This window comes from Halomonas campaniensis (genome assembly GCF_014193375.1).
Taxonomy (GTDB): Bacteria; Pseudomonadota; Gammaproteobacteria; order Pseudomonadales; family Halomonadaceae; genus Halomonas; species Halomonas campaniensis.
The window spans coordinates 1-111,224 of record NZ_JACHZF010000016.1 but is presented as its reverse complement, the minus strand read 5'-3'; the positions used below and the strand labels follow the sequence as shown (position 1 = coordinate 111,224).

The window sequence follows — 111,224 nt, the reverse complement described above, 5'->3', positions numbered from 1 at the left end:
AGAGCTACCGGCTGAAGCAGAAGACGCTCAGCTGACGATCACGGGTGGGTCAATTTTGTTGACCGCTGGTGGGTCAGTTCTGATGGCCATTGACAGCGTGATCGAGGCGGCGTTCGCGGTGCCGCCGGACCGGTGCAATATAAGCGTTTCAAGGTGGCGGGAAAACGGGCGGATTCCACGCTTTATCGCGTTCCCAGCCCGCTCACCCGCATCACGCGCCGCTCCACCGCGTCCAGCAGCTGGCCGCGCCCGGTCTCGACCAGGGTGAGCCAGTGGCGGGCGCGGGTGATGCCGGTATAGACCAGCTCCCGGGTGAGGATCGGGTTGGGGGCGTCGGGGAGCAGCAGGGCGGTGTGGGTGAACTCCGAGCCCTGGGACTTGTGCACCGTCATGGCGAAGACCGTCTCCACCGCCTGCAGGCGGCTGGGCAGCACCCACTTGATGCGCCCGCTGCCGTCCCCGGCGGGGAAGGCCACGCGCAGCGCCGGGCCCCGCTGAGCGGCGCCCCCGCCCGAGGGCTGCGGCAGCGCCAGGGTGATGCCGATATCGCCGTTCATCAGCCCCAGGCCGTAGTCGTTGCTCGTCACCAGCACCGGGCGGCCGGGATACCAGAGCCGGCGGCCGTCGCCGCTGTCGATCAGGCCCTCCTTTTCCAGCGCGGCGCGGATGCGCTCGTTCAGCCCCTCCACGCCCCAGGGGCCGCGGCGAAGGGCGCAGAGCAGCTGGAACTGGCCGTGGGCGGCCAGCACCGCCCGGGCCCAGTCGTCCAGGGCCTCGCGGTCGATCTCGCCATCCGGGCTCGCTTCTGGCACTGCGCGTTTCATGACCTCCAGATAGTGGCGATAGCCCACCGGGGGCGGCAGCGTCCTGCCGTTCACCACGCGGTCCTCGCCGGCGCTCTTTCCTCGATCAGGGAAGCCCGCGGCGTGGCCCGAGACCACCAGCCGTTCCAGGCCGCGGTCGCCGTCCGTTTCCAGCTTGAGGTGGGAAAGGTCGGCGTAGCCGTGACCGAGCACGTCGCGGATGGCGGCGCGCTTCTCGCGTCCCACCGCGTCGCGATTGACGGCACCGGCCAGCCGGCCGATGCCGCTGGCCGCATCGAAGCGGTGGCTGACCCGCAGCATGGCGATGGCCTGGTCCAGCGGGGCGCCCACGGGGTCGATCATCTCGGCGGGCAGCGCCTGGCCGGTGGCCTTGCTGAGCCAGTCGGCGGTCTCGGGCGTGTAGTGGCCGCCCTCGGCCCGGGCGCAGAGGTCGCCCAGCACCGAGCCGGCCTCCACCGAGGCGAGCTGGTCCTTGTCGCCCAGCAGCACCAGGCGGGCGCGGGGCGGCAGGGCGTCGAGCAGGGCGGCCATCATCTCCACGTCGACCATGGAGGCCTCGTCCACCACCAGCACGTCCAGCGGCAGCGGGTGGCGGGCGTTATGGCGGAAGTGGCGGGTGTCGGGGCGCGAGCCCAGCAGGCGGTGGAGGGTGTTGACCTCCGTAGGGATAGCGCGGCGGAGGTGGTCTACCGCTTTTTCGCCCAATAAATTGGGCTCCCACAGGTCTGAAAGACCGTCGAGACTTAACCCAGCCACCTGCCCGGCGATGGATTCGTTGAGGCGCGCGGCGGCCTTGCCGGTGGGGGCGGCGAGGCGGATGCGCAGCGCGCGGCGGCCTTCGCCCAGCGCCAGGGTCTGCAGCAGGGCGAGCAGCTTGACCACGGTGGTGGTCTTGCCGGTGCCGGGGCCGCCGGTGATCACCGCGAAGGGCGAGCGGGCGGCCAGGGCGCAGGCGGCCTTCTGCCAGTCCAGGGTGGTGCTGGGGGGGAAGAGAGCAGAGAGGGCGGCGGCCAGGGTGGTGGGGTCAGAGGTGTGGGCAGAGCTGTGGGTGGCTTCCACCGGGCGCCTGTCGGCGCCAGTCGCGCAACAAGTTGCCCTCCTACCAGGCAAACCTTCCAACCTGGTGGCGATATGCTGCTGGATCGAGCGCTCGTGGTGCCAGTAGCGGCGCAGGTAGAGACGGGTGGCGTCGAGCACCAGCGGGGTGCTGCCGGGGCCGTGGCCGACGATCAGCGGGTGAGTGAGTGCTTCCTGCCAGTCGGCGAGGGTGAGCTCACCGAGCAGGGCGCTGGGCAGCGGCGGCGGGTCCTCCAGGCTGTCGCCCTCCGGGGGCAGCGAGAGCGCGAGGTCGGGCTCGGCCAGGGTGCGTTGCAGGTCCAGGCAGACATGGCCGCGGCCGAGCTGGTGGCTGGCCAGGGCCGCGGCCAGCAGCAGCGGGGTGGGGGCGTCGGGCACCTCGCGGCCCAGGAAGGCGGCGAAGGCGCGGTCCAGGGCGCGCAGCCAGCCGCGGGCTACCCAGCGGTCGAGCAGGGCGAAGAGCGCCCGGGTATCCCGCAGGGCCTCGGCGGCGGCGGCCTCGTTGGGGGTGGTCTCGGCGGTGGGTGAGGGGTCACTCATGCTGTTGTCTCCAGCGCTCATGGCTGCTCCTCCGGGGTAGTAGCGGCCTCGGCGTCGCGGAACAGGGCGTCCAGCGCCTCGATCAGTTCGCGGGGCGGGCGCTCGCGGTGCACGCCGCGGGAGGGGGCGTGCTGGCCGCGCAGGAAGACGTAGAGCGCCCCGCCCAGGTGGCGGTCGATGTCGTAGCCGGGCAACCGCGCCTTCAGCAGGCGGTGCAGGGCCAGCAGGTAGAGGCAGTACTGCAGGTCGTAGCGCTTCTCGCGCACCGCCTTCGCCATGGCCGCCTCGCTGTAGGCCTCGTCGTCGCGGCCCAGGTGGTTGGACTTCCAGTCCAGTACGTAGAAGCGTCCCTCGTGCTCCACCACCAGGTCGATGAAGCCCTTGAGCATGCCGTTGAGCCGGTCGCGCTCGAGCGCCGGGCGTGAAGTGCCACCCAGTGTGTGAGCGCTCACGAGGGCGTCCAGGCGGGTGGTGTCGACCCGGTGGGCAGAAAACCAGAACTCCAGCTCCACCTGGTAGTGAGCGCTCTCCAACCGCTCCAGGCGCAGCGGAGACACCGGCCCCTCGGGGGCGTTCGGCACCGGCAGCTCGCAGGCCAGCAGCCCGCGCAGCCAGGCCTGCAGCGCCGGGATGCGCTCACGCCAGCCGCGCAGGTTGGCGCGCCGTGCCAGGGTGTCGTTCAGGCGCTCGGGCTCGGCGGCCAGCCGGGCGAAGCCCTCGGCCCCGGCCCACTCCAGCAGGCCGTGCAGGAAGGTGCCCGCTGCCGGGCCGCGGGGGAAGCGGTGAAGCGAGGCATCACTCACCGGCAGCGGCACGCTGGCCGGGTCGCTGGGCTCGTCGCGCATCTCCCGGGCGGTGGCTTCCAGAGCCGTCTCGGGTTCTTCCTCCCCACCGCCGATTCTCTCGCCACCGATGCTTTCACCCCCCAGCCGCAGCGCCGAGTAGCTGGCGATCCACCAGTGCTCCCGGGCGCGGCGGGCCGGGGTCAGCGCCTCGCGCAGGGCCTCGCCGTTCGCCTCCATGGGCACCATGAGGTCGCTGGGTTCCGGCGCCGGCTCGACCCGGAGCTCCGTCTCCGCCATGCCCTGGGCGAGGGGGAAGAGGGCCTCGAGCAGGCCGTCCGTCGAGGGCGACGAGAGCGGTGCCCCGGCGGTGAGCACCTGGCCGATGGCGCTGCGCTCGAACCCCTTGAGCGGGGCGATGCCCAGCCAGGTGGCGTGGCGGGCGCGGGTCAGGGCCACGTAGAGCTTGCGCAGGTCCTCGCCCAGGCGCTCGTCGTCGGCGCGGGCCAGCACGGTCTCATCGGGCTCCAGCGAGAGGTGGCGGCGGCCCGCCTCGTCGTGCCAGGTGAGCGGCAGGTCGGTGGCCTTCTTCTCGCGGAAGGCGCAGATGAAGGGCAGGAAGACCAGCGGGTACTCCAGCCCCTTGGACTTGTGGATGGTGATCACCTGCACCAGGTCGGCATCGCTCTCCAGGCGCAGGCGGTGCGTATCGGCCTGCTGGGGCGGATGGGCGCTGGCCTCGCTCAGGTGGCGCAGCAGGGCGTGCTCGCCGTCGAGCTCGGCGCTGGCCTCTTGTAGTAATTCGCCGAGATGCAAGAGATCGGTGAGATGTCGCTCGCCACTCGCGCTCCTGAGCAGCCGGGTGGGCACGGCGAAGTCGGCCAGCAGCCGGTGCAGCATGGGCAGCACACCCTGGCGCTGCCACTGCCGGTGGTAGCCGCGGAACTGCAGCACGCGCGCCTCCCAGGCCAGCTCGTCGTGCTGCAGGGCGTCGAGGTCGTGATTGCCCATGCCCAGGCTCGGCATGGCCAGGGCGGCGTGCAGGCGCCGCTCGCTGTCGGGCTCGGCGCAGGCGGCCAGCCACACCTCCAGTTCCAGGGCCGCCGGGGTCTCGAAGACCCCCTCCTTGTCGGAGAGGTAGACGCTCTTGATGCCGCGCTCGAGCAGCGCGCCGCGGATCGCCTTCGCCTCGTTGCCGTTGTTGACCAGCACGGCGAGATCCGACGGCTTGAGGGGCCTGAAGGGCTCGTCCGGTCCGCCGAAGCCGGTGCGCCCGGCCTGGCCCTCGCGCAGGAGAGTGGCCATCTCGGTGGCGCAGCGCGCGGCCATCTCCTTGAAGTAGGCGCCCTTGGTCATTCCGTCGCTGGACCCCTCGACCGCGTCGCTCGTTAAATGCCAGAGCGTCATGGCCGGCAGCGGCGCGCCGTCGCGGGTGAGGGCGTCCTTTCTCCCTTTCGCCGCCACAGGCAAGAAAGGCACCGGATTATCGAGCACTTGGCTCACTGGCTGCGCGAGCGAATCACTGCGTTGCGCGGTGCTCGTAAGCTCGCCTAACCCCGCGTTATGTCTCGCTTCCTGTGCGCCGTGCGCCTTGTGCTTCATCTCGCTCGCCGACTGATCCAAGCGCTCTGTTCCCTCTCGTTTTTGTCGGAACAGGAAGGCGCCGCGGCCGGCGGGGTGGGCCTCGGCGAAGCGGAACACCCGGTTGACCGCCTCCACCATGGCGGTGGAGGAGCGGAAGTTGGTGCCGAGCGTGACGTGGCGCCCGGCGGTGTCGCGCCGCGCCTGCAGGTAGGTGTGGATATCCGCGCCGCGGAAGGCGTAGATCGCCTGCTTGGGGTCGCCGATCAGCAGGACGGCACCGGGGTTGTCGGGGTCGGGGGCCTCGGCCAGGCGGTAGACGTGGTCGAAGAGCCGGTACTGCACCGGGTCGGTGTCCTGGAACTCGTCCACCAGGGCCACCGGGAACTGGCGGCGCACGTGCTCGGCCAGCGCCCCGCCGGCGGGGCCGGCGAAGGCGCGGTCGAGGCGCTCGAGCAGGTCGTCGGGGCCGAGCTCGGCGCGGCGCTGCTGCACGCGCTCGCGCCGTTCGCTCATCCAGCGCACGGCGTGAGCCAGCAGGTCGGCGTGGGCGCTGGGCAGGGCCTCGAGTTGGCTCGGCAGCTCGGCCAGGGCGTGCAGGGCGGGGTGGTCCAGCGGCTCGCCCGTCTTCCAGATCTCTGCCATGCCCTCGGGCGTCAGGCGCTTCCAGGCGGCGTCGGTGAGCGCGGGGGTGGCGAGCTCGGGGTCAAGGGCCCAGTCGCGCAGCTTCGCCAGCCAGTCGATGCGGCTTCTGCTGTTGAGCTTGCGCTGGTCGAAGGCCTTGGCGGCGGCGGCGCTCTCCAGTTGTTCGGTGAGCTCATCCAGCCAGGCGGGCCAGGGCGCCTTGAGCTCGGCGAGCACCCGGGTGCGTTCGGCCTGCAGGGTGGCCAGGGCCCCGGCGGGGGGCGGGGCGTCGGGCAGCAGCTCGGCGTCGCCCTGCAGGCGGCGGACGTCCTCAGCCAGGGCGTCGGGGGTCTCCCAGTAGCGGGTGACCACCGCCAGGGCCTCGGCGTCCAGGGCGTAGTAGAAGCTGCGCCAGTAGTCCCGGGCCACCTCCAGCTCCAGCTCCGACTGGTCGAGGTTCATCTCGAGCGAGAAGAGGCTGCCGCTCTCGAAGGCGTGCTCGCGCAGCATGCGGTGGCACCAGGAGTGGATGGTGGAGACCGCGGCCTCGTCCATCCACTCGGCGGCGAGCTGCAGGCGTCGGGCGCAGGCCGGCCAGCGCTCGCGGGGGTAGCTGTCGCGGAGGGCCAGCAGCGGGTCGCCGCCCGGCGGATCGCCGCCCGACTTGTCCACTGCCTCTGAGTTATCCACTGGTGGTTCGGCGAAGAGGTCTCCCGTGAGTCCATCGCCTGAGCTGGTAGAGTCGGGGGCAGGCCGAAGAGGAGGTCCTACGCCAGGGATGGCGTCGGTAGCGCCCAGGGAAGGGTTCACAGCGCCTCCTCGACGGTCCGGCGCTCCGGGGCCTGCCGCCGACGATCCGTCTCCATTCTTTGATGCCAGAAACGCCTCGGCGGCCTCCACCAGCCGGGCGCGGATGCGGTCGCGCAGCTCCCGGGTGGCGGCGTTGGTGAAGGTCACCACCAGGATCTCCGGCGGGGTGAGGGCGCGGGGGAAGCTCTCGGCGTCGGTCTCGTCCCGGGGGCCCAGCACCAGGCGCACGTAGAGCAGGGCGATGGTGAAGGTCTTGCCGGTGCCGGCGCTGGCCTCGATCAGCCGGCTGCCGGTGAGCGGCAGGCGGATCGGGTCCAGGGTAGGGGGCGTTGTCTGGTCCTGTGCGCTCATGCCTGGCCTCCCTTGCCCTTGCCGTGCTTCTCCTTCGGCTTCTTCACCGCGCGTAGCAGCGGGGCGTAGAGCCGCTCGGCGAGCTCGGCGAAGCCGCCACCCTCCGGCGAGTGGACCAGGTCATCGAGCTCCGGCCACTGGCGCAGCAGGTAGGGGTCGCGGCCGCGCTCGCCGTGGTCGTTGTTGAAGCCGCTGCCGTAGAAGACGGTGCTGGCGGCCTTCCAGGCCTTGTCGTCCTCTTCGCTTGCCGTGCCGGCGAGGCAGCGGGCCATGGCAGCGGGGCTTCCGCCCTTCTCCAGCCAGGCGAAGGCGGTGTCCCGGGCCAGGGGCAGGGGAGTGGCCATGCCGTGCTGCCAGGCCGCGGCGATATCGGCCAGCCGCGCGCGGGCCTCCTCGGCGGGCAGCGGGGCCAGGGTGCCGCCGCCGGCGCGGGAGAGCAGCCGGGTGGTCATGGGGCCCTCCAGCTGGCCGGCCAGGTGGGCCACCCAGGGGCCGAGCCAGTGCTTCCAGTGGTATTTCCCCTTGTTGACCAGGCTGCTGGTGGTCAGCAGCACCCGGCAGCGCTCCATGGCGTCGTTGACGCGCAGCTCGCCCAGCCAGTCCTCCAGGGCCAGGCCGCCGCCAGGTATCTCCTCCCCCCCTTCGCCCAGCGCCTCGCGAAGGTCCAGCGAGACGGTGAGAGGCTCCTCCATGGCGTGGGGCCACTCGTCGAGCACCCGGCGGTAGTCGGCGAAGAGGCTCTCCATGGGCTCGATGAGGGAGTCGCGCATGCGCTCGGCGAAGCCGCCCATGGCCAGGCGACCCTGGCGCTCGAGGCGCTCCAGGGTGGCCAGCATGGCGGGCTCATGGGGCTCGCCGGCCTCCACCGCTTCGCGGCTCGCCTCGATCAGCGCATGCTGCAGCTGCCAATGGTCGAGGCCATCCAGGGTGAAGGGCTCGTGGTCGAGCCGCTCCATGGCCTCCGTTTCCAGATGGACCTTGAGCCGGGTGGTGGTGAAGGCCTGCACCGGGGCCTTGAGGAAGGCGCCCAGCTGGGCCAGGGTCAGCGGGCTCTCCTGCCGGAAGGGGGCCATCGGTGGCTCCGCCGCCGGGTCCGGCGCGGGCTCGGCCTCGGGGCGGTGCAGCTCGCGCCACTCGTGGGCATAGGTGGCCAGGTGGGATCCTTCGCGGAAGTAGTCGACGCTGAACGGCTGCAGCGGGTGCTCGGTGGTCAGCGCCGCGAGCAGCGCCTTGCCGCCGTCGTCTTCCTCGTGATCGGCAAGCCGCCAGCCCCGGGCCAGGTGGTCGCGCAGCTGGCCGAGCAGCACCGAGGGGGGCTGCTCGCTATTGTCGACGATGCTGCGGCCCACCCAGCTGATGCTCAGCCGGTCGCGGGCCGAGAGCAGCGCCTCCAGGAAGAGGTAGCGGTCGTCCTCCCGGCGGGAGCGGTCGCCGGGGCGGTAGTCCTGGGCCATCAGGTCGATGTCCAGGGGGCGCTGGACACGCGGGTAGTCGGCATCGTTCATGCCCAGCAGGCAGACATGGCGGAAGGGGATGGCGCGCATCGGCATCAGGGTGGCGATGTTCACCGCCCCGGCCAGGAAGCGCTGGGAGAGGCTCGCCTCGTCCACCTGGGCGAGCCAGTGCTCGCGCACCACCGAGAGCGGCAGGGGCTCGCTGAGCCCGGCCTCCTCGGCGCTCTCCTGCCAGGCGTCCAGCGCCTGCTCGAGCCGGGTCAGCGCCATCAGGTCCTGGTCGGAGTCGGCCAGGAAGCAGGCCGCCAGCAGCTCGCGCAGGCGCTCCCCCCAGGTGGCCACGTCGCAGGGCTCGGCGAGGGTCTGCCACTGGGCCTCCAGGGTGTCGATCAGGCTGACCAGGGGGCCGGCCAGCGCCGCCTCCAGCCCGCCGATGTCGTCATAGGGCTCCACCCCCTGCCAGGGGCCGTCGGCAGCGTTGCCCACCGCATAGCCCAGCAGCAGCCGGCGCAGGCCGAAGGCCCAGGTGTTGGCGGCCATGCCGCCCGGCAGGTCGAGGCTCTGGCGCTGGCGGGCGTCGAGCCCCCAGCGGATGCCGGCGCCCTCGATCCAGCGGCGCAGGGTGGGCAGGCCGCTCTCCGGGACGGCGAAGCGTGCGCGCACCGCCGGCACCTCCAGCAGGTCGAGCAGGTCGCTCACCGAGAGGCGCAGTTCCGGCAGGCGCAGCAGCGACTCCAGCGCGATCAGCAGCGGCAGGCGGTGGCGGCTGGCCTGGTCGGAGAGGGTGAAGGGGATATGGCGTGGGTCGTCGGCGTCGAGGCGGCCGAACACCGCCTGCACCGCGGCGGCATACTGGTCCACGTCGGGCACCATCACCAGGATGTCCCGGGGCCTCAGGGTCGGGTCCTCGCTGAAGGCGGCCAGCAGCTGGTCGTGGAGGATCTCCACCTCGCGCAGGGCGCTGTGGGCGACCTGGAAGCGCAGCGAGCGGTCGCGGGTCGGGTCCACCGCGGGCCAGGTGGCGCGGCTCTCGGCCAGCGGACGCAGCTCGAGGATATCGTCCTGCAGCTGGCGCAGCAGGCTGGGCGTGGCGTTTTTCTCTTCAGGGCCTTTCTCTTCAGGGCCATCCGCGCCGTCCAGCGGCGAGTCGAAGAGGTCGATGCGCAGCGCCTCGCCTTCGAAGAGGCCGCGGTAGGCCTGCTGCTCGTCGAACTCGTCCAGCAGGCGCAGGTAGTCGCGGCCCTGCTTGCCCCAGGCGGCCAGCAGCGGCTGGGCGTGGAGGTGCAGCTCGGTCTCGGCGAGGTCCGCCGGCATGCCGGGGCGGCGCCGCTGGCGCTTTCTTTCTGCTCGAAGGAGGTCCTTGTGCTCGATGATGTCCGCCCAGTAGTGGCGGCAGGGGTTGTGCACGCAGAGCAGCACCTGGCTGACCCGCGCCATGGCGGCCAGCGCCTCCAGGGTCTGGGCCGGCAGCGAGGAGATGCCGAAGACGATCACCCGGCGCGGCAGCCCGGGCGGGCGGCTCGTGGCATCGAGCTCCCGGCACGCCTCGAGGAACCGCTCGTGCACCGCCGCGCGGCTGGAGGCCAGCCCCGCGTCGCCGTGGGCCCGGGCGATGTCGTCGCGCAGCGCCCGCCACAGCTCGGCTTGCCAGCGCTGCTCCTCGGCCAGCGGCCGGGCCTCGCCCCGGGCGGTGATCAGCACGTCCTCGCCCGCCGCCCAGGCGGTGAGCCAGTCGGCGCGGTAGACCTGGTACTGGTCGAAGAGGTCGGCCAGGCGCTCGGCCAGCTGGTGGCGCTTGCGCAGGTCGTCGTCACCTTCCAGGAAGCGTGCCAGGGGGGCGAACACGGGGGCGTCGAGCAGGGCGGGCAGCAGGCGCATCAGCCGCCACACCAGCCGCGGCTTGTCGAAGGGGGAGACCGGCGGCACCTGCTCCTCCCCCAGCACGCTGCGGTAGGCCTGCCACAGGAACCTCGCCGGCAGGGTGACGTCGAGCGCCGCGGCGATCCCGGCGCCGCCCCGGGATTCGTCGGCGGCCAGGGCCAGCTTCAGCCACTGGCTGATGCCGTTGCTCTGCACCAGGATCGTCTCGTTCTCCAGCGGCCCCAGCGGATGGCGGCGCATCCACTCCACCGCCAGGCCGCGCAGGGCCTCCAGGCGGTTGCCGTGGATTACCATGAAGCCGGGCTGCAGGGCGGAATCGTCGAGGGCGGGCATGGCGCGGTTCCTTCGCATGGTCCATCTGCTGGCCATGGTGCCATAAATGCCCGGGCGGTTATGCAGTTCTAGGCGTGCGGTGAGTTACCCAGCAAAGCGCGTGTCGGTGGCCTATCGCGGGCCGGGGGCATGGAGGCGTCGCCAGTGCTGCGGGGCCATGCCCAGGGAACGGTGGAAATGCCGGGTGAAATGCGACTGGTCGCAGAAGCCGCACTCCTGTGCGATCCGCGACAGCGGCTCGTCGCCTGCGAGCATCCGCTCGCAGGCCCGTGCCAGGCGGCGACGGGTGACATGGGCCAGGGGCGGGATGCCGAAGGTCCGCTTGAAGGCGTGGGCGAAGTGGCCAAGGCTGAGCCGGGTCACGGCCGCCAGGTCGCGGACGTGGATCGTCTCGTCCAGGTGTGCGTCGATGTGGGCCTCGAGGCGTCGAATCTGCCAATCGGCGAGTCGGCCAGGGGGCGCGGGAGTGTTCACCGGGACGGGTGGCGCCGAGTCGGCAAGGCCTGACAGCACCTCCACTGCGGCGTGCAGGGCCTGCTGGACACGCTGATGGTCCCCGCCGGGGGACAGGATCACGACGATGGGGCTGTCGGCCAGATCGCCGAGCAACTTCGCGAACTCGTCGGGCTGGAAGGCCTGGCGGTCAAGCAGGATGACATCCGGCTGCCGAGCAGGGCCGCGAGCCGAGGCCCGTCGAGCATCGCTGGTACCGTCGACGCCAGGCAGTCTCGGCCGGTCTTCGACGATCATGCTGCCTCTCCGCATGGCCTGTCGGCTTCCCGACACTGGATTAACTATAGTGCTGCCGGCACGAGGCGTAGCCATTTCCTGTGGCGTTCCCTTGAAAGAAGGGAGAGGCGGGCGCAAGAAACACCCGCCCCCGTACCTGCTGCCGATGGATCAGATCGACCGGTGCCGATACTCCTGTCTCGTCAGGTAGCCGTCCTGGTTCCGGTCCAGCTCCCAGAAGGGCTCCGGCAGGCTCCGTCTGGTGGCTTCTTCGGCCGAGATCCTGCCATCGCCGTTCGTATCCAGCCGAGCGAAATGGTCGCGACCCTGGGGTGCCATGGATTCGGCGCGAGTCGGTTCCATGCGATGCTGCGGGAAGGGTTCCCCCTCGGCCCAGGCGAGCCCCGGCACCAGCAGCGACCCCAGCAATGCCGCGATGGCCAGTCTGTGAGTGATCATGTTCATCACCCTCCTGTTTGGACCCGATGGACCATCGAGTTCCAGAGACAAGGATGGTCCCGGACCGTGGCGAATGCTTGAGCGTCTCTGCGGGAGTGGGACGTTCCTGCTGTCGGAGCGCCACCCCGGGTTGCAGGGCATCACGCTCGCCTCGTGGGCCAGCCGCCACGGCGTTGCGGCCGAGGCCTCCGGAATCGGCCCCGGTGTTTTCGCGGGCGTCGGCAGCTCGGGCGATAGGGGGTACCATGGAGCCGTGCCCGCTACCCTGAGGAGCGAACTCCCCCATGAGCGACTACTTGCTAGAAGAACACGCCCTGAGCCCGGGCAAGATCTACCGCCTGCTGTCGGGCAGCATCTGCCCGCGGCCCATCGCCTGGGTCTCGACCCTGGACGCGGCGGGCAACGCCAACCTGGCGCCCTTCTCCTTCTTCAACGTGGTGAGCGTCAACCCGCCGGTGCTGGGCTTCTCGCCGCTGCTCGACGGTGACGCCAACCCCAAGGACACCATCCGCAACCTCGGCGAGGTGGGCGAGTGCGTGGTGCATATCAGCGGCGAGGGGCTGGTAAAGGAGATGAACGCCACCAGCGCGGGGCTGGAGCACGGCGACGACGAGTTCGTGCACGCCGGGCTGGAGAAAGTGGCCATGGCCGGGGTCTCGGTGCCGCGGGTGGCCGGCGCCCCGGTGGCCTTCGGCTGCCGCCTGCGCGAGATCATCCGCTTCGGCGATCAGCCCCTGGCCGGCAACCTGGTGCTGGCCGAGGTGGTGTCGATCCATGTCGACGACGCCCTGTGGGACGGCCGCCACGTCGATGCCGAGGGGCTCAAGCCCATCGGGCGCATGGCCGGCAACGACTACGCCCGCTGCACCGACCTCTTCGAGGTGGAGCGCCCGGCCTCGGGCAGCGCCATGAGCGCACAGCAGCGCGGCGGCCGATAGGGCCGCCGCGGTTCAAGGTGAGGGCGTTTTGGCTTACTCGGCTTCCGGCGGGACCAGCGCCTCCGGCACCTCGATGCCGATCTCGCGGTAGTAGCGCACCGCCCCGGCGTGCAGCGGGGTGGTGGTGTTCTCCACCGAGATCTCGGCCGTCATGCCGCGGGCCGGGGCGAAGGTCTCGCCGAGGCGCCCGATATTCTCCCAGTAGGCCCGGGTGAATTCGTAGCCGGCCTCCTCGGAGAGCTCGCTGGTGGCGGCGATGCCGATGTAGGTGCCCAGGGTGGTGGCCGCCGGCATGTCGCGGTAGGTGCCCTCGGGGATCTCGGTGCGCGACAGGAAGGGCAGCGCCTCGGTGGCGGTGGCCACCTGCTCGTCGGTCATCGACAGCACCCGCAGCGGGCGCGAGGAGTGCACCTCGGTGAAGGCCGGGATCGGCGGGATGCCGTTGTAGCTGAAGCCGACGATACGGCCGTCCACCACGGCGTCGGCGGCGTCCGACATGCTCATGCGCTGGAAGTCCGGCGCGATGCCCAGGGCGGTGAAGACCAGGTCGGTGATGTACTCGCCGCCGCCGCCGATGCTGCTGGGGTTGAAGCGGGCGCCCTCCAGGTCCTCGAAGGTCTCGATGCCGCTGTCCTGGCGGACCGCCCAGTGCATGGTGGAGGGGGCGACCCACAGCACCATGCGCATCTGCTCGATGGCGTCGTTCTCGTAGCGCCCTTCGCCGTTGTAGGCCTCGAAGGCGCCGGGGGCGTCGATCAGCCCCATGTCGATCTCGCCGCGGCCCAGGCGGATGGCGTTCTCCCGGGAGCCGCCGGTCTCGCGGACCGAGACCTCCAGCGGGGAATCGCCGCTGACCAGCCGCGAGAGCTCCGAGAAGCCGAAGTACCAGCCGGAGGCGGCCGGGGCGACCCCGATGCTGACGGCCTCGTCGGCCATGACCGGGGCGGCGAGGCCCGCGGCGAACACGGCGGCGGCCAGCGGGGTGAGCAGGCGATGGGTCATCGATCTCATGGCAGTTCTCCTTGCACGGTTGTTGTTGTCGGCAGCTGTTGTTGTCGGCAGCAGGCCGGCCTCAGCGGCCGGCCTGCTCCTCGCGCCAGGCGGCGATCACCTCGCGGGCGACCCGCAACCCGTCGATGGCGGCCGGGAAGCCGCAGTAGGGCACGCACTGCAGCAGCACCTCGCGGATCTCCTCCTCGCTGCAGCCGTTGTTCAGGGCACCGCGCAGGTGCACCTTGAGCTCATGGGGGCGGTTCAGCGCCACCAGCATGCCGATGTTGATCAGGCTGCGGGTGGGGCGCGCCAGGCCCGGGCGGTTCCAGATGTCGTTCCAGCAGTTGCGGGTCACCAGCTCCTGCATCGGCCAGCTGAAGTCATCCACCTGGGAGAGGGCGGCGTCCACGTAGACATCGCCCAGCACCTCGCGGCGGGTGGCGAGCCCCCTGGGGTCCAGCTCATCCTGTCGATCGCTCATGTCGCGGCTCCTTGTCTGCGGGCGGCTACCGTTATCGGCGGCTACGGTTATCGGCGGCTACTGGGCCAGGTCAGTGACGGGGTCGCCGGCGGCGAAGGCCAGCAGGTTGTCGAAGGCGTCGCCGAAGTAGAGCTCGTAGCTGTCCTTCTCCACGTAGCCCAGGTGGGGCACGCCGAGGAAGTTGGGCAGCGCCAGCAGCGGGTGGCTGACCACCGGCTCGTCGTCGAAGACGTCCGCGGCGGCCATGCCCGGCCGGCCGGCGCGCAGCGCGGCCTCCAGGGCCCCCGGGGCGATCAGCGGTGCCCGGGCGGTGTTGACCAGCAGCGCCGTGGGCTTCATGCGCGCCAGGTCCTCGGCGGTGACGATGCCGCGGGTATCGTCGTTGAGGCGCAGGTGCAGGCTCAGCACGTCGCTGCGCTCGAACAGCTCCGCCTGGCTGGCGGCCACCTCGAGGCCCGCCTCGATGGCCCGCTGGCGGGTGCCCTCGCGGCCCCACACCAGCACCTCCATCTCGAAGGCCCGGGCGTAGCGGGCCATCAGCTGGCCGATCTTGCCGTAGCCGAAGATGCCCAGGGTGCGGCCCTTGAGGCCGGTGCCCAGGGTGCGCTGCCAGCGGCCGGCCTTGAGGTTGGCGGCCTCCTCGGGGATGTGGCGCATGGCGGCCAGTACCAGGCCCCAGGTGAGTTCGGCGGCGGCGTAGGGTGAACCGGTGCCGGCCATCACCGTGACGCCCCGGGCCTTGCAGGCGCCCAGGTCCACGTGGGCGGCCCCGCCGCCGGTCTGGCTGATCGCCCTGAGGCGCGGCAGGCGGTCGAGCAGCTCGGCGGTGATCGGCGTGCGCTCGCGGATCAGCACCAGCGCCTCGGCGTCCTGGAAGCGCGTCACCAGGGTGTCGAGGTCGGTGACGGTGTCGTTGAACACCGTGACCTCGTGGCCCTCCAGCTTGGCGAAGGCGTCCAGGGTGCGCACGCAGTCCTGGTAGTCGTCGGGTATCACGATCCTCATCGTGCAGGCTCCTTGTCGGGGGTGGGACGCGCCGGGGCGCCCACGGCGTCGCGGTGTCTCAGCAGCTGCCAGGCGAACAGGCCGCCGATCAGGGCGATGCCGGCCACGTCGGTGATCGCCTGGCCGCTGATCAGCATCAGGGCCGCGGCCAGCAGCAGGCCGCGCTCCAGCCAGGAGCAGGGCCGCAGGAAGTAGCCGATGGTGGAGGCGGCCAGGGCGATGATGCCGAGTACCCCGGAGCCCACCGCCATGGCGATCTGCAGGGCGGTGCCGTCGCCGAGCAGCGGCGGGTGGTAGATGAACATGAAGGGGATCAGGAAGCCGCCCAGGGAGATCTTGGTGGCGGTCAGCGCGGTGCGGAACCAGTGGGAGCCGGCGATGGCGCCGCCGATGTAGGCGGCCAGCGCCACCGGCGGGGTGACCCCGGAGAGGATCGCGAAGTAGAGGATGAACAGGTGGGCCGAGAGGTTCGGCAGGCCGGCCTCGATGAAGGCCCCCGCCACCACCGAGGCGGCCAGCATGTAGGCGGCCACGGTGGGCAGCCCCATGCCGAGGATGATCGCCACCACCATGGCCAGCAGCAGGGTGATCAGCACGTCGCCGCCGCTGACCACGAGGATCACCGAGGAGACCTTGAGACCCAGGCCGGTGAGGCTGATCACCGAAGCGATGATCGCCACGCTGCCGATGATCACCGCGATCATGGCGGCGGTCATGGCGCCGGCCTCGAGCGCCGCGGGCAGCGACTTGAGGCGGTCGACGAAGCTCCCCGGGCTGCGCCAGGAGAAGAGGTAGAGCGCCATGGCGGTGAAGTAGGCGGCCACGGCGGCGGTGGTCGGGGTGTAGCGCATCACCAGCAGGGTGATCAGCACCGCCAGCGGGATCACCAGGGTCTCGATGTTGAACAGCCCCTGGCGCAGGGTGGGCCGCTCGGACTTCGGGATCGGGTTGAGGCCCAGGCGCTTGGCTTCGAAGTGCACGCTCATCCAGATGGCCAGGTAGAAGAGCAGGGCCGGGATCAGCGCGGCGCCGATGATCTCCAGGTAGCTCGTCGAGATGACGTCGGCCATGACGAAGGCCGCGGCGCCCATGATCGGCGGCAGGATCTGCCCGCCGGTGGAGGCGGAGGCCTCGGTGGCGGCGGCGAAGCGCGGGCTGTAGCCGTTCTTCTTCATCATCGGGATGGTGAAGACCCCGGTGGTGGCCACGTTGGCGGCGGTGCTGCCGCTGATGCTGCCGAACATGGCGCTGCACAGGGTGGCGGCCTTGGCCGGCCCGCCCGCCATGCCCCCGGTGGCGGCGTTGGAGAGGCGCATGAAGGTGTCGCCGCCGCCGGTGGTGACCAGCAGGGCGCCGAACATGATGAAGATGACGATCACCGTGGAGGAGGTGCGCATCAGGCTGCCGTAGACGCCGGTGGGGCTCAGGTAGAAGGTGGCCACCAGGTCGTCCCAGCGGAAGCCGCCGTGGCCCCAGACGCCGGGCAGGTGCTGGCCGAAGGCGGCGTAGGCGAGGGCGATCAGCACCAGTACCGGGAAGGCCAGGCCGATGGCGCGGCGGCACGATTCGAGCAGCAGCAGGATGGCCGAGATGCCGAAGACGATGTCCAGGGTGGTGGGCATCAGGTAGCCCAGCTGGTAGATGATGCGGTCGAAGTGGATCACGTAGTAGGCACTGACCACCACGCCGAGGACGATCGGCGCCAGGTCATACCAGGGAATGCGGTTGGCGTCGCGGCTGCGACAGCTGTAGGCCAGGAAGATCAGCGGCAGCGCGAACAGCAGGTGGATGGCGTTCTGGGTGTTCACCGGGCCGGTGACGGCCGTGTAGAGGTGGAACAGTGCCATGGAGACGGCGGCCAGGCGCGTCACCAGGAACCAGAAGCCGGTCAGCTGGCGCTTGCCCGAGTCCTCCGAGTACTTCTCTACGACGTTGGATTTTGCAGGGGTATCCATCGGATGACTCCCGCACCGCGGCGTCAGGACAGTAGCGGTGCGTCAGGATAAGGGCATCGGGGAACCCCGCGGGCGCCATGCCCGCGGGGAGGGGGGGTTACTGCGCTTCGGGCGGGACGATCTCCTCGGGAACCTCGAGGCCCAGGTCGTCACGGTAGTAGCGCAGGGCGCCGGCGTGCAGCGGGAAGGTGGCGTTGTCGATCACGTGCTGCGGGGTCACCCCGTCGGCCGGCTTGAAGGAGTTGGCCACCTGCTCGTGGTTCTCCCAGTAGGCCTTGGTGATCGCGTAGACGGTGTCGTCATCCAGGCTGGCGTTGGCCGCCACGCCCATGTAGATCCCCAGCGACTGCGCCTCGCTCATGCCGGTGTAGGTGTCGGCGGGGACCAGGGTCGGGGTGAGGAAGGGCAGCTCCGCGGTGACCGCCTCGACCTGCTCGTCGGAGAGCGACAGCAGCTGCAGGGGGCGCGAGGCATGGACCTCGGTGAAGGCCGGGATGGGCGGCACGCCGTTGTAGCTGAAGCCCACCAGGCGACCGTCGGTCACGCCCTCGGCGGCGTCGTTGATGCGCATGCGCTGGAAGTCGGGCTCGATGCCCAGGATGCCGAACACCAGCTCGGTGATGTACTCGCCGCCGCCGCCGATGCTGCTGGGGTTGAAGCGCGCCCCGTTGAGGTCCTCGAAGGTCTCGATGCCGCTGTCCTGGCGCACCGCCCAGTGCATGGTGGAGGGGGCGATCCAGTAGATCAGGCGGGCATCGGGGTTGGGGGTGTCCTCGAAGCGGCCGATGCCGTTGAACATCTCGTAGCCCACCAGCGCCTCGGTGAAGGCCAGGTCGAGCTCGCCGCGGGAGAGGCGGATGGCGTTCTCGCGGGTCCCGCCGGTCTCGCGCACGGTGATCTCGTAGGGGGTGTTGGCGCTGATCACCCGAGCGCCCTCGGAGATGCCGAAGAACCAGCCGGTACCGGTGGGTACGGCGCCGATGTTCAGCGCGGTCTCGGACTGGGCCTGGACATTGGCGGCGCCGAGGCTGCCGATGGCGATGAGCGAAGCGGGGATGAGCAGGCGTGCCTTGCGGGTCAGCGATGTCATTGTCGTGTTCTCCTGGCTCCGGAAAGCCGGTTGCACTGTTGTTGTCTCGCGGGATGCGGTTGTCGTTCGGGACGCGGCCGCCGGCGGTGGCCGGCAATCGTCCGGTGGCTCGCCGTTGCACTCGGGGCGGGAGGCAGCGAGCCAGGTTTCATTGATACCCTCCTGCTGTCAGCCTGTACATTGGTCATTCATGAACCCGCCTTCTCCAGATACGAAGGCAGGAATCGCCCCGTTTTTTGCCGCATTGCAGCGAAGAAATGCCGGCGGGTTCGGCGCGATGATGGCCGCGGTCACCCGCTCGATGCGGCGGATTCGATCAGGTGGTCGACGAACATTCTGGCGGCCATGGAGAGCCGCTCCGGGTCGTGAACATAGATGCTCAATCTGCGCCTGGCCCAGGCGTCGCGGATCGACAGGACCCTCACATTCAGGCCCCCCACGTACTGGCGGATCGCCCCGCGGGGCACCACGCCGACGCCCAGCCCGGCCTGGACCATCATGCACAGGGCGTCGTAGCTGGTGACCTGGATGCGCAGCCGCAGCGGCCGGTTGGCCAGGCTGGCGGCCCTCAGCAGCTCCAGGTTGATGGCGCTGGAGGTGTGCAGCCCCACGTGGGGATAGTCCAGGCATTCACGGAAGTCGATCGCCTCACGGTCGGCCAGCGGATGGTTCAGGGGCGTGACCAGCACCAGGTCGTCCACATGGTAGGGAAATTCCACCAGGTCATAGCCGTGGGGCAGCCGCGCGCAGACGCCGATATCGGCGTTGTTGCTCATCACCTCGCGGGTGATGATCGGGCTGACCTTCTCCTCCAGCTGGACGCCGATATCGGGATGCTTCTCGAAGAAATCCTGGGTTTCGGTGGGCAGGTACTGGGTGATCGCCGACATGTTGGCGAAGACCCTGACGATGCCCCGGTTGCCGCTGGAGTACTCGCGCATCTGCAGCTCGAGATCCTCCAGGTTGTGCAGCACGCCACGCGACAGGTTGAGCAGGGCGTTGCCGGCCGGCGTCAGCTCCACCCCGCGGTTGTTGCGCTTCAGCAGCGGGGTGCTGAAGTGGGCCTCCAGCTCGCTGAGCCGCTTGCTCACCGCGGAGGTGGCGATGTACTCCGCCTCCGCGGCGCCGGTGATGGTGCCGGTCTCGGCGACCCGGACGAACAGCCTGAGCGAGGTGGGGTCGAGTCTCATGGCGGCGATCCCGGGTCAGGGGGCGAGCAGCTGGTCGGCCAGGTCGTGGAAGTCGTTGGCCACCAGGTCGAAGACCGGATCCACCGTCAGGTCGGGGACGGCGTCCGGCCCGTGCTCCAGCGGGCGCTTGACGAAGGCGGTGCGCAGCCCCTCGCGGTGGGCCGCCTGGAGGTCGTCCTGGTGGGCCGCCACCATCATCACCTGGTGGGGCGCCAGGTCGAGCAGCTCGCAGGCCTTGTGGTAGACCTCCGGGTCGCGCTTGTAGTGCCCGGCCAGTTCCGCCGAGAGCACGCAGTCCCAGGGCAGCCCCGCATGCCTTGCCATGTTGACCAGCAGCGAGACGTTGCCGTTGGAGAGGGGGGCGAGGATGAAGCGCGGCCTGAGGCGTTCCATCCCCGCCACGCTGTCCGGCCAGGGGTCGAGGCGGTGCCAGGCGCGGTTGAGGTGCTGGCGGTCTTCCTCGCCGAGGGCGTCGGCGAGGCCGAACTCGTCGATCAGCCGATCCAGGGTCATGCGGTGCAGGTCGTCGAGCCGCGTCCAGGGCAGCTCGCCGCGGCGCACCCGATCCATGGCCGGAGCGTAGCCGCCCCGCCAGGCGTCGGCGAAGGCCGCCCAGTCCACCTCCAGGCCGCGCGCCTGCCCCAGCGCCTGGCCCTCGCGGATGACGCTGCTGCGCCAGTCCACCACGGTACCGAAGACGTCGAAGGTGAGGGCCCTGACCTCGGCCAGGGAGTCTCGGCCCTGGCCGGGCGGGGGCGTGGAGTGGGACATGGTCGCTTCCTGTGGTTGTTGTTGGTTGTCGTCGCCGATTGGCCGGCTCAACCCACTGACATCCCGGGTCTGGCGTAGCGTTGATAGGGCGTCCACGGGAGAGTTGTATGCAATCCGACTCGATTTTGGCCAAATGTAGGCCTATATTGGCCATCGGCGCAATCAATCGTACACAACATTGCCTCCTACCTTGGTCGAAGGGAGACCGCCATGACCGCCGCCGATCGGGTCTACCAGATCATCAAGAAGCGCATCCTCGACGGCCAGTATCCCGCCGGCAGCTACGTGCGGGAGGCCACCATCGGCCAGGAGCTGGCGCTCAGCCGCACGCCGATTCGCGAGGCGCTGCGGCGGCTGGTCTCCGATGGCTGGGTGGAGGCGATTCCCCACCATGGCGCCCGGGTGGTGGCCTGGACCCAGCGCGACGTGGAGGAGGTGTTCGAGCTGCGCGTGCTGCTCGAGCCCCAGGTGGTCAGGCGCGCCGCGCCGCGGATCGGCGCCGAGCGCCTGGCGACCCTCGACGACCTGGCCGAGCGCATGGAGGCGCTCTGCGAACGCGGTGACGACGCCTCCGTGGACGAGATTGCCCAGCTCAACAACCGCTTCCATGCCGAGCTGGTGGCGGCGGCCGACAGCCCCCGGCTGCAGCGGCTGCTGGAGACCATCGTGCAGATCCCCGTCTCGCGGCGCAGCTTCCACCGCTACACCCGCGACGAGCTGCACGGCAGCATGCAGCATCACCGCGAGCTGATCCGGGCCCTCTCGCTGGGCGACGGCGAATGGGCGGCCTCGGTGATGCGCGCGCACATCCTGGCCGCCCGGGCCGCCCAGCTGCGCCCGGCGGCAAGCGACGAGGAGGCCCGGGAGCCGGCCTTCCGCCGTCGCCTGCATCGCGCCTGACGCCCCGGCCGCCAGCTTCCGACAACCGAGTCCCTACAACAACAGCTTCAGGACCGTCCCATGAACTCCCACGACGCCCGTAGACCCCTCAACCTGGCCCAGCAGCTCATTCGTGATCACCTGGTGGAGGGCGAGATGACCCCCGGCAGCGAGATCGCCCTGCGCATGGACCAGGCCCTGCTGCAGGACGTGCTGGGCACCCTGGTGATGCTCGAGCTCGAGGCCATGGGCCTCGACCGGGTGCACACCGACCCCAGCGTGCAGTACATCGACCACGGCCTGGTGCAGGCCGACCACCTCAATGCCGAGACCTACCTGTTCCTCAAGAGCGCCTGCGAGCGTTTCGGGGTCTGGTACTCCGGCCCCGGCAACGGCATCAGCCATCCCGTGCACATGGAGCAGTTCGGCGTGCCGGGCCAGTCCATCGTCGGCTGCGACAGCCACACCACGGCGGCCGGCTCGCTGGGCATGCTGGCCATCGGCGCCGGCGGCATCGAGGTGGCCACGGCCATGGCCGGCGAGCCGCTCTACCTGACCATGCCGGAGGTGTGGGGCATCCGCCTGGAGGGCCGCCTGCCCGACTGGGTCTCGGCCAAGGACGCGGTGCTCGAGCTGCTGCGGCGCCACGGCGTGGCCGGCGGCAAGGACACCATCATCGAGTACCACGGCCCGGGCCTCGCGCACCTCTCCGCCATGGATCGTCACGTGCTGGCCAACATGGGCACCGAGATGGGCGCCACCGCCACGGTCTTCCCCAGCGACGAGGAGACCCGCCGCTTCCTGGCGGCCCGTGGCCGCGAGGGGGACTGGAAGCCGCTGGCCGCCGAGCCGGGCTGCACCTATGACCGGGAGGAGACCCTGGACCTCTCGGGCCTGGTGCCGCTGATCGCCCTGCCCTCGAGCCCCGACAGGGTGGTGCCGGTGAGCGAGGTGGCCGGCGAACCGCTGCACCAGGCCTATATCGGCTCCTCGGGCAACCCGGGCTACCGGGACTTCGCGGTGGTGGCGGAGATGGTGCGCGGCCGCACCGTGGCCGAGGGCGTCTCGCTGGACATCAACCCCTCGTCGCGCCAGGTGCTGACCACCCTGATCCGCGAGGGGTACCTCGCCGACCTGGTCGCCAGTGGGGCGCGGCTCCACCAGACCGGCTGCAACGGCTGCATCGGCATGGGCCAGGCCCCGGCCGCGGGGCTCAACAGCCTGCGCACCGTGCCGCGCAACTTCCCGGGCCGCTCCGGCACCCGCGAGGACAGCGTCTTCCTGTGCAGCCCCGAGACCGCCGCCGCCTCGGCGCTGGCGGGGGTGATCGCCGATCCGCGCACCCTCGACATGGCCTATCCGCGGATCCTCGAGCCGGAGCGGATGGTGGTCAACCGCGAGCTGTTCACGGCGCCGCTGCCGCCGGCCGAGGCGCGGCTCAGGCCGCTGCAGAAGACCGACAATACCCCGGCGCTGCCGGACCTGCCGCCGCTGCCGGATACCCTGGAGGTGCCGGTGCTGCTGGTCACCGGCGACAACGTCTCCACCGACGACATCATGCCGGCGGGCCAGCGGGTGATGCCCTACTGGAGCAGCGTCTACGCCTCGGCGCCCTTCACCTTCGAGGCCGTCGACCCCGACTACGCCCGGCGCGCCGAGGCGAGCCGCGAGCTGGGCGGCCATGCGATCGTCGGCGGCCGCAACTACGGCCAGGGCTCCAGCCGCGAGAACGCCGCCCTGGTGCCGCGCTACCTGGGGCTGCAGGTGGTCGTGGCGCAAAGCTTCGCGCGCATCCACTGGCAGAACCTGGTGTGCTTCGGCGCCCTGCCGCTCACCTTCGAGTCGGAGCGGGATGCCAGGCGGCTGGAGCAGGGCGACAGCCTGGTGATCCGCGACCTGCATGCCCAGCTGGCCGCCGGCCCCGACTTGACCGCCGAGGTGGTCGGCAAGGGCACCTTCCGCCTGCACCACGGGCTGAGCGGCCGCCAGCGGGAGCTGCTGGCGGCGGGTGGGGTGATCAACCTGCTGCGGGCGCGCCAGGGCGAGGCCTCGGCGGCCCGCTGAGCCTTGCCGCTAACGGGTCTGCCGTCAGCGGGCCAGGGCCTCCTCGACCAGCTCGAGGCGGTCCTGGCCCCAGAAGGGCTCGCCGTCGACGCTGTACCAGGGAGCGCCGAAGCAGCCCTCCACCAGCGCGACACGGCAGGCCTCGTCGAGGCGTGCCTGGGCCTCGGGGCCCTCGGACGCGGCCAGCAGGGCCCGGCCGTCGAGGCCGACCGCGTCGGCGACCTCGCGCAGGGTGCTCGCCTCGGCGATGTCCCGCTCCTCCACCCAGCAGGCCCTCATCAGCGAAAGCGACAGCTCGGCGATGTCGTGCCCCTGTGCCTTGGCCGCCAGGGCCAGCCGGGCGGCGGGGCGGTCGTCGGTGGGGAAGTGCTTCGGCTCCACGTTGAGGGGGAGGCCCAGCCGCTGTGGCCAGCGCCTGAGCTCCACCATCCGGTAGGCCTGGCGGGCGGGAGCGCGCTTGGCCAGCGGCAGGCCCCCGGTGCGCGGGAAGATCGCCCCCAGGGTGATCGGCACATAGTCGATCGTGGCGCCGTGGCGGGCGGCGATCTCGCCGAGCCGCGCATGGCCCAGGTAGCTCCACGGGGAGACATGGGTGTAGTAGTAGGTGATCCGGTGGGCCATGGTCGGGGTTCCTCGTCGGGTCAGCGGTAGGTGTCCTGGAACTGCTTGCGCAGCTCGTTCTTCTGCACCTTGCCCATGGTGTTGCGGGGCAGGGTGTCGACGAAGAACACGCGCTTGGGCTGCTTGTACTTCGCCAGTCGGCCATCCAGGTGGGCGAGCACGCCGGCCTCGTCGAGTGTCGCGCCCGGCCGTCGCACCACCACCGCGGTGACGCCCTCGCCGAAGTCCGGGTGGGGCAGGCCGATCACCGCCGACTCGTGGACCCCCTCGAGCTCGTCGATCAGCTGCTCGACCTCCTTCGGGTAGACGTTGTAGCCCCCCGAGATCACCAGGTCCTTGTCGCGACCGACGATATGCACGTAGCCGCGCTCGTCGACCATGGCCAGGTCGCCGGTGATGAAGAAGCCGTCATCCAGCAGCTCCTCGCGGGTCTTCTCGGGCATCCGCCAGTAGCCGATGAACACGTTGGGGCCGCGGATCTCGAGCATGCCGATCTCGCCGGCGGGCACCGATTCGTGGGTCTCGCGGTCGGTGATGCGGTACTCCACCCCGGGCAGCGGCATGCCCACGGTGCCGGCGCGGCGCTCGCCGTCGTAGGGGTTGGAGATGTTCATGTTGGTCTCGGTCATGCCGTAGCGCTCGAGGATGGCATGGCCGGTCTTCTGCTCGAACTCGCGGTGGGTCTCGGCGGTCAGCGGCGCCGAGCCGGAGACGAACAGGCGAATGTGGGCGGTGACCTCCGGCGTCAGGCGGTCGTCGGCCACCAGCCGGGTGTAGAAGGTGGGCACGCCCATCAGCACGCTGCCGCGGGGCAGCTCCTCGAAGATCACGTCGGCGTCGAACTTCGGCAGGAAGAGCATGCTCGAGCCGGTCATCAGGGTGACGTTGCAGGCCACGAACAGGCCGTGGGTGTGGAAGATCGGCAGGGCGTGGATCAGCCGGTCCTCGGGGGTGAAGTGCCAGGCCTGGCGCAGGGTCTCGGCGTTGGAGCCGAGGTTGCGATGGGTCAGCATGGCGCCCTTGGAGCGCCCGGTGGTGCCCGAGGTGTAGAGGATCGCCGCCAGGTCGCGCTCGCCGAGCTCGACGATGGCCTCCCGCGGCGTGGCCTGTGCGGCCTGCTCCATCAGGCTGCCGTCGGCGGCGGTGCCCAGGGTCGCCACCGCGGGGCAGCCGGTCTCGGCGGCCAGCCCGCGGGCCTCCTCAAGGCTGGCCGGCCGGCAGACGAACAGCGCCGGCTCCGCGTCGGAGAGGAAGTAGCGGATCTCGTCGCCGGTGTAGCCGGTATTGAGCGGCAGGTAGACGCCGCCGATGCGCAGGCAGGCCAGGTAGAGCAGGATCGCCTCGGGGCTCTTGTCGACCTGCACCGCGATCCGGTCCCCCTGCTGCACGCCGAGGGCGGTCAGGGCACCGGCCAGGCGGGCGCTGGCGGCCAGCGCCTCGGCGTAGGTGTAGCCGCGCCCCTCGCGGGTGGTGATGAAGTCGGCGTCACCGCGTTCGCGCATGCGCTCGGCGAAGGTCGCGAAGAGGTTGTGGTTCATTTGCTGTGCTCTCCCTTGGCCAGCTTCCGGGCCTTGCGGGCGAGGTCGCGGACCTCGCTCGAGCAGGCCACGGTAGCGTTGGCGCTGTAGTTCTCGTGGTTGCGCTCGATCTCCTCGAGCACGTAGAGGTAGTTGACCATCAGGCCGGCGGCCTGCTTGAGCCCCTTGGCCGAGGTGTCCCCCAGCCAGTTGACCCGGTGCAGCTCGGCGCCGTTGCCCAGGTGGAAGCGGGCCACCGCATTCTGCGGCAGGCCGCGGGCGTTCTTCTCCTCGGCCAGGTAGCGGGCGGCCAGCGGCCGGACCACCGCCTCGAGCCGCGCCGCCCGCTCGGCGTCCCGGTGCCACTCGGTCGCGTCGAGCTCGCCGAGGGTCTCGCGCAGCGCCTCGGGCAGGGCCTCGTCGCCGCGGCGCTCCTCCAGCCACTGGCGGAAGCCGGGGACCGGCGACAGGGTGACGAAGTGCCTGAGCTGCGGCAATTCCTGCTTGAGCTCCTGGACCACCTGCTTGATCAGGAAGTTGCCGAAGGAGATGCCGCGCAGGCCGGTCTGGCAGTTGCTGATGCCGAAGAAGGCGGCGCTGTCGGCCTCGTCGGGCTCCTCGACCCCGCTCTCGCCGCCGGCGCCCTCGCCGGAGAGGATCGGCTGGATCCGGTTCGGCAGCCCCTTGCAAAGCGCCACCTCCACGAAGATCAGCGGCTCGTCGCCGATGGCCGGGTGGAAGAAGCCGAAGCAGCGGCGGTCGCGGGCGTCCAGGCGGCGGCGCAGGTCGTCCCAGTCCTGGATCTCGTGCACCGCCTCGTAGCGGATGATCTTCTCGAGGATCGAGGCCGGGGTGTTCCAGTCGATGCGCTTGAGCACCAGGAAGCCGCGGTTGAACCAGGAGCCGAACAGGTGGGCGAAGTCGGCGTCGATGGCGTCCAGTTCGGGGTGGTCGCGCAGCAGGGCCAGCAGGTCCTCGCGCATCCGCACCAGCTCGGCGGTACCGCCGCTCGGCAGGTTGAGGCGGCGGATCAGTTCCTGGCGGCGCGGCTCGCAGGCCTCGAACAGCGCCTCCAGGCTGGCATTGTCGCGCCGCTCGGCATAGTGCGCATAGGCCGCGTCGATCTCGCCCGGCTCGGCGGCGAAGTCGCTGGCCAGCCGCTCGAAGAAGCGCTGTCGCTCGGCCGGCTCGAGGCGCTGGTACATGCCCAGCGCCCGGCTGGCCAGGGCGATGCTGGAGGCCTCGCCGTCGCTCTCCAGCAGCGCCTGGCAGGCCGCCACCAGCTGCCCGTGGTCGGGGGTGGTGGACTCCCCGCTGCGCCGCCGCAGCAGGGCGTCGCGCTGGGTGATGCTGTTGAACAGTTCCTGCAGGAAGCTCATGTTCATGACGCGACTCCGTTCAGCCCATGATCAGGTTGGGCAGCCATAGCGCGATGCCCGGGAAGAGGCACAGCAGCAGGATCCCCAGCACCATGCACAGCGCGTAGGGCAGGCTGCCCATCAGGATGTTGCGCAGCGAGATGTCCGGGGCGATGCCCTTGATGATGAACAGGTTCAGCCCCACCGGCGGCGTGATCAGCCCGATCTCGAGGTTGATGGTCAGGATCACCGCGAACCAGTAGGGGTCGAAGTCCGCCGCCAGGATGATCGGCAGCAGGATCGGCGCGGTCATCACGATCACCGCCACCGGCGGCAGGAAGAAGCCGGCCACCAGCAGGAAGACGTTGATGATACCCATCAGCACCCAGCGGTTGACCTCCAGGTCGGCGATGGCGCCGGCCACGGTCTGGGTGATGAACATCGACGACAGGGCGTAGGCGAACACCTCGGCGCAGGCGATCACCAGCATGATCATCACGCTCTCGCGCAGCGAGTCGCGCATGATCAGCTTGATCGGGCCCACCCGCCACATGCGGTAGATGAGGATCGCCAGGGCCAGGCACAGGAAGGCGCCGACGCCGGCGGCCTCGGAGGGGGTGGCCACGCCGCCGTAGAGGGCGAACAGGATGCCCGCCACCACGGCCAGGAAGGGCAGCACCCGCACCAGCGCCTTGAGGTTGGCGTCGACGTTCTCCTTGACCGTCTGCTTCAGGCGCTCGGCGCTCTGCGCCATGGGGTTGTTGTAGCCCCCGGCCAGGCGGCAGGCGATCATCGTCCAGGCCATGAACAGGCCGGCCAGCATCAGTCCCGGCATCACCCCGGCGATGAACAGCCGGCCGATGGAGGTCTCGGTGGAGATCCCGTAGATGATCATGGTCACCGACGGCGGGATGAGGATGCCCAGGGTGCCGCCGGCGGCGATGCAGCCGGCGGCGACGCCGTCGGGATAGCCGCGGGTGCGCATCTCGGGGATGCCCATCTTGCCGATCGCCGCGCAGGTGGCGGGCGAGGAGCCGGAGAGGGCGGAGAAGATGGTGCAGGCGCCGATGTTGGAGACGGCCAGCCCCCCCGGCAGCCGGCCCATCCACAGGTCCAGCGAGCGGTAGAGGTCCCGCCCGGTGGGCGACGACGCCACCGCGGCGCCCATCAGGATGAACATCGGGATGGCCACGAAGCCGAACTCGGCGATGCGGTCGAAGAAGGTCTCGCCGAAGTAGGTCAGCTCCGGCAGGCCGCGATCGTAGATCAGCGCGACCAGCGAGACGCCGCCCAGGGCGAAGGCGATGGGGGTGCCGATGGCCATCAGCACGATCAGGGCGATGGCGACGATGATGCCCAGGGTAATCGGATCCATGCTCAGTGCTCCCCGCGAAGGATTTCGGCGACGTACTGCAGGCTGAGCAGCGTCGCCCCGACGGCCATGGGCATCAGGCCCGGCCAGAGGGGGGGATTCCATACCGTGCCGGTGGTCCAGCCGCCCTCCCAGGCTTCCCAGACGTAGATCCAGGCGGCGTAGGCCAGGGCGGCGCAGAAGGCCAGGCCGACCAGCGAGGCCACCAGGCGCATGGCCTTGCGGGCGATGCCGCCCAAGGCGTCGGGAAGCAGGGTGATGGCGACGTGGCCGCCGGTCATCAGCACGTAGGGGCTGCCCAGCAGCATGGCGCCGGTGACGGAGAAGACGGTGAACTCGGTCTGCCAGCTGGTGCTCATGCCCAGCACGTAGCGGATGAAGACCATCTGGCAGATGACGAGGACGCCGGCGACGAACAGCAGGCCCGCCAGGTAGGCCGTCACCCGCGAGATCCGGTCCATCAGGCGGATGTAGCCGCCGATCGGGCCGCGGCGCGCGGCGATCTGGTGTGAGGAGGAAGTTGCCATGGTTCTCTCGGGAGTGAGGTGAAGGCGGCCACCCCGCGGGGTGGCCGGTCAGTCGGGGTCACTCGATGGCCTACTCGACGGCCAGGGCGGCGTCGATGATGGCCTGTCCGTTGGGAACGTTCTCGGCGAAGTTCCTGTAGGAGGTCTCGCGGGCGATCTCCAGCCAGGCGTTGTAGTCCTCCTCGCTCATGCGCACCACCTCGACGCCGTTCTCCTCGTAGACCTCGACCATCTGCTGGTCGATGGCCGCCGCCTCGGCGGCGAAGAAGTCCTCGGCGGCCTGGCCGGCCTCCATCAGGGCGGCCTGCTGAGACTCGTCGAGGCCCTGCCAGACCTGCTCGGAGATCAGGATCGGCTCGTACATGAACCACAGGGCGAAGTCGCCCGGCTCGGTGAGGCAGTCCACCTGCTCGTAGAGGCGGAAGGAGATGAACGACATCGACGAGGTGTTGGCGGCGTCCAGCACGCCGGTCTGCATGGCGGTGTAGACCTCCGACGACGGCATGGAGGCGATGGAGGCGCCGGCGGCTTCCAGCATCTGCTCGAAGGCCGGGCCGGCGGCACGGAAGTTCTGCCCCTCGACGGTGTCGGGCGAGGTGACGCAGCGCTCGCTGGAAGCGAAGCCGCCGGAGAGCCAGGCATCGGCCAGCACGCGGGCGCCGCCGTCGAGGATCACCGCCTTGATCATCTCCATGTACTCGGAGTCGTTCAGGCGGCGGGCATGGTCATGGTTGCGCACCAGGCCCGGCATCAGGGTGGCGGAGAACTCCGGGTGGCGGCCGCTGGCGTAGTCGAGCGGCAGCGAGGTGATGTCCAGGCGGCCGCGGGTCAGGGCGCCCCACTGCTCTCGGGCCTTGAACAGCGACTGGCCGGGATAGACCTCGATCTTGAGGCCGACGTCGGCCTCCTCGACGTGGCGGGCCATCATCTGGACCATCTCGTCGCGCACGTCGCCCTGGCCGCCGGGGAACTGGTGCGAGGCGCGCAGCACGGTCTCGGCGGAGGCGGCGGTGGTGACGGAAGCGGCGGCGATGGCCAGGCCGAGGGCGGCCACGGCGGGGGTGAGTTGGCGTTTCATGGGATCTCCAGGCGCTTGTTGTTGTGGGACTGCGTTTCCGGAACGGTGAACGGCATTGTTGTGTTGTGATGTCCATCAGCTGCGCTGATGTATACATCAATAGTCCCGTGGTATGCATATGTCAAATTCGTGGCATCTGATGCGAGGATGCATCGCGGCTTGGGGCAGGCAAGCGAGGGAGGGGGCGAGCCGGCTGGCCCGGAAGGTATCCAGGCCAGCCGGGGAGGCGGGACGTAATCAGGGGAAGAATGTCAGTCCGACCAGATAGAACGGAATGGCGATGATCAGCAGCGTCATGCAGTAGCCCATTATGTGGCGCGCCTTGACGCCGGTGATGCCCAGCAGGGCCAGTGCCCAGAAGGGTTGGAACATGTTGGTCCAGGTGTCGCCGGCCCCGAAGGCGGTGATGATGCGCCCGACCGATACCTCGAGTTCCTTGGCGACCTCCATCAGGATCGGGCCTTGAACGGCCCACTGCCCGCCACCGGAGGGCACGACAATATTGAGCAGGCCGGCGGTGAACCAGCTGATGACAGGCAGGGTCTGGGGCGTGGCAATGCTGAGCATCGCATCCACGAAGATCACCGCGAGGCCGGATAGTGTCACCATGCCCATGATGCCGCCGTAGAAGGGGAACTGCAGGATGATGCCGCTGGCGCCCTTGGTGGCGTCGGTCACCGCGTTCATGTAGCGCACTGGTGTCCTGTGCAGGGCCAGGCCCAGGAAGAGAAACAGGAAGTTGACGATATTGAGGTTGAGGTCAAAGCCGTTGCGCGAGAAGTGCATGACCGCATAGCTGCCTGCCAGTACCAGCAGTATCACCGTGAACCAGACCGAATCCATCCGAGCCCCGATGCTCCGGGAGGTGTCGAGATGAGCCTGTGGATCCTCCTCCTTCAGGAGCTGGGGGGCGTAGGCGTCAATGCCTGACATCTCGTCTTCCTTGCGGGGTGACATCAGGTAGAAAGTGACCGGAACCACCAGTGCGATCAGCATCAGGCTGTTGAGAAGGGCATAGCTGGAGAAGGCGGTCTCGGTGATGGGAATGATGCCGATGGCGTCTTCCAGAAAGTGACCGCTGGTGGCCACGGTCAGACCGGAGGAAGAAGACGGCCCCAGGTGCCAGACCATCTGGCCGGAGTAGCCTGCCGCAACGATCAAGGGATAGTGCAGCTTGACGCCCTGGCGATGGGCCGCCTTGCCGATCTCCAGGGCGAAGATGGCACCGACGATCAGGCCGAGGGCCCAGTTGAACCAGGAGAAGACACAGGCGACCAGTGCCGTGAGGGCCGCTGCCTGGGCGCTGCTGCCGGGCTGGGCGGCCAGGCGCTGGATCCAGCGCTTGATGGCAGGGGCCGTCGCCAGGGCGTGGCCGGTCACCAGGATCAGGACCATCTGCATGGTGAAGGAGAGCAGGTTCCAGAAGCCCTCATACCAGTGGTCGACCATGGTCATAGGGCCGCTGTCGGTCAGTGTCAGGCCCAGCATGAAGGTGACGATCGTCAATAGAACGGCAAAGATGATCGGCTCGGGCATGTAGCGTTCCGAGAAACGCGAAAACGTGTCGCCAAGTTGCTTGATCATGGAGTGTCTCGCTGTCGGGGAATGTCGATTGTTGTACGTCCATGGCCAGGCGGCGCGGGGCCGCTCCCTGTGGCTGGCGTGATTCACCTCAAGCGGAGGACGTCTTGTTCTTGTTGTAGGTGGAGGGAGAGCAAGGGATTTATCATGGGGTGTTGATATATACATCATTAGTTTTGTTATGTGCTACTGTCAAGTTAGTGACACAGATCCCAGCCCGGAAGCGTGTGCCGACCCGGGTAAGCCGGCTTGACCAAGGAGGAGCTGTCGAATGACCGGTGCCAAGCGCTCGAGCGCACAACAACTCAGGGACTCGCTGGAAGACGACATCATCAACGGGCGTCGCACCCCGGGGGAGCGCCTTGACCCCGAGGCGCTGGGGCGCGAGTTCAACGTCTCGCGCACGCCGGTGCGCGAGGCGATCCAGCAGCTGGTGGCCAGCGGCCTGGTCACGGTGTCGCCCAAGAAGGGCACCTTCGTGGCCCGGGTGGGGATCGACCAGCTGATCGAGATGTTCGAGGTGATGGCCGAGCTGGAGGGCATGTGCGGGCGCCTGGCGGCGCGGCGCATCAGCGAGGAGGAGCTGGCCGGCCTGCGCGAGGCCCTGGCGCGCTGCGAGGCGGCGGCCGAGGCGGGGGACCCCGACGAGTACTATTACGAGAACGAGGAGTTCCACCACCGGATCTATGCCGCCAGCCACAACACCTTCCTGGCCGGCGAGGCGCGCCAGCTCAAGCAGCGGCTCAAGCCCTACCGGCGCCTGCAGCTGCAGGTGCGCCAGCGGATCGGGGGGTCGCTGGCCGAGCATCGCGAGATCATCGCGGCCATCGAACGGGGCGACGCCGCGGCCGCCGAGGAGGCCCTGCGCCAGCACGTGCTGATCCAGGGCGAGCGCTTCAGCGACTTCGTGGCCAGCGTCAGGGAGTTCGAGAAGCCGCTCAGCGGGGCCGGCTGAGCGGCCTTCGTCGTCGGGCCGTGGCTGCCATCAACGCCCCGTCTGGGGTAATCTCGTCTGCCTATGACAACAAGGCCCCGCCGCCATGCACTTCACCCGAGGGCGGGGGCGCTGGACCGACACGAGGCTCCCATGAATCGACTCAAGACGCTGACCCTGGCCGTGGCCGCCACCGCCCTGGCCGCTTCCTCCCTGAACGCCCAGGCGCGGGACTTCCGCCTGGGGCTGATCACCCCGCCGCAGCATATGTGGAGCACCGAGGCCGAGGCCTTCGCCGAGACCCTCCACGAGCGTTCCGGCGGCGAGCACAGCGTCAGCGTCTTCCCGGCGCAGCAGCTGGGCAACGAGGCGCAGATGGTCCAGCAGCTGCAGACCGGCGCCCTGGACATGGCCTTCCTGACGATCGCCGAGATCTCCAACCGCATCCCCGACTTCGGCGCCCTCTACGCCCCCTACCTGGTGGACGATGTGGACCACGCCGCGCGGCTGCTGCGCTCCGATGCTGCCGGCGAGCTGCTCGACCTGATGCCCGCCGGAGTGGGCCTGGTGGGCATGGGCTACGGCATGGTGGGCATGCGCCAGGTGCTCAGCCGCGACCCGATCGAGAGCATGGACGACATGCGCGGCCAGCGCCTGCGCATCACCCCCTTCGAACCGATCCGCGACTTCTATACTGCCACCGGCGCGGCCCCGGCGCCGCTGCCGCTGCTCGAGGTCTACGATGCGCTGGCCAATGGCCAGGTCGACGCCATCGACATGGATTTCGATTCGATCCTGATCCTCAAGTTCTACGAACAGGCCGACAACCTGCTGATTTCCAACCACATGATGTTCCCGATGGTGGGGGTGGTCTCCGGGCGGGTGTGGCGCGAACTCTCCGCCGAGGACCAGGCGCTGATCGAGTCCACCATGGCCGAGCACCTGGAGAACGTGCTCTCCGGCTTCCAGGCCATGGACGCCGCCCAGGAAGAGGAGATCCGCGGCCTGGACCTCAACATCGTCGAGGCCGACGCCGAGTTCTTCAGCGAGGCCATCGCCGAGTGGGAGGCCACCTGGGCCGAGAAGGCGCCGATGCTCGAGGCGCTGCGCGAGGAAGCCGAGCGGCTGCGCCAGTAAGGGGCCGCGGTGCCGATGCTGTCCCGCCTCTCCGATCGCCTGGCGCGCCTGGAGGAGATCGCCGCCGCCGCCCTGGCGGCGGCGGTTACCCTGCTGATCCTCGTCAACGTGGCCTTCCGCGCCGCGGGCAGCCCGCTCTACTGGATCAGCGAGCTCTCCATCTACGCCATGATCTGGATGACCTTCCTGATCGCCGGCGCGGTGCTCAAGCGCCGCCAGGGCATCGCCGTCACCCTGGTGGCCGATGCCCTGCCGGGCTTCGGCCACCGCCTGCTGATGGCGCTGGTCGACCTGGCGGTAGTGGTGTTCGCGGCGCTGCTGCTGTGGCTCTGCTGGCGCTGGTACCAGCCGCTCACCCTGGCGCGCCTGGGCTTCGACGTCCAGGCCTTCCAGGGCGAGACCTTCAACTTCATCTACGCCGAGAACACCTCCACCCTGGGCATCAGGAAGTTCTGGGTGTGGCTGATCCTGCCCTGGTTCGCGCTGTCGCTGACCTTCCACGGCCTGGTCAACCTGGGCGGCGCCCTGCGCGGGCTGCGTGACCCGGGGCAGGCGCCCCCGCCGCCGGAGGCCAGCCGATGACGGTGGCGATCTTTGCCCTGCTGCTGCTCGGTGCGGTACCCATCGCCCTGGTGCTGGCGCTGACCGCGATGTTCTACATCCAGGTGTCGGGCAACAGCGTGCTGTTCGAGTCCTATCCCCAGCAGCTGTTCGGGGCCATCGAGAGCTACGGGCTGCTGGCGATCCCGCTGTTCATGCTGGCCGGCGAGCTGATGAACGAGGGCGGGGTGACCCGTCGGCTGATCGACCTGGCGCGGCTGCTGGTGGGCGGCTTCCGCGGCGGGCTGGCCTATATCAACCTGGTCGCCAACATGATGATGGCGGCGATCATCGGCTCGGCCGCCTCCCAGATCGCCATCATGTCCCGGGCCATGGTTCCCGCCATGGAGCAGGAGGGCTACGACCGGCCCTACAGCGCGGCGATCACCGCCGCCGGCGGGCTGCTCTCGCCGATCATCCCGCCCTCGATGCTCTTCGTGCTGTTCGGCGTGATGGCCCAGGTGCCCATCGCCGAGATGTTCATCGCCGGCATCCTGCCGGGGCTGCTGCTGGGCTTCAGCTTCTTCCTGGCCATCGCCGTGGTGGGGCTGGTCCAGCAGTACCCCAGGGGGCGGTGGCCGACCCGCGCCGAGGCGCGCCGCGCGCTGGCCATGGGGCTGCCGGCGCTGGCGATCCCGCTGATCATCATCGGCGGCATCCTGCTGGGCCTGGCCACCCCCACGGAGTCGGCGGCCCTGGCGTCGCTGGCCGCGCTGCTGCTGGGGCGCTTCCTCTACGGCGACCTGAAGTTCGCCATGCTGCCGGCGGTGCTGCGTCGCACCGCGGTCAACGCCGGGCTCGTGATCATGCTGATTGCCGCCGCCGGGGTGTTCGGCTGGGTGATCGTCTACGAGCGGCTGCCCCAGATGGCCGCGGCCTGGATCGCCGCGCTGACCACCGACCCCTTCCTGTTCCTGCTGCTGCTGATCGGCGTGCTGCTGCTGGTGGGCATGATCATCGACGGCATCGCCGCGCTGATCCTGGTGGTGCCGATCCTGCTGCCCATCGCCACCCAGCAGTTCGGCATCAGCCCCTACCAGTTCGGGGTGGTGGTCTGCCTGACCCTGGTGCTGGGCCTGCTGACGCCGCCGGTGGGGGCGGGGCTCTATATCGCCTCGTCGATGACCGGGGCGCCGCCGCTGCGCATCTTCCGCTCGCTGCTGCCCTTCCTGCTGGCGAGCCTCGCCACCCTGGTGCTGCTGGCCTGGCAGCCCTGGCTGACCACTGCGCTGATCGGGCGCTGAGGGGCCTTCACCGGCTCGCCACCAGGCTGCCGGCCACCACCAGCAGCGCCGCCAGGGGCAGTCGCCAGTCCGGGGTGGTGACCCCCGCCAGCACCAGGAACAGCGTGGCCAGTACCGGCACGGCGTGGGCCAGGTTGCCCAGCCGCTGGGCCATGGGGTCACGCAGGGCGCGGTCCCAGGCCAGCATGGCCAGGCCGTAGGGCCCCAGACCCAGGGCGGCGGTAGCCAGCAGGGACTCACGGGAGGGCAGGGCGTGCACGCCCTCCAGCACCAGGCTCAGCCCGCCGACCATGACGCTGGCGATCAGCAGCAGGTGGGGCATGCGCTCGCCCAGTCGCCAGGCAGGCACCTGGCAGGCCAGCGAGTAGAGCGCCCAGCACGCGGCACCCAGCAGGGCCAGGCCATGGCCGGCCCAGGCGCCGGACACCCCGCCCGCCAGGGCCTGGGGCGCCACCAGCAGCGCCGCCCCGGAGAAGGCCAGGCCGGCGCCGGTGAGGGTGCTGGCCGGCAGCCGGCCCGTTGCCAACCGCCGGCTGGCGAGCAGGAAAAGCACCGGCCAGGTGTAGAGGAGCAGCGCCGCCTCCTCGGCGGGCGCCAGGCGGAAGGCAACGACGCAGGCTCCCACCGCGCCGGCGACCAGCAGCGGCACCCCCAGGTAGACCAGCCCGCCCGGCAAGCGCGAGAGCGGTGCCTCGCCATGGCGCCGGCGGCGTGCCATGGGCAGGGTGCCCAGGGCCCCGGCCAGCAGCGCCAGGGCCGAGAGGCGCAGCGGCGGCAGCTCGCCGGCCTGGGCGACCAGCAGCGGCACCAGCGCCCAGAGCACCACCGCCAGGGCGGCGGCAGCGGCGCCGAGCCAGGGGGAGCCGATCCGGCGTGAGGTGTCGAGCTGCATGGTCGTGGCCTCCTGCGCATGGGGCTGGTGGGTGACGCCGCCATGCTAGCCACTGCATACTCATCAGGATAACGATCTTTGTTGAAGTCATTCATCAAGGAGCTTGATGGTTTCATGCGCGCCCCGACCCTCGACCTCGCCCTGCTGCGGACCCTGGTGGCCATCGCCGATACCGGCAGCGTCACCGCCGCGGCGCGACGCCTGGCCTATACCCAGTCCACGGTGAGCATGCAGCTCTCGCGCCTGGAGAGTGCGCTGGGCGTGACGCTGCACGAGCGGGAAGGCCGCCGGCTGCGCTTCACCGCCGAGGGGGAGCGGCTGCTGGGGCACGCCCGCCGGCTGCTGGCCCTCAACGACGAGGCGCTGGCCGACATGCGCGCCCGGCGCATCACCGGGGAGCTCAACCTGGGGATCCCCGAGGACTACGCCAGCCTGCTCACCGCGGTGTTCTCCTGGTTTCACCAGCTCTACCCGGACGTGGGCCTGCAGGTGACCTGCGGCACCAGCGCCGACCTGGTGGAGCGGGTGCGTGCCGACGAGCTGGACCTGGCGCTGGTGACGCGCCAGCGCCGTTCGCCCGGCGGCGAGGTGATCCGCCGCGAGCCGCTGGCCTGGGCGGTGGGGCTGGAGCGCCAGCCGCCGCTGACCGACCCGCTGCCGCTGGCGCTCTACTCCCCGGGGGCGGACCTCTTCCGCGAGGTGGCCGAGGAGGCACTGGCCGCGGCGGGGCGCGACTGGCGGGTGGCCTACACCAGCCAGTCCATGGCCGGCCTCTCGCCGGTGGTACAGGCGGGGCTGGCCATCGTGGTGGTCACCCGCAGCATGCTCGGCCCCCGGCTGCGCGCCCTGGACGAGTCCAGCGGCCTGCCGGGGCTTCCCGCCGTGGAGCTGGCCCTGCACCGCGCCGCCCGACGCCCCACCGAGCCCGCCCGGCGCCTGGCCGAGCTGATCCGCGAGGCGCTGGCGCCGGCGGCAAGGGACTGAATCGCCCGCGGGGACGCCCCGCCTCGCGATGGCGGCGATAGGTCGAAAGGATCAATCCCGAGCGTTATACTCGGGTATTGATTCCCCGGCCACCCTGGCCCGCGACTGGAGCCGCCATGTTTCCCGAGTTCACCCTGCGCTATGCCCGCCTGCCCGGGCGTTTCTACGAGCGTTTCGACCCCGTGCCGGTCCCCGCGCCGCGGCTGGTCGCCTTCAACCGGGCGCTGGCCGAGCAGCTGGGGTTCGACCTCGCCGATGTCGACGAGGCCCGGGCCGCCGAATGGTTCGCCGGCAACGTCGTGCCGGCCGGCGCCGAGCCGCTGGCCCAGGCCTATGCCGGCCACCAGTTCGGCCACTTCAACCCGCGCCTCGGCGACGGCCGGGCGGTGCTGCTGGGCGAGGTGACCGACCGCGACGGGCGGCTGCGCGATATCCAGCTCAAGGGCGCCGGGATGACCCCCTTCTCCCGGGGCGCGGACGGCCGGGCACCGCTGGGACCCGTGCTGCGCGAGTACCTGGTCAGCGAGGCGATGTACCGCCTCGGCGTGCCCACCACCCGGGCGCTGGCCGCGGTGACCACCGGCGAGCGGGTGTTCCGCCGGGTGCCGGAGCCCGGCGCGGTGCTGACCCGGGTGGCGTCGAGCCATCTGCGGGTGGGCACCTTCCAGTACTTCGCCGCCCGGGACGACCTTGAGGCGATCAGGACGCTCGCCGACCTGGCCATCGAGCGACACTATCCGGCGCTTCAGGGCCTGGAAGGGGGTGAGCGCTACACGGCCCTGCTGGAGGCGGTGGCCGAGCGTCAGGCGGCGCTGGTGGCGAAGTGGATGGGGCTCGGCTTCATCCACGGCGTGATGAACACCGACAACTGCACCATCTCCGGCGAGACCATCGACTACGGCCCCTGCGCCTTCATGGAGGCCCATGACCCGGCGATGGTGTTCAGCTCCATCGACGAGCAGGGGCGCTACGCCTACCGCAACCAGCCGTGGCTCGCCCAGTGGAACCTGGCGCGGCTGGCCGAGACGCTGATCCCGCTGATCGACGACGACCGGCAGCGGGCGATCGAGCAGGCCACCGAGGTGATCAAGCGCTATGAGCCGCGCTATGAGGCCGAATGGCTGGCGGTGATGCGCGAGAAGCTCGGGCTCGCCAGGGAAGAGGCGGGGGACCGCGAGCTGGTGGAGGCCTTCCTCGAGGCGATGCACGCCGGCCGTGCCGACTTCACCCTGGCCTTCCGCCGCCTGAGTGAAGCGGTTGAAGAGGGTGAGGCGGTGGAGGAGGACGCCTCCGCGCTGCTCGCGCTGTTCGAGAGCGACGGGGCGCTGCGGACGTGGCTGCCGCGCTGGCGCGAGCGCCTGGCCCGGGAGGAGGCGTCGCCGCTGGCGATCGCCGCGCGCATGGAGGCGGTCAATCCGCTCTACATCCCGCGCAACCACCAGGTGGAACGGGCGATCGCCGCGGCGGCGGAGCACGACGACTTCGGCCCCTTCGAGGCCCTGGCGGAGGTGCTGGCCGAGCCCTTCACCGAGCAGCCGGGGCGGGAGGAATACGCCCAGCCGGCACCGCCCACCGAGCGGGTCTTCCGCACCTTCTGCGGGACCTGAGCCGCCACGGAAACCCCTGCACCAAGAAAGACGCCCGGGTTTTCCCGGGCGTCTCTGTATCGGCAGGCGTGGCCGGGTCTCCCCGGCCATCCCATCGGCGTTACGCGACGTCGAAGCGGTCGGCGTTCATCACCTTGGTCCAGGCGGCGACGAAGTCCTTCACGAACTTCTCCTGGTTGTCATCCTGGGCGTAGAGCTCGGCGTAGGCGCGCAGGATGGAGTTGGAGCCGAATACCAGGTCGACGCGGGTCGCGGTGAACTTCGTGCTGCCGCTCTTGCGATCGACGATGTTGTAGGCGTTCTTGCCGGTAGGCTCCCAGCGGTTGCCCATGTCGGTCAGGTTGACGAAGAAGTCGTTGGTCAGCTGACCCACGCGGTCGGTGAACACGCCGTGCTGCGTGCCGCCATGGTTGGTGCCCAGCACCCGCATGCCGCCCAGCAGCACGGCCATCTCGGGCGCGGTCAGGCCCATCAGCTGGGCGCGGTCGAGCAGCATCTCCTCCGGCTTGACCACGTAGTCCTTCTTCTGCCAGTTGCGGAAGCCATCGGCCAGCGGCTCCAGCGGCTCGAAGGACTCGGCGTCGGTCATCTCGTCGGTGGCGTCGCCGCGGCCCTTGAGGAAGGGCACGTGGATGTCATGGCCCGCGGCCCTGGCGGCTTGCTCGATGCCCAGGTTGCCGCCGAGCACGATCACGTCGGCGACGCTGGCACCGGTCTCGGCGGAGATTTGCTCGTAGACCTTCAGCACCCTGGCCAGGCGATCCGGCTCATTGCCTGCCCAGTCCTTCTGCGGGGCCAGGCGGATGCGGGCACCGTTGGCGCCGCCGCGCATGTCGGAGCCACGGTAGGTGCGGGCGCTGTCCCAGGCGGTGCAGACCAGCTCGTTGAGGGAGAGGCCGGCCTCTGCGATCTTCTCCTTGACCACCTCCTCGACGTAGTTGGTCTCGCCCTGGGGCACCGGATCCTGCCAGATCAGGTCCTCGGCCGGCACGTCCGGGCCGATGTAGCGGCTCTTCGGCCCCATGTCGCGGTGGGTCAGCTTGAACCAGGCGCGGGCGAAGCAATCCTTGAAGTACTCCGGGTCCGCCATGAACTTCTCGCAGATCGCCCTATACTTGGGGTCCATCTTCATCGCCATGTCGGCATCGGTCATCATCGGCTTGCGACGGACCGAGGGATCGGTGGGATCCACCGGCATGTGCTCTTCCTTGATGTCCACCGGCTCCCACTGGTTCGCCCCCGCCGGGCTCTTCGTCAGCTGCCACTCGTAGCCGAACAGCAGGTCGAAGTAGCCCATGTCGAACTGGGTCGGGTTGGTGGTCCAGGCGCCCTCGATGCCGGAGGTCACGGCATTGGTCGCCTTGCCGCCCTGGTGCGGGTTCATCCAGCCGAAGCCCTGGGTTTCCACGTCGGCGCCTTCCGGTTCCGGCCCGAGGGCATCGGCATCGCCGTTGCCGTGAGCCTTGCCGACGGTGTGGCCGCCGGCGGTCAGCGCCGCGGTCTCCTCGTCGTTCATCGCCATGCGCGCGAAGGTCTCGCGGACCTGCTCGCCGGTCTTGAGCGGGTCGGGCTGGCCGTTGACGCCCTCCGGGTTCACGTAGATCAGGCCCATCTGGACGGCGGCCAGCGGGTTCTCCATGGTGTCGGGCTTGTCGACGTCCTCGTAGCGGCTGTCGGACGGGGCCAGCCACTCCTTCTCGGCGCCCCAGTAGATGTCCTTCTCCGGGTGCCAGATGTCCTCGCGGCCATAGGAGAAGCCGAAGGTCTTGAAGCCCATGGATTCATAGGCGACGTTGCCGGCCAGGATGAAGAGGTCGGCCCAGCTGACCTTGTTGCCGTACTTCTTCTTGATCGGCCACAGCAGGCGGCGCGCCTTGTCCAGGTTGCCGTTGTCGGGCCAGGAGTTCAGCGGCGCGAAACGCTGGTTGCCGGTGCCGCCGCCGCCGCGGCCGTCGGCGAGGCGGTAGGTGCCCGCCGCGTGCCAGGCCATGCGGATCATCAGGCCGCCATAGTGGCCCCAGTCGGCCGGCCACCATTCCTGGCTGTCGGTCATCAGGGCGTGCATGTCCTGCTTCAGCGCCTCGAAGTCGAGCTTCTTGACCTCCTCGCGATAGTCGAAGTCCTCGCCCATCGGGTTGGTCTTGCGATCATGCTGGTGGAGGATGTCGAGGTTCAGGGATTCCGGCCACCAGGCGACAACATCCGCCTTCTCCTGCGTGTTGGACCCGTGCATCACCGGGCACTTGCCTGTGTTCTGCTGATCACCCATGTCGCACTCCATCTTGGCTGCTTTGAGCTTGGCTGTGTTTCGGGAATAGCCATCCTTGTATAGACGATGGCTTCCCGGGGGGACAATGAGACATATCAACCATCGCCAACCTTGCGGGCGCGACGGCCGCGGCTCCCTGTCCGCATCACCCCTAACCTACTCCTCCGAGATCCATTAGCACAATGCGGCAATGTCGACCGCTGCGATAGCCAATCTCAATCGGCAGGCGGTGGCGGAGCTGCTACGTCTGAGGCGTCTCGTCAGGCCTCGGGAAGTTGCAGCTCGCGGGCCTCGCCCATCAGGAAGGCGCGGTTGGCCTCCAGCGCCTCGCGCAGGAAGTCCCACAGCAGGCGTACCCGGGCCAGCCGGCGCTGCTCCTGGCGGGCGGTGATCCAGAACTGGCGGTCGATCGCTACCTCGTCTGCCAGCACCCGGACCAGTGGCCCGCTGCTTTCCGCCATGAAGCAGGGCAGCACGGCGAGCCCCGCCCCGTGCAGGCAGGCGGCGTGCTGGGTGGTCACGCTGGTGCTGCGCATGGCGAAGTGCGGCCCGGGGTGGCCGACCACCGCGGGGTCGAGCAGCGGCTCCAGGTAGCTGAGCTGCTCGCTGAAGATCAGGTCGTCCACGTAGCCCACCAGACGGTGCTCCCCCAGCTCGGCGAGCCGCCCGGGCCGGCCGTGGCGGGCGAGGTAGCCCTCGCTGCCGTAGAGCCGCAGCCGGTAGTCGCACAGCCGCGAGATCACCAGGCCCGGGCTCACCGGGCGCTCCACGGTGATGGCCAGGTCCGCCTCGTGGCGGCTCAGGTTGACCACCCGGGGCAGGGCGAGCAGGTCCAGGGTGACCCCCGGGTGGCGCTCGCAGAAGGCCGAGAGCAGCGGGGCGATCACCCAGGTGCCGAAGCCCTCGGTCACCCCCAGACGGATCTGGCCGCTGATCTGGTGGTTCTTGTCGGTGAGGCTCTCGCCGGCCTCGAAGGCGTGGCGGGCCATCTCCTCGGCGTGGGCGAGCAGCTGCTGGCCCGCCTCGGTGAGGTGGTAGCCGTGGGTGCTGCGCTCGAAGAGCTGGGTGTTGAGCTTCTGCTCGAAACGCCGCGTGCGCCGGGAGAGGGTGGAGTGGTCCAGCCCCAGCCGGCGGGCGGCATCGGTGAGCCGCTGGCTGCGCGCCACCTCGAGAAAGATCTGGATATCCTGCCAGTCGAGCATGGGGCCCTCCCGCCGTTGCCTGTTCAGGCCGCTTGTTGTGCATGGATGCACAAACAATGTGCCCGACTGCCCGTTGTCACGCCATCCGACGTCTGGATAGACTCGACGTCATCACCTTCCGTGTTTTTATACACACAAAGTCTAATGCCAGGGCGATCCACGGCAACGTCAACAACAAGCCGATCCCCCGGGCAGCGACCGCACAGAGAGGAGCACGCCCATGTCAGTCCGCGAAATCCCCATGTACATCGACGGCCAGCCCGTCCAGTCCCAGAGCCAGGAGTGGCGCGACGTGGTCAACCCGGCCACCCAGGAGGTGGTCGCGCGGGTGCCGTTCTGCTCCGCCGAGGAGGTCGAGCGCGCCGTGGCCAGCGCCAAGGAGGCCTTCAAGACCTGGCGCAAGGTGCCGCTGGCCAAGCGCATGCGCATCATGCTCAAGCTGCAGGCGCTGATCCGCGACAACACCGACGAGCTGGCCGCGCTGATCACCGAGGAGCACGGCAAGACCCTGCCCGATGCCGCCGGCGAGGTGGGCCGCGGCCTGGAGGTGGTGGAGCACGCCTGCTCGATCACCTCCCTGCAGCTGGGCGAGCTGGCCGAGAACGCCGCCAGCGAGGTGGACGTCTACACCCTGAACCAGCCGCTGGGCGTGGGCGCCGGCATCACCGCCTTCAACTTCCCGATCATGCTGCCCTGCTTCATGTTCCCGCTGGCCATCGCCACCGGCAACACCTTCGTGCTCAAGCCCTCCGAGCAGGACCCGAGCTCCACCATGCGCCTGGTCGAGCTGGCCCACGAGGCGGGCATCCCGGCCGGGGTGCTCAACGTGGTCCACGGCGGCCCGGACGTGGCCAACCAGATCGCCGACCACACCGACATCAAGGCGCTCTCCTTCATCGGCTCCACCCACGTGGGCTCACTGCTCTACAACCGCGCCGCCGCCGCCGGCAAGCGCATGCAGTCGATGATGGGCGCCAAGAACCACTGCGTGATCATGCCCGACGCCAACCGTAGCCAGGCCATCAACAACCTGCTCGGTTCCGCCTACGGGGCCGCCGGCCAGCGCTGCATGGCCAACTCCGTGGTGGTGCTGGTGGGCGAGGCCCGCGAGTGGCTGGACGACATCGTCGAGGGCACCCGCACCATGAAGGTGGGCCCCGGCACCCAGCGTGATGCCGACCTCGGCCCGCTGGTCTCCCCCCAGGCCAAGGAGCGCGTCGAGCGGCTGATCACCGCCGGCGAGAAGGAGGGCGCCAAGCTGCTGGTGGACGGCCGCGGCTACCAGGTGGAAGGCTACCCGGACGGCAACTTCGTCGGCCCCACCCTGTTCGCCGACGTCACCGCCGAGATGACCATCTACCGCGAGGAGATCTTTGGCCCGGTGCTCTGCGTGGTGACCGTCGACACCCTGGACGAGGCGATCGAGTTCATCAACGCCAACCCCAACGGCAACGGCACCTCCATCTTCACCAACTCCGGCTGGGTGGCGCGCCGCTTCGAGAGCGACATCGACGTCGGCCAGGTGGGCATCAACGTGCCGATCCCGGTGCCGGTCGCCTACTTCAGCTTCACCGGCTCGCGCGGCTCCAAGCTGGGTGACCTGGGCCCCAACGGCAAGCAGGCCATCGCCTTCTGGACCCAGACCAAGACCGTCACCGCCCGCTGGTTCGAGCCGGAGAACGTCTCCAGCGGCATCAACAGCACCATCTCGCTGAGCTGATCACACCCGCTCGGTGACAACACGGCCCCGCCTCGAGAGAGGCGGGGCCGTGCTTTTGTACGCCCCTGTAGGAGCACAGCTTTGCTGCGCGAATGGAGGCCACAGGCCTCCCGTGGCTGTCCGTTGCTGTTACCCTGGAGGGCATTGACAGGGCAGGGAAGAGACACCATGGAACGGTTACCGGAAGGGCTCTACGAACGACTGCTCGATGACGAGCTCAGCGCGCAACTGGATGCCCACCCTGAACTCAAGCCAGTGATGCGTAAGCTCGACGATGAGACGGCGCCCCACACCTACGCCCAGTTTCTCGGTCAGCTGCTACATCAGGCCTTGCGGATTGTCGATGAGAAGAGCCGGCTGCCGCTTCTTAACCGACTCATCGAGCTGATTTCGGCAACCGATGGTCTCGACTACCTGGCTCGTAAGAAACTGCTGGATGCCGATAAGCCGATACTCAGCGAATTGGGAAAGGGTAGCCATCGGTTACCTCGACCGGCGACGCCTTTGGCGACCAGCGCCCTGCTGACGGGGTTGGGGCATGATCCGCCCCTCGAGCATGAGCTGCGGGCCGAGATGGCCACGGCCGACGGTGTCGATATTTTGGTCTCTTTCATCAAATGGTCAGGGCTTAGGCTGCTGATGCCCGCCTTCGAACGCCTGGCCGACCGAAATATTCCGGTACGCCTGATCTCCACCAGCTATATGGGGGCCAGCGACCCTACCGCATTGGAGTGGCTGACCCAGCAGCCCAATGTCACCGTGCGCGTCTCCTACGACACCGGCGGCACGCGCTTGCATGCCAAGGCCTACCACTTTCGCCGAGAGAGCGGGTACTCCACGGCCTATATCGGCTCGGCGAATATGTCCCACTCGGCGATGACCCAGGGACTGGAGTGGACCGTCAAGGTCACCGCTCAGGATATGGGGCATATCCTCGAACGTTTCGAGGCGGAGTTTGCGGCCTACTGGGAAAGCGATGAGTTCGAGCCCTATACCCCAGAAGATTTCCCGCGCTTTCGTCGGGCCATCGCCGCGCATAAGGATCGCGCTCAAGGTGGGGCGACCTTCTTCGCCGAGATCACGCCTCGGCCTTTCCAGCTTCGAATTCTGGAAGCCCTGGCCGCCGCACGCCAGCGCGGCTCGTGTCGTAATCTGGTGGTGGCGGCCACCGGTACCGGCAAGACCGTGATCTCGGCGCTGGATTATCGACGGGTATGCGAAGGTGAAGGGCGGCAGGTGCCGCTACTGTTCGTCGCGCATCGTAAGGAAATTCTGGAACAGGCTCAGGCCTGCTACCGCACCGTGCTGCGTGATCAGAACTTCGGCGAGCTCTGGGTGGGCGGGCATGTGCCGACAGAACACCGCCACCTATTTGCCTCGGTGCAAACGCTGAACCGTTACCGGCCTTGGGAAACGTCAGGGAGCGAGCATTTCCACTATGTGGTGATCGATGAGGCCCATCATGAGACCGCCAGCAGCTATCGGGCTCTGCTCGAGAAGCTTAAGCCTGCCGTGTTGCTGGGGCTGACGGCCACGCCCGAGCGAATGGACGGCAGCAGTATCCTGCCGGACTTCGATGGTGATTTCGCCGCTGAGATTCGCCTTCCCGAGGCGCTGGAAGAGAAGCTGCTGTGTCCCTTCCACTATTTCGGCGTCAGCGACAGCGTCGATCTCAGTGACGATGCGCTTTGGCGCAATGGCCGCTATGACGCCCGGCAGCTGGAGAATCTGCTAACCGGCGATGACATGCGTGCCAAGCAGCGGGTAGACACCATCCTGCAGGCATTGGAGCGCTATCAGCCCGATCTGCATGGCGTGCGCGCGGTGGGGTTCTGCGCCGGGGTGCGCCATGCCGAGTATATGGCCGAGTGTTTCAACCGGCTGGGCGAAGCGTACCGGGCCGCTGTAATTGTTGGTGACACGCCGACTGAGATACGCGCAGAGCGGCTGCGTGAGTTCCGCGAGGGGGCGCTGCCCTTTCTGTTCACCGTGGACGTGCTCAGCGAAGGTGTCGATGTTCCCGATATCAATCTGGTGATGTTCCTGAGACCTACCGAGAGCCTGACGGTATTCCTCCTGCAGTTAGGGCGTGGATTGCGCCACGCGCCGGGGAAGGAGTGTCTCACCGTGCTGGACTTCGTGGGACAAACCCACCGTCGCTATCGGCTGGACACCAAGTTTACGGCGCTGCTGTCTGGACGGCGCCAGCGGCTGGATCGCGAGGTTGAGGCCGACTTCCCCAGCCTTCCCCCCGGTTGCAGCATTCAACTTGAGCGGGTCGCACGAGAGCGAGTGCTCGGCAAGATCCGTTCGGTGCTGGCCGAGCTGAATCAGTTTATCCCCGAGACACTGCGCACCTGGTCGGAAGAGGTCGGGAAACCGCTCACCTTTGGCCGTTTCCTGGAGGTGACTGGGCTGACGCCGGTGCAGGTGCTCTCGCGCCGCAGCTGGTCCGAGTGGAAAGCCTTGGCTGACCGCCAAGCGTTGCCCGTTGATCCCGATATCGACCAGGCGCGCAAGGCCCTACCGCGTATCGCGCTGCGCAGCGATCCCGAACTGCTCTCCGCCATCGAGACCCTGGGCCAATCGGAAGGCGTCGAAGAGACCCTGGGGCGCTATGACACCTCGCGACAAACGGCGCTGCACTATCTGCTGTGGGGCCAAAAGGGTGGTCTGGTTGGCGTCGATAGTCTCGAGCAGTCGCTGCGGAAGTGGCGCGCCAATTCAAGTATCGCGGCCGATGCCGCCGAGATTGCCGCCTGGCGGAGGGCTCACCAGCAGGTGCCGCTACATCCTCTCAGTGATCTACCGTTCGAAAGCGACCTGCTGCTGCACGGCGCCTATGGGAACGCCGAGATTAAGGCGGCCTTAGGCTTGGCCAATCTGGCGAAGCCGGGCGCCACCGGCGTGGGGGTGATCCATGCTAAGGAGATTCGCGCCTATATCCACCTGGTGACCTTCCAGAAGGATGAAAGTGACTTCTCGCCCACCACGCGCTATCGCGACTACCCCATCAGTCGCACGCTGCTGCACTGGGAAAGTCAGTCAAACACCAGTCAGGCCAGCGCAACGGGACAGAACTATCTGCATTTCGAGGAGCGCGGCTACACCATCCTTTTCTTCGCCCGCCTGACGAAGCGGATCGAAGGGGAAACAGCGCCGTTTATCTTCCTGGGACAGGCCAAGGCCCTCAAGAGCTGCCAGGGGGATCGGCCTATCGCCATGACCTGGGAGCTGGTCCATCCCATGCCCGCCGAACTCTTCGAGGAGGCGCGGCCGGCGTAGTGGCTCTGTCTCCGGGGGATACGACTTTGGCAGGCATGTTGACGTTGACGTAAGCTGCTATTTTGGTTCGGCGCCAACAACCACAACGCCAGGAGCCACCATGACCACCCCGATCAGCCGCTTTCCCATTCCCGAGTCGATCCAGGACCTGCCCGAGGACGTCCGCGACGCCATGCTGACGGTGCAGGAGAAGGCCGGCTTCATCCCTAACGTCTTCCTGATGCTGGCCCACCGCCCGGCCGAGTTCCGCGCCTTCTTCGCCTACCACGACGCCCTGATGGAGCGGGAGTCCGACACCCTGACCAAGGCGGAGAAGGAGATGATCGTGGTGGCCACCAGCGCCCGCAACCGCTGCCTCTACTGCGTGGTGGCCCACGGCGCCCTGGTGCGCATCTACAGCAAGGACCCGCTGCTGGCCGACCAGGTGGCCGTCAACCACCGCGTCGCCGGCCTGAGCGAGCGCCACACCGTGATGCTCGATTTCGCCATGCACTGTGGCCTGGAGGTGGGCGAGCTCACCGATGAGTGGCAGACCCGCCTGCTGGAGGTCGGCTTCACCCAGGACGATATCTGGGACATTGGTTCCATCGCCGCCTTCTTCGGCATGTCCAACCGCCTGGTCACCCTCGCAGGCACCCCGCCCAACGAGGAGTTTTATCTGATGGGGAGGGTGCCGCGAGATAAGTGAGGCGTGTTGGTCTCTGTGACCGCTCGAGCGTAGGCTCGGGTTAGGCGCAAGCAGGAGGCGATATGGCAGCCGAAAGAAAGGTGTGGACCGATCAGGATCGCTTGCAGGCGCTTGCTCTCTATTGCCGCCTGACATTCGGCCAACTGCACAGGCATCGGCCGGAAGTCATCCGTCTTGCCAAGCATATGGGGCGGTCTGCCAATTCGGTGGCCATGAAGCTTTCCAACTATGCAAGCCTCGACCCGGAAGTGTTGGCGCTGGGCAAAAAGGGGCTGTATGGAGCGTCCCGTCGAGATCGGTTGCTTTGGCAGCGCTTCATCGATGAGCCAGAAGTTGTGGCGCAAGAGTGTGAGTCGGCATGGTCGATGCTGGATGAAAGGGGTGAGCAAGACGAAGAAGCCACCGACTTCACCGGTCATGATGCAGTGGTCTGGCAGAAGCGGCGAGTCGGGCAGTCATTATTCCGCAAGGCGGTGATGGTTCGCTACGACACACGCTGCGTCATCACAGGGCTTCGTCATGAAGACTTGCTGATCGCCAGCCACATCGTGCCCTGGCAAGCACGCCCAGAGGCCCGGCTCGACCCTGCCAACGGTCTCTGCCTCAATGCGCTGCATGATCGTGCCTTCGATAAAGGGCTGTTGGCGATCGATGACCGGGATCGGATTCGCATCTCGCATGAGTTGGCCGATGTGGCACCCAATGGCCAGCTAAAGTCGCAGCTTCATGATCTCGACGGCCAGCGCCTAAGCCTAAGCGAACTGAATTTTCCGAATCGCGAGTACCTTGCCTGGCACTACCGCGAATGTTTCCGGCGTTAACCGTCGCCGCTATCTTCCAGCAACTTAAGCACCGGCATCAGCTGGCTCTCGTGCAGCAGCAGCACGCTGTCGCCGCTCTCGCCCTCGGCGGGTGAGGCGACGGCGAACTCGCCTTCCTCCAGGTGGAACTCGTGGATCTCGCGGGCGCCTTCCGGCGTCTGGCAGTGGATGGCGCGGTAGGGGTCGTCCTCGCCGTAGGTGAGGCGGTGGTAGACCTTGAAGAAGGTATAGAGGGTCAGGCCCCGGGTGAAGGCGGGCCAGCGGGCGGGGATGGTGCGGGTCTCGTCGTCCAGCGCCTGGCCTCCTGCCTCGGCGGCGGCGATGGCCCGGGCCAGCGGTTCGGCGAGCAGCGAGGCGCCGTCGCGGGGCAGGGGCTGCTGGTGCTCGAAGGCGTGGCGGTAGGCCTCGGCGACTCGCCGCAGGTCCGAAAGCGAGCCCAGCCGATGGTCGCTGTGCTTGAGGTCCACGGGCTCGAAGCCGCCGTTCTCCCAGCCGTGAATCACCCGCAGCACCAGCCTGCCCTCTGCCAGGGGAGCGCCGATCAGGGCCTGGACGGCCACCCGCAGGTGGAGCAGGCGCTCCGTCACCAGGTTGTCGAAGGCGGTATAGGGCTCGGCGAAGATCGCGTGCAGGCGACCCGGGGCGTGTTCCTTGGCTTCGTTGAACGGCATGGGCTGGTGTCCGGCTCGGGGGTGGTCGACGGGACGGGGCGACGCTATGATGCCCCTCGATCCTCGGATTATCGGCCGCCGAGTCGGCGACTTGAGCCGGGATCCCACAATTCATCCACTTGTCGCCAGGGGAGTCCCGCCGCATCCGCGGGGGCTGAGAGGGCCACGCGCCGACCCTGGAACCTGATCCGGTTCACACCGGCGGAGGAAGTGCGACATGCCCTACCTGACGTCTGCCGTGCTCGGCGCGGCGCTGCTGTGTTTTGCTTTCCTGGGCCTGCGGGCCCGCCGGGCCGACGGCCCCCTCGATGACTACGTGACCGCCCGCAACTCCCAGGGCGCCCAGGCCATCGGCCTGTCGTTCCTGGCCTCCAGCATGGGGGCCTGGATCCTCTTCGCGCCGCCGGAGATCGGCGCCTTCGTGGGGCCGGTGGCGCTGGCCGGTTACGCCATCGGCTCGTCGCTGCCCTTCATCGTGCTGGGGCTGTACGGCCCGGCGATCCGCCGCCACCTGCCGGAGGGGCGCAGCATCGGCGAGTTCGCCGAGGCCTGCTACGGCGCCGGGGTGCGGCGCTGGGTCTCCTTCGTCTCGGTGGCCTACATGGCGATCTTCCTGGCCGCCGAGCTCACCGCCATCGGCGCCATCGCCGCGCTGCTCTCGGACGTGCCGCCGGCGCTGGTGATCCTCGGCGTGGCGGTGGTCACCCTGGTCTACACCACCCTGGGCGGGCTGCGGGCGAGCCTCGCCACCGACCGCTGGCAGGCCTGGCTGCTGCTGGCCCTGCTGATGCTGGTGGGCGGCGTGGCCTGGTGGTGGCTGCCGCCCATGCCGGCCGGGGCGGTGATGCCTTCGATCCCCGCCGGCAGCGCGCTCTCCGTGGCGCTGACCCTGGTGATCGCCGTCACCGCGGCCAACCTCTTCCACCAGGGCTACTGGCAGCGCATCTGGGCCGCCGAGGACGACCGCGCCCTGGGCCGCGGGGCGCTGCTGGGCGCCACCAGCAGCCTGCTGGTGGTGATGGCCATCGGCGGGCTGGGCATGCTGGCGGCCATGCAGGCGCTGCCGCTGGGCGAGCCACCGATTCCCTTCTTCGCGCTGCTCTCCGCCGCGCCGGCCTGGCTGGGCCTGCCGGCCCTGGTGCTGGCGGTCACTCTGGTGGCCTCCAGCGTGGATACCCTGCAGAACGCCATCGCCTCCATGGCGGTGGCGAGCTCCGGCCGACGCGGCCTCTCGGTGCGGGCGGCGCGCCTGGTCACGGTGGCGCTGATGGTGCCGGTGGTGTGGGTGGCCCTGCAGGGCTTCTCGGTGCTGCGGCTGTTCCTGATCGCCGACCTGCTGTGTGCCGCCATCGTGGTGCCGGTGCTGCTGGGCCTGTGGCGGCGCATGTCGCCGCTCGCCGCCGTGGCCGGCGGCGTGGCGGGGCTGCTTGGCGCGGTGCTGCCGGGCTGGGTCACCCTGGGAAGCCTCCCCGCCGGGGTGCTGGCCGCCACCTTCCCGGACAGCATCCCGACGCTGCCGCCCTTCCTGGGGGCGCTGGTTGCCTCCGCGCTTGTCAGCCTGCTGGTCGCCTGGCTGCGTCCGGGGGCGAGGTTCCAACCGATATTCGAAGGAGACGCCCGATGACCACCCGCGCCGACTGGCACGCCTGGGCCGCGCAGCAGGACGCACCGCGCCTCACCGACTGGCTGCGCGAGATCAGCGAGCCCGACTGGTCCGCCACCGTGAACCATCCGCTCTTCGACGCCATGGCCGAGGGGCGCCTCGCCGGTGACGACTTCGCCGTCTACATGGTGCAGGACTATGGCTTCGTGGACCCCTTCACCGCGCTGATCGGCTTCGCCATCGGCCGCGCGCCGGGCATGGCGGACCGGGTGGTGCTGGGGCAGTTCATGGGCATGCTGATCAGCGACGAGAACAGCACCTTCCAGCGCACCTTCGAGGCCTTCGCGGTGCCCGCCGCCCAGCGCGAGGCGCCGGACTACCTGCCCGAGACCCGGGCCTTCCAGGCGCTGCTGCGCGAAACCGGAAGCGCCGGCGGCTACGCCGAGATCCTCGCCGCGCTGGTGGTCACCGAGTGGATCTACCTGGAGTGGGCGCTGAGGATCACTCGCGGCGAGGGGCTGCATCCGCTGGTGGGGGAGTGGATCGACCTGCACGACAACCCCGCCTTCCAGGACTTCGTGGCCTGGCTGCGCCGCCGCCTGGACGAGGAGGCCGAGGCGCTCGATGACGCCGCCTTCACCCGCATGGCCGAGTGTTTCCGCGAGACGGTGGTGAAGGAGCGCGCCTTCCACGACGCCGTGGTGCCGCGCTGAGCGAAGCAGTCGCCATGCCCGCGTTGCTTGCGGTGGGCTTTGCTTTCGGGGAAGAGGGGGGCTCCCTCAGTCGAGAAAGAGGTCGGCGGGTAGCCCGAAGCGCTGGGTCAGGGCCTTGATCTGGCGAACGTTCAGGCGTCGCTTGCCGTTCAGGATCTCCGAGATCACCGATTGGGTGCCGACTTCCGGCAGGCTCGACTGGTCGAGGCCGTGCCACTGCATCAGGTGGCGGAGCATGTCGGCCCCCCTCACCTCAGGCATCGGGCGATGGGCATCGTCATATTCCTCGATGAGGTCACCCATGTGGGAGGCGAGGCTCGCCAGGGGGTGCTCCTCGTCGTCTCCGACCAGCTCCAGCAGCTCATCGAGCCCTGCGACCAGGGCGTCGTAGTCGTGTTCGGATTCTGGTGGGCGAAGAGCAGGTGACATGATGTTTCCCATCTTGCGGTGCTCGATACAGTCTAGCGCAGCGATGAATGAGCTCGCTGGCGATATGGACAGCCACATGAGTTGCGGTCCACCCTCTGAGGGTCTCGCCATCTTCACAGGAGCCCTGCCATGAGCGATACCCCGAAGGATCCCCGCCGCCGTCACTCCGCCACGGTGGTCGATGGCCCCGGCAAGGCGGCCAGCCGCGCCATGCTGCGCGCGGTGGGCTTCACCGACGAGGACTTCGTGAAGCCCCAGGTCGGCATTGCCTCCACCTGGAGCAACCTCACCCCCTGCAACAGCCATATCGACGAGCTCGCGCGCCATGCCAGCGACGGTGCGGACGCCGCCGGCGGCAAGGGGGTGATCTTCAACACCATCACCATCTCCGACGGCATCGCCAACGGCACCGAGGGGATGAAGTACTCGCTGGTCTCGCGGGAGGTGATCGCCGACTCCATCGAGACGGTGGCCGGCTGCGAGGGCTTCGACGGCCTGGTGGCCATCGGCGGCTGCGACAAGAACATGCCGGGCTGCCTGATGGGCCTGGCGCGGCTCGACCGGCCCAGCGTCTTCGTCTACGGCGGCACCATCCTGCCCGGCAAGGGCCACACCGACATCGTCTCGGTGTTCGAGGCGATGGGCGCCCACAGCCGCGGCGACATCGACCTGATCGAGCTCAAGCAGATCGAGGAGACGGCGATCCCCGGGCCGGGCTCCTGCGGCGGCATGTACACCGCCAACACCATGGCCTCGGCCATCGAGGCGCTGGGCATGAGCCTGCCGGGCAGCTCGGCGCAGAACGCCGTCTCCAGGGACAAGCGCGAGGACTGCGAGGCGGCGGGCGCGGCGGTGCTCGACCTGCTCGAACGCGACCTCAAGCCCTCCGACATCATGACCCGGGAGGCCTTCGAGAACGCCATCACCGTGGTGATCGCCCTGGGCGGCTCCACCAACGCGGTGCTGCACCTGATCGGCATGGCCCGCACCATCGGCGTGGACCTGACCCTCGAGGACTTCACCCGCATCGGCCGGAGCGTGCCGGTGGTGGCCGACCTGCGCCCCAGCGGCCACTACATGATGAGCGAGCTGGTGGCCATCGGCGGCATCCAGCCGCTGATGAAGACGCTGCTCGACGCCGGCCTGCTGCACGGCGACTGCCTGACGGTGACCGGGAAGACCCTGGCCGAGAACCTGGCGAGCGTCGCCCCCTATCCCGACGACCAGCAGATCATCGCGGCGCTGGATCGCCCGGTGAAGGCCGAGAGCCACCTGCGCATCCTCCACGGCAACCTGGCCCCCGAGGGGGCGGTGGCCAAGATCACCGGCAAGGAGGGCACGCGCTTCTCCGGCACCGCCCGGGTGTTCGGCTCCGAGGAGGAGGCCCAGGCGCGCATCAACGACGGCACCGTGGTGGCAGGCGACGTGGTGGTGATCCGCTACGAGGGGCCAAGGGGCGGGCCCGGCATGCGCGAGATGCTCACGCCCACCTCGGCGATCATGGGCCGCGGGCTCGGCAGCGAGGTGGCGCTGATAACCGACGGGCGCTTCTCCGGCGGCAGCCACGGCTTCGTGGTGGGCCACGTGACGCCGGAGGCCTTCGACGGCGGCCCCCTGGCGCTGGTGGAGGATGGCGATGTGATCACCATCGACGCCGAGGCCGATACCATCGATGTCGACCTCTCCGACGAGGAGCTGATGCGCCGCCGCGCCGCCTGGCAGCAGCCGGCACCGCGCTACACCCGCGGGGTGCTGGCCAAGTACGCCAGGACGGTGAGTTCCGCATCGACGGGTGCGGTCACCGACGCCTTCGACTGAGCTCCCCGAGGCTGACAGGGTCGCCAACGACAGCGCCCCCGCCGATTTCCCGGCGGGGGTGCTCTGCCTTTCAGTGGTTGGCTCGGGCGCGGCTGGCTCAGGCCTTGCGGACCCTCACCGGAAGCCCCTGGCGCACGCTGGCGCCGCTGATGGGCTCGAGCCAGGTGCCGTCCACGTTGCGGGTCGGGTCCCGGAAGCCCAGGTCGTTGATGTTGATGCCGGCGCGCAGCCAGGGCATGTCCGGCTGGGATTCCCCGTCGATCACATGGGGCGTGGCGCCGAGGTCCCGGTGGCCGTAGCCGTGCTCGATGCCCAGCGAGCCGGGCATCACGCTCTCGCTGACCAGCGCCAGGCCCACCACGCTGCCGCCGGGGCTCTCGATGCGGATGGTGTCGCCATGGGCAATGCCGTAGCGCTCGGAGTCCTGGCGGTGCATCTGCACCGGGTTGTAGGGCTTGATCATGCGCAGCCGCTCGTTGCCGATGGCGTAGGAGTTCATCAGGTTGGACTTGAACGAGAAGGCCAGCAGCGGCCACTCCTCCTCGGGGAACACCTCGCGCATGGTCTGCTTGTTGGCCAGCAGCGGCAGGCTGTGGCCGGGTACGCCGCGGTTGGGCTTGCCGGTCATGGTGTCGATGCTGGTGCCCACCACCTCGTTGTAGACGCACAGCGTGCGCCGCCAGGCGTTGGTCAGCCGCTCGCCGCGGAAGTGGTCGCTGGCGTCCTGGAAGCGCCCGCCGCGGGCGTAGAGGTAGGCCACCCGGCCGCGCTCATCGGCCTTGAGGGTGCGCTCGAGCCGCGGCAGCAGCGGGGCGATGCCGCCGTGGGCGATGTCGCTCTCGTCGGCCTCCGGCAGCGGCTCGTCCTGGAAGGCGATGTTGGCCGCGGCGCGCAGGTAGTAGTCCTCGGCGCGGTTGAGCGGGTGCAGGTGGCCGTCGGCGTCGGGGATCGCCTCGTCGCCGAAGCCGGCGAGGCCCAGGCGCCTGGCCACGGCGATGAAGAAGCTGTCCATGGAGACCGGCTCGCCCTCGGCGGTCTTCTGCTGGCGCGGCTCCACCACCGGCCAGCAGGCGGTGGTCAGCTTGCCCAGCGCGCCCTTCCAGGCGCCGGTGAAGCCCCACACCTCGTACATCACCGAGTCGGGCACAATGTAGTCGGCGTAGCGGTTGGTCTCGTTGATGAAGCCGTCCACGGCAACGAAGAGCCCCAGGCGCTTCGGGTCCTTGAGCTTGTCGGCGATCATCGCCTCGAGCCCGGCCTGGCCGTAGATGGGGTTGGCCATGCAGCCGATCACCGCCTTGATCGGGTAGGGGTAGCCGTCCAGCGCCGAGGGCAGGTGCTCGGTGAGGGTGGGCGGGGCGAAGGAGCGCCACGGCGCCCGGGCCGGGTAGGGGTTCTCGCCGGCCTCCACCTTGCGGCGGTACTCCGAGGACTTCTCGTAGGGGAAGCGCGAGCGGGAGAGGAAGACCCCCTGGGGGCCGCGCTTGCCGGGGAAGTTGGCCAGGTCGTAGCGCGGGCCGGCGCCGGTACCGCTGAAGGTACCACCGCCCACGGCGCTGCCGCCCTTCATGTTGTAGTTGCCGGCCAGCAGGTTGAGCATCTGCACGGCGAAGGCGGAATAGAAGCCGTTGCCGGACATCATGCCGCCGTGGCAGTTGACCACGGCGCGGCGGCCATGGCTGGCGTAGCGGCTGGCCAGCTCGACGATGGTGGCCTCGGGGATGCCGCAGTGCTCCGCGTACTCGGCCAGATCAAACTCGTGGGCCGACTCCCGCAGCAGGGTCATGCTGCTCTTCACCCGCACGGTGGCGCCAGGCCCTTCCGACGTACCGGCGAGTTCGACCTCGCGGTCGACGAAGAGCTCGGCGGCCATCGCCTCCTCGCCGTGGACGAGCTCGCCGTCGACCACCACCAGGGGGGCGTCGTCGTCGCTGTCGGCCTCGGCCAGGCCCAGGTCGCTGGCGCGCAGGAAGTGGCCGCGGCGCGGGTGGTCCTCGGTGTCGATCACCAGGTGGGTGGCGTTGGAGTGGGTGGCCTCGCCGGCGGCGCCCGCGGCGGCCTTGCCCGGCAGCTCCAGGAACTCCCTGGCGTAGCCCTGGTTGTCGAGCAGCCAGCGGATGATGGCCATGGCGAAGGCGCTGTCGGTGCCGGGGCGGATGGGCACCCAGCGGTTGTGCCCGGCGGCGTGGGAGGTGGAGGCGTTCAGTGCCGGGTCCACCACCACGTACTCCAGGGTGCCGGCAGCTCGGGCCTGGGCGATCAGTCGGCCCTGGCGCTTGAAGGGGTTGCCGGCCTGGCTCGGCGCGCAGCCGATGTACATGATGAAGCGGGCGTTCTGGATGTCCGGCTTGACGTGGGCGTTGGCGCCCAGGTCATTCATCACCGCCCCGGAGCCCATGCGGAAGGCCAGGCCGCAGTAGGCGCCGTGGTGGCCGTAATTGCGGGTGGCGAAGGCATTGAGGGTGAAGCGCTTGAGCAGGTCGGAGCGGCCGTAGTCGGTGGCCTCCATCACCATCAGCTGGTTGGCCCTGGGGCCGTACTCCGGGTTCTCCGGGTCGATCGGGGTGTCGTGGTCGTGGATGGCGCGCAGGCCGTCCACGTGGCCCTCGCCGAACAGGTCGCCGCCCTCGCAGATCTCCTCGATCAGCTGCTCGAAGGAGATCTTCTGCCACTGGCGCTCGCCGCGCCCGCCCACCCGCTTGAGGCAGTGGTCGATGCGGAAGGGGCTCTCCAGCTGGCTCATCATGGCGTTGCCGCGGGCGCAGGCGGTGGAGCGGTTGACCTGGCCCTGGCCGCCGAAGGCGCTGACGTGGCGCAGCGCCTCGGCCACCGGGGTGCGCATGGGCAGGTGGTCGTCCGCGGAGAGCGGGTGGTAGGGGTTGCCGGAGACGCGCAGCACCCGGTCGCTCTCGTTGTCGACGCGCACCCGCACGCCGCACTGGGTGGTGCAGCCGTAGCAGATGGTGAAGGCGGTGCGCTGGTCCGGGTTGAGGGTCAGCTCGCCGGTGTCGAGGTCGACCCGGTACTCCGGGGCCAGGGAGTTGCCGTGGATGCGGTCCTTCGGCTTCTCGCCGGCGCTGCCGGTGACGCCCTTGGCCATCTTGGCCAGGGGGTCGGAGTAGCCGGCGACGAAGGTGGCGGCACCGCCGGCGGCGACGGCGCCCTTGAGCAGGCGGCGGCGTAAGGTATCGACGGGGGACTTAGCCATGGCTGGGCGCTCCTTCGACGGACTTGGCGTCGGACTGTGCGTTGCTTTCGGAAGGGGAGACGTCGGCGGCGCTGCCGCCCTGGCGCGCCTGGCGCCACGGGATCAGCAGGTCGATCACCAGGGCCGCGGCGAGCCACAGCCCGAAGGTGCCGACGATGCCGAGGAGGCCGGAGGAGCCGGCGGGAATGCCGTAGTGGTGGAAGCCGGCGCTGTTGCGGGCCACGTGCTGCACGTCCATCAGCACCACCCAGCGGAACATCCAGCCCATGTGGATGGCCACCAGGCCCAGCACCCAGGCCCAGGCGAAGAGGGCCGGCCGGCGGGCGGCGGGGCGGGTGAGCAGGTAGAGCACGGCGCCGAACAGGGCTACCCCGGTCAGGCCGCCCCAGAGGGCGGTGCTGCGCCAGGAGGGGCTCGCGCGCACGGAATCGAGCGCCGCGGCCACCGAGCCGACGTTGGCGTTGATGCCATCCAGGAACCAGCTGCCGGCGACGAGGCCGGCCACCACGCAGGCGCCCAGCAGCACCTTGAGCATCTGGCCGTTGCTGGCCGGGGCGCGCAGGCCGCTCACCCGGTTGAGCACCAGGATCAGGCCGGCCGCGGCGATGAAGCCGGTGGCGACCAGCATCGGCGGCAGCCAGACGGTGTTCCACAGCGGGCGCGCCTTGACGATGGCCAGCTCGGCGCCGGTGTAGAGCATGATGCCGGTGGAGAGGACCAGTGTGCCCAGGCCCACCAGCACCAGCAGGGCGCGCGGGGTGGGGGCGTCACCGAACGACAGCAGGCGGGCGACCAGGCCCGCGAGGCCGGGGGCCTGGCGGTTGGCCTGCAGCGCGGGGCGCCAGGCCAGCCAGGCGAGCAGCAGCACGCCCACCACGTAGAGCGGCAGCAGCAGGCTGCCGATGGACATCCAGGAGCTCGAGGTGGCGTAGGCGTAGAAGTGCCAGAAGCGCAGCGGCTGGTGCAGGTCGGCCAGCAGCGCCACCGGCGCCACCAGGGTGGTGGTCAGGCAGGCCAGCATGGCCAGGCGGGCGGTGGGCAGCCAGCGCTGCTTGCCGAACACCAGTGCCGGGGCCGCCAGCCACAGGGTGGCGTAGGAGAGGGCGATCAGGAAGAAGTACTGCACCGCCCAGGGGTACCAGGCGATGGCGTAGCGGGGCGCGAGCAGCTCAATGGCCATGGAATTCATAACCCATCTCCTTGCCGTGGGGGTCGAGGACTTCCAGGGCCACCGGCTCGGCGAGCGGGCGCGTGATGAAGCGCTCGTCCATGCCGAGGTAGAAGACCTGGGGCAGGGTGTTCTTTTCGGGCTGCAGCACCATCAGCTCGTCCCGGTGCTCGGCGATCATGCGGCTGATCTGGCTCTCGGGGTCGCGCATGTCGCCGATGATCCGCGCGCCGCCCACGCAGCTCTCCACGCAGGCCGGCAGCAGGCCGGCTTCCAGGCGGTGGGCGCAGAAGGTGCACTTGTCCGCGGTCTGGGTCCGGTCGTTGATGAAGCGGGCGTCATAGGGGCAGGCGTTGACGCAGTAAGCGCAGCCCACGCAGCGGTCGCTGTCCACCACCACGATGCCGTCCTGGCGCTGGAAGGTCGCCTCCACCGGGCAGACCGGCACGCAGGGCGGGTTCTCGCAGTGGTTGCAGAGGCGCGGCAGCATGAAGGTGGCCAGCTCGCCGGTCTCCTGGTGCTCCACCTCGTACTGGGAGACGGTGGTGCGGAACTTGCCCAGCGGGGCGGCGTTCTCGATATGGCACGACACGGTGCAGGCCTGGCAGCCGATGCACTGGCGCAGGTCGATGAGCATGCCGTAGCGCTTGGTGGGGTCGCCCTCTCGGCGGGGCGGCTGGCTGTTGATGCCGGCGCTGGCAACGCTCGAGAGCGGAATCAGGGCGGCACCCGCGCTGAGGCGGGCCAGCTGGCCGAGAAGGGAGCGGCGAAGGTGGTCCATGGCGCCTCCGGTGGCCTGGGGGTCGCGGGGGATCGCCCTGCGACAGGAAGAAGGGGTGACACCGGAGAGGTTAGCTGCGACCAAGGTCGAGGGTCTTGATATGCATCAAGGGAATGTTAGCAAGCTCTTAATGCTCCCTTAATGTTGGGATAACCCATTGGGATAAAACAAGAAAGGCAGCCGGGGCGAAGGGAGAAAAAGCAGGGGCCAGGCAAGGCAGGAGCCAGGCAAGAGAAGAGGGAAGAGGGAGGGGGGCAGGAGCATGGCCCGGAAAGCATCACGCCCCGCCGGTGGTCCGGCGGGGCGTGATGCATGGAAGGCGCTTGGCGGCTTGCCGCGGCGTCAGTGCGCCGTGGGGTGCGGATCGATGGTGCGATGCAGAATCTGCAGCTCGTCGACCGAGAGGTGCTCCAGGCGGCCGGCGAGCAGGTCGCTGACCTTCTGTGCCGGCAGGCCGGCGCGGCGGGCGATCTCTCGGCATCCCAGATCCGACACGGCGATCAGCCGGGTCACGATGCGCATGAGGCGTGTACGTTTTTCCAGGTCCCTGACGTCGAGGTCAGGGCTTCTTCGCGGGGGGTCGAGAAGGTCCGCGCTTTGGGTATGACGTGCAGTACTCATGATGCTCCAGTGGGCGATTGCGACAAGCACACTATGGGGGCTCTTCGGCGATTTTGCCAGTGTCGTTTCGATGATCCTTTCGTGGCATCGAGCCCCGTTTCCGGCCCGGGGCATCCGGCATGCCGATGTGCAGAATATCGAACTGCTGCGCTGCGGCAGTCAACGGCGCTTCCCCGTCGCCGGCGGCGGATTCAACGCTGGCGTTTTCCTTGACATGGCAATGATTATATTGTCTTTTCTCTGTTCCCCAGGGCGCGGCAATCCGCCTCGATCGCGTTCCTCGGACGAATGTCTAGTACGGATATCTTGAACATCGGCTTGCTCGTTAGCACCGCGTTAACTATTTTTGTCGACGTTTCCGCGAAAAATATTCATTCCGACAAGACGGCTACAACGAGAGGATGACATGAGCAACGACGATTCGACGCAAGGCCAGCTGACGCGCGTGCTGGCCCGCAAGGATGTGCTGGCCCTGGCCTTCGGTGCGATGATCGGCTGGGGCTGGATCGTGCTGACCGGCAGCTGGATCCAGTCGGCCGGCAGCCTCGGCGCCATCACGGCCTTCCTGCTGGGCGGCCTGGTCATCGTGCTGGTCGGCCTGACCTATGCCGAGCTGGCCTCGGCGATGCCGCAGGTGGGGGGCGAGCATGTCTACAGCTACCGGGCCATGGGCCACTTCGCCTCCTTCCTCTGCACCTGGGCCATCACCCTGGGCTACGTGAGCGTGGTGGCCTTCGAGGCCGTGGCGCTGCCCACCGTGGTGGAGCACCTCTTCCCGAACTACGCGGTGGGCCACCTCTGGACCATCGCCGGCTGGGAGGTCAAGGCGACCTGGGTGGCGGTCGGCGTGGCCGGCTCGGTGGCCATGATGTGGGTCAACTACGTGGGCATCCGCACCGCGGCGCTGCTGCAGAAGGTGGTGACGCTGCTCATCCTGGTGGTCGGCATCATGTTCATCACCGGGGCGCTGTTCGAGGGCGAGCGGGCCACCATGGAGCCGCTGTTCAACGTCCGCGAGGGCGTCATCGGCGGGGTGATGATGGTGATCATCATGGTGCCCTTCATGTTCGTGGGCTTCGACGTGATTCCCCAGGCGGCCGAGGAGATCAACCTGCCGTTCCGCGAGATCGGCCGGGTGCTGATGATCTCGGTGATCCTGGCGGTGTTCTGGTACTCCTTCATCATCCTGGGCACCTCGCTGATGCTGGACCCGGAGGCCCTGGCCGCCAGCTCGCTGGCCGTGCCGGACGCCATGCAGGCGGTCTTCCAGGCCCCCTGGGCGGGCACCCTGATGATCCTGGCCGGGATCGCCGGCATCGTCACCAGCTGGAATGCCTTCTACGTGGGCGGCTCGCGGGCCATCTACGCCCTGGCCCACTCCGGCATGCTGCCGGCCTGGCTGGGCAGGCTGCACCCGAAGCATCGCACGCCCACCAACGCCATCCTGGTGATGGGCCTGCTCTCCTGCATCGCGCCCCTCTTCGGTCGCCCGGCCCTGGTCTGGCTGGTGGTGGCCGGCGGGCTCGGCATCGTGATCGCCTACCTCTTCGTGGCGATTTCCTTCGTGGTGCTGCGTCGACGCGAGCCGGAGATGGCGCGACCCTTCCGGGTTCGCCACGGCAAGCTGGTGGGGGCGCTCTCGGTGATCCTCTCGCTCTGCCTGATCGGCATGTACCTGCCGGGCAGCCCGGCGGCGCTCTCTTTGGTGGAGTGGGGCATGTTCGCCGGCTGGATGCTGATCGGCCTGGCGCTCTACGCCTGGTCGCGGGCGCGTTACGGCACCGCCTACAGCGACACCATGATGAACCGCGAGCTGGCCGGCGCGGATCCCTACCCGGGACGCTGACCCCAGCCCCTCCCTCGAGCTCCAGCCCTCGAACCGCAGCCCCGGCCCCGTGCCGGGGCTGCGTCGTCAAGGATACCCGACAGTCGGGCAGCATTTTTGACAAAGATCATTAATGTAGATATTTTTATATTGTATCTACAATCGTTGCCGGAGACCCTGACATGACCGCACTGACGCAGCTTCCCGCCGTTGCCATGCCCCTGCCTGCCGACATCCGCGGCTTCACCCTGCCCCCCTCGGCCCAGTCGCCGCGGCTGCTGCAGCTGACCGTGGGCCGGGAGGTGGTCGAGGCCTTCCTGGCGGCCGTCGCCGAGTGGCCGGTGCAGGCGCTGGAGTACAAGTCGATGCTGCGCTTCCGCGTGGCGAAGATCCTCGATGACCTGTGCGACAACACCCTTCAGCCGGTGCTGGTGAACACCCTGGTAGACCGCGCCACCGGTGGCCTGCAGGTGACCCCCGAGGGGCTCGACTCCGTGGCGCAGGCCGACGAGATGGTCAAGTTCGCGACCGCCGTGGCCCACCTGATGGGGCGCTCCAACTTCGATGCCATGAGCGGGCAGTACTATGCGCGCTTCGTGGTGAAGAACGTCGACAGCTCGGACAGCTACCTGCGTCAGCCGCACCGGGTCATGGAACTGCACAACGACGGCACCTTCGTCGAGCAGGACACCGACTACGTGCTGATGATGAAGATCGACGAGCAGCACATGGAGGGCGGCAACTCCCTGCTGCTGCACCTGGACGACTGGGAGGACCTCGCGCGTTTCTTCGCCCACCCGCTGGCCCATCGCCCCATGCGCTGGACCGCGCCGCCCAGCAAGAACGTGGCCCGTGACGTCTTCCATCCGGTGTTCGACGTGGATCGCGAGGGGCGGCCGGTGATGGCCTACATCGACCAGTTCGTGCAGCCCAGGGACTTCGAGGAGGGCAACTGGCTGACCGACCTCTCCGAGTCGCTGGAGACCAGCCCGGCCATCGTCTCGCTGCCCAATCCGGTGGGCAGCTTCCTGCTGATCAACAACCACTTCTGGCTGCACGGCCGCGACCGCTTCACCCCGCACCCGGAGCTGCGCCGCGAGCTGATGCGCCAGCGGGGCTACTTCACCCATGCCAAGACCCTGCGCGACCCGCGTCAGGCCTGAGGGCGTCGCCGCGAGCGGCGAGTGACCCCGACGAGGCCACGTCGTGAGCCCGGCGTGGCCCTCTGACTGAAGGAGCGAGGACGGCATGCACGACTTCATCATCATCGGCGGCGGTATCCTGGGGATGTCCACCGCCATGCAGCTCCAGCAGGCCTATCCGGATCGCCGGATGCTGCTGCTGGAGAAGGAGAGGGGGCCGGCGCAGCACCAGACCGGCCACAACAGCGGCGTGATCCACGCCGGGGTCTACTACACCCCGGGCAGCCTCAAGGCGCGCTTCTGCCTGGCGGGCAACCGGGCGACCGTGGCGTTCTGCGAGGCCCACGGCATCCCCTTCGATACCTGCGGCAAGCTGCTGGTCGCCACCAACGACCTGGAGATGCAGCGCATGAAGGCGCTGTGGGAGCGCACCGAGGCCAACGGCCTGGAGCGGGAGTGGCTGGGACCCGAGGCGCTGGCCGAGCGCGAGCCCAACATCACCGGGGTTGGGGGGATCTTCGTGCCCTCCAGCGGCATCGTCGACTATGCCGAGGTGACCCGCGCCATGGCCGCCGAGTTCGAGCGGCTGGGCGGCGAGATCCGCTACGGCGTCGAGGTCACCGGCCTCGAGGAGCGGCGCCGCGAGGTGGTGGTGACGGGCCGTCAGGGCGAGTTCAGCGGCTGCTATCTGGTGACCTGCTCGGGCCTCATGGCCGACCGGGTGATCCGCCTGCTGGGCCGGGACCCGGGCTTCACCATCTGCCCCTTCCGCGGCGAGTACTACCGGCTGCCGGAGACGCACAACCGCATCGTCAACCACCTGATCTACCCGATTCCCGACCCCTCCATGCCGTTCCTCGGCGTGCACCTGACCCGGATGATCGACGGCAGCGTCACCGTGGGCCCCAACGCGGTGCTGGCCTTCAAGCGCGAGGGCTACCGCCGGCGTGACGTCTCGCTCACCGACCTGGCCCAGATGGTCACCGACCCGGGCATCCTCAGGGTGCTGGGCAGGAACCTGCGCCCGGGCCTCGTGGAGATGAAGAACTCGCTGCACCGGCGCGGCTATCTCGAGCTGGTGCGCAAGTACTGCCCGAGCCTGACCCTCGAGGATCTGGAGCCCTGGCCGGCGGGGGTGCGCGCCCAGGCGGTCTCCCGGGACGGCCGGCTGGTGGACGACTTCCTGTTCGTCAACACGCGCCGCACCGTCAACGTGGGCAATGCGCCGTCGCCGGCCGCCACCTCGGCCCTGCCCATCGGTGCCCATATCGTCGAACAGGTGAAAGCGCTGGTGGAGGGCTGAGCGGACGGGGCGACCCTGGTGGAATTGCCGAAAGAAACCAGGAACGTAGAAATATAAGCGTTGGCCTCTCACGCTGGGGCCATGCTAGGTTTCCTTGCAGGCGTTGACCCGCACGCGCCGCTCACAAGCAGACAACAATCGGGTTCCAGCCCGGAGGATTGCCATGAACGCCATGAAGTACGCCGTCGCCGCCTCGCTGATCGCGACGGCCCCGTTGGCTGCCGCTCAGCAGCTCTCCATTGCCACCGGCGGTACCGGCGGCACCTACTATCCCCTCGGCGGCGGCCTCGCCGAGCTGATCAACAACCATATCGAGGGGGCCAGCGCGGTGGCCGAGGTCACCGGCGCCTCGGTGGAGAACATGGGCCTGGTGTGGCGCGGCGATTCCGACCTGGCGCTGGCGCTGGCCGACACCGTCTACCAGGCGCACAACGGCACCGGTGACTTCGAGGGCCGCCAGCTCGACAACATCCGTGCCCTGGCCTCCGTCTATCCCAACGCCGTGCAGCTGGTCACCCTGGCCGATTCCGGCGTGGAGTCCCTCGAGGACCTGCGCGGCAAGCGCGTCTCCGTGGGGGCGCCGGGCAGCGGCACCGAGCTCAACGCCCGGGCCCTGCTGGAGGCCAACGGCATCAGCTACGACGACTTCACCCCCCAGCGCCTGAACTTCAACGAGACCGCCGATGCCATCCGCGACGGCGATATCGACGCCGGCTTCTGGAGCGTGGGGCCGCCCACCAGCTCGATCCTCAACCTGGCCACCACCCGCGACATCCGCCTGATCGGCCTCTCCGACGAGGAGGTCGCCAACGCCCGCGAGGCGGAGCCGGTATTCGCGCCGTACCGCCTGCGTGCCGACCTCTACGAGGGCATGGACGAGGCGGTCCAGACCATCGGCATCCCCAACGTGCTGGCGGTGAGCAGCGAGATGGATGACGACCTGGCCTACGAGATCACCCGCATCCTCTTCGAGTACACCGATGAGCTGATCGCGGTGCACCCGGCGGCCAACGACACCACCGTGGAGTTCAGCATCGACTCCACCCCGATCCCCTTCCATGATGGCGCGCTGCGCTACTACGAGGAGATCGGTGCCGAGGTCCAGGACCACCAGCGCCAGTAACGGGACCGAACCGGGCGCCGCGATGCGTACCGCGATCCTGACCGCAAGCCGCCGTGCCCTCGGGCCGGCGGCTTTGCTGCTGTGCCTGCTGCCCCTGCCGGGGCTGGCCGCGGCCGAGGGCTGGCTGGAGGTGCATGCCGACGATGGCCGCCTGATCGCCGCGCTGCCGGTGCCCGAGGGGGAGGCCTGGTGCCTGGAGTGGAACCACTCCGTGGCCGGCTTCCCGGTGCTCGACTGCTATCGCCACCGGGAGGGGCGCATGGTGCTGGAGCGCAGCCACCTGCCCGACTTCGCCGCCGGCCTCGACCATATCCCCGGCCGCGGCCGCCAGGTCTCCGACGGCGAGGGCGGCTACTGGATCGAGGCCATCGACGAGCCGGTGCCCGGCAACCGCTATCGCCTCCGGGTCGGATCCCCGGAGGTCAACCATCGACTGCTGCACGAGGGGCGTCGGCTGAGCCTGAGCGACCAGGCCGCCGGCGAGCGGGTGACGATCCACCTGCAGACCTCGGCGACCACACCCTGACGAGACGCCCATGAGCGATTCTGCCAAGTCCACCGTCACCACGCCCGAGGTCACCGTGCCCGGTGGCAATGCCATCCAGCCACGGCCCGTCCTCTGGCTGATCACCCTGGTGGCGGTGGGGCTCTCCCTGTTCCAGCTCTACTCCGCCGGCATCCAGCCGCTGGGGCTCTTCTACCAGCGCAGCATCCACCTGATGCTGATCATGCTGCTGGCCTTCCTGATGTTCCCGGTCTTCGGCCCCCACCGGAAGCGCGGCCTGCTGGGCTGGGCCATCGACCTGGTGTTCTTCGCCGGGGCCCTGCTCACCGGGGGCTACCTGGTGCTCTACCTCGACGAGATCATCGGCCGGGCCGGCTTCTGGAGCCAGACCGACATCGTGGTCGGCTGCATCGCCACGCTGACCGTGCTGGAGGCGAGCCGCCGCGCGGTGGGCCTCGGCATGACCATCATCGGGGCCATCGCCATCGCCTACGCCTTCGCCGGCCCCCGCGGCGAGCTGCCCTGGCTGGGGCAGTTCCTGCCCGGCATCCTCGAGCATCGCGGCTACAACATCGACCGCGTGGTGGGCCAGCTCTACCTGGGGCAGGAGGGCATCTTCGGCCTGCCGCTGGGGGTGGCGGCCACCTATATCTTCGTCTTCGTGCTGTTCGGCGCCTTTCTGGAGATCACCGGCGCCGGCAAGTTCTTCATCGACCTGGCCTATGCGGCCACCGGGCGCCAGCGGGGCGGCCCGGCCAAGGCGGCGGTCATCGCCTCGGCGGGCATGGGCTCGATCTCGGGCAGCGCCATCGCCAACGTGGTGACCACCGGCGCCTTCACCATCCCGCTGATGAAGCGGCTGGGGTACAAGCCCAAGCAGGCGGGGGGCATCGAGGCGGCGGCCTCCACCGGCGGGCAGATCATGCCGCCGCTGATGGGCGCCGGGGCCTTCCTGATCGCCGAGTACACCCGGGTGCCCTACCTCGAGGTGGTCAAGGTGAGCATCCTGCCGGCGATCATGTACTTCTCCACCGTCTACCTCTTCGTGCACATCATCGCCCTCAAGCAGGGCATGCAGGGCATGGCCCGCAGCGAGCTGCCCCAGGTGCGCGACGTGATGGCGGCCGGCTGGCACTTCCTGCTGCCCCTGGCGGTGCTGGTGTGGCTGCTGGTGATGAACATGTCGCCGATGCGGGTGGGCTACTACGCCATCGTCACCATGATCGCCGTGGCGGTGCTGCGCTACGCGGTGTGGTTCCTGTTCATCGCCCCGCGGCAGGGCCAGACGGTGACCCTGGCCGGCATCGGCACGGCGCTGTGGGCCGGCTGGACGAAGCTGGTGCAGGGCCTGGAGCTCGGCGCCCGCAATGCCGTGGCGGTCTCCATGGCCTGTGCCGTGGCCGGCATCATCGTCGGGGTGGTGGGCCTGACCGGCCTGGGGCTGAAGTTCTCGGCCATGATGATGGCCTTCTCCGGCGGCAACATCGTGCTGGCGCTGGTGATGGTGCTGCTGGCCAGCCTGGTGCTGGGCATGGGCCTGCCGGTCACCGCGAGCTACATCGTGCTGATCGTGCTGGTGGGGCCGGCGCTGACCGCCGAGTTCGGCATCCCGCTGCTGATCGCCCACCTGGTGGTGTTCTGGTACTCCCAGGACTCCAACGTCACGCCGCCGATCGCCCTGGCCGGCTTCGCCGGGGCGGCCATCGCCGGCAGCAAGCCCATGGAGACCGGCTTTCAGGCCTGGAAGTTCGCCAAGGGGCTCTACCTGATCCCGATGTTCATGGTCTTCAACCCGGAGATCATCATGGGCGGGCCCTGGCCGGTGCTGATCTGGAACGGGCTGATCGCCATCCTGGCGCTGGGGGCCTTCGCCGCGGCGCTGGAGGGCTACCTGTTCACGCGGATGTCGTGGCTGCCGCGCATCGCCATCGCCGGCGCCATCGTGGCGGTGTTCTGGCCCGACCTGCGGATCGAGATCATCGGCGCGGCGGTGATGGCGGTGGCCATCGGCGGCAACTGGCTGGCCAGCCGGCGCGAGGCGGCAGCCGTGCGGTAGTGCGCGAGGCGGTGACGGCGGCAGGCTCTCCGGCCTGCCCGGATGGTCAAGATGACGGGGGAGGGCCGCACGGCTAGAATGTGCGGCTTTCCTTTCCGCACCCATTCCGCACACAGGCAGTTGCCGAGGAGCAGTCCATGCAGTCCGAACAGTCGCCGAAGGTCGGCGTGATCATGGGGTCGAAGTCCGACTGGCCGGTGATGGAACACGCCGTGGCGATGCTCGAGCGCCTGGGCGTGCCCTGCGAGACCCGCGTCGTTTCCGCCCACCGCACCCCGGACCTGCTGTTCGACTACGCCAGGTCCGCCGCCGAGCGGGGGCTTCAGGTGATCGTCGCCGGCGCCGGCGGGGCGGCCCACCTGCCGGGCATGGTGGCCTCCCAGACCGCGCTGCCGGTGCTCGGCGTGCCGGTGGAGTCCAAGGCGCTCAAGGGCCTGGATTCGCTGCTCTCCATCGTGCAGATGCCCGGCGGCATCGCCGTGGGCACCCTGGCCATCGGCAAGGCCGGCGCCACCAACGCGGGCCTGCTGGCCGCCCAGATCGTCGGCCTGCAGGACGAGGAGGTGCGCGCCGCGGTGGAGGCGTTCCGCGCCGAGCAGACGCAGACGGTGCTCGACCATCCTGATCCCCGGCCCGACCCGCGCCCCGACAGTGAGTGAGGAGAAGGTTATGGAAAAAGCCATGAACATCGGCGTCCTGGGTGCCGGCCAGCTCGGCCGCATGCTGGCCCTGGCCGGTTACCCGCTGGCCAACCGCTTCACCTTCCTGGATACCACCGGGCACCCCAGCGCCGGCATCGGCGATGTCATGGTGTACACGGACCAGCACCACCTGCTCGACGACTTCCTCTCCAGGGTCGACCTCGTCACCTATGAGTTCGAGCACCTGCCGGTGTCGCTGGTCCAGGCCATCGAGGAAGTGAAGCCGGTCTACCCCGGAAGCGAAGCGATCCGCGTCTGCCAGAATCGCGCCGAGGAGAAGGCGCTGTTCGACCGCCTGGGCATTCCCACCCCGGCCTATCGCCTGGTGGAGCACGCCGACGAGCTCGAGGCCGCGGCCCGGGAGCTCGGCTGCCCGGTGGTGGCCAAGTCGGTCACCGAGGGCTACGACGGCAAGGGCCAGGCGGTGATCCGCGACCCTGCCGAGGCGGCGGAAGCCTGGCGCGCCATCGGCCATCCGCGGCTGATCGTGGAGTCCTTCGTGGAGTTCGTGCGCGAGGTGTCGATCATCGCCGTGCGCGGCCGCGACGGCGAGGTGGTTTTCTACCCGATGGCCGAGAACCAGCACGTGGACGGCATCCTGCGCTACTCCGTCGCTCCCATGCCGGACCTGGACGATAGCGTGCAGCAGATCGCCGACGGTTATATCCGCGCGCTGCTCGACGAGCTCGACTACGTGGGGGTGCTGACCCTGGAGCTCTTCCAGTGCGCCGACGGCAGCCTGCTGGCCAACGAGATGGCGCCCCGGGTGCACAACTCCGGCCACTGGACCCTGGACGGGGCGGTGACCAGCCAGTTCGAGAACCACCTGCGCGCCATCCAGGGCCTGCCCCTGGGCGACACCGCGGCGCGGATGCCCACCTGCATGGTCAACGTGATCGGCCGCGAGGGCGACCCGGCGGCGATCCTCGCCCTGCCGGATGCCCACCTGCACCGCTACGACAAGAGCGAGCGTCCCGGGCGCAAGCTGGCCCACATCAACCTGGTGGCGCCGACCCACGAGGCGCTGATGGAGCGGGTACGCGCCTGCGCCGCGCTGCTGCCCGAGGCCCCCGAGCCCCGCTTCAGCTTCGAGCCGCCCGCCTGACCGACGCGCCTTCCCGCAACGCAAGCGGCCCCGCCAATCTGGCGGGGCCGCTTGCGTTGCGGGTCGTGGAGTGGCAGGGACGTCAGCCGCTGCGCTTGCTCATGAGGCCGAGCACCCCCGCCGCGAGGCCGATGATCACCATCACGGCAGCGACCCACAGCGGGCTGTAGAAGGTGGTGTAGACCTCCCAGCCGGTCAGGCCCAGCAGCGCCGAGAAGTGGGTGGGCGCCCCCACCAGGTGGCCGCCCAGGGTGCCGGTGGTGGCGAAGAACAGCCCGCCGAGCAGGGCGAGGATCACCAGCGCCCAGCGGCGGGCGCCGTCGAAGGCCGCCTCCCCGGCCTTCCACACCAGCACGGTGAGCATGGTGAAGATGCCCAGTGACCAGAACGCCATCAGGATGTGGTTGCGGGCCAGGGGACTTGCCAGGTTGGCCTCCAGCGGCCAGACCAGGAAGCCGGCGATGATGGCCGCCAGGGCCCCCAGCAGGCCGAGCACCAGCACCGGCAGCAGGGCGGCGCGGCTGAGCTCGGCCAGCCGGCCGGGCAGCAGGGCGCCGACCAGGGTCATCAGGGTGGCGAGTGCCCAGAACCCCAGGGGGAAGTGGACGAGCATATGGTGAAGGCCGGTCATGAGCGGTCTCCTTGGCGAGTCGGGCGGAAGGCGGGCAGCAGGGCGAGGGTGACGCCGAGCATGGCCAGCAGCCCGGCGAAGAGGGTCAGGCCCCACTGGAGGGTGATGGCGTCCTTGAACTCCATCTCCACCCCGTAGAGGGCGAGCTGGCGCTCGCTGTGGCGGGCCCGCACCGGGGTGCCCTCGGCGATATCCTCGGCGCCGGCATGGGCGCGGCTGATCAGCAGCGGCCAGTTGACCTGTCCGGGATAGAAGAGCGTCACCTCCATCCAGTCGTCGGACCAGGCCGGTGAGCCGCCCTGGACCCGGGTGGCGGTGAGGTCGGCGTCGTCGCGCCCCAGGCCCAGGGAGTAGGGGTGGGAGACCTTGTGCCAGCGGCCACCGGTGGCGTCGCGGTGTACCGCGAAGGCCACCGAGTAGAGCCCCTGGTCGCGCAGGATCTTGTCGTCGAGCGGGCTGCCGGTGTCCAGCGCCCGGGCCAGGGTCACGTCCCAGTAGCCGTCGACCCAGCGTCCCGCGCCCTGCACCCGGATGTCCCCCCGGGAGCCGGCCGGCTCGCGCAGCAGGCGGTAGGGGATGGCGTCACCCTCCTGCCAGTCATGGTCCGGGTCGAAGGGCACCGCGAAGGCCTCGGCCAGGTAGTAGTCGCTGTCGAAGTCCAGGGCGCCGGACGCGACGTCGTCCCAGCGCATGGCAACCCGGTCGGTGAGCTCCGGCGAGAACATCCACAGCGGCTCGCCGGCATCGCCGTCCCAGTTGGTGGCGTAGGGGCCTCGGCCCTCGTCGCTGCTGCGTTCCTGGCCGACCCACTGGTCGTCGGAGACCTCCAGCGGGTTGGAGCGGTGGGCGCGCCAGTGCCAGAGGTCGAGGAAGTAGCCCGCCTCGCGCTGGGCGTCGATGACTGCCGGATCCTGGCGGCTGGCCCAGTCGCCCAGGTCCATGCGGGTCGCCGGCAGCGACTTGGTCACCTCCTCGGGGGCCTCGTCGGTGAAGCCGGCGGCGCCGGCACCCACGGTGAGGTAGCCGCCGTAGCGGCCGAACTGGGGCACGCTGCCGTCATCCATCAGCATCGTGACCCGGTCCTCGTGGAGGCCGTCGGGCTCCGAGCCCGGCACGGCGCGACCCTTGCGGACCCACGAGCCCCCCTCGTGGACCAGCACGTCGTGGTGGATGCCGGGGCGTTCTGCCGGCCAGCGGTAGCGGAAGAAGACCTCGTTATCGCTGTAGGCGGCCTGCACCTGCAGCGGCATGGTCAGCTCCTCGGGAATCGAGATGTTGCGTTCGGGATCGTTCTCGACCACCCCGGTGCCCTGGGTGACCCAGGCCAGCCCGAGGGCAATCGGCAGCCCGAGGACCAGCCAGGGCCCCGCGCCCTTGTCGTGACTCGCCATGTGCGAACTCCTGCTTCAGGGAAATTAAGGTTGTTGTCAGGTTCAGTATGGACCCGTTCCTTCGATATTCCCTGATACAGGTCAACAGTAGTGTGACAAGGCGCCGCAGATCTTGAAGGCTGACGCCGATCGACAACACTGTAGTGGCAGTTTTCGACAGGGGGAGGGGCGATGCGACGATGGCCGAGGCCGGGCGATACCGCCCTGGTCGTTCTGCTGCTGCTGCCGCTCGCGGTGGCGCTGCCGAGGCTGGGCGGGCTCGCCGGGCCGCCGGAGCTGTGGCTGACCTGGGTGGGTCGGGTGACCGGCATCCTGGGGCTTGCCCTGATGCTGCTGGCCGGGGCGGTGAGCTGCCGGGTGCCGGGCCTCGATCGTCCCTTCGGCGGCCTGGCGCGGCTCTGGCGGCTCCACCACGGGCTGGGCTTTGCCGCCTTCATCCTGGTGATGCTCCACGCCCTGGCGCTGGGGCTCGCCGCGGTGCCGGCCTCCCTGGATGCCGCGGTGGCGACCCTCTTCCCGCCACTCTCCCATGGAGCCGTGTGGCTCGGCTGGCTGGCCTGGGCGGCGCTGGTGGTGTTCCTGGCGCCCACCTTCGACTTCTTCGGCCAGCCCCACTACCAGCGCTGGAAGCGCCTGCACCTGGTCTCGGCGGCGGCGCTGCTGCTGGGCCTGTGGCACGCCCTGCTGCTGGCCGGCGAGGCCTGGCCCTGGTGGCTGCTCGGCCTCGCCGGGCTCGGCGCCATCGCCTGGCGCAAGGGGGTGGCGCCGCGGCGGCGGCACGCCTATCGCATCGAGGCGGTGGAACCCCTGGCCCGGGGCGTGGTGGAACTGGTGCTTCGCCCCGAGGGCAGCGGCATCCGCCATGAGGCGGGGCAGTTCGTCTACCTCTCGCCGCTGGACGAGTCGCTTGCCAACGGGCGCGGCGAGGAGCACCCCTACACCATCGCCTCGGCGCCCTCGGATGGGCGCCTGCGCATCGGCATCAAGGACCTGGGCGACGCCAGCCATGCCCTGCAGACGGTGGCACCCGAGTCCCGGGTGCTGATCGAGGGACCCCACGGGGAGTTCTTCGGGCGCCGCTTCCCCGAGCGTGACATGCTCTGGCTGGGCGGCGGCATCGGCATCACCCCCTTCGTCGGCGGCGCCCGTGACCTGGCGACGGGGGCGGGGCCCGGGGGGCACGTGCACCTGTTCTATCTCGCCCACGACGAGAGTCGGGCCTACTACGGTCAGGACCTCGAGGCGATCGCCGAGCGGCATGCCGGCTTCACCTTCACCACCCACTTCTACCGGGATCTTGGGCCGCTGACCGAGACCTTCCTGCGCGAGCACTGCCCGGACTTCACCGAGCGGGAGATCTACCTATGCGGCCCGCCGGCCATGAACGCCCACCTGCAGCGGCTGCTGGCCGGGCAGGGGGTGCCCGCCTCACGTATCCACAGCGAGGTCTTCGACTTCCTATGAGCATGAACAAGATCGCCTACTCCATGTTCATCGCCTTCGTGGCGAGCCTGGGCACCCTGGTCTCGATCCAGGCGCTCTCGAGCAGCGAGCGCGACGCGGCCGATGACGATGCCCTGGACCCCATCACCCCTGAGGCGCTTGCCGAGCACGACGGCGCCGAGAGCTGCTGGAAGGCCATCGATGGCCGGGTCTACGACATCACCGACTACCTGCCCCATCACCCGACACCCGAGGCGGTGATCCTGGAGTGGTGCGGCAAGGAGGCCAGCGAGGCCTGGCACAACAAGCGTCCCGGGGTGCCCCACAGCCCGCGGGCCGAGGGAATGCTCGAGAGCTACCTGATCGGACGCCTGGTGGACGAGGCGGGCGAGCCGGTCGAGCCCGAGGCCGCCGCCCGGATCGACGAATCAACCGACGAGGCGGGCAACGGAGAGGCCGCCGACGCGACGGCGCGGCTGTCGCCCGCCGAGGACGAGCGCCTGCATCGGGCGCTGCTGGGGCTGCCGCTGGACGGGCGCTACCGCGGCGTGTTCGGCGACGGCGGCGAGATGCAGGTCAACGTGCAGTTCGACCTGCGCGATGGCGTCCTCTCCAACGTCAGCTACCGCCACCTGGCCTATCGCGGCGTCGACTACCGCGCGCTGGACGAGGAGGACGACCTGTACCCGGTGTGGGTTCAGCACCAGCGGCTCGCCGAGGGCCTCGAGGGCCAGCCGCTGACCGCCATCTTCGCCCTCCACGAGCCCGAGCGGCTGGCGGAAGACATCGACGGCTACAGCGGCGCCACCCTGCGCGGCAACAAGGTCCATTCGGCCTTCCGCGACGCCCTCAACCGCGGGGTCTACAGCTGGCCCTGAAGCCGATTTAGCCAATCCCGCCGAGCCCCCCGGCCCACCACAGCCAGAGGGCCATCAGCGCGAAGTGGCCGGGGTACCAGGTCAGCCACAGCCGGCGCGGCATGGCGGTCGGCACCCGCGGGGTAAGGCGATCGGCCCCGGCGGCCAGCAGCAGCACGGCGAGGCAGGTGGCCACGGTGAATGACTTGGCCATGTCCGAGGCGTTCATCTGGCCGGCCACCAGCAGCAGCGGCACGGCGGCGGCCGTCGCCAGCAGCCGTTCGCCGAGCGTGTCGCCGGCCCGGTTCAGGTGGTGCATGGCGACCATGAACAGCGGGATCAGCAGCAGGCCCTCATGGCCATACTCGACCCACTCACCAAGCAGGGCCCAGATCGCCAGGGACGCCGCGGCCCCCAGGGCCAGCCAGTGGCCCTTCCGTTCCCCCCGGCGATAGCGGTCGGCCTGGGCACGGAGCCAGGCCCCCCAGGCGAGCCCCGCCGCGAGGGTGAAGCAGACGTTGAGGATGAAGGCATCCGAGGCGCGGGGCATCAGCATGTAGGGCAGCTGGGCGACCAGGCCGATCACCAGGATGCGCCGGGCATAGCGCAGTGGGTTGCGGGTATTGAACAGCCCGTGCCAGGCGACCATGGCGGCGAACAGCGGGAAGGCGATTCGCCCCAGCGATGAGCCGGCCCAGCCGAGGTCCCAGGCGTTGGGCAGTATGTAGCGGGTGAGGTGGTCGAGGGTCATGGTAGCCAGCGCCAGCCACTGTCCCCAGCCGGTCCAGGCGGAGGAGGGGTGGCGGGCAGCCGGCATGGCGGCCTGAAGGGTCATCGTGGACTCCCTGTGGTGATGACAGTAGCCATGGACCCGCCCCTGGTCCTCGGGTTCCCTGCCAGCAGGCAGTCCCGAGGCCCAGGGAGCGGCCGGGAATCATCACACCGTCGGACGAGGCGTCGCTGCTGGCGCCGCGCGCAGCAGCCGCAGGCCGTTGGCGACCACCATCAGGCTGGCGCCCATATCGGCGAAGACCGCCATCCACAGGGTGGCATGGCCGGTGAAGGCCAGGACCATGAACACCGCCTTGATGCCCAGGGCCAGCACGATGTTCTGCACCAGCACCGAGCGCGTGGCGCGGGAGAGATCCAGGAAGGTCACCAGGCGTCGCGGGTCGTCGTCCATCAGCGCCACGTCGGCGGTCTCGATGGCGGCGTCGCTGCCCAGGGCGCCCATGGCGAAGCCGATGTCGGCGCGGGCCAGGGCCGGGGCGTCGTTGATGCCGTCGCCGACCATGCCGGTGGGGCCCTCGGCGACGCGGGCCTCGATGATCGCCAGCTTCTCCTCCGGCAGCAGGGCGCCGTGGGCCTCGTCGATGCCGGCCTGGCGGGCCACGGCGGCGACGCTTCGGGGGTGATCGCCGCTCAGCACCAGGGTGCGGATGCCGCGCCGGTGCAGCGCCTCGATGGCCTCGCGGCTCTCCTCCCGGAGCGGATCGGCCACGGCGAACAGCGCCAGGGCGCGCGCCTCCTCGCCGAGGATCACCAGGGTCTCTCCCTGTTCCCGGGCGACCTCCAGCCGGTCCCGCAGGGCCGGGCCGGCGGCGCCGAATTCCTCGGCCAGGCGCAGGTTGCCCAGCCAGGCCCGGCGACTCTCCCGGGTGGCGATGACCCCGCGGCCGGGACGCTCGTCCACCTCGGTGACCGCCAGCGGGGCGATGCCCTCGGCCTCGGCCGCGCGAGCCAGCGCCGCGGAGACCGGGTGGCCGGAGCGTGTTGCCAGCCCGGCGGCCAGGGCGCGCAGCGCGTGGCGTCCGGCAGCGTCCAGCGCCTCGTCGAGGGGTTGCCAGTGGCGCTGGGCCGGCTCGCCCCGGGTCAGGGTGCCGGTCTTGTCGAAGGCCAGGGTGCGCAGGCGGTGGCCCTGCTCGAGGAAGGTGCCGCCCTTGACCAGGATGCCGGCGCGGGCCGCGGCGGAGAGCCCGCTGACGATGGTCACCGGGGTGGAGATCACCAGCGCGCAGGGGCAGGCGATCACCAGCAGCACCAGGGCGCGGTAGATGCCCTCGAGCCAGCCGACCCCGAACCACCAGGGCCAGGCGAGGCCCACCAGCAGGGCGATGGCGAACACCACCGGGGTGTAGATGGCCGCGAAGCGGTCGATGAAGCGCTGGGTAGGGGCACGCTGCCCCTGTGCCGCCTCCACGGCGTGGATGATGCGCGCCAGGGTGGTGTCGGAGGCCGGGCGGGTGGTGCGGCAGGTGAACTCGCGGCCCTGGTTGACGCTGCCGGCGAACACGCTGTCGCCGGGCGCCTTGTCCACCGGCAGGCTCTCGCCGGTGATCGGCGACTCGTCGAGGGTCGGGTGGCCGTCGACCACCTCGGCGTCCAGCGCCAGCCGCTCGCCGGGACGCACCCGCAGCAGGGTGCCCGGGGCGACCTCGCCGGCCGCCTGCACCACGACGCGGCCATCCGCCTGGAGCACGCCGGCGGTCTCCGGGGCCAGGGCGAGCAGTTCGCGGATGGCGTTCCGTGCCCGGCCCAGGGAGCGCGCCTCGATGCGCTCGGCCAGGGTGAACAGCACGATCACCATGGCAGCCTCGGCCCACTGGCCGATCAGCAGGGCCCCGGTCACCGCCACGCTCATCAGGGCGTTGATGTTGAGGGTGCGGTGGCGCAGCGCGATGAAGCCCTTGCGCCAGGTGGGCAGGCCGACCATGGCGATGGCCGCCAGGGCCAGCAGGGCGGGCAGCCAGGGGGTACCCAGGCCGAACCAGTCGCTGCCCTCCGCGACCAGGGCGATCGCCGCGGCGCCGCCAAGCTTCCACCAGTTCTCGCCGCTGCTGGGTGCCTCACGGTGCCGGGCCGTGTCCAACGGCTCCGGGGTCATGCCGGTGGCGGCGATGCGCCGGCGCACCTGCTCCTCGTCGGCATCGCGGTGGTGCACCGTCAGCACGCGTCCCATGAGGTCGAACTCCAGCGCCTCGACCCCGGGGGTGCCCGCCAGGGCGCGGCGCAGCAGGGCCTCCTCGGTGGGGCAGTCCATGGCCGCGATGCGCAGGCGCAGGGCGCGGGTGCCCGGCGGTGGCACCCGGGGGCCGGTGGCGGAGGGCTCGCTGGCGCTGCCGCAGCAGCGGGTGCAGGGCGTCGGTTCGCTCATGTCTGGCCTCGGCGGCGGGGGATGCCCCATCTTACGCCGCCCGGCCGGGCGGGATGAAGCGGCGCCGCGGGCGACGAGGCTCAGCCGCGCCGGTGGAGGCGGCGGCCCAGCGCCCAGACCTCATCGATGGCCCAGCCCTCGTCGGCCAGCACCAGCAGGTCGGCGTCGTGGCCGGTGGCGAGGCGGCCCTTGTGCGGCAGCCCCAGGGCATCGGCGGCATGGGTGCTGGCCATGCCGATGGCGCGCTCCAGGGGGATGCCGTGATCGTTGACGCACTGGCCGAGCACCGCGAACAGGCTCGACAGCCGCCCGGGCTCGAGGCCGACGAAGCGCCCCCCGGCATCGAAGCGGGGCAGCGAGGCGTTGGCGTCCGAGGAGAGCGTGACGCGCCAGGGGTCGACCCGGGCATGCAGGGCACGGGCCACCGCCTCGGCGGCGGCGATCTCGCCGTCGGCCAGCAGCGCCGCGGTAGTGCTGGTGGTCAGGTCGATGCGCCCGCCCTCGCGGGCGAAGCGCACGCCGTCCTCGAACAGCGCCTGGGTGCGGTTCACGTGGGTCGGCAGGAACTGGCTCAGCGGGATGGCCGTGGTGCGGGCCACCTCGCGCAGCGGCTCCAGGTGCGAGGGCGCATCACCGGTATGCACGAAGACGATGCCCGCCTTGCCGGCCAGCATGCCGGCGGTGCGTGCCTCGGCGGCCAGCCGGGCGAGCTCGTGGGTCGAGGGCTGCGAGCCGCGGTGGTCGCTGATCGCCACCTCGCCCACGCCGATGAATTCGGGGATGAAGAGGATGTCGTTGCCCACCGAGCCGGTGAGGGTCACCGGGGGCAGCTGGTAGGAGCCGGTGTAGGCGAGGGTGGTCAGGCCGCCGGCGGCCAGTTCCCGCGCCTTGCCCAGCAGGCCGGCCGGGGTGCGGGTCAGGGCATCGGTGCCCAGGGCCCCGACCAGGGTGGTGACGCCGGAGGCGACGGCCTCTTCCAGGGCCAGCTCCGGGGTGCGGGTGCCGAAGCCGCCCTCGCCGCCGCCGCCGGTGAAGTGCACCAGCGGGTCGACCAGGCCGGGGATCACCCGGCGGCCGGCCAGGTCGATCACCTCGACGGCGGGACCGGTGACGGGCAGCGGCTCGTCGGCCGGCACCACGGCGGCGATGCGCCGATCGGCGATCAGCAGGTGGCAGAGGCCCTGCGGCTCGGGGGCGAAGAGGCGGGCATTCTTCAGCAGGGTGAGCATGGCGGCTCCTGATGGCGAAGGGGCTGAGGCACGCCGGCGCCGGGCCGGCGTGCCGGGAGAGCGGTGGGCGCCGCTCAGAGCTTGATGTCCGCTCAGAGTTTGATGTCGTAGTTGAAGTAGCGCGCCATGATCGCGTCGTAGGTGCCGTCCTCCTTGAGGGCGGCCAGTGCCTCGTTGAAGCGCTCGGCGAGCTCCCGGTCGCGCTGGCGGAAGGCCACGCCCACGCCCTGGCCGAAGATGTGCTCGGGCTCCTTGATGAAGTCGCTGACGCGCTGGAAACGGGTGTCCTCGGCGTCCAGCTCCATGCTCGACTCGGCCACCGGGGCGTCCAGGAAGGTCAGGTCCAGGCGCTCGGCGCGCAGGTCGGCGAGCACGTCGTCGCCGCTGGTGTAGCGGCGGATCTCCACCAGGTCGCCGTAGAGCTCGGAGACGTAGTTGTCCTGCAGGGTGGCGCGCTGCACGCCCACCACCAGCCCCTCGAGGCTGTCGCGGTCCTCGATGTCGATCTCGCGGTCGCGCAGGCTGAACCAGGCGCTGGGGGTGGTGTAGTAGGGGTCGGAGAACAGCACCTGGCGGGCGCGCTCCTCGGTGATCGCCATGGAGGACATGATGCCGTCGTAGTTGCGGGCCAGCAGGCCGGGGATGATGCCGTCCCAGTCCTGCTCCACCCAGACGCAGGTCGCGTCGAGGTAGTCGCAGACGGCCTCGCCGAGCTCGATCTCGAAGCCGGTGAGCTCGCCGTCGGCCTGGCGGTACATGAAGGGCTCGTAGGGCAGGTCGATGCCCAGCCGAATCTCGGCATCGTCGCGGGCCTGGGCGGTGCCGGCGGAGAGGCCGGCCGCGAGGGTGGCGGCCAGCAGCAGATTGACGTGACGCATGTGTCTTCCTCCCGGGAAGGTGGTGTCGTGACGCGGGTGTTCCGGCCGGGGGTGGCGCGGGAACGGGCTTGCCATGGTGGCGAGGGTGCGACCGGAGTCGCGCAGGATCACCGCCGGTCAGGCGGCGTCATGGAGACGGGGCACAGGCGTGCCGTGGCGGCCGGCGCGGCTGCCGGGGAAGGCTATTCGTCGAACCATTCGCTGAGGGTGAAGCTGTCGAAGTAACAGCCGTAGGCCTCGAGCGACTGGCGATGGGTGAGGGTGCTATCGATCATGGACGCTGTCCCGATGCGATGGTGAGCCGTTACGTTCCGTCATCGACGGCGGGGTGTCAACGCCTCTCCCGGGTGGCCGGGAGAGGCGCGGTCACTCACTCCTCGCCGAAATACCGCTCGTGGATCTCGTCGTAGGTGCCGTCTGCCTTCAGCGTGGCGAGGGCCTCGTTGAAGCGCTCGGCCAGGGCCTCGTCGCGCTGGCGGAAGGCGATACCGAAGCCGTCACCGAAGTACTCCTTGGGCTCGGTGATCATCTCGCCGACCACCTGGTAGTCGCGGCGCTCGCTGTCAAGCAGGGTCGCCTTGCCCACCGGGTAGTCCAGGAAGACGATGTCCAGGCGCTCGGCCTGCATGTCGAGGACCATGTCGTCGGCGGTGGAGTAGCGGCTGACGCTGGCCACGTCGCCGAACATGTCGGTGACGTAGTTGTCCTGCAGGGTGCCGCGCTGTACGCCGATGGTCAGCCCCTCGAGGGTCTCCCGGGTGGCCTCCGACAGCTCGCTCTCGGTCGGGGCGAACCAGGCGGAGGGCGGGGTGAAGTAGGGGTCGGAGAAGAGCACGGTCTGGCGACGCTCGTCGTTGATGGTCATCGACGACATGATGGCGTCGTAGTTGCGGGACATCAGGCCGGGAATGATGCCGTCCCACTCCTGCTCGATCCATTCGCAGGTGACGCCGATCTCGGCACACAGGGCGTTGCCCAGGTCGATGTCGAAGCCGGTGAGCTCGCCCTCGGGGGTGCGGTACTCCATGGGCTCGTAGGGCACGTCGACGCCGATGCGCACATGGTCGTAGTCGCGCGCCTGGGCGGTGCCGGCGGCCATGGCCAGGCCCAGGAGCGAGACGGTCAGCAGTTTCTTCATGGGTCGTTTCCTTGTTGTTTCCAGGTCACTGTTCAGGGTGTCTTGTGGACATCATCGTCGATGCTAGCGCAGTCGCCGCCGGTGGTGAACGGGGGCGGCGATGCGCTGGCCAACGCTCGTTTGACGCCTCGCCCTCAGGCCGGTTTCAGGTGGGCCAGCAGACGCTTCTCCAGCCAGCGGAACAGGTAGAGGATCGCGAAGGTCAGGCAGAGGTAGATCGCCGCCACGAAGAGGAAGGCCTCGAAGGGGGCGTAGAAGCGCGCGTAGACGAAGCGCGCCGCCCCGGTGAGGTCCATCAGCGTGACCACGCTGGCGATGGCGCTGGCATGCAGCATGAAGATCACCTCGTTGCCGTAGGCCGGCAGCGCCCGGCGGAAGGCGCTGGGCAGGATGATGCGACGCATCATGAGCCCCTGGGACATGCCGTAGGCCCGTGCCGCCTCGATCTCGCCCTTCGCGGTCGCCTTGATGGCGCCGCGGAAGATCTCGGTGGTGTAGGCGGCGGTGTTGAGGGTGAAGGCGATCAGCGCCGGGTAGAAGGCCTCGCGCAGCATCGGCCAGAGGAAGGTCTCCTGGATGCCGTCGAAGAACACCACGCCGTAGTAGATGATGTAGAGCTGGATCAGCAGCGGCGTGCCGCGGAACACGTAGGTGTAGGCGTAGATCGGCAGGCTGATCCAGCGGCGGCCCGAGCTGCGCCCGATGGCCAGCGGCACGGCCATCACCAGGCCGATCACCAGCGACAGGAAGACCAGCTGGGTGGTGGTCACCAGGCCTTCCCAGTAGTAGCCCAGGGTCTGGGGGGTGAAGATCAGGTTGCCGGCCAGCAGGTCCTGAAACCAGAGGGTGATGTCCTGCATGTCAGTGCCCTCCGAAGCCGACGCTGTAACGTTTCTGGAGCCGCAGGAAGACCCACTCCGACACCGAGGCGATCAGCAGGTAGATCAGCGCCACCGGGATCAGGAAGGTGAAGGGCTCGTGGGTGGCGCGGGAGGCCTCGGCGGCGATGCGCACCATGTCCGACAGGCCGATCACCGAGACCAGGGCGGTGGTCTTGAGCAGCACCATCCAGTTGTTGGAGAGCCCGGGCAGGGCGTGGCGCATCATCAGCGGGAAGCGGATGCGCCGGAACACCAGCCAGGGGCTCATGCCGTAGGCCTTGCCGGCCTCGATCTGGCCGTGGTCCACGGCCATGAAGGCGCCGCGGAAGGTCTCGCCCATGTAGGCGCCGAAGATGAAGCCGATGGTCAGTACCCCGGCGGCGAAGGCGTTGAGGTTGACGTACCAGTCGACGCCGAAGCGGTCGTAGAGGGCGTCGGTGACCAGATTGAGCGCCATCTGGCCGCCGAAGAACAGCAGCATCATCAGCACCAGGTCCGGCACCCCGCGGATCAGCGTGGTGTAGAGGGTGGCGACCCGGTGCAGCAGCCAGCTGCGGGACATCTTGGCGCTGGCGGTGAGCAGCCCCAGCACGATGGCCAGGGCCAGCGAGAGCACCGCCAGCTGGATGGTGACCCCGGCGCCCTCGAGCAGCCGCGGGCCGTAGCCGTGAAGATCGAGCATCTCCGTTCCCTTCCGTGCGTGGACGTCGGTACGCGGGTGGCGTGCCGACGCCTCAGTATTTGGGCGCCAGGAACTGCTTGAGGCGCGGCGACTGCGGGTTGCCCAGCACCTGGTCGGGCGGCCCGGCTTCCTCCACCAGCCCCTGGTGGAGGTAGATCACCTGGCTGGAGACATCCCGGGCGAAGCCCATCTCGTGGGTCACCACCACCATGGTGCGACCCTCGGCGGCCAGGTCGCGCATCACCTTGAGCACGTCGCCGACCAGTTCCGGGTCCAGCGCCGAGGTGGGCTCGTCGAACAGCATCACCTCCGGGTCCATGGCCAGCGCCCGGGCGATGGCGCCGCGCTGCTGCTGTCCGCCGGACATCTGGGCGGGATAGGCATCGGCGCGCTCGGAGAGGCCGACGCGCTCCAGCAGGGCGCGGGCCTGCTCGATGGCTTCCTTCTTCGGCTTGCCGAGTACATGCACCGGGGCCTCGATGATGTTCTCCAGCAGGGTCATGTGCGACCACAGGTTGAAGCCCTGGAAGACCATGGAGAGGCGCGCCCGCATGCGGACCACCTGCTTCCAGTCGGCGGGCTCCCGGCCGTGGCGGGTCTGCTTGAAGCGGATCTCCTCGCCGTGGACGATCAGGTCGCCCTCGTCGGGCTGCTCGAGCAGGTTCATGCAGCGCAGGAAGGTGCTCTTGCCGGAGCCGGAGGCTCCGATCAGGGTGATGACGTCACCCTTGTGGGCCTTCAGGGAGAGGCCCTTGAGGACTTCGGTGTCGCCGAAGCGCTTCTTGATGTTGCGCACTTCCAGCGGTAGCGGCGTTGCGGCCATAACTCGGCTCCAGATCGGGACGGCCATCCGGGGATGGCGAAATCGGCATGGCGGATGCGAAAGGCTGGCGATTCTACCAGCACGAGCACCCGCTGGCAGAGCGGGGCAGGGTCGCAAATGTACGACTTTTGTCTGATTCAGTCTCGGGGGTCATCGGGTGTCATCCTCCAACTTGTTGTTATTGGTCAGGTTGATCGTCTGCCTGGGGGCGTTTGCCTAGCGTGGATTGCCATTTTTCGGCGGCGGGCAGGGGCGCGCCAGCAGGGCGGCGCGGGCGCCGATCTCCACCCCCGCATTGGGGAAGACCACCGCCAGGGGCGCCTCGCCGACGTGGAAGTCCCCGGCCTCGGCATCCCGCGCCAGGTGGGTTCCCGGGGCAAACTCGGTGAAATTGGGGGTGTCGTCGGGGAAGGTCAGCCGGAACGCCTCGGCCTGGCGCATCAGCTCGTGCTCGACCCGGAAGAAGGCCATGGCCTCGGGGGCCTTCCCGGGGGGCTCGCGGCCCTCCGCCAGGGCCTCCAGCAGGGCGCGCATGGGGCGCAGCGGGGCCAGGTCATTGCCGCCGAAGGGGGCCACCCGGCCAAGCTCCAGGGTGAAGCCCTGGGCGCCGTGGTAGTGCCGCGAGTAGTGGGAAAAGGTCCAGCTGTGGCGGTGCTGGTGGAGCACCGCCTGGATCCCCGCGGCCGCCAGCCAGCGCCACTGCTCGGGGGCGACCGGGGTGTCCGCGAAGGGGCTCACCGCGAAGCGCGGGTAGCGGCTCTCGCGGATCGCCGTGTGCAGGTCGTAGTGCAGGGGCGCGAGGCCGGCGTGGCGGACGAAGAAGGCGTCCACCGCGGCCATCAGCTCGCGGGCCCGGTCCGGCTCGTCGCCGGCCAGCTCCTGGCCGCGCTGGAACAGGCGGTTGAGGTTGGTCTCGACGAAGCGCTCGGCGCGGCGGATCGCCGGCAGGTTGCCGAGGATCAGCAGCAGCGGGGCGCCGAGCCGGACCCGGCCGCCGTCGAGGCCGGCCAGCACCTCGCCGAGCAGCTCGATCGGCGCGGTCTCGTTGCCGTGCACGCCCACCGAGAGCACGCAGGCCCGGGCCTGGGCCCGGGGTGCCTCGGGCGCCAGCTCGAGGATGCCCGGCCCGTGCAGGCGCCAGCGGCCGAAGGGCAGGCGGCCCTCGGCGGGGAGGGCCTGGTCCGCCAGGCTGCGGTCGATCCAGTCGCCCAGCATGGCGGACCTCACCCGTGCCGCCGGATGTCGGTAGACTCGAAGATCCGGTCGGCGCTGGTCGCCACGAAGCCCTGGTAGAGGCGGCCCTCGGCGTCGGGGTAGCGCCTGGCGAACTCGTAGTAGCAGGTGGGGATCTCCTCCACGCGTCCGCCGGCGAAGGTGAAGGGCATGCGATCGGCCAGGGTGGAGCCCTGCTCCAGCAGCACCTCGGGGGAGCCCTTGACCCGGCCGCCGGCGGCGTTGATGCCGAGCCCCAGGGCCTCCACCCGGGCCAGGACCTGCTCGACGCCGGGGTAGCGCGTCAGACCGTTGACGCTGATGGTGAAGTGGTTGGCCCGCAGGCCGATGATCGAGAGCCAGGCGGCGTATTCGCTCTCCGCCATCAGGGTGCGGTAGGCCTCGAAGCTGGGCGCCTCCCAGAGCCGGCCGGCCCACATCACCTCCGGGTGGGCCACCCGGGCCGGGTCGACCTGGGCCACCAGGCCGTCGATGATGGCCTGGGCCTCGTCGGAGAGTTCGTCGCACTTCAGCTCGGAGAGGAAGACCCGCGGCTGGTCGCTGGCAGGCGGCAGGTAGCCCCAGGCGCGCAGCTTCTTCTCGCGGAACTCGTAGGGTTCCAGGGGGGTGTAGCCCAGCGCCAGCAGGTGCGGCTCCAGCCGGGCCAGCGAGAGGGGGCCGCGGTCGAAGGTGCGGAAGGCGACATGGTCGTTGACGATGTGCTCGCCCTCGGCCACGAAGGCGTCATGGATGCGGCTGGCCTGGGGCGTCATGGCGATGTAGTCGTCCCAGAGGCGGGAGAAGAATCGGGTGATGTCCATGGTCATGTTGTTGTGGTGCCCGGTGTCGGTGGGGAGAGAGGGCGCATGGCGCGCCCCGTGGTTCGCCCACCATTCCCCAGCCTGCCGCCGGGCGGCAAGAGGGGGCGTCGGCCTGGTGAAAGAGCCGGTGCCATCGTGAAACTCCACGCGGGGAGGGGCGTCGCGACCTCAGCGCCGCCAGGGGGCGCAGGCCTCGCCCTGCTCCACCTCGATCAGCTCCTCCACCGGGAAGGCCATGCGACGGGCGCGCTCGACCAGGTCGCGCCAGGTCGCCTCGTCCAGGGTCGGCGTGCGGGCCAGGATCCAGAGGTAGCGGCGATCCGGCCCGGCCACCAGGGACCACCGGTAATCGTCGTCCAGGGCGAGCACGTTGTAGCCGCCATAGAAGGGGCCGAAGAAGCTCACCTTTAGCCGGCCCACCGCCTCGTCGCCGATGAAGTAGGCACGCCCCTCGGCCTCGTCGGCCTCGCCGTCGGCGAGGTTAACGCCGCGGTTGATCACCCGCACCCCGCCGTCGTCGCGCCGGGAGTAGTCGGCGGTGACGCAGTCCAGGCCGCGCTCGAAGGAGTGGTCGAGCCGGGCGATCTCGTACCACTCGCCAAGGTAGCGCTCGAGCTCGAAGCCGGTGACCGGCTCGGTGCCCTTGGGGATGCCGGTGCAGCCGGCCAGCAGCAGGGTGCCGGCGGCGAGGGAGGCGAGCAGGGGAAGGCGAGGCATGGGGAGCTCCTTTCCGTGGGGTGCTGGGGATAGCCGGCGCCGCGGGGTAACTGCGACCTTTTGCAGGATGGGGGAGGGCGTGCCGGCAGGCTAGACTGACCCCCCGCCGTTCGCCAGGAGGCCACCATGACCGATCACGCCCGCCATCTCAATGCCCACTATGATGCCCTTGTCGCCGGGGGCGGGGGAAGCCTGGTGGCCCGGCTGCAGGCGGCCTTCCGGGCTGCCGGGTGCGACCCGGACCAGCTGACCCTGGACGCAGTGGCCGGCATCGACCAGCTGCACCTGGGCGGGCGTGCCGCCAGCCGCTCCCTGGCCGCGCTGGGCGAGCTCGAGCCCGGTGCGCGGGTGCTGGACGTGGGCTGCGGCACCGGCGGGGCCGCCAGGCTGCTGGCCGACGAGTTCGGCTGCGAGGTGGTCGGTGTCGATATCACCGCCGCCTTCGTCGCGGCGGCGGAGTGGCTGAGCGCGGCCACGGGGCTTGCCGGGCGCACCCGCTTCCTGTGCGCCGATGCCGCGCATACCCCGCTCACCGGTGCCGGCTTCGATCTCGTCTGGTGCCAGCATGCCCTGATGAACATGCCGGACGTGCCCGCTGTGCTGGCCGAGTGGCGGCGCCTGCTGGTGCCCGGTGGCCGGGTGCTGCTCCACGAGGTGGTGGCCGGCGACAATCCCGAGCCGCTGGCGCTGCCGGTGCCCTGGGCGCGCACGGCGGCGACCAGCCATCTGCAGCGGCGCGAGGCGCTGGAGGCGAGCCTCGAGACGGCGGGCTTCATGCCGGTGTGCGTGCGCGACGTGACCGAGGCGGCGCTGGCCTGGCGGCAGAAGCACACTCGCCGGGAGGCGGGGGGCGAGACGCCCCCGCCGTTGCCGGGACCGGCACTGATCTTCGGGCCCGAATTCGCCGAGATGGGTCGCAACCTGCGCGACAACCTGGCTGGCGGCAAGGTCCGGATCCTGGAAGGGACGTGGCGCCTGGCCTGATCTCCTGGTCGCCGGACAGCCGGGTCGCCGGACCGCCACGACGGGGCAGCGCCCCGTCGCCCCGGGGGTCAGTGGGCGTCGCCCAGGCTCACGTAGCGGGGCGCGCGCACCAGGTAGCTGAGCGGATGCAGCACCAGCCAGGCGGCGATGGTCAGGCCGATCACGGCGCCGATCATCGCCACCCAGTCGAAGGCGGTGGCCACATAGCCCAGCTTCGAGTGGGTGAAGGCGGGAATCCACCACAGCCCCGAGAGGCCCACCGCCAAGGAGGCCAGGTTGGTGCCCAGGCAGCGGTAGTGGAGCGCGCGGTAGCCGCGCAGGCGGGCCACCAGCTGGACCAGCACCAGCACCGCCAGGGCGCCCAGGATCCACCACAGGAAGGGGGCCAGGGCATACATCAGGATGGTCAGTGCACCTTGAATCGTCATGATCGTCTCTCCTCAGGCCTGGCCTTCCAGCACGGCATAGTAGGCCGGCTGCAGCATGCGGTCCTTCATCACCCAGGCCGCCCAGGACTCGTCGCGGGGGTCGATGAAGGGAAATGAGGGCAGGAAGTCCATGTCGTTGTCGTAGCCGAACTCCACCAGCATCGCCTTGCCGATATCGGTGATCAGCGGGCAGGAGGTATAGCCGTTGTAACGGGCCGGCAGCGGTTGCTCCTGCATCTGGGCCAGCAGGTTGGCCTCGACGACCGGGGCCTGGGCCTTGACGCTGGCGGCGGTCTTGTTGATCGGCGCGCCGATCACGTCGCCGATGCCGAACACCTCCGGGTAGCGGTTGTGCTGCAGGGTGTGGATATCCACATCCAGCCACTCGCCGCGGAAGGGGCCTTCATGGGCGATCAGGTCGCTCTCGCGCACGAAATCCGGGGCGCTCATGGGCGGCACCACATGGATGAAGTCGTAGTCGACCACCTCGGTCATCTCCCCCTCGCGGCCGAACTCGGCCTGGCGCAGCTCATGGTGGGAGGTGAACTCGCTGGCCGGCCCGACGAAGGTGAACTCGGCCTGCCGGGCGGCAGGGTCGATGGCAGAGAGTCGGTAGTGGTGGCGGCGGTTGATGCCCTCGTCGTCGAAGCGCTGCTTGAGGAAGTCGTTGATCCAGGGCTGGCTGAACATGCCGGCGCCGGGGGTGAGGTAGTCGAGCTGGAAGGCGTCGCGACGGCCGGTGTCGCGGATGCGGGACAGGGTGGTGAAGGTCATCTTGATCGGCGCGCCGGCGCACTTCACCGGGGTGGGAGCCGCGGTGAACAGGCCCTTGCCACCGCCCTTGGCCAGCCAGGCGTCGATGGCATCGCGGGTGCGGGTGGCGCCCTCGATGCTGGCATAGACGCTGCCGATGCCGTGGGTCCCGACCAGGTCCGGCGACATGCCGTCGATCAGGTGGTAGTTGAGCTGCAGGCCGGTGGCCACCACCAGGTAGTCGTACTCCAGCACGCTGGCATCGGCGAGCGAAATCCGGCGCTGCTCGGCATCGATGCCCACGGCGGGCTGTCGCACCCAGTCCACGCCCGCGGGTACGAAGTTGGCATTGGGGCGCATGGTCTTGTCGGGCTGCCACACGCCCGAGGCCACCAGGGTCCATCCCGGCTGGTAGTGGTGGATCTCGCGCGGTTCGACGAGCGAGATGCGGGCGCCGTCCAGACGGCGGGAGAGGCGATTGGCCATGGCCATGCCGGCGGCACCGCCGCCGAGGATGACGATGCGCGCGCGGGTGGAGAGGGTGCTGGCCTGCAGGCTGCCCAGGGGCAGCAGGCCGGCCGCGCCGGCACCCAGCCCCAGCTTGAGGAGCTGGCGCCGGTCCAGGCGGACAGGGGCAAGGGGGGAGCGGGACATGTCGGGACTCCTGCGTGATGGGTCGAGCTGTCATTGTTATATACTTATAACTCACGATATTTATAATCTAGTCTTAATCCTGTCGCCCATCCTCTCTTGGTATGCGGCAGCTTGACGCAAGTCAGGAGTTGCTGCCCTTTCGACGAGGAAAGCCCCCGAATTCCCGCACGCGGTCGTCTCCTCCAACGCGAGCGGCCCCCGCCATGGCGGGGGCCGCGCTGTCTCCGGTGGGGCCTTCGGGCGAGTGTCCGGGAGGGCGTGCCTCAGCCCGCGAGGCGTGCCGCGATGGCCCGGCCCAGACTCTCGGTGGTGCCGGTGCCACCCACGTCGGGAGTGAGTAAGCTCTTGTCGCCCTCGGCCAGCACCGCCTCGAAGGCGGCGACGATGGCGTCGCCGGCTTCCTTGTGGCCCAGGTGCTCGAGCATCATGGCGCCGGACCAGACCTGGCCGATGGGGTTGGCGATGCCCTTGCCCGCGATGTCCGGGGCGCTGCCGTGCACCGGCTCGAAGAGGCTGGGGAAGGTGCCCTCGGGGTTGATGTTGGCCGAGGGGGCCACGCCGATGGTGCCGGTACAGGCCGGGCCCAGGTCGGAGAGGATGTCGCCGAACAGGTTGCTGGCCACCACCACGTCGAACCAGTCCGGGTGCATCACGAAGTTGGCGGTGAGGATGTCGATGTGGAACTGGTCCACGGCGACGTCGGGGTAGTTCGCCCCCATGGCGGCCACGCGCTCGTCCCACCAGGGCATGGTGATGGCGATGCCGTTGGACTTGGTGGCCGAGGTGAGCTTCTTGCGGGGGCGCGAGGCGGCGAGCTCATAGGCGAACTTCAGCACCCGGTCGGTGCCGTGGCGGGTCATCACCGTCTCCTGGATCACCACCTCGCGGTCGGTGCCCTCGAACATCTTGCCGCCGACGCTGGAATACTCCCCCTCGGTGTTCTCGCGCACTACGTAGAAGTCGATGTCGCCGGGCTTGCGGTTCGCCAGGGGGCTCTTGATGCCCGGCAGCAGCCGGCAGGGGCGCAGGTTGATGTACTGGTCGAAGCGGCGGCGGAACTGCAGCAGCGAGCCCCACAGCGAGATGTGATCCGGCACGGTGGCCGGCCAGCCGACCGCGCCATAGAAGATGGCATCGAAGTCCTTGAGGGTCTCGAACCAGTCGTCGGGCAGCATCTGGCCGTGCTCGGCGTAGTAGTCGCAGCTGGCGAAGTCGAAGTGCGCAAGTTCCAGGTCGATGTCGAAGCGGGCGGCGGCGGCCTCGAGGGCGCGCAGCCCCTCGGGCATGACTTCCTTGCCGATGCCGTCACCGGGGATCACGGCGATTCTGTGGGTCATGTCGGGCTTCCTCGCTATCCGGGATGGGGTTGGACTCCCGGCAGTCTAGCCCTCCTCGTTCCGTCGATAATCGGGCTAAAATGCAATGTATTGTTGAGAAGAAGTGGAGAATCCGGTGGCCCAGCTCGATGACCTGGCCTTCTTCCAGCGCCTGGCCCAGGCCGGCAGCCTCACGGCCACCGCCCGGGAGCTCGGCCTGTCGCTGTCGGCGGTAAGCAAGCGGCTCAAGCAGCTCGAGGCCCGCCTGGGCGCGACCCTGGCCAGCCGCACCACCCGCCGCCTGGCCCTGACCCCGGAGGGCGAGCGCTATCTCGTGCGCGGGGCGGCGATCCTCGAGGAGCTGGTCGAGCTGGAGGAGGCGCTGGGGGCGCAGCGCGCCGAGCTCACCGGCCCGCTCAAGATCAACGCCACCTTCGGTTTCGGGCGGCGCCACGTGGCGCCGCTGCTGTCGAGCTTCCGTGCCCGCCACCCGGGGGTGGAGAGCACGCTTGAGCTGACCAACTTCCCGCTGACCCCGGGGGAGCAGGGGGTGGATATCGGCATCCGGGTGGGGGAGCCCCCCGACTCGCGCCTGGTGGCCCGGCGCATCCTCGCCAACCGCCGGGTGCTGTGCGCCTCGCCCGGCTACGTGGCGCGCATGGCACCGCTGGCCACGCCGGCGGACCTGGCGGCCCACCCCTGCCTGGTGCTGCGCGAGAACGACAGCGACTTCGCCCTGTGGCGACTGGAGCGCCGCGACGGGCAGGACGGGGAGCAGGCGATCAAGGTGTCGGGGCCGCTGGCCAGCAACGACGGCGAGGTGATCGTGGGGCTGGCGCTGGACGGCCACGGCATCGCGCTGCGCTCCTGGTGGGACGTCCACGAGCACCTGGCCGCCGGCCGGCTCGTCGAGCTGCTGCCCGGCTGGCGGGGCGTGCGCGCCGACTTCCATGCGGTCTACCCCCAGCGCCGCCATGTGCCGGCGCGCCTGCGTGCCTTCCTCGACCACCTGGCCGAGGGGATGGTCGGCCGGGTGCCGCCGCAGGATGTCTGATCAGAGGTCGAGAGCCGCCTGGACTCGTGGCCAGGCCGGTTCACCGTCGCGGCCATTCACGTCTGTCAGCATCGCCTCGACGCGTTCCGCGTTGTCGTGGATCCACTCGGTGGCCACGTCGGTTGGGTCGCGCTCCTGCTGGCCGTACTCCTGGATCATCCAGCTCTGCTCCTCGGCGCTGAAGGTGAAGGCTTCGAAGAAGCTGACCAGCTCGGGGTTGGCCTCGGCGTAGTCGCTGCGAATCAGCGTCAGCACATCGCTCTCGCCGTTGTTCTCACCGAACAGGTCCTGCGGGTCATCGAGGTAACGCATCGGCAGCTCGAGGTTCATCCAGTGCGGCGTCCAGCCGACCCAGACGATGGCCTCCTCGCGGGAGATGGCATCCTGGGCGGCACTCAGCATGCCCACTTCGCTGGTGTCGACCAGGCGCCAGTCGCCGAGCCCCCAGGTGTCTGCGGCGATCGCCGCTTCGAGGATCTCGCTGGCGGCTGAGCCGGCCCCGAAGCCGTGAATCTGGCCGTTGAACAGTTCACGGTTGGCGTCCAGGTCGGCGAAGCTCCGGATACCCTTCTCATGGAGGTACTCGGGTACCGCAAGGGTCATCTGGGCGCCGTCGACGTTGTTGGTCAGCGCGCGCAGCCGGCCATCGTCTTCGCGGGGTTCGAACATCTCGCGCTGTGCGGGCATCCAGCCGCCCAGGAAGACGTCGATATCACCGCTGTCCATGCCCTGGTAGATCACCTGCAGGCCCAGGTTGTGGGTGCGTGTCTCGTAGCCCAGCGGGGCCAGCAGCTGCTCGGCGATCGCTGTCTTGACGGTGATGCCGGGCCAGGCGGGAACGCCGAAGTCGAGGGTCGTCTCATCGGCATGGGCATGGAGTGCCAGGCCGCCTAGCAGGCCGCCGGTGAGCAGTACGCTTGGCCAGGTCAGGGGGGCAGTCATGGAGTTTCTCCTGTCTTGATGGTGGGTCGACGCCGCCGGCAAATATGCTTGTCGTGGCCGGCGGCATCACGGGTAAGCGGTGCTCAGCGCCGGCGTGCCAGCACCCGCAGCCGCGACTCGAGCAGGTCGCGGTCGAGGTAGGTGCCCTGCAGGTGGCGGGCACCGGTGTTGGGATCGAAGGCACGGCGACCGTGCAGCACCCGACGGTTGTCGAAGGCGACCATTTCGCCAGGGGCCAGGCTGAAGTCGAGCTGGAAGCGCGGCGAGTGGAGCAGCTGCCAGAAGTGGCGATAGGCGCGGTACCAGGCCGCCATGCGCTCGGCGGGCAGGCGCAGGGTGTCGCGGATCCAGTTGTTGAAGCGCAGCTCTACCACGCGGCCCTGGTTGTCGCAGCCGATCACCGGCGCGCGCACGGCAATGTCGTGCGTCTCGTCCTGGAAGCGGAAGTCGATGGCCTCCTCGCTGAGCAACCGAAAGGCCTCGGGGTCTGCCTCGCGAAGCGCTTCGGCGACCTGGATGCCGTCGGCGAACAGCGATTCACCCCCCTCGGCCTCGTTCTGCAGGCAGTAGAGCAGCTGGATATCCGGGGGCTGACGCCAGTTGGGCAGGTCGATGTGCAGCGCCAGGCCGATAGCGGTGTAGGCGGCGTTGTTGGGGTTGGGCTTGGAGCGCACGTCGAAGCGAGCGCCGAAGTTGGTGGCTCGCTGGGGGCCGATGCGCTCCGCCAGGCGGCTGACCTCCTCGTCGACCAGCGGGCCCTGTTCGATCAGCGCCAGGCCGTCGCGCAGCAGCGCCTCGAGCCAGGTCGATTCCCCCTCCGGGGACAGGAAGTCGGCATGGCTGACGCACACCGGCGTGAAGCCCTCGCGCCAGGCCCGGGGAGCGGGGACGGGACTCGCCTGCGGTGCCTCGGGGCGGCGCTGGTGCAGCCAGCCGGCGGCGAAGCGGCTCTCGTGGCCATCCTCCCAGCGCAGCCACAGATGGCCGGCCTCGAGGCGTGTCTCGGGCGGCGTGGTCACCTCGTCCAGGGGTACATGCAGGCGCTCGCGGGTCTGGGGGTGGCGGCACTCCCGACAGGGGCAGTGGTCGCGCAGCCAGATGAAGGGCAGGCGGGTTCGCGCGCCATCCTCCCAGGCCAGCACGATCGCTGCCTCGTCGGCGCGGGCCTCGGCCAACAGCGGCGTGGCGGGGATGGGCGCAAGCTCGGCCATGTCCGGTGCGGTGGCCTGGTGCGGGGTATCGGCGACAAGGGGCATGGCGTCTCCTCGGTCAGGGGAGGGTAGAGGGGCTCAGGATGGGGAGTCGCGCGGGCGGTGACAAACGATTAATCTGGCGCCTATGCCCCAATAAAGCTTATGAGTGATTTGGCCATGACCCCCTTGCCGCCGCTGACATGGCTGCAGGCCTTCGAGGCCGCCGCGCGCACCCTCAGCTTCACCGCCGCCGGCCGTGAGCTGGGGGTGACCCAGGCAGCCATCAGCCAGCGCATCCGCCTGCTGGAGGACCGCCTCGGGCACAAGCTCTTCGTGCGCCACCCGCGCAGCCTCACCCTGACCCCGGCCGGACAGGCCTGGCTGCCCAGCATTCACGACGCTTTCTCGCGCATGGCAGAGGGTACCGCCGAGGTGTTCGGCGGTGCGGCCGACCACAGCGTGACGCTGCGCACCACGCCGGTGATCCAGCAGGATTGGCTGGCGCCACGCCTGCCGCGCCTGCGGCGGGCACACCCGGCGGTGTCGCTGCGCCTGGTCAGCGCCATCTGGCCCGACGACTTCGGCCCGGAGGGGGCTGACATCGAGATTCGCTACGGTCATGGCGACTGGGCCGGGGTGGAGGCGCTGTCGCTGGGTGAGGAGTGGCTGGTACCGGCCTGCGCGCCCGACGTCGCCGAGCGGCTGCTGGCGCCTGCCGACCTGGCGGGCCACACACTGCTGCACGCCCTGGGCTTCGGCGCCGGATGGCCGGCCTGGCTGGAGGCGGCGGGGGTGGGAGGGCTCGAGCGCCGCTGCGACTCGCTCGCCTGCGACAACCAGGTGATGACACTGGCCCTGGCCGCCCGGGGAGTCGGGGTCGCCCTGGCCCATCGACGCCTGCTGGCCGAGCGCCGCGATCTGGTGGTGCCCTTCGACCCCGGGCTGCACTGCCCGGAGCGCTTCTGGCTGGTACGGCCGAGCCGCCGCGAGGTCGCCGACGACGCCGATCAGGTATGGCGCTGGCTGCTCGCCGAACGCGAGCTCAGCGACTGAGGCGGTAGTCGGCGATCGCCTCGATCACCGTCTCGATGTCGGCATGGCTGACGTCGCGATGGGCGACGAAGCGGGTGGAGTAGAGCAGCTCGACCAGGATGCCGCGCGCCTCCAGCCAGGCCCTGAGGGGCTCCCGGTCGGCCTCCGGGAAACGGGCGAAGACCATGTTGGTGGCCCGGGAGACCACCTCGACACCGTCGATGCTGGCCAGCCCCTCGGCGAGGCGCTCGGCCTTGCGGTGATCCTCAGCCAGGTCGGCGACGTGGTGGTCGAGGGCGTGGTGGCAGGCGGCGGCCAGCACGCCGGCCTGGCGCATGCCGCCGCCGAGCACCTTGCGCCAGCGCCGCGCCTCGCCGACCAGCGCCGGCGTGCCCACCAGCACCGAACCCACCGGGGCGCCGAGCCCCTTGGAGAAGCACAGCGAGACGCTGTCGAAGGGGGCGCAGAGCGCGGCCAGCGGGGTGTCGGTGGCCACCGCGGCGTTGAACAGCCGGGCGCCGTCCAGGTGGGTGGCCAGGCCATGCTCGCGGGCCAGGTCGGTGGCCGCCGCCACGTAGCCGGCATCCAGCACCTTGCCGCCGATGGTGTTCTCCAGCGCCAGCAGGCGGGTGCGGGCGAAGTGGAAGTCGTCGGGCTTGATCGCCGCGCGGATGCGCTCCAGGGGCAGCGAGCCGTCGCCGTCATGCTCCACCGGCTGGGGCTGGATGCCACCGAGCACGGCGGCGCCGCCCCCCTCGTACTTGTAGGTGTGGGCCTGCTGGCCGGCGATATATTCGTCGCCGCGCTGGCAGTGGGCCAGCAGGGCGGCCAGGTTGCTCTGGGTGCCGCTGGGGAAGAGCAGGGCGGCGGCCTTGCCGGCGCGCTCGGCCACGGCGGCCTCGAAGCGCGTGACGCTGGGATCGTCGCCCCAGACGTCGTCGCCCACCGGGGCCTCGGCCATGGCGGCGCGCATGGGCGGGGTGGGGCGGGTGACGGTATCGCTGCGCAGGTCGATCATGGGCGCCTCCTCGGGGTAACGGTGACCGGCGGGTCAGTGGCGGTCGTGGTGGGTGGCCTCGATCTCCTCGAGGTCGCGTTCGGGCAGCCGGGCCAGCGGGTCCTGGCGGAAGTAGCGGGCCAGCAGGTCATGGAGCGCCGGATAGGCATCATGCAACAGGTCCGGGGCGGTGAAGAAGGCCTCGCAGCACACCGCGAAGCATTCCCCCGGGTGGGTGGCGGCGTAGTCGTCGATGGGCGTGGGCTCGCCGCGCTCGAGATGCGCCTGGAGGTCCTCCCAGACGGCCATGAAGACCCGATGCCACTCCCGCGGGTCGATCTCCCGCGGCAGCGGCGGGAAGCCGTCCACGTCCAGGGAGTTGCCCATGTCGAGCTTGTGGGCGAACTCGTGGATCAGCACGTTGAAGCCCGAGAAGTCGCCGCTCTCCATCAGGTCGGGGAAGGCCACCACCACCGGGCCCTGGTAGGAGGTCTCGCCGGCGCGCTCGTCGTCGTACTCGTGCATCACCCCGAACTCGTCCATCTCCTCCACCCGGCGCTGGAAGGCGTCGGGCAGCACCAGCACCTCGTGGACGTTGGCGAAGGCCTCGGCGTGGTCGTCGTCGCTCCAGCCCAGGGTCAGCAGGCAGGCCTGGGCGGCCAGCGCCAGCTGGGCGGGCAGGTCGAAGGGGGTAGACTCGGAAAGTTCCGGGTGCAGGCTCAGGCGCTTGGCATGCAGGAACTGCCAGGCGCGCTCCCCCAGCGCCGCCGCCTCGGCGTCACCCAGGGCGGCGAGCAGCGGCAGCCGCCCGCGGGCCTCGGCCCAGGCCGCGTCGGGGAAGGGGTGGCGGGCGGCGAAGCGTTCGGCCCGCCAGCGTTTCAGGCGCCCCAGCATCGGCTCTCCTCCGCGCTCCTCAGCCCTCTTCCAGATCCGCACCTGACTTCCATGACCAGTCACGCCAGCGCAGGTCGAAGAGGTCCTTGCGGCGGTCCTTGAGGTTGGTCACCGAGCCCTCGTTGCGCACCATGGTCAGCCGCGTCAGGTCCAGGTCCGAGAAGAAGATCATCTCGGTGTTGGGGGTCGTCTCGTTGAGCACGGCGTCGTGGGGGAAGGCGAAGTCCGAGGGCGAGAAGACCGACGACTGGGCGTACTGGATGTCGAGGTTCTCGATGGAGGGCACGTTGCCCACGCTGCCGCACAGCACCACGTAGCACTCGTTCTCGATGGCCCGGGCCTGGGCGCAGTGGCGTACCCGCAGGTAGCCGTTCTTGGTGTCGGTCCAGAAGGGCACGAAGAGGATGTCCATGTCCTGCTCGGCCAGCAGCCGCGGCAGCTCCGGGAACTCCACGTCGTAGCAGATCAGGATGCCGACGCGGCCGGCGTCGGTATCGAAGACCTGCAGGTCGTGGCCGCCCTCGATCACCCAGTCGCGCCGCTCCTGGGGGGTGATGTGCAGCTTGGCCTGGCACTCGATCTCGCCGTCCCGGTGGCAGAGGTAGCTGACGTTGTAGAGGCGGTCGTCCTCGCCCACCTCGATCATGGAACCGGCCACGATATTGATGTTGTAGGAGACCGCCATGCGCGACAGCTCGGCCTTGAACTGCTCGGTGAAGCTGGCCAGGAAGCGGATGGCGGCGACCTGGTCCTGCTGGGCGGCGCGGTCCTGGAGGCCCATCAGCGGGGCGTTGAACAGCTCCGGGAAGACCGCGAAGTCGCTCTTGTAGCCCGAGAGCGCATCGACGAAGTACTCCACCTGCTGCAGCACCGCCTCCACCGAGTCGAACTCGCGCATCTGCCACTGCACCGCGCCGATCCGCACCTGGGTCTTGCGGGTGTCGAGCACCAGCTCGGCGGGCTCGAAGAGGAAGTTGTTCCACTCCAGCAGGGTGGCGAAGCCCTGGGACTTCTCGTCCTCGGGCAGGTAGTCGCGCAGCAGGCGCTTGACCTGGAAGTCGTTGGCCAGCTGGAAGGAGAGGATGGGGTCGTGGATCTCCTTGCGGGCCACCCGGTCGATGTACTGGGTGGGGGAGAGCTCCTCGGCGTGCCGGTGGTACTGGGGAATGCGCCCGCCGGCCAGGATCGCCCGCAGGTTCAGCGAGCGGCACAGCTCCTTGCGGGCGTCATACAGGCGCCGCCCCAGGCGGTAGCCGCGGTACTCCGGGTGGATCAGCACGTCGAGGCCATACATGGCATCGCCGTCCGGGTCGTCGAGGATCACCTCGCGCTTGCCGATCAGGTCGTCGTACTTGTGGGGATTGGTGAACTCGTCATAGTCGACCCGCGCGGTCAGCGCCATGCCCACCAGCCGGCCGTCGTCCTCGATGACGATCTGGCCGTCCGGGAAGGAGGCGATCAGCGTATCGATGGTGTGCTGCGACCAGGCGCCGCCGATGTCGTGGTAGACGGCATCCATCAGCGCCTCGAGCTGGGGATAGTCCTCGGGCGTCAGGTTGCGCAGCGTCAGGTGCAGGTCGTCGAGGGACATGGTGCATCCTTGTCGGTCGGGGGCAGAGCGAAAAGTCTAGCACGATGATCGGCCGGCCCGCGGCCATGGGCAGGGCGAAGGGGATTGGGTAACCTCCGACTCTCGCCCCCGCACAGGATGCCCCTGACATGCTGAATGGAATCTGGCTGAGCTTCTTCCTCGCGGCCTTCGCCGCCGGTCTCTGGCAGTGGCTGGGCGTCGGCGATGCGGAAGTCTTCGCCCGCCTGGTCCAGGCACTGTTCGACATGGCCCGGCTCAGCGTGGACATCGTGATCGTGCTGGCCGGCACCATGACCCTCTGGCTGGGCTTCCTGGCCATCGCCGAGCGGGCCGGCCTGATCCGGCTGATGGCCCGGCTGCTCGACCCGCTGTTCCGCCGCCTGATGCCCGAGGTGCCCAGCGGCCACCCGGCCATGGGGCTGATCAGCATGAACTTCGCGGCCAACATCCTCGGCCTGGACAACGCCGCCACGCCGATCGGCATCAAGGCGATGCATGCCCTGCAGGAGCTCAACCCGAGCCGGGAGACCGCCAGCAACGCCCAGATCCTCTTCCTGGTGCTCAACACCTCGTCGCTGACCCTGCTGCCGGTGACCATCTTCATGTATCGCGCCCAGCAGGGGGCGGCGGAGCCCACCGCGGTGTTCCTGCCGATCCTGCTGGCCACCACCGCCTCGAGCCTGGCGGGGCTGCTCAGCGTGGCGCTGATGCAGCGGCTGAAGCTCTGGCAGCCGGTGGTGCTGGCTTACCTGGCCGGGGCGGCGGTGGCCCTAGGGCTGCTGCTGACCACCCTGGCCGGCATGTCGGCCCAGGCGCTGGCCGCCACCTCGACCCTGGTGGGCAACCTGGTGCTGTTCGGCATCGTGGTCGGCTTCCTGCTCGTCGGCGCGCTGCGCCGGGTCAACGTCTACGACGCCTTCATCGAGGGGGCGAAGGAGGGCGTGCGCTTCTCGGTGACCCTGCTGCCCTACCTGATCGCCATGCTGGTGGCCGTGGGGGTGCTGCGGGCCAGCGGCGTGCTGGATGCCGGCCTGGAGGGGATCCGCTGGCTGGCCGCCGGCCTGGGCTGGGACACCCGCTTCGTCGAGGCGCTGCCCACCGCCTTCATCAAGCCGCTCTCCGGCAGCGGCGCCCGGGCGATGATGATCGAGACCATGGACACCTTCGGCGTCGACAGCTTCCCGGGCCTGCTGGCGGCCACCATGCAGGGCAGCACCGAGACCACCTTCTACGTGCTGGCGGTCTACTTCGGTGCGGTGGGCATCCGGCGGATCCGCCACGGGCTGGGCTGCGCCCTGGTGGCGGACCTGGCCGGGATCGTCACGGCGATCGGCGTCTGCTACTGGTTCTTCGGCTGATCGACGGCCCCGGGGGCCGGCTGCACCAGCGGCCGGGTCAGCGTCTGGGCCATGATCACCCCGGCCAGCACCAGGGCGCCGCCGAGGAAGTGGAAGAGGGCGATCCGCTCGCCCAGCAGGGCCATGGCGATCAGCGCGCTGAACAGCGGCATCAGGTTGATGAAGATGCTCGCCTGGCTGGCGCCGATCTGGCGAATGGCCCGCATCCACAGGAAGGTGGTGATGATCGAGGCGGGGATGCCGGCATAGAGGATCAGGCCGATGTTGCTCCCATCCACCGGGGTCATGGGGCCCATCAGGTACGGCGGCAGCAGGAAGAGCACGGCGAAGATCACCTGGGCGTAGAGCAGGATCCAGGGCGGCAGGTCCATGGGCCAGCGCTTGAGCATCACCCCGTAGAGCGCGTAGCAGGTGGCCGCCACCAACATCAGCAGGTCGCCCTTGGCCACGGAGAGCTCCAGCAGTGACAGCGGGTTGCCGCGCCCCAGCAGCACCAGCACCCCCAGCAGCGCCACGACGCCCCCCAGGGTGCCGCCCAGGCTGGGCGGCTCGCGCAGGATCAGCGCGCTGAGCAGCACGGTGAGCAGCGGCACCATGGCGGCCAGGATGCCCATGTTGGTGGCCGAGGTGGTCTCGGCGGCCACGTAGGCGAGCCCCTGCCACAGGCCCATGCCCAGCAGGCCCAGCACGGCGAGCTTCGGCCATTCGCGGCGAATCGTGGCGCGATGCTTCCAGGCCGTCGGGGCCAGGAAGGGGGTGAGCACCGCCAGCGCCAGCACCCAGCGCAGGAAGGCGATGCTGCTCGGCGCGATGGCGCCTACGGTGAGCTGGTTGATGGTCATGTTGCCCGACCAGATCAGCACGGCGCCCAGCGGGGGTAGGAAATAGAGCAGCGGCATGGTGTCCTCGTTGACCGGTACGCAGGTCCCGCCTGGGCGGGGAGGGCACAGGGTAAGCCATGTGTGCCGAGCGAGCGATGTCGACGTGGTTCGCTCAGGCGCGCTGGCGGTCGTCGATGACCTCGTCCATGGCGGCGACCTCCAGCTTGTTGCAGAGGTGCTCGCGCAGGATCTGCCCGAGCCAGCGGCCGTCGCGCTGCTCCAGGGCCTCGATCATCGCCTCGTGGTCCTCCACCGCCCGCCGCCAGAAGTCGTCGGTCATCTGCTTGGAGTAGCGCACCCGCTTCACCCGCTGGCTGAGGTTGCTGTACATCTCCTGCAGCGCCTCGTTCTGCGAGGCGGCGAGGATGCCCTCGTGGATCTGCCGGTTGACCCGGAAGTACTCCGCCAGCTCCCGGTTGCGGTAGTGGTCGAGCATCCTGCCGTGCAGGTCGCGGATCTCGGCGATCCCCTCGTCGCTGATCTGCTGGCAGGCCAGCTCCCCCGCCAGCCCCTCCAGGGCCCCCATCAGGTCGTAGGTATCCTTGACCATCTTGAGGGTCAGCTGCCTCACCCGAGCCCCCCGGTTGGGCAGCAGTTCCACCACCCCCTCCGAGGCGAGGACCTTGAGGGCCTCGCGCAGCGGGGTGCGGGAGACACCGAAGCGCTCGCACAGCTCCCGTTCGGGAATGCGGTCGCCGGACGCCAGCTCGCCCTGCTCGATGAGGTCGAGGACGCGGTCGGCGACCTCCCGATAGAGGTTTCGGTGCTGAATCTTGCTCATGCTCGCTTCCTTGTGCGTGATGCCGGCCGGCGCCGTCGTCGCCGCCCGTCCGATGGACCCCGCTGCCGGGTGCCTTACTGCCCGGGCCGCCTTCTCCATGGTGGCGAGGTCGGTGAGAGTGTGCAAAGTTATTATGAATTCAAAATTCCATCGGGTACAGCAGAGGGGGAGAGCGGATGGCAGGCAAGGTCTATCACAGTCGGGTGCTGCTGGGGCGCCACCAGGCGCGGGAGATCCTCGACGGTGCCTTCGCGCTGGCGCGGGGGCAGGCGATGCCGCCGCTCACGGTGGTAGTGCTGGATGGCGGCGGCCACCCGGTGGCCGTCGAGCGGGAGGATGGCTGCGCCCCGCTGCGCTTCCCGGTGGCCAGCGGCAAGGCCTACGCGGCTCTGGGCAACGGCGCGGCCAGCGGGGTGATCGGCGAGCGCAACGCCGAGCGGCCGGCCTTCCTGGCCAGCGTGGCGGCGGCCTCGGGCGGGCGCTCCGTGCCGGTCGCCGGCGGCGTGCTGGTCCTGGATGACGACCAGTGCGTGATTGGCGCGGTGGGCGTCAGCGGTGCCTCCTCGGCCGAGGACGAACGAGCGGCCATCGCCGGCATCGAGGCGGCCGGCCTGGCCTGGGGCCTGGAGCCCGAGTGAGCCTGCCGGCCAAGGGAGGACGTTGCGTCGAAACGCTCGCCTTGACACCCCTTCTTGGCCGGGGCTAGCTTGAGGGCAGGCGCATTTCGCATAAAGAATTCAATTTGTGCGGCGTCTATTCGGCTTCGCTGATCGCCACAACGACAACAAGTGACAACAGAAGCGGAACCCGGGCGGCAGCCCCGCTCGAGCCAGGACTACAACAAGAGGAAAAGCGCCATGCACCTGCTACGTCTCACGGCGGTGGCCGCCGCCGTCGCCCTCGTGTCGGCCCCGCTCCAGGCCCGCGAGATCACCTTCGGCCACGTCGGCGGCCCCGACTCGCTGTTCACCGACTCCGCCAACCACTTCGCCGAACTGGCCAACGAGCGCCTCCCCGATCCCTATGAGGTGGTGACGTTCGGTTCCAGCCAGCTGGGCAACGATTCCGAGCTGCTGCAGAAGCTGCGTCTCGGCACGGTCGACTTCGCCCTGCCGTCCACCATCATGTCATCCGTCGCCGACGAGTTCGGCCTCTTCGAGCTGCCCTACCTGATCCAGGACCGCGAGCACATGAAGCGGGTCGAGGAGGAGATCGTCTGGCCGACCCTGGCACCGCTGGCCGAACAGAACGGCTACCGCATCATCGCCGTGTGGGAGAACGGCTTCCGCCATATCACCAACAACGTGCGTCCGATCCATTCGCCCGAGGACCTGCGTGGCGTGAAGCTGCGTACTCCGCGTGGCGCCTGGCGCGTGAGGATGTTCGAGGAGTACGGCGCCGAGCCCTCGCCCATGGCGCTCTCCGAGGTGTTCATGGCCCTGCAGACGGGCGTCATGGACGGCCAGGAGAACCCCCTGGCGCAGATCGCCGGGCAGCGCTTCCAGGAGGTGCAGGACTACCTGTCGCTGACCGGCCACGTCTACACGCCGGCCTACCTCACCGCCGGCCGCCGCTTCAACAACCTCCCCGAGGAGATCCAGGAGATCCTCATTGAGGTCGCCCAGGAGACCCAGGACTTCGTCTACGAGCACGCCGCCCAGCTCGACCAGGACCTCCTCGACGTGATCCGCGAGGCGGGCACCGAGATCAACGAGGTCGACACCTCGGTGTTCATCGAGGCGTCCGGCCCGATCTACGAGGCCTTCGCCAACGAAGTCCCCGGCTCGCAGGAGCTGATCGACAAGGTGCTGGAGCTCGGCAACGGCTCCTGACCTCTCCGCTCGAGGTATCTGTCCCCATTCCCCACGCCGCCATGGCGGCGTGGGGCTCCTGCCCCTTTCCTGTTCGAGTCGAGAGTCATGGGTACTGTGAATCAGATTTCCCGCATCCTGGAGCGCCTGCTCGAGATCATCACGGTGGTGCTGATGGTCACGCTGACGCTGGTGGTGCTCTATGCGGTGGTGACCCGCTATGCCTGGCGCACACCCTCCTGGTATGACGAGGTGGCCGCCATCATGCTGGTCTGGCTGACCTACTACGCCGGGGCCCTGGCGGCGCTCAAGCGTGGCCATATCGGCGTCGATGGCGTCGTGGCCGCGCTTCCGGTGCACATCCGCATGCCGATCACCTACCTCACCGAGGCGCTGTTCATCGGCTTCTTCCTGGTGCTGGGCTGGGCCGGCCTGGTGGTCCTCGATGTCATGCAGGGCATGGCGCTGATCACCCTGCGCTGGGTGCCGCTCACCTTCACACAGTCGGTCATTCCCATCGGCGCGGCGCTGTTCATCATCGCCCAGCTGCTCAGCATGCCCGCCCACCTGGCCAAGGTGCGTTCCGGCCTGACCCAGGAGGAGGAGGAGATCCGCCATGCCATCGCCGAGGCCGAGCGTGACAACGCCCGGGCCGGCTTCACCGCCGATGCACTGACGAAGAGGGATCAGCCATGACACTTCCCTTCATGATCATCGGCCTGCTGGGGCTGATCCTGATGGGGCTGCCCATCGCCGTGGCGCTGGCCATCGTGGCCACGGTGGCCATCGTGGTCCACCAGGGCGTGGACATGCTGCCCAACATCGGGCTGACCATGTTCGAGGGGGCGAGCAGCTTCCCGCTGCTGGCCATCCCCATGTTCGTGCTGGCCGGCGCCATCATGAACACCGGTGGCATCTCCAAGCGACTGATCGCCTTCGCCTCGGCGCTGTTCGGCTTCATCCGGGGCGGGCTGGCGATGATCAACATCGGCGTCTCGCTGTTCTTCGCCGAGATCTCCGGCTCGGCGGTGGCCGACGTGGCCGCCACCGGCTCGGTGCTGATCCCGGCCATGAAGAAGCGCGGCTATCCGGCGCCCTTCGCCGCGGCCGTCACCTCCTCGTCGGCGTCCCTGGCGATCATCATTCCGCCCTCCATCCCGATGATCCTCTACGGGGTGATGTCGGGCGCCTCCATCGTCCAGCTGTTCGTGGCCGGCATCGTGCCTGGGCTGCTGGGAGCCGCGGGCCTGATGGCGCTGAGCTACTACTATGCCCGCAAGTACGACTGGCCGGTGGAGGAGGTCTTCCAGTTCAAGCGCGTCAAGCAGACCGCCAGGGAAGCCGGCTGGGCCCTGACCCTGCCGATCATCATCCTCGGCTCCATCTTCGGCGGCTTCGTCACCGCCACCGAAGGGGCGGGCCTGGCGGTGGCGGCGGCCATCTTCATCAGCGCCGTCATCTACCGCGAGCTGGACCTGCGCACCCTCTACAAGGCGATCATCGACGGGGGGCAGCAGACCGCCGTGGTGATGCTGCTGGTGGCGGCCTCGGCGCTGATCGGGGTGTTCCTGACCGAGATGCGCCTGCCCCAGCAGCTGGCCCAGGCGGTGCTCGGCATGACGGACAACAAGTACGCCATCCTGATGATGCTGAACATCTTCTTCCTGCTGATCGGGCTCTTCCTGCACTCCGCGGCGGCGATCATCCTGGTGGTGCCCATCGTCATGCCGCTGGTCGGGGCGGCCGGCATCGATCCGGTGCACTTCGGCCTGGTGGTCTGCCTCAACCTGGCGATCGGCCAGCAGACGCCGCCGGTGGCCAGCGTGCTGATCACGGCCTGCTCGATCGCCAAGACGGATGTCTGGTCGGTGACCCGCTCCAACCTCGGCTTCATCGGGGTGCTGCTCTTCGTGCTGCTGCTGGTCACCTACATCCCTGCCATCCCGATGGCCCTGGTGGAGCTCTTCTACCGCTAGCGCCGTGGCCCGGCGGGCGAGCGTCCGCCGGGTTCATCACCGAGGGAAGCAACATGATAGCCAGAAAAAATGAATTCATTATTCATTGCCGGGTGCCCGGTCACCAGAAGGGAGAGGCGTGATGACGGCGAACACCCTGCTGCATGAGGTGCGCGACGGCGTGGCCTGGCTCGGCTTCAACCGCCCCGAGAGCCGCAACGCCATGACCTGGGAGATGCACGACGCGCTCTCCGCCCACTGCGACCGCCTCCAGGCGGATGACGCCATCCACGCGGTGGTGCTCCACGGGGTCGGCGGCGAGGCGTTCGTCGCCGGCACCGACATCGGCCAGTTCGAGCAGTTCGGCGAGCCCGAGGACGCCCTCGGCTACGAGCGGCGCATCGATGCGGTGGTCGGCAAGCTGGAGGCGCTGGACAAGCCCACCATCGCCCTGCTCGAGGGGGCCTGCGTGGGCGGCGGCGCGGCGCTGGCCCTGGCCTGCGACTTCCGCTACGCCACGCCGAGCCTGAAGTTCGGCGTGCCCATCGCCCGCACCCTGGGCAACACCCTCTCGATCACCAACGTCTCGCGGCTGATCGACATGCTGGGGGTGGCCCGCACCAAGGAGGCGCTGATGCTGGGCACCCTGTTCGGCGCCGAGCAGGCGAGCGCGGCCGGGCTGGTCAACGCCGTCTTCCCGCCCGAGCGCATCCATGACGAGGTGGCGGCGGTGGCCGACCAGCTGGGGCGGCGGGCGCCGCTGACCCTCAAGGCCAGCAAGGCGCTGGTGGGCCGCGTGCTGGCGCATCGCCGCCTCGAGCGTGAGGCCAGCGACGACTGGATCACCGCCTGCTACATGAGCGACGACTTCAAGGCGGCAGTGAACAAGTTCCTGCACAAGACACCCTTCGAGTGGACCGGCCGCTGACCTCCTGGCGTCACGGTTGCCACGCGAACCACACAAGCGAGGTGAAGCCGATGCTTCCCCTGGAAAGACTCAAGGTCCTGGACGTCTCGCAGATCATGGCCGGCCCCTACTGCACCATGGTGCTGGGGGACATGGGGGCCGAGGTGATCAAGGTCGAGAAGATCAACGGCGGCGACGACAGCCGCCAGATGGGCCCCTACGTCAACGACGAGTCGACCTGCTTCTCGCAGATCAACCGCAACAAGAAGAGCATCTCGCTCAACCTCAAGGACGAGCGGGCCCGGGAGATCTTCTACCGGCTGGCGCGGGAGGCGGACGTGATCGTCGAGAACTACCGTCCCGGCGTGACCACCTCCCTGGCGATCGACTACGAGAGCATCAGGGCGATCAACCCCGGGATCATCTACTGCTCGATCTCCGGCTACGGCCAGACCGGCCCCTACAGCCACCGTGGCGGCTTCGACCTGGTCGCCCAGGGCATGACCGGCCTGATGTCGATGACCGGCGAGAAGGGGCGCCGGCCGCTCAAGACCGGGGTGGCCGTCTACGATATCGGCGGCGGCATCACCGCGGTCTACTCGATCCTGGCCGCCTATATCCATCGGATGGCCACCGGCGATGGGCAGCACATCGACATCGCCATCACCGAGTGTGGCCTGCCCTGGTTCACCTGGGAGGCCGCCGCCTACTTCTCCGAGGGCAAGGTACCCGAGCCCACCGGCTGGCGCCATCGTGTCTCGGCGCCCTACCAGGCGGTCAAGGCCCGCGACGGCTACCTGATGCTGGGCTGCGCCAACCAGCGCACCTGGGAGCGCTTCTGCGGCGACGTGCTGGAGCGCCCCGACCTGATGGAAGACCCGCGCTTCCTCACCAACTTCGATCGCGGCCAGCACGTGGAGGAGCTCGAGGCGCTGCTGGAGACGGTCATGGCCGACCGCGACGTCGACGACTGGCTGGCGCGCTGCGACCGGGCCGGGGTCCCCGCCGGGCCCATCAACGACTTTGCCCAGGCCATGGGTGACGAGCACTACCTGGCCCGAGGCATGGTGCAGGAGCTGGAACACCCGGTGATCGGCCGCATGAAGACCATCGGCTTCCCGAGCAAGTTCTCGGCCACGCCCTCGCAGATCCGCTCCCCGGCCCCGCTGTTCGGCCAGCACACCGATGAGGTGCTCGGCGACCTGGGGTTGGCCCCCGATGAACTCGCCACGCTGCGCGACGCCGGCTGCATCAGGTAACCCGGCGCCCCCGACTCCACAAACAAGAAGGATTGCTCCATGCTGAAGCTCGATTTCCATCCGTCCGGCCGCCATTTCCTGCAGATCCCCGGCCCGTCGCCGGTGCCGGATCGCATCCTGCGGGCGATGAGCCTGCCCACCATCGACCACCGCGGCCCGGAGTTCGGCGCACTCGGCCTCGAGCTGCTCGACAAGATCCGGCGGGTCTTCAAGACCGAGAACCCGGTGATCATCTACCCGGCCTCCGGCACCGGCGCCTGGGAGGCCGCGCTGGCCAACACCCTCTCGCCGGGGGATCGGGTGCTGATGTTCGAGACCGGCCACTTCGCCACCCTGTGGCACAAGATGGCGCGGCGGCTAGGGGTCGAGCCCGAGTTCCTCGGCCTGCCCGGCTACGAGGGCTGGCGCCACGGCGTCCAGGCCGACATGATCGAGGCGCGCCTGCGCGAGGACAGCGCCCAGGAGATCAAGGCGGTCTGCGTGGTGCACAACGAGACCTCCACCGGGGTCACCAGCGACATCGCCGCGGTGCGCCGCGCCATGGATGCCGCCGGCCACCCGGCGCTGCTGCTGGTCGACACCATCTCGGGCCTGGCCAGCGCCGACTATCGCCACGACGAGTGGGGCGTGGACGTTACCATCTCCGGCTCCCAGAAGGGCCTCATGCTGCCCCCGGGGATCAGCTTCAACGCCATTTCCGACAAGGCCATCGAGGCGAGCCGCCACAACCGCATGCCCAAGAGCTTCTGGGCCTGGGACGAGATCCTCGAGGCCAACCGCAACGGCTACTGGCCCTATACCCCCAGCACCAACCTGCTCTACGGCCTCAACGAGGCGCTGGACATGCTGCTCGAGGAGGGGCTGGACCACGTCTTCGCCCGCCACCAGCGCTGGGCCGCCGGGGTGCGCACGGCGGTGCAGGCCTGGGGCCTGGAGATCCAGTGCCAGGATCCGGCCGTCTACTCGCCGGTGCTCACCGGGGTGGTGATGCCGGAGGGGGTCGATGCGGATGCGGTGCGCAAGATCATCTACGAGCGCTTCGACCTGTCGCTGGGCACGGGGCTCGGCAAGGCCAAGGGGAAGATGTTCCGCATCGGCCACCTGGGCGACTGCAACGACCTGACCCTGATCGCCACCCTGGGCGGCTGCGAGGCCGGCATGAAGCTGGCCGGGGTGCCCCTGGCGGGCAGCGGCGTGACGGCGGCGCTGGACTACTTCGCCCAGCATCCCCTCGACGCCAAGTGAACCCACCGCATATTCCCCATGGCTGAGGAAGGCAGGATGACGTCTCTCACGGACAAGACCAGCTCACCGGATGCACGGGTCAAGCCGGTGACCGAACTGGCGGCGCGCCTCGCCCGGGAGCTGGAGGGCGAGGTGCTGTTCGACCAGGCCTCGCGGGGCCGCTATTCGACGGACGCCTCGATCTACCAGGTGACCCCGGTGGGGGTGGTGATCCCCCGCCACCAGCAGGACCTGACCGCGGCGCTGGAGATCGCCCGGGACGCCCGGGTGCCGATCCTGGCCCGGGGCGCCGGAACCAGCCAGTGCGGCCAGACGGTGGGCGAGGCGCTGGTGATCGACACCACCCGCTGGCTCAAGGAGATCGTCGAGTTCGATCCCGAGGCGCGCACCGTGGTGGTGGAGCCCGGCATCGTGCTCGACCACCTCAACGCCTGGCTCAAGCCCCACGGGCTCTGGTACCCGGTGGATGTCTCCACCAGCGCCCAGTGCACCCTCGGCGGCATGACCGGCAACAACTCCTGCGGCTCGCGCTCGATCCGCTACGGCAACATGGTCCACAACGTGCTGGGCGTGGACGCCTGGCTGGCCGACGGCAGCGAGGGGCAATTCGGCTTCGTCGATGCCCTGCCGGAACGTGGCCCGGTACGCGAACTGGCCGACCGGGTGAAGGCCATCGCCGACGGCGTCGCCCCGGAGATCCGCGAGCACTTCCCCAAGGTGCTCAGGCGCGTCGGGGGCTACAACCTCGACCTCTTCGACTGCCAGAACCCCCGGCCCTACGACCCGGAGGGGCGGGCCAACCTGGCCCACCTGCTGGTGGGCTCCGAGGGGACCCTGGGGGTGAGCCGGCGCATCACCCTGCGGCTCTCGCCGCTGCCCGAGCACAAGGTGCTCGGGGTGGTGAACTTCCCCACCTTCTACCAGGCGATGGATCTCACCCAGCACATCGTCACCCTGGACCCCACGGCGGTGGAGCTGGTGGATCGCACCATGATCGACCTCTCGCTCGAGAACCCGGCGTTCCGGCCGGTGATCGAGAAGGCGCTGATCGGCCGGCCCCAGGCGGTGCTGCTGGTGGAGTTCGCCGGCCAGGACCGCGAGGCCCAGCTCGCCTCGCTGGCGCGCCTCTCGGAGCTGATGGCCGACCTGGGCCTGCCCGACAGCGTGGTGGAGATGCCGGCGCCCGCCGAGCAGAAGGCGCTGTGGAACGTGCGCAAGGCCGGCCTCAACATCATGATGAGCATGAAGGGAGACGGGAAGCCGGTCTCCTTCATCGAGGATTGCGCGGTGCCCCTGGAGCACCTGGCGGAGTACACCGACAGGCTCACCGAGGTGTTCCATCGCTACGGCACCGAGGGCACCTGGTATGCCCACGCCAGCGTGGGGACCCTCCACGTGCGGCCGATCCTCGACATGCGCCGCGACGGCGCCGAGAAGATGCGCGAGATCGCCGAGCAGGCGTCCGCGCTGGTGCGCGAATACAAGGGGGCCTACTCCGGCGAGCACGGCGATGGCCTGTGCCGCGGCGAGTGGGTGGCCTGGCAGTTCGGCGAGACCCTCAATGACGCCTTCCGGGCGGTCAAGGGCGCCTTCGACCCGGAGAACCGGCTCAATCCGGGCAAGATCGTCGACACCCCGCGGATGGACGACGACCGCTATTTCCGCTTCCCGAAGGCCTATCGCCGGATTCCGCTGGCCCCGGTGTTCGACTGGTCGGGCTGGAACGTCACCCGCGATCCGCTGACCGGTGAGCAGGGCGAGCCCGGCAGCGCCGGCGACCCCACCCATGGCCTGGCCATGGCGGTGGAGATGTGCAACAACAACGGCCACTGCCGCAAGTTCGATGCCGGCACCATGTGCCCCAGCTACCGCATCACCCGCGATGAGCAGCACCTGACCCGGGGGCGCGCCAACACCCTGCGGCTGGTGCTCTCGGGCCAGCTGGGGGAGGCGGGCCTGGCCAGCGACGAGGTCAAGGAGGCGCTGGACCTCTGCGTCTCCTGCAAGGGCTGCAAGCGTGACTGTCCCACCGGCGTGGACATGGCGAAGTTCAAGATCGAGGCGCGCACCGCCCGGGCCCGGGCCCGGGGACTGTCGCTGCGCGACCGCCTGGTCGGCGAGATGCCGCGCTATGCCCCCTGGGCCAGCCGCTTCGCCGGGCTGGTCAACGGCGTAGAGCGCGTGCCCGTCCTGGCCCGCGCCATCAAGCGCACCCTCGGCCTGGCGCCGCAGCGTTCGCTGCCGGCCTTCCGCGGCAATTTCCTGGCCGAGCCCCACGAGAGCCCGGCCCTCGCCTCGCGGGAGGTGCTGCTGTTCGTGGACACCTTCAACAACTACCAGGAGGGGGACAACGCCCGGGCCGCCCGGCGGGTGCTGGAGGCCGCCGGCTACCGGGTGCACCTGAACGCCCGGCCGGGCCAGCGGCCGCTGTGCTGCGGGCGCACCTACCTCTCGTCCGGGCAGTTCGACAAGGCCCGGCTGGAGGCGCGACGCACCCTCGACCACCTGATGCCCCATGTGAAGCGGGGCGTGGCGATCGTCGGGCTCGAGCCCTCCTGCCTGCTGACCCTGCGCGACGAGTTCCTGCAGTACGGGTTCGGCAAGGAGGCCGAGGCGCTCTCCCGCTCGGCCTTCCTGTTCGAGGAGTTCCTGGTCCGGGCGCGGGATGCCGGCGAGCTGCCCCTCGAGCTCAAGGCGCTGCCCCAGCGGCGCGCCATGCTCCATGGCCACTGTCACCAGAAGGCCTTCGATGCCCTGCGCCCGGTCGAGACGGTGCTGTCGTGGATCCCCGACCTCGAGGTCGAGACCATCGAGTCCTCCTGCTGCGGCATGGCGGGCAGCTTCGGCTACGAGGTGGAGCACTATGATGCCTCGCTGGCCATGGCCGAGCTGTCGCTGTTGCCGGCGATCCGCGAGGCGGGCGACGATGCCGTGCTGGTCGCCGACGGCACCAGCTGCCGCCACCAGATCCAGGATGGCAGCGGCCGGGAGGCGGTCCACGTGGCGCGGCTGCTGGAGCAGGCGCTGGCCTGACCGGGGGCGCCGGAGCGGGCCGGTGCCGGCTCGCTCCGCTGGCCCCCGCGTGGCATCCTCTCCCCATCCCTTGTCTGCAGGAGGAACCCCATGGCGATCTACCAGTACGGGGAGCACCGCCCGGAGCTCCATGACGATGTCTACGTGGCCGAGACCGCCGACGTGATCGGCCAGGTCACCCTCAAGCGCGGCGCCAGCGTCTGGTACCAGGCGGTGCTGCGCGGCGATACCGACCACCTGGAGGTGGGCGAGGAGAGCAACATCCAGGACGGCGCGGTGCTGCACGCCGACCCCGGCTTTCCCCTCCGGGTGGGGAAGGGCGTGACCGTGGGCCACCAGGCGATGCTGCACGGCTGCACCATCGGCGATGGCAGCCTGGTGGGCATCCAGGCGGTGATCCTCAACGGCGCGGTGATCGGCGAGAACTGCCTGGTGGCGGCCGGGGCGGTGGTCAAGGAGGGCGCCGAGTTCCCGGCGGGCTCGCTGATCGTCGGCGCGCCGGCCCGGGTGGTCCGTGAGCTCTCCGAGGAGGCCATCGAGGGGCTGAGGAAGAACGCGGCGGGCTACGTGGAGCGCGGCCGCCTCCACGCGAGCCAGCTGAAACGCATCGACTGATATCGTTCGCTGAGCCCGCTCCCGGTTTCAGGCGTATGGGCCACAACGCACAGGGCCCCGCTCCATCCGGAGCGGGGCCCTGTCGCGTCGGCGGCGGGTTAGCCGATGGCGGCGACGCCGGCGCGGGCGATCTGCACGTCCTGGTCGGGCTTGACGCCGGAGATGCCGACGGTGCCAGCCACCTCGCCGTCCACCAGCACCGGCACGCCGCCGGCCAGCAGCGACTGCATGGGCGCGGTGACGAAGGCGGTGCGGCCGCCGTTGATCATCTCCTCGAAGGCCTGGGTCTCGCGGCGGCCGATGGCGGCGTTGCGGGCCTTCTGGGCGGCCACCTCGGCGCTGAAGGGCGGGGCGCTGTCCATGCGGCGCAGGCCGAGCAGGTGGCCGCCGTCGTCGGCCACGGCGATGGTGACGCCCCAGCCGTTGGCTTCGGCCTCCTGCTGGGCGGCATCGAGGATGGCGTTGACATCGGTCAGGGTCAGTGCGGGCTTGGTCTTCATGGGGTACTCCTGAGTTTGAACTATTGTGGTCGCCAGCGATGAGCTTTACCGGCGACAAGCCTTCGCGAGGGCGCTGTGAACCCCTATATGGTCTCCTCCCGGCTTGCAAGGCTCCGTTCATCGATGCAGGTACAGGTTGCTGCCATATATCCGGCCTGTGTATG

91 protein-coding genes and 1 riboswitch are annotated in these 111,224 nt (G+C 69.4%); of the genes, 39 read left to right on the top strand and 52 right to left on the bottom strand.

All coding sequences use genetic code 11. The annotated features are described in order from the left end of the window. Positions 1 to 182: 182 nt before the first annotated feature. From recD to BDK63_RS12145, 5 genes are all read right to left on the bottom strand, one after another. A complete protein-coding gene (gene recD / locus BDK63_RS12165; protein ID WP_183332320.1) occupies positions 183 to 2,441 on the bottom strand; it encodes an exodeoxyribonuclease V subunit alpha in 2,259 nt (752 codons plus the stop codon). Positions 2,442 to 2,458: 17 nt separating this feature from the next. Continuing rightward, positions 2,459 to 6,589, bottom strand: coding sequence for an exodeoxyribonuclease V subunit beta (gene recB, locus BDK63_RS12160; RefSeq protein WP_183332318.1), 4,131 nt, complete (start codon positions 6,587 to 6,589; stop codon positions 2,459 to 2,461). After that, positions 6,586 to 10,257 carry an exodeoxyribonuclease V subunit gamma gene (gene recC, locus BDK63_RS12155; RefSeq protein WP_183332316.1) on the bottom strand — a complete coding sequence of 1,224 codons (3,672 nt, stop codon included), beginning with the start codon at positions 10,255 to 10,257 and terminating at the stop codon, positions 6,586 to 6,588. The genes recB and recC overlap by 4 nt, the downstream gene beginning before the upstream one ends. Positions 10,258 to 10,368: 111 nt before the next feature. Next, positions 10,369 to 11,007 carry a helix-turn-helix domain-containing protein gene (locus BDK63_RS12150; RefSeq protein ID WP_183332314.1) on the bottom strand — a complete coding sequence of 213 codons (639 nt, stop codon included), beginning with the start codon at positions 11,005 to 11,007 and terminating at the stop codon, positions 10,369 to 10,371. A 150-nt stretch (positions 11,008 to 11,157) separates the two neighbouring features. Continuing rightward, positions 11,158 to 11,445, bottom strand: coding sequence for an EF-hand domain-containing protein (locus BDK63_RS12145; protein ID WP_221202601.1), 288 nt, complete (start codon positions 11,443 to 11,445; stop codon positions 11,158 to 11,160). A gap of 284 nt (positions 11,446 to 11,729) precedes the next feature. Here BDK63_RS12145 and BDK63_RS12140 point away from each other — a divergent pair, with 284 nt between their 5' ends. Next, positions 11,730 to 12,383 (top strand): flavin reductase family protein, encoded by a 654-nt coding sequence (locus BDK63_RS12140; protein WP_183332312.1) that lies wholly within the window; start codon positions 11,730 to 11,732, stop codon positions 12,381 to 12,383. A 33-nt stretch (positions 12,384 to 12,416) separates the two neighbouring features. Here BDK63_RS12140 and BDK63_RS12135 read toward each other — a convergent pair whose 3' ends face one another. The 7 genes from BDK63_RS12135 to BDK63_RS12105 all read right to left on the bottom strand — a co-directional run bounded on the left by BDK63_RS12135 (position 12,417) and on the right by BDK63_RS12105 (position 19,868). Then, positions 12,417 to 13,394 (bottom strand): TAXI family TRAP transporter solute-binding subunit, encoded by a 978-nt coding sequence (locus BDK63_RS12135; protein WP_183332310.1) that lies wholly within the window; start codon positions 13,392 to 13,394, stop codon positions 12,417 to 12,419. Between the two features lie 61 nt (positions 13,395 to 13,455). Beyond that, positions 13,456 to 13,857 carry a carboxymuconolactone decarboxylase family protein gene (locus BDK63_RS12130; RefSeq protein WP_183332308.1) on the bottom strand — a complete coding sequence of 134 codons (402 nt, stop codon included), beginning with the start codon at positions 13,855 to 13,857 and terminating at the stop codon, positions 13,456 to 13,458. Positions 13,858 to 13,914: 57 nt separating this feature from the next. After that, on the bottom strand, positions 13,915 to 14,862 hold the full coding sequence (locus BDK63_RS12125; protein ID WP_183332306.1) for a D-2-hydroxyacid dehydrogenase family protein: 948 nt from the start codon (positions 14,860 to 14,862) through the stop codon (positions 13,915 to 13,917). Further along, positions 14,859 to 16,817, bottom strand: coding sequence for a TRAP transporter permease (locus BDK63_RS12120; protein WP_183332304.1), 1,959 nt, complete (start codon positions 16,815 to 16,817; stop codon positions 14,859 to 14,861). The genes BDK63_RS12125 and BDK63_RS12120 overlap by 4 nt, the downstream gene beginning before the upstream one ends. A gap of 97 nt (positions 16,818 to 16,914) precedes the next feature. Continuing rightward, positions 16,915 to 17,907: a TAXI family TRAP transporter solute-binding subunit gene (locus tag BDK63_RS12115; RefSeq protein ID WP_183332302.1), complete on the bottom strand. Its 993-nt coding sequence runs from the start codon at positions 17,905 to 17,907 to the stop codon at positions 16,915 to 16,917. Positions 17,908 to 18,197: 290 nt separating this feature from the next. After that, a complete protein-coding gene (locus BDK63_RS12110; RefSeq protein ID WP_183332300.1) occupies positions 18,198 to 19,097 on the bottom strand; it encodes a LysR family transcriptional regulator in 900 nt (299 codons plus the stop codon). Positions 19,098 to 19,112: 15 nt separating this feature from the next. Then, positions 19,113 to 19,868 carry a haloacid dehalogenase type II gene (locus BDK63_RS12105; RefSeq protein ID WP_183332298.1) on the bottom strand — a complete coding sequence of 252 codons (756 nt, stop codon included), beginning with the start codon at positions 19,866 to 19,868 and terminating at the stop codon, positions 19,113 to 19,115. 210 nt (positions 19,869 to 20,078) lie between these two features. Between BDK63_RS12105 and BDK63_RS12100 the strand changes: the two genes are divergently transcribed. Then, on the top strand, positions 20,079 to 20,768 hold the full coding sequence (locus tag BDK63_RS12100; RefSeq protein ID WP_183332296.1) for a GntR family transcriptional regulator: 690 nt from the start codon (positions 20,079 to 20,081) through the stop codon (positions 20,766 to 20,768). A 60-nt stretch (positions 20,769 to 20,828) separates the two neighbouring features. Next, positions 20,829 to 22,811 (top strand): aconitate hydratase, encoded by a 1,983-nt coding sequence (locus BDK63_RS12095; protein ID WP_183332294.1) that lies wholly within the window; start codon positions 20,829 to 20,831, stop codon positions 22,809 to 22,811. 24 nt (positions 22,812 to 22,835) lie between these two features. Here the strand turns inward: BDK63_RS12095 and BDK63_RS12090 are convergent, their stop codons facing one another. The 7 genes from BDK63_RS12090 to BDK63_RS12060 all read right to left on the bottom strand — a co-directional run bounded on the left by BDK63_RS12090 (position 22,836) and on the right by BDK63_RS12060 (position 30,868). Further along, entirely contained in the window at positions 22,836 to 23,432 is a 597-nt protein-coding gene (locus BDK63_RS12090; protein ID WP_183332292.1) for a 2-hydroxychromene-2-carboxylate isomerase, read from the bottom strand. Between the two features lie 20 nt (positions 23,433 to 23,452). Beyond that, positions 23,453 to 24,970 (bottom strand): malonate--CoA ligase, encoded by a 1,518-nt coding sequence (locus tag BDK63_RS12085; RefSeq protein ID WP_183332290.1) that lies wholly within the window; start codon positions 24,968 to 24,970, stop codon positions 23,453 to 23,455. Beyond that, the gene (locus BDK63_RS12080; protein WP_183332288.1) at positions 24,967 to 26,334 is read right to left on the bottom strand and encodes a malonyl-CoA decarboxylase; all 1,368 of its coding nucleotides are present in this window, start codon (positions 26,332 to 26,334) and stop codon (positions 24,967 to 24,969) included. Before BDK63_RS12080 ends, BDK63_RS12085 begins: the two co-directional genes overlap by 4 nt. 13 nt (positions 26,335 to 26,347) lie before the next feature. Next, the gene (locus BDK63_RS12075; RefSeq protein ID WP_183332286.1) at positions 26,348 to 27,682 is read right to left on the bottom strand and encodes a TRAP transporter large permease; all 1,335 of its coding nucleotides are present in this window, start codon (positions 27,680 to 27,682) and stop codon (positions 26,348 to 26,350) included. Between the two features lie 2 nt (positions 27,683 to 27,684). Further along, complete coding sequence (locus BDK63_RS12070) at positions 27,685 to 28,206, bottom strand: TRAP transporter small permease subunit (RefSeq protein WP_183332284.1); 522 nt, start codon at positions 28,204 to 28,206, stop codon at positions 27,685 to 27,687. Positions 28,207 to 28,276: 70 nt separating this feature from the next. Beyond that, positions 28,277 to 29,284: a TRAP transporter substrate-binding protein DctP gene (dctP, locus tag BDK63_RS12065; protein WP_183332282.1), complete on the bottom strand. Its 1,008-nt coding sequence runs from the start codon at positions 29,282 to 29,284 to the stop codon at positions 28,277 to 28,279. Positions 29,285 to 29,521: 237 nt separating this feature from the next. Further along, positions 29,522 to 30,868, bottom strand: coding sequence for a short-chain fatty acid transporter (locus BDK63_RS12060; RefSeq protein WP_183332280.1), 1,347 nt, complete (start codon positions 30,866 to 30,868; stop codon positions 29,522 to 29,524). Between the two features lie 268 nt (positions 30,869 to 31,136). Here BDK63_RS12060 and BDK63_RS12055 point away from each other — a divergent pair, with 268 nt between their 5' ends. From BDK63_RS12055 to BDK63_RS12040, 4 genes are all read left to right on the top strand, one after another. After that, positions 31,137 to 31,820, top strand: coding sequence for a GntR family transcriptional regulator (locus tag BDK63_RS12055; protein WP_183332278.1), 684 nt, complete (start codon positions 31,137 to 31,139; stop codon positions 31,818 to 31,820). Positions 31,821 to 31,952: 132 nt separating this feature from the next. Beyond that, positions 31,953 to 32,936, top strand: coding sequence for a TRAP transporter substrate-binding protein (locus BDK63_RS12050; RefSeq protein ID WP_183332276.1), 984 nt, complete (start codon positions 31,953 to 31,955; stop codon positions 32,934 to 32,936). A 15-nt stretch (positions 32,937 to 32,951) separates the two neighbouring features. Continuing rightward, complete coding sequence (locus BDK63_RS12045) at positions 32,952 to 33,518, top strand: TRAP transporter small permease (RefSeq protein ID WP_183332324.1); 567 nt, start codon at positions 32,952 to 32,954, stop codon at positions 33,516 to 33,518. Beyond that, a complete protein-coding gene (locus BDK63_RS12040; RefSeq protein WP_183332274.1) occupies positions 33,515 to 34,780 on the top strand; it encodes a TRAP transporter large permease in 1,266 nt (421 codons plus the stop codon). The genes BDK63_RS12045 and BDK63_RS12040 overlap by 4 nt, the downstream gene beginning before the upstream one ends. Positions 34,781 to 34,787: 7 nt before the next feature. On the opposite strand, the gene BDK63_RS12035 is transcribed toward BDK63_RS12040, so the two are convergent. After that, on the bottom strand, positions 34,788 to 35,672 hold the full coding sequence (locus tag BDK63_RS12035) for a DMT family transporter (protein WP_183332272.1): 885 nt from the start codon (positions 35,670 to 35,672) through the stop codon (positions 34,788 to 34,790). A 114-nt stretch (positions 35,673 to 35,786) separates the two neighbouring features. On the opposite strand from BDK63_RS12035, the gene BDK63_RS12030 reads away from it, so the two are divergent. Beyond that, positions 35,787 to 36,656, top strand: coding sequence for a LysR substrate-binding domain-containing protein (locus tag BDK63_RS12030; RefSeq protein ID WP_183332270.1), 870 nt, complete (start codon positions 35,787 to 35,789; stop codon positions 36,654 to 36,656). 116 nt (positions 36,657 to 36,772) lie between these two features. Then, on the top strand, positions 36,773 to 38,263 hold the full coding sequence (locus tag BDK63_RS12025) for a protein adenylyltransferase SelO (protein ID WP_183332268.1): 1,491 nt from the start codon (positions 36,773 to 36,775) through the stop codon (positions 38,261 to 38,263). A 100-nt stretch (positions 38,264 to 38,363) separates the two neighbouring features. Here BDK63_RS12025 and katG read toward each other — a convergent pair whose 3' ends face one another. Then, positions 38,364 to 40,532, bottom strand: a complete 2,169-nt coding sequence (gene katG, locus BDK63_RS12020; protein WP_221202600.1) for a catalase/peroxidase HPI — start codon at positions 40,530 to 40,532, stop codon at positions 38,364 to 38,366. A gap of 260 nt (positions 40,533 to 40,792) precedes the next feature. Next, complete coding sequence (locus BDK63_RS12015) at positions 40,793 to 41,734, bottom strand: LysR family transcriptional regulator (protein WP_183332264.1); 942 nt, start codon at positions 41,732 to 41,734, stop codon at positions 40,793 to 40,795. Between the two features lie 220 nt (positions 41,735 to 41,954). Here BDK63_RS12015 and BDK63_RS12010 point away from each other — a divergent pair, with 220 nt between their 5' ends. The 4 genes from BDK63_RS12010 to BDK63_RS11995 all read left to right on the top strand — a co-directional run bounded on the left by BDK63_RS12010 (position 41,955) and on the right by BDK63_RS11995 (position 48,248). Beyond that, positions 41,955 to 43,454, top strand: coding sequence for a CoA-acylating methylmalonate-semialdehyde dehydrogenase (locus BDK63_RS12010; protein WP_183332262.1), 1,500 nt, complete (start codon positions 41,955 to 41,957; stop codon positions 43,452 to 43,454). 168 nt (positions 43,455 to 43,622) lie between these two features. Continuing rightward, entirely contained in the window at positions 43,623 to 46,739 is a 3,117-nt protein-coding gene (locus tag BDK63_RS12005) for a DEAD/DEAH box helicase (RefSeq protein ID WP_183332260.1), read from the top strand. 100 nt (positions 46,740 to 46,839) lie between these two features. Beyond that, the gene (locus tag BDK63_RS12000) at positions 46,840 to 47,427 is read left to right on the top strand and encodes a peroxidase-related enzyme (protein ID WP_183332258.1); all 588 of its coding nucleotides are present in this window, start codon (positions 46,840 to 46,842) and stop codon (positions 47,425 to 47,427) included. Positions 47,428 to 47,489: 62 nt separating this feature from the next. Then, on the top strand, positions 47,490 to 48,248 hold the full coding sequence (locus BDK63_RS11995; RefSeq protein ID WP_183332256.1) for an HNH endonuclease: 759 nt from the start codon (positions 47,490 to 47,492) through the stop codon (positions 48,246 to 48,248). On the opposite strand, the gene BDK63_RS11990 is transcribed toward BDK63_RS11995, so the two are convergent. Further along, positions 48,245 to 48,919 (bottom strand): hypothetical protein, encoded by a 675-nt coding sequence (locus BDK63_RS11990; protein WP_183332254.1) that lies wholly within the window; start codon positions 48,917 to 48,919, stop codon positions 48,245 to 48,247. The two genes, BDK63_RS11995 and BDK63_RS11990, sit on opposite strands and share 4 nt — an antisense overlap. A gap of 117 nt (positions 48,920 to 49,036) precedes the next feature. Continuing rightward, a riboswitch (TPP riboswitch) is annotated at positions 49,037 to 49,147 on the top strand. Here BDK63_RS11990 and BDK63_RS11985 point away from each other — a divergent pair. Both BDK63_RS11985 and BDK63_RS11980 read left to right on the top strand, forming a co-directional pair. Continuing rightward, complete coding sequence (locus tag BDK63_RS11985; protein ID WP_183332252.1) at positions 49,137 to 50,543, top strand: sodium:solute symporter family transporter; 1,407 nt, start codon at positions 49,137 to 49,139, stop codon at positions 50,541 to 50,543. (Overlaps the previous riboswitch by 11 nt.) Further along, positions 50,540 to 51,235: a TenA family protein gene (locus BDK63_RS11980; RefSeq protein WP_183332250.1), complete on the top strand. Its 696-nt coding sequence runs from the start codon at positions 50,540 to 50,542 to the stop codon at positions 51,233 to 51,235. The genes BDK63_RS11985 and BDK63_RS11980 overlap by 4 nt, the downstream gene beginning before the upstream one ends. Positions 51,236 to 51,301: 66 nt before the next feature. Here the strand turns inward: BDK63_RS11980 and BDK63_RS11975 are convergent, their stop codons facing one another. Next, positions 51,302 to 51,664 (bottom strand): helix-turn-helix domain-containing protein, encoded by a 363-nt coding sequence (locus tag BDK63_RS11975; RefSeq protein ID WP_246386066.1) that lies wholly within the window; start codon positions 51,662 to 51,664, stop codon positions 51,302 to 51,304. A gap of 129 nt (positions 51,665 to 51,793) precedes the next feature. Between BDK63_RS11975 and ilvD the strand changes: the two genes are divergently transcribed. Further along, positions 51,794 to 53,482 (top strand): dihydroxy-acid dehydratase, encoded by a 1,689-nt coding sequence (ilvD, locus tag BDK63_RS11970; RefSeq protein WP_183332246.1) that lies wholly within the window; start codon positions 51,794 to 51,796, stop codon positions 53,480 to 53,482. Between the two features lie 97 nt (positions 53,483 to 53,579). Here ilvD and BDK63_RS11965 read toward each other — a convergent pair whose 3' ends face one another. From BDK63_RS11965 to BDK63_RS18680, 4 genes are all read right to left on the bottom strand, one after another. Then, entirely contained in the window at positions 53,580 to 56,690 is a 3,111-nt protein-coding gene (locus BDK63_RS11965; RefSeq protein WP_183332244.1) for a molybdopterin dinucleotide binding domain-containing protein, read from the bottom strand. Continuing rightward, positions 56,683 to 57,879: an NrfD/PsrC family molybdoenzyme membrane anchor subunit gene (nrfD, locus tag BDK63_RS11960; RefSeq protein ID WP_183332242.1), complete on the bottom strand. Its 1,197-nt coding sequence runs from the start codon at positions 57,877 to 57,879 to the stop codon at positions 56,683 to 56,685. Before nrfD ends, BDK63_RS11965 begins: the two co-directional genes overlap by 8 nt. Then, positions 57,860 to 58,639, bottom strand: coding sequence for a sulfate reduction electron transfer complex DsrMKJOP subunit DsrO (gene dsrO / locus BDK63_RS11955; protein WP_183332240.1), 780 nt, complete (start codon positions 58,637 to 58,639; stop codon positions 57,860 to 57,862). Before dsrO ends, nrfD begins: the two co-directional genes overlap by 20 nt. 342 nt (positions 58,640 to 58,981) lie before the next feature. After that, positions 58,982 to 59,260 (bottom strand): XRE family transcriptional regulator, encoded by a 279-nt coding sequence (locus tag BDK63_RS18680; RefSeq protein ID WP_086508322.1) that lies wholly within the window; start codon positions 59,258 to 59,260, stop codon positions 58,982 to 58,984. Between the two features lie 406 nt (positions 59,261 to 59,666). Here BDK63_RS18680 and BDK63_RS11945 point away from each other — a divergent pair, with 406 nt between their 5' ends. From BDK63_RS11945 to BDK63_RS11910, 8 genes are all read left to right on the top strand, one after another. Then, positions 59,667 to 61,106: an APC family permease gene (locus BDK63_RS11945; protein ID WP_183332238.1), complete on the top strand. Its 1,440-nt coding sequence runs from the start codon at positions 59,667 to 59,669 to the stop codon at positions 61,104 to 61,106. A 161-nt stretch (positions 61,107 to 61,267) separates the two neighbouring features. Then, entirely contained in the window at positions 61,268 to 62,248 is a 981-nt protein-coding gene (gene glaH / locus BDK63_RS11940; protein ID WP_183332237.1) for a glutarate dioxygenase GlaH, read from the top strand. Positions 62,249 to 62,333: 85 nt separating this feature from the next. Further along, positions 62,334 to 63,530: an L-2-hydroxyglutarate oxidase gene (gene lhgO, locus BDK63_RS11935; protein WP_183332235.1), complete on the top strand. Its 1,197-nt coding sequence runs from the start codon at positions 62,334 to 62,336 to the stop codon at positions 63,528 to 63,530. A 163-nt stretch (positions 63,531 to 63,693) separates the two neighbouring features. Further along, positions 63,694 to 64,653 (top strand): TAXI family TRAP transporter solute-binding subunit, encoded by a 960-nt coding sequence (locus BDK63_RS11930; RefSeq protein ID WP_183332233.1) that lies wholly within the window; start codon positions 63,694 to 63,696, stop codon positions 64,651 to 64,653. Between the two features lie 22 nt (positions 64,654 to 64,675). Then, entirely contained in the window at positions 64,676 to 65,179 is a 504-nt protein-coding gene (locus tag BDK63_RS11925) for a DUF1850 domain-containing protein (RefSeq protein WP_183332231.1), read from the top strand. A 10-nt stretch (positions 65,180 to 65,189) separates the two neighbouring features. Beyond that, positions 65,190 to 67,214, top strand: coding sequence for a TRAP transporter permease (locus BDK63_RS11920; protein WP_183332229.1), 2,025 nt, complete (start codon positions 65,190 to 65,192; stop codon positions 67,212 to 67,214). A gap of 137 nt (positions 67,215 to 67,351) precedes the next feature. Beyond that, positions 67,352 to 67,873: a 5-(carboxyamino)imidazole ribonucleotide mutase gene (gene purE, locus BDK63_RS11915; RefSeq protein WP_183332227.1), complete on the top strand. Its 522-nt coding sequence runs from the start codon at positions 67,352 to 67,354 to the stop codon at positions 67,871 to 67,873. Positions 67,874 to 67,895: 22 nt separating this feature from the next. After that, entirely contained in the window at positions 67,896 to 69,020 is a 1,125-nt protein-coding gene (locus tag BDK63_RS11910) for a 5-(carboxyamino)imidazole ribonucleotide synthase (protein ID WP_183332225.1), read from the top strand. 82 nt (positions 69,021 to 69,102) lie between these two features. On the opposite strand, the gene BDK63_RS11905 is transcribed toward BDK63_RS11910, so the two are convergent. Together BDK63_RS11905 and BDK63_RS11900 are read right to left on the bottom strand one after the other, a co-directional pair. Beyond that, the gene (locus BDK63_RS11905; RefSeq protein WP_183332223.1) at positions 69,103 to 69,651 is read right to left on the bottom strand and encodes a DUF2231 domain-containing protein; all 549 of its coding nucleotides are present in this window, start codon (positions 69,649 to 69,651) and stop codon (positions 69,103 to 69,105) included. Continuing rightward, positions 69,648 to 71,042: an ethylbenzene dehydrogenase-related protein gene (locus BDK63_RS11900; RefSeq protein ID WP_183332221.1), complete on the bottom strand. Its 1,395-nt coding sequence runs from the start codon at positions 71,040 to 71,042 to the stop codon at positions 69,648 to 69,650. Before BDK63_RS11900 ends, BDK63_RS11905 begins: the two co-directional genes overlap by 4 nt. Positions 71,043 to 71,213: 171 nt before the next feature. On the opposite strand from BDK63_RS11900, the gene BDK63_RS11895 reads away from it, so the two are divergent. Next, entirely contained in the window at positions 71,214 to 72,506 is a 1,293-nt protein-coding gene (locus BDK63_RS11895; protein WP_183332219.1) for a ferredoxin reductase family protein, read from the top strand. Continuing rightward, complete coding sequence (locus tag BDK63_RS11890) at positions 72,503 to 73,363, top strand: cytochrome b5 domain-containing protein (protein WP_183332217.1); 861 nt, start codon at positions 72,503 to 72,505, stop codon at positions 73,361 to 73,363. Before BDK63_RS11895 ends, BDK63_RS11890 begins: the two co-directional genes overlap by 4 nt. 7 nt (positions 73,364 to 73,370) lie before the next feature. Here BDK63_RS11890 and BDK63_RS11885 read toward each other — a convergent pair whose 3' ends face one another. From BDK63_RS11885 to BDK63_RS11835, 11 genes are all read right to left on the bottom strand, one after another. After that, complete coding sequence (locus BDK63_RS11885; RefSeq protein ID WP_183332215.1) at positions 73,371 to 74,177, bottom strand: TraX family protein; 807 nt, start codon at positions 74,175 to 74,177, stop codon at positions 73,371 to 73,373. 102 nt (positions 74,178 to 74,279) lie between these two features. Continuing rightward, complete coding sequence (locus tag BDK63_RS11880) at positions 74,280 to 76,496, bottom strand: heavy metal translocating P-type ATPase (protein ID WP_183332213.1); 2,217 nt, start codon at positions 76,494 to 76,496, stop codon at positions 74,280 to 74,282. An 80-nt stretch (positions 76,497 to 76,576) separates the two neighbouring features. After that, entirely contained in the window at positions 76,577 to 77,725 is a 1,149-nt protein-coding gene (gene iadA / locus BDK63_RS11875; RefSeq protein WP_183332211.1) for a beta-aspartyl-peptidase, read from the bottom strand. A 92-nt stretch (positions 77,726 to 77,817) separates the two neighbouring features. Further along, positions 77,818 to 78,603 carry a transporter substrate-binding domain-containing protein gene (locus BDK63_RS11870; RefSeq protein ID WP_183332209.1) on the bottom strand — a complete coding sequence of 262 codons (786 nt, stop codon included), beginning with the start codon at positions 78,601 to 78,603 and terminating at the stop codon, positions 77,818 to 77,820. A gap of 370 nt (positions 78,604 to 78,973) precedes the next feature. Then, positions 78,974 to 79,741, bottom strand: coding sequence for a transporter substrate-binding domain-containing protein (locus BDK63_RS11865; RefSeq protein ID WP_183332207.1), 768 nt, complete (start codon positions 79,739 to 79,741; stop codon positions 78,974 to 78,976). 134 nt (positions 79,742 to 79,875) lie between these two features. Beyond that, positions 79,876 to 80,601, bottom strand: coding sequence for an ABC transporter permease (locus BDK63_RS11860; RefSeq protein ID WP_183332205.1), 726 nt, complete (start codon positions 80,599 to 80,601; stop codon positions 79,876 to 79,878). A 1-nt stretch (position 80,602) separates the two neighbouring features. Then, a complete protein-coding gene (locus tag BDK63_RS11855; protein ID WP_183332203.1) occupies positions 80,603 to 81,304 on the bottom strand; it encodes an ABC transporter permease in 702 nt (233 codons plus the stop codon). A 52-nt stretch (positions 81,305 to 81,356) separates the two neighbouring features. Next, the gene (locus BDK63_RS11850) at positions 81,357 to 82,127 is read right to left on the bottom strand and encodes an ABC transporter ATP-binding protein (protein ID WP_183332201.1); all 771 of its coding nucleotides are present in this window, start codon (positions 82,125 to 82,127) and stop codon (positions 81,357 to 81,359) included. Positions 82,128 to 82,343: 216 nt separating this feature from the next. Continuing rightward, positions 82,344 to 83,342, bottom strand: a complete 999-nt coding sequence (locus tag BDK63_RS11845) for a succinylglutamate desuccinylase (RefSeq protein WP_183332199.1) — start codon at positions 83,340 to 83,342, stop codon at positions 82,344 to 82,346. An 8-nt stretch (positions 83,343 to 83,350) separates the two neighbouring features. After that, complete coding sequence (locus BDK63_RS11840) at positions 83,351 to 84,160, bottom strand: DUF1338 domain-containing protein (RefSeq protein ID WP_246386061.1); 810 nt, start codon at positions 84,158 to 84,160, stop codon at positions 83,351 to 83,353. Positions 84,161 to 84,328: 168 nt separating this feature from the next. Next, complete coding sequence (locus BDK63_RS11835; RefSeq protein WP_183332195.1) at positions 84,329 to 84,877, bottom strand: lipocalin family protein; 549 nt, start codon at positions 84,875 to 84,877, stop codon at positions 84,329 to 84,331. Positions 84,878 to 85,003: 126 nt separating this feature from the next. On the opposite strand from BDK63_RS11835, the gene BDK63_RS11830 reads away from it, so the two are divergent. Next, on the top strand, positions 85,004 to 85,861 hold the full coding sequence (locus tag BDK63_RS11830) for an SAM-dependent methyltransferase (protein ID WP_183332192.1): 858 nt from the start codon (positions 85,004 to 85,006) through the stop codon (positions 85,859 to 85,861). Between the two features lie 68 nt (positions 85,862 to 85,929). On the opposite strand, the gene BDK63_RS11825 is transcribed toward BDK63_RS11830, so the two are convergent. From BDK63_RS11825 to BDK63_RS11815, 3 genes are all read right to left on the bottom strand, one after another. After that, positions 85,930 to 86,289, bottom strand: a complete 360-nt coding sequence (locus BDK63_RS11825; RefSeq protein WP_183332190.1) for a hypothetical protein — start codon at positions 86,287 to 86,289, stop codon at positions 85,930 to 85,932. A gap of 12 nt (positions 86,290 to 86,301) precedes the next feature. Further along, complete coding sequence (locus BDK63_RS11820; RefSeq protein ID WP_183332188.1) at positions 86,302 to 87,696, bottom strand: NAD(P)/FAD-dependent oxidoreductase; 1,395 nt, start codon at positions 87,694 to 87,696, stop codon at positions 86,302 to 86,304. 263 nt (positions 87,697 to 87,959) lie between these two features. Further along, positions 87,960 to 89,033 carry a tartrate dehydrogenase gene (locus BDK63_RS11815; RefSeq protein WP_183332186.1) on the bottom strand — a complete coding sequence of 358 codons (1,074 nt, stop codon included), beginning with the start codon at positions 89,031 to 89,033 and terminating at the stop codon, positions 87,960 to 87,962. 115 nt (positions 89,034 to 89,148) lie between these two features. Between BDK63_RS11815 and BDK63_RS11810 the strand changes: the two genes are divergently transcribed. Continuing rightward, positions 89,149 to 90,066, top strand: coding sequence for a LysR substrate-binding domain-containing protein (locus BDK63_RS11810; RefSeq protein WP_183332184.1), 918 nt, complete (start codon positions 89,149 to 89,151; stop codon positions 90,064 to 90,066). Here the strand turns inward: BDK63_RS11810 and BDK63_RS11805 are convergent, their stop codons facing one another. Continuing rightward, a complete protein-coding gene (locus BDK63_RS11805; RefSeq protein WP_183332182.1) occupies positions 90,067 to 91,008 on the bottom strand; it encodes an ABC transporter substrate-binding protein in 942 nt (313 codons plus the stop codon). It lies immediately after the preceding gene. Between the two features lie 83 nt (positions 91,009 to 91,091). Next, a complete protein-coding gene (locus BDK63_RS11800) occupies positions 91,092 to 92,264 on the bottom strand; it encodes a TauD/TfdA family dioxygenase (RefSeq protein WP_246386059.1) in 1,173 nt (390 codons plus the stop codon). Positions 92,265 to 92,378: 114 nt separating this feature from the next. Between BDK63_RS11800 and BDK63_RS11795 the strand changes: the two genes are divergently transcribed. Next, positions 92,379 to 93,254, top strand: a complete 876-nt coding sequence (locus BDK63_RS11795) for a LysR substrate-binding domain-containing protein (protein ID WP_183332180.1) — start codon at positions 92,379 to 92,381, stop codon at positions 93,252 to 93,254. On the opposite strand, the gene ltaE is transcribed toward BDK63_RS11795, so the two are convergent. Genes ltaE through BDK63_RS11780 form a run of 3 tightly spaced genes read right to left on the bottom strand, consistent with a single transcriptional unit; the run spans position 93,244 to position 96,715 of the window. Then, positions 93,244 to 94,251 (bottom strand): low-specificity L-threonine aldolase, encoded by a 1,008-nt coding sequence (gene ltaE, locus BDK63_RS11790; RefSeq protein ID WP_183332177.1) that lies wholly within the window; start codon positions 94,249 to 94,251, stop codon positions 93,244 to 93,246. The genes BDK63_RS11795 and ltaE overlap by 11 nt on opposite strands. A gap of 33 nt (positions 94,252 to 94,284) precedes the next feature. After that, positions 94,285 to 95,124, bottom strand: coding sequence for a M90 family metallopeptidase (locus BDK63_RS11785; protein WP_183332175.1), 840 nt, complete (start codon positions 95,122 to 95,124; stop codon positions 94,285 to 94,287). 19 nt (positions 95,125 to 95,143) lie between these two features. Continuing rightward, on the bottom strand, positions 95,144 to 96,715 hold the full coding sequence (locus tag BDK63_RS11780) for a bifunctional GNAT family N-acetyltransferase/carbon-nitrogen hydrolase family protein (protein ID WP_183332173.1): 1,572 nt from the start codon (positions 96,713 to 96,715) through the stop codon (positions 95,144 to 95,146). A 128-nt stretch (positions 96,716 to 96,843) separates the two neighbouring features. On the opposite strand from BDK63_RS11780, the gene BDK63_RS11775 reads away from it, so the two are divergent. Next, complete coding sequence (locus tag BDK63_RS11775; protein ID WP_183332171.1) at positions 96,844 to 98,073, top strand: nucleoside recognition domain-containing protein; 1,230 nt, start codon at positions 96,844 to 96,846, stop codon at positions 98,071 to 98,073. On the opposite strand, the gene BDK63_RS11770 is transcribed toward BDK63_RS11775, so the two are convergent. Next, complete coding sequence (locus tag BDK63_RS11770; RefSeq protein WP_183332169.1) at positions 98,055 to 98,972, bottom strand: DMT family transporter; 918 nt, start codon at positions 98,970 to 98,972, stop codon at positions 98,055 to 98,057. The two genes, BDK63_RS11775 and BDK63_RS11770, sit on opposite strands and share 19 nt — an antisense overlap. Positions 98,973 to 99,066: 94 nt before the next feature. Continuing rightward, positions 99,067 to 99,735, bottom strand: a complete 669-nt coding sequence (locus tag BDK63_RS11765) for a GntR family transcriptional regulator (RefSeq protein ID WP_183332167.1) — start codon at positions 99,733 to 99,735, stop codon at positions 99,067 to 99,069. 176 nt (positions 99,736 to 99,911) lie between these two features. On the opposite strand from BDK63_RS11765, the gene BDK63_RS11760 reads away from it, so the two are divergent. The 9 genes from BDK63_RS11760 to BDK63_RS11720 all read left to right on the top strand — a co-directional run bounded on the left by BDK63_RS11760 (position 99,912) and on the right by BDK63_RS11720 (position 110,560). Continuing rightward, positions 99,912 to 100,373, top strand: coding sequence for a GlcG/HbpS family heme-binding protein (locus BDK63_RS11760; protein WP_183332165.1), 462 nt, complete (start codon positions 99,912 to 99,914; stop codon positions 100,371 to 100,373). Between the two features lie 219 nt (positions 100,374 to 100,592). Beyond that, a complete protein-coding gene (locus BDK63_RS11755; RefSeq protein WP_183332163.1) occupies positions 100,593 to 101,567 on the top strand; it encodes a TRAP transporter substrate-binding protein in 975 nt (324 codons plus the stop codon). An 87-nt stretch (positions 101,568 to 101,654) separates the two neighbouring features. Beyond that, positions 101,655 to 102,242, top strand: a complete 588-nt coding sequence (locus tag BDK63_RS11750; RefSeq protein ID WP_183332161.1) for a TRAP transporter small permease — start codon at positions 101,655 to 101,657, stop codon at positions 102,240 to 102,242. Then, positions 102,239 to 103,522, top strand: a complete 1,284-nt coding sequence (locus tag BDK63_RS11745; protein ID WP_183332159.1) for a TRAP transporter large permease — start codon at positions 102,239 to 102,241, stop codon at positions 103,520 to 103,522. Before BDK63_RS11750 ends, BDK63_RS11745 begins: the two co-directional genes overlap by 4 nt. A 121-nt stretch (positions 103,523 to 103,643) precedes the next feature. Continuing rightward, on the top strand, positions 103,644 to 104,429 hold the full coding sequence (locus BDK63_RS11740; protein ID WP_183332157.1) for an enoyl-CoA hydratase/isomerase family protein: 786 nt from the start codon (positions 103,644 to 103,646) through the stop codon (positions 104,427 to 104,429). A gap of 50 nt (positions 104,430 to 104,479) precedes the next feature. Continuing rightward, a complete protein-coding gene (locus BDK63_RS11735; RefSeq protein ID WP_183332155.1) occupies positions 104,480 to 105,667 on the top strand; it encodes a CaiB/BaiF CoA transferase family protein in 1,188 nt (395 codons plus the stop codon). 39 nt (positions 105,668 to 105,706) lie between these two features. Continuing rightward, a complete protein-coding gene (locus tag BDK63_RS11730) occupies positions 105,707 to 106,912 on the top strand; it encodes a pyridoxal-phosphate-dependent aminotransferase family protein (protein ID WP_183332153.1) in 1,206 nt (401 codons plus the stop codon). Positions 106,913 to 106,948: 36 nt separating this feature from the next. Further along, a complete protein-coding gene (locus tag BDK63_RS11725) occupies positions 106,949 to 109,945 on the top strand; it encodes an FAD-binding and (Fe-S)-binding domain-containing protein (protein ID WP_183332151.1) in 2,997 nt (998 codons plus the stop codon). A gap of 90 nt (positions 109,946 to 110,035) precedes the next feature. After that, positions 110,036 to 110,560 (top strand): gamma carbonic anhydrase family protein, encoded by a 525-nt coding sequence (locus BDK63_RS11720; RefSeq protein ID WP_183332149.1) that lies wholly within the window; start codon positions 110,036 to 110,038, stop codon positions 110,558 to 110,560. Between the two features lie 98 nt (positions 110,561 to 110,658). Here BDK63_RS11720 and BDK63_RS11715 read toward each other — a convergent pair whose 3' ends face one another. Continuing rightward, on the bottom strand, positions 110,659 to 111,060 hold the full coding sequence (locus BDK63_RS11715) for a GlcG/HbpS family heme-binding protein (protein WP_183332147.1): 402 nt from the start codon (positions 111,058 to 111,060) through the stop codon (positions 110,659 to 110,661). Positions 111,061 to 111,224: the final 164 nt, after the last annotated feature.

Coding starts and splice junctions, on each gene's coding strand:
- recD (WP_183332320.1), bottom strand. CDS start 2,441: ATGAGTGACCCCTCACCCACCGCCGAGACCACCCCCAACGAGGCCGCC.
- recB (WP_183332318.1), bottom strand. CDS start 6,589: ATGAGCGCACAGGACCAGACAACGCCCCCTACCCTGGACCCGATCCGC.
- recC (WP_183332316.1), bottom strand. CDS start 10,257: ATGCCCGCCCTCGACGATTCCGCCCTGCAGCCCGGCTTCATGGTAATC.
- BDK63_RS12150 (WP_183332314.1), bottom strand. CDS start 11,007: ATGATCGTCGAAGACCGGCCGAGACTGCCTGGCGTCGACGGTACCAGC.
- BDK63_RS12145 (WP_221202601.1), bottom strand. CDS start 11,445: ATGATCACTCACAGACTGGCCATCGCGGCATTGCTGGGGTCGCTGCTG.
- BDK63_RS12140 (WP_183332312.1), top strand. CDS start 11,730: ATGAGCGACTACTTGCTAGAAGAACACGCCCTGAGCCCGGGCAAGATC.
- BDK63_RS12135 (WP_183332310.1), bottom strand. CDS start 13,394: ATGAGATCGATGACCCATCGCCTGCTCACCCCGCTGGCCGCCGCCGTG.
- BDK63_RS12130 (WP_183332308.1), bottom strand. CDS start 13,857: ATGAGCGATCGACAGGATGAGCTGGACCCCAGGGGGCTCGCCACCCGC.
- BDK63_RS12125 (WP_183332306.1), bottom strand. CDS start 14,862: ATGAGGATCGTGATACCCGACGACTACCAGGACTGCGTGCGCACCCTG.
- BDK63_RS12120 (WP_183332304.1), bottom strand. CDS start 16,817: ATGGATACCCCTGCAAAATCCAACGTCGTAGAGAAGTACTCGGAGGAC.
- BDK63_RS12115 (WP_183332302.1), bottom strand. CDS start 17,907: ATGACATCGCTGACCCGCAAGGCACGCCTGCTCATCCCCGCTTCGCTC.
- BDK63_RS12110 (WP_183332300.1), bottom strand. CDS start 19,097: ATGAGACTCGACCCCACCTCGCTCAGGCTGTTCGTCCGGGTCGCCGAG.
- BDK63_RS12105 (WP_183332298.1), bottom strand. CDS start 19,868: ATGTCCCACTCCACGCCCCCGCCCGGCCAGGGCCGAGACTCCCTGGCC.
- BDK63_RS12100 (WP_183332296.1), top strand. CDS start 20,079: ATGACCGCCGCCGATCGGGTCTACCAGATCATCAAGAAGCGCATCCTC.
- BDK63_RS12095 (WP_183332294.1), top strand. CDS start 20,829: ATGAACTCCCACGACGCCCGTAGACCCCTCAACCTGGCCCAGCAGCTC.
- BDK63_RS12090 (WP_183332292.1), bottom strand. CDS start 23,432: ATGGCCCACCGGATCACCTACTACTACACCCATGTCTCCCCGTGGAGC.
- BDK63_RS12085 (WP_183332290.1), bottom strand. CDS start 24,970: ATGAACCACAACCTCTTCGCGACCTTCGCCGAGCGCATGCGCGAACGC.
- BDK63_RS12080 (WP_183332288.1), bottom strand. CDS start 26,334: ATGAACATGAGCTTCCTGCAGGAACTGTTCAACAGCATCACCCAGCGC.
- BDK63_RS12075 (WP_183332286.1), bottom strand. CDS start 27,682: ATGGATCCGATTACCCTGGGCATCATCGTCGCCATCGCCCTGATCGTG.
- BDK63_RS12070 (WP_183332284.1), bottom strand. CDS start 28,206: ATGGCAACTTCCTCCTCACACCAGATCGCCGCGCGCCGCGGCCCGATC.
- dctP (WP_183332282.1), bottom strand. CDS start 29,284: ATGAAACGCCAACTCACCCCCGCCGTGGCCGCCCTCGGCCTGGCCATC.
- BDK63_RS12060 (WP_183332280.1), bottom strand. CDS start 30,868: ATGATCAAGCAACTTGGCGACACGTTTTCGCGTTTCTCGGAACGCTAC.
- BDK63_RS12055 (WP_183332278.1), top strand. CDS start 31,137: ATGACCGGTGCCAAGCGCTCGAGCGCACAACAACTCAGGGACTCGCTG.
- BDK63_RS12050 (WP_183332276.1), top strand. CDS start 31,953: ATGAATCGACTCAAGACGCTGACCCTGGCCGTGGCCGCCACCGCCCTG.
- BDK63_RS12045 (WP_183332324.1), top strand. CDS start 32,952: ATGCTGTCCCGCCTCTCCGATCGCCTGGCGCGCCTGGAGGAGATCGCC.
- BDK63_RS12040 (WP_183332274.1), top strand. CDS start 33,515: ATGACGGTGGCGATCTTTGCCCTGCTGCTGCTCGGTGCGGTACCCATC.
- BDK63_RS12035 (WP_183332272.1), bottom strand. CDS start 35,672: ATGCAGCTCGACACCTCACGCCGGATCGGCTCCCCCTGGCTCGGCGCC.
- BDK63_RS12030 (WP_183332270.1), top strand. CDS start 35,787: ATGCGCGCCCCGACCCTCGACCTCGCCCTGCTGCGGACCCTGGTGGCC.
- BDK63_RS12025 (WP_183332268.1), top strand. CDS start 36,773: ATGTTTCCCGAGTTCACCCTGCGCTATGCCCGCCTGCCCGGGCGTTTC.
- katG (WP_221202600.1), bottom strand. CDS start 40,532: ATGGGTGATCAGCAGAACACAGGCAAGTGCCCGGTGATGCACGGGTCC.
- BDK63_RS12015 (WP_183332264.1), bottom strand. CDS start 41,734: ATGCTCGACTGGCAGGATATCCAGATCTTTCTCGAGGTGGCGCGCAGC.
- BDK63_RS12010 (WP_183332262.1), top strand. CDS start 41,955: ATGTCAGTCCGCGAAATCCCCATGTACATCGACGGCCAGCCCGTCCAG.
- BDK63_RS12005 (WP_183332260.1), top strand. CDS start 43,623: ATGGAACGGTTACCGGAAGGGCTCTACGAACGACTGCTCGATGACGAG.
- BDK63_RS12000 (WP_183332258.1), top strand. CDS start 46,840: ATGACCACCCCGATCAGCCGCTTTCCCATTCCCGAGTCGATCCAGGAC.
- BDK63_RS11995 (WP_183332256.1), top strand. CDS start 47,490: ATGGCAGCCGAAAGAAAGGTGTGGACCGATCAGGATCGCTTGCAGGCG.
- BDK63_RS11990 (WP_183332254.1), bottom strand. CDS start 48,919: ATGCCGTTCAACGAAGCCAAGGAACACGCCCCGGGTCGCCTGCACGCG.
- BDK63_RS11985 (WP_183332252.1), top strand. CDS start 49,137: ATGCCCTACCTGACGTCTGCCGTGCTCGGCGCGGCGCTGCTGTGTTTT.
- BDK63_RS11980 (WP_183332250.1), top strand. CDS start 50,540: ATGACCACCCGCGCCGACTGGCACGCCTGGGCCGCGCAGCAGGACGCA.
- BDK63_RS11975 (WP_246386066.1), bottom strand. CDS start 51,664: ATGTCACCTGCTCTTCGCCCACCAGAATCCGAACACGACTACGACGCC.
- ilvD (WP_183332246.1), top strand. CDS start 51,794: ATGAGCGATACCCCGAAGGATCCCCGCCGCCGTCACTCCGCCACGGTG.
- BDK63_RS11965 (WP_183332244.1), bottom strand. CDS start 56,690: ATGGCTAAGTCCCCCGTCGATACCTTACGCCGCCGCCTGCTCAAGGGC.
- nrfD (WP_183332242.1), bottom strand. CDS start 57,879: ATGAATTCCATGGCCATTGAGCTGCTCGCGCCCCGCTACGCCATCGCC.
- dsrO (WP_183332240.1), bottom strand. CDS start 58,639: ATGGACCACCTTCGCCGCTCCCTTCTCGGCCAGCTGGCCCGCCTCAGC.
- BDK63_RS18680 (WP_086508322.1), bottom strand. CDS start 59,260: ATGAGTACTGCACGTCATACCCAAAGCGCGGACCTTCTCGACCCCCCG.
- BDK63_RS11945 (WP_183332238.1), top strand. CDS start 59,667: ATGAGCAACGACGATTCGACGCAAGGCCAGCTGACGCGCGTGCTGGCC.
- glaH (WP_183332237.1), top strand. CDS start 61,268: ATGACCGCACTGACGCAGCTTCCCGCCGTTGCCATGCCCCTGCCTGCC.
- lhgO (WP_183332235.1), top strand. CDS start 62,334: ATGCACGACTTCATCATCATCGGCGGCGGTATCCTGGGGATGTCCACC.
- BDK63_RS11930 (WP_183332233.1), top strand. CDS start 63,694: ATGAACGCCATGAAGTACGCCGTCGCCGCCTCGCTGATCGCGACGGCC.
- BDK63_RS11925 (WP_183332231.1), top strand. CDS start 64,676: ATGCGTACCGCGATCCTGACCGCAAGCCGCCGTGCCCTCGGGCCGGCG.
- BDK63_RS11920 (WP_183332229.1), top strand. CDS start 65,190: ATGAGCGATTCTGCCAAGTCCACCGTCACCACGCCCGAGGTCACCGTG.
- purE (WP_183332227.1), top strand. CDS start 67,352: ATGCAGTCCGAACAGTCGCCGAAGGTCGGCGTGATCATGGGGTCGAAG.
- BDK63_RS11910 (WP_183332225.1), top strand. CDS start 67,896: ATGAACATCGGCGTCCTGGGTGCCGGCCAGCTCGGCCGCATGCTGGCC.
- BDK63_RS11905 (WP_183332223.1), bottom strand. CDS start 69,651: ATGACCGGCCTTCACCATATGCTCGTCCACTTCCCCCTGGGGTTCTGG.
- BDK63_RS11900 (WP_183332221.1), bottom strand. CDS start 71,042: ATGGCGAGTCACGACAAGGGCGCGGGGCCCTGGCTGGTCCTCGGGCTG.
- BDK63_RS11895 (WP_183332219.1), top strand. CDS start 71,214: ATGCGACGATGGCCGAGGCCGGGCGATACCGCCCTGGTCGTTCTGCTG.
- BDK63_RS11890 (WP_183332217.1), top strand. CDS start 72,503: ATGAGCATGAACAAGATCGCCTACTCCATGTTCATCGCCTTCGTGGCG.
- BDK63_RS11885 (WP_183332215.1), bottom strand. CDS start 74,177: ATGACCCTTCAGGCCGCCATGCCGGCTGCCCGCCACCCCTCCTCCGCC.
- BDK63_RS11880 (WP_183332213.1), bottom strand. CDS start 76,496: ATGAGCGAACCGACGCCCTGCACCCGCTGCTGCGGCAGCGCCAGCGAG.
- iadA (WP_183332211.1), bottom strand. CDS start 77,725: ATGCTCACCCTGCTGAAGAATGCCCGCCTCTTCGCCCCCGAGCCGCAG.
- BDK63_RS11870 (WP_183332209.1), bottom strand. CDS start 78,603: ATGCGTCACGTCAATCTGCTGCTGGCCGCCACCCTCGCGGCCGGCCTC.
- BDK63_RS11865 (WP_183332207.1), bottom strand. CDS start 79,741: ATGAAGAAACTGCTGACCGTCTCGCTCCTGGGCCTGGCCATGGCCGCC.
- BDK63_RS11860 (WP_183332205.1), bottom strand. CDS start 80,601: ATGCAGGACATCACCCTCTGGTTTCAGGACCTGCTGGCCGGCAACCTG.
- BDK63_RS11855 (WP_183332203.1), bottom strand. CDS start 81,304: ATGCTCGATCTTCACGGCTACGGCCCGCGGCTGCTCGAGGGCGCCGGG.
- BDK63_RS11850 (WP_183332201.1), bottom strand. CDS start 82,127: ATGGCCGCAACGCCGCTACCGCTGGAAGTGCGCAACATCAAGAAGCGC.
- BDK63_RS11845 (WP_183332199.1), bottom strand. CDS start 83,342: ATGCTGGGCGACTGGATCGACCGCAGCCTGGCGGACCAGGCCCTCCCC.
- BDK63_RS11840 (WP_246386061.1), bottom strand. CDS start 84,160: ATGGACATCACCCGATTCTTCTCCCGCCTCTGGGACGACTACATCGCC.
- BDK63_RS11835 (WP_183332195.1), bottom strand. CDS start 84,877: ATGCCTCGCCTTCCCCTGCTCGCCTCCCTCGCCGCCGGCACCCTGCTG.
- BDK63_RS11830 (WP_183332192.1), top strand. CDS start 85,004: ATGACCGATCACGCCCGCCATCTCAATGCCCACTATGATGCCCTTGTC.
- BDK63_RS11825 (WP_183332190.1), bottom strand. CDS start 86,289: ATGACGATTCAAGGTGCACTGACCATCCTGATGTATGCCCTGGCCCCC.
- BDK63_RS11820 (WP_183332188.1), bottom strand. CDS start 87,696: ATGTCCCGCTCCCCCCTTGCCCCTGTCCGCCTGGACCGGCGCCAGCTC.
- BDK63_RS11815 (WP_183332186.1), bottom strand. CDS start 89,033: ATGACCCACAGAATCGCCGTGATCCCCGGTGACGGCATCGGCAAGGAA.
- BDK63_RS11805 (WP_183332182.1), bottom strand. CDS start 91,008: ATGACTGCCCCCCTGACCTGGCCAAGCGTACTGCTCACCGGCGGCCTG.
- BDK63_RS11800 (WP_246386059.1), bottom strand. CDS start 92,264: ATGCCCCTTGTCGCCGATACCCCGCACCAGGCCACCGCACCGGACATG.
- BDK63_RS11795 (WP_183332180.1), top strand. CDS start 92,379: ATGACCCCCTTGCCGCCGCTGACATGGCTGCAGGCCTTCGAGGCCGCC.
- ltaE (WP_183332177.1), bottom strand. CDS start 94,251: ATGATCGACCTGCGCAGCGATACCGTCACCCGCCCCACCCCGCCCATG.
- BDK63_RS11785 (WP_183332175.1), bottom strand. CDS start 95,124: ATGCTGGGGCGCCTGAAACGCTGGCGGGCCGAACGCTTCGCCGCCCGC.
- BDK63_RS11780 (WP_183332173.1), bottom strand. CDS start 96,715: ATGTCCCTCGACGACCTGCACCTGACGCTGCGCAACCTGACGCCCGAG.
- BDK63_RS11775 (WP_183332171.1), top strand. CDS start 96,844: ATGCTGAATGGAATCTGGCTGAGCTTCTTCCTCGCGGCCTTCGCCGCC.
- BDK63_RS11770 (WP_183332169.1), bottom strand. CDS start 98,972: ATGCCGCTGCTCTATTTCCTACCCCCGCTGGGCGCCGTGCTGATCTGG.
- BDK63_RS11765 (WP_183332167.1), bottom strand. CDS start 99,735: ATGAGCAAGATTCAGCACCGAAACCTCTATCGGGAGGTCGCCGACCGC.
- BDK63_RS11760 (WP_183332165.1), top strand. CDS start 99,912: ATGGCAGGCAAGGTCTATCACAGTCGGGTGCTGCTGGGGCGCCACCAG.
- BDK63_RS11755 (WP_183332163.1), top strand. CDS start 100,593: ATGCACCTGCTACGTCTCACGGCGGTGGCCGCCGCCGTCGCCCTCGTG.
- BDK63_RS11750 (WP_183332161.1), top strand. CDS start 101,655: ATGGGTACTGTGAATCAGATTTCCCGCATCCTGGAGCGCCTGCTCGAG.
- BDK63_RS11745 (WP_183332159.1), top strand. CDS start 102,239: ATGACACTTCCCTTCATGATCATCGGCCTGCTGGGGCTGATCCTGATG.
- BDK63_RS11740 (WP_183332157.1), top strand. CDS start 103,644: ATGACGGCGAACACCCTGCTGCATGAGGTGCGCGACGGCGTGGCCTGG.
- BDK63_RS11735 (WP_183332155.1), top strand. CDS start 104,480: ATGCTTCCCCTGGAAAGACTCAAGGTCCTGGACGTCTCGCAGATCATG.
- BDK63_RS11730 (WP_183332153.1), top strand. CDS start 105,707: ATGCTGAAGCTCGATTTCCATCCGTCCGGCCGCCATTTCCTGCAGATC.
- BDK63_RS11725 (WP_183332151.1), top strand. CDS start 106,949: ATGACGTCTCTCACGGACAAGACCAGCTCACCGGATGCACGGGTCAAG.
- BDK63_RS11720 (WP_183332149.1), top strand. CDS start 110,036: ATGGCGATCTACCAGTACGGGGAGCACCGCCCGGAGCTCCATGACGAT.
- BDK63_RS11715 (WP_183332147.1), bottom strand. CDS start 111,060: ATGAAGACCAAGCCCGCACTGACCCTGACCGATGTCAACGCCATCCTC.